This window comes from Halomonas koreensis (assembly GCF_031451675.1).
Taxonomy (GTDB): Bacteria; Pseudomonadota; Gammaproteobacteria; order Pseudomonadales; family Halomonadaceae; genus Halomonas; species Halomonas koreensis.
In genome coordinates this window covers 1-111,197 of sequence record NZ_JARWAK010000010.1, presented here as the reverse complement: position 1 = coordinate 111,197, position 111,197 = coordinate 1, and the positions used below count along the sequence as shown (strand labels likewise).

Annotated in this window: 106 protein-coding genes, 2 tRNA genes and 2 riboswitches (1 of these 110 running past the window's edge); of the genes, 46 read left to right on the top strand and 62 right to left on the bottom strand. The window is 70.9% G+C overall.

Going from position 1 to position 111,197, the window contains the following annotated elements; genetic code table 11:
- The 6 genes from QC818_RS12395 to QC818_RS12370 form a co-directional block, all read left to right on the top strand.
- Positions 1–135, top strand: partial view of a GlxA family transcriptional regulator gene (locus QC818_RS12395; protein ID WP_309653177.1) — the 3' end only. It extends 885 nt beyond the left edge of the window; only the last 135 of its 1,020 coding nucleotides appear in the window; its start codon lies beyond the left edge, outside the window; the stop codon is at positions 133–135.
- Positions 126–1,307, top strand: coding sequence for an MFS transporter (locus QC818_RS12390; protein ID WP_309653176.1), 1,182 nt, complete (start codon positions 126–128; stop codon positions 1,305–1,307). Before QC818_RS12395 ends, QC818_RS12390 begins: the two co-directional genes overlap by 10 nt.
- A gap of 22 nt (positions 1,308–1,329) precedes the next feature.
- Positions 1,330–2,715 carry a YcjX family GTP-binding protein gene (locus tag QC818_RS12385; RefSeq protein WP_309653175.1) on the top strand — a complete coding sequence of 462 codons (1,386 nt, stop codon included), beginning with the start codon at positions 1,330–1,332 and terminating at the stop codon, positions 2,713–2,715.
- Complete coding sequence (locus QC818_RS12380) at positions 2,712–3,764, top strand: TIGR01620 family protein (RefSeq protein WP_309653174.1); 1,053 nt, start codon at positions 2,712–2,714, stop codon at positions 3,762–3,764. The genes QC818_RS12385 and QC818_RS12380 overlap by 4 nt, the downstream gene beginning before the upstream one ends.
- A gap of 75 nt (positions 3,765–3,839) precedes the next feature.
- Positions 3,840–4,280, top strand: coding sequence for a universal stress protein (locus QC818_RS12375; RefSeq protein ID WP_309653173.1), 441 nt, complete (start codon positions 3,840–3,842; stop codon positions 4,278–4,280).
- Between the two features lie 78 nt (positions 4,281–4,358).
- The gene (locus tag QC818_RS12370; RefSeq protein ID WP_309653172.1) at positions 4,359–4,799 is read left to right on the top strand and encodes a universal stress protein; all 441 of its coding nucleotides are present in this window, start codon (positions 4,359–4,361) and stop codon (positions 4,797–4,799) included.
- 30 nt (positions 4,800–4,829) lie between these two features.
- On the opposite strand, the gene QC818_RS12365 is transcribed toward QC818_RS12370, so the two are convergent.
- The 13 genes from QC818_RS12365 to QC818_RS12305 all read right to left on the bottom strand — a co-directional run bounded on the left by QC818_RS12365 (position 4,830) and on the right by QC818_RS12305 (position 20,817).
- Positions 4,830–5,951, bottom strand: coding sequence for an ABC transporter ATP-binding protein (locus tag QC818_RS12365; protein ID WP_309653171.1), 1,122 nt, complete (start codon positions 5,949–5,951; stop codon positions 4,830–4,832).
- A gap of 49 nt (positions 5,952–6,000) precedes the next feature.
- The gene (locus tag QC818_RS12360; RefSeq protein WP_097789784.1) at positions 6,001–6,879 is read right to left on the bottom strand and encodes a carbohydrate ABC transporter permease; all 879 of its coding nucleotides are present in this window, start codon (positions 6,877–6,879) and stop codon (positions 6,001–6,003) included.
- Positions 6,872–7,813 (bottom strand): carbohydrate ABC transporter permease, encoded by a 942-nt coding sequence (locus QC818_RS12355; protein WP_374710088.1) that lies wholly within the window; start codon positions 7,811–7,813, stop codon positions 6,872–6,874. The genes QC818_RS12360 and QC818_RS12355 overlap by 8 nt, the downstream gene beginning before the upstream one ends.
- A gap of 59 nt (positions 7,814–7,872) precedes the next feature.
- Positions 7,873–9,147 carry an ABC transporter substrate-binding protein gene (locus tag QC818_RS12350; protein WP_309653170.1) on the bottom strand — a complete coding sequence of 425 codons (1,275 nt, stop codon included), beginning with the start codon at positions 9,145–9,147 and terminating at the stop codon, positions 7,873–7,875.
- 114 nt (positions 9,148–9,261) lie between these two features.
- Positions 9,262–10,452, bottom strand: coding sequence for an AGE family epimerase/isomerase (locus QC818_RS12345; RefSeq protein ID WP_309653169.1), 1,191 nt, complete (start codon positions 10,450–10,452; stop codon positions 9,262–9,264).
- Between the two features lie 79 nt (positions 10,453–10,531).
- Positions 10,532–12,019 carry an ATP-binding protein gene (locus QC818_RS12340; protein ID WP_374710087.1) on the bottom strand — a complete coding sequence of 496 codons (1,488 nt, stop codon included), beginning with the start codon at positions 12,017–12,019 and terminating at the stop codon, positions 10,532–10,534.
- A complete protein-coding gene (locus tag QC818_RS12335) occupies positions 12,016–12,738 on the bottom strand; it encodes a response regulator (RefSeq protein WP_309653168.1) in 723 nt (240 codons plus the stop codon). Before QC818_RS12335 ends, QC818_RS12340 begins: the two co-directional genes overlap by 4 nt.
- Before the next feature lie 83 nt (positions 12,739–12,821).
- Positions 12,822–13,619 (bottom strand): Cof-type HAD-IIB family hydrolase, encoded by a 798-nt coding sequence (locus tag QC818_RS12330; RefSeq protein WP_309653167.1) that lies wholly within the window; start codon positions 13,617–13,619, stop codon positions 12,822–12,824.
- A gap of 80 nt (positions 13,620–13,699) precedes the next feature.
- Positions 13,700–15,391: an N-acetylglucosamine-specific PTS transporter subunit IIBC gene (gene nagE, locus QC818_RS12325; RefSeq protein WP_309653166.1), complete on the bottom strand. Its 1,692-nt coding sequence runs from the start codon at positions 15,389–15,391 to the stop codon at positions 13,700–13,702.
- Positions 15,388–17,922, bottom strand: a complete 2,535-nt coding sequence (ptsP, locus tag QC818_RS12320) for a phosphoenolpyruvate--protein phosphotransferase (protein ID WP_309653165.1) — start codon at positions 17,920–17,922, stop codon at positions 15,388–15,390. Before ptsP ends, nagE begins: the two co-directional genes overlap by 4 nt.
- A gap of 37 nt (positions 17,923–17,959) precedes the next feature.
- Positions 17,960–18,970, bottom strand: coding sequence for an SIS domain-containing protein (locus tag QC818_RS12315; protein WP_309653164.1), 1,011 nt, complete (start codon positions 18,968–18,970; stop codon positions 17,960–17,962).
- A complete protein-coding gene (nagA, locus tag QC818_RS12310) occupies positions 18,954–20,072 on the bottom strand; it encodes an N-acetylglucosamine-6-phosphate deacetylase (RefSeq protein ID WP_309653163.1) in 1,119 nt (372 codons plus the stop codon). The genes QC818_RS12315 and nagA overlap by 17 nt, the downstream gene beginning before the upstream one ends.
- A 10-nt stretch (positions 20,073–20,082) precedes the next feature.
- Positions 20,083–20,817 (bottom strand): GntR family transcriptional regulator, encoded by a 735-nt coding sequence (locus QC818_RS12305; RefSeq protein ID WP_309653162.1) that lies wholly within the window; start codon positions 20,815–20,817, stop codon positions 20,083–20,085.
- 212 nt (positions 20,818–21,029) lie between these two features.
- Between QC818_RS12305 and QC818_RS12300 the strand changes: the two genes are divergently transcribed.
- The 7 genes from QC818_RS12300 (at position 21,030) to siaD (ending at position 29,087) form a co-directional block, all read left to right on the top strand.
- A complete protein-coding gene (locus QC818_RS12300; protein WP_309653161.1) occupies positions 21,030–22,970 on the top strand; it encodes an exoribonuclease II in 1,941 nt (646 codons plus the stop codon).
- A 139-nt stretch (positions 22,971–23,109) separates the two neighbouring features.
- Entirely contained in the window at positions 23,110–24,228 is a 1,119-nt protein-coding gene (locus QC818_RS12295) for a glycosyltransferase family 4 protein (protein WP_309653160.1), read from the top strand.
- Positions 24,221–25,207, top strand: a complete 987-nt coding sequence (locus QC818_RS12290) for a lysylphosphatidylglycerol synthase transmembrane domain-containing protein (protein ID WP_309653159.1) — start codon at positions 24,221–24,223, stop codon at positions 25,205–25,207. The genes QC818_RS12295 and QC818_RS12290 overlap by 8 nt, the downstream gene beginning before the upstream one ends.
- Before the next feature lie 91 nt (positions 25,208–25,298).
- Positions 25,299–27,344 (top strand): biofilm regulation protein phosphatase SiaA, encoded by a 2,046-nt coding sequence (gene siaA, locus QC818_RS12285; RefSeq protein ID WP_309653158.1) that lies wholly within the window; start codon positions 25,299–25,301, stop codon positions 27,342–27,344.
- Between the two features lie 12 nt (positions 27,345–27,356).
- Positions 27,357–27,890, top strand: a complete 534-nt coding sequence (gene siaB, locus QC818_RS12280) for a biofilm regulation protein kinase SiaB (RefSeq protein WP_309653157.1) — start codon at positions 27,357–27,359, stop codon at positions 27,888–27,890.
- Positions 27,891–27,903: 13 nt separating this feature from the next.
- On the top strand, positions 27,904–28,293 hold the full coding sequence (gene siaC, locus QC818_RS12275; RefSeq protein WP_309653156.1) for a biofilm regulation phosphoprotein SiaC: 390 nt from the start codon (positions 27,904–27,906) through the stop codon (positions 28,291–28,293).
- The gene (gene siaD, locus QC818_RS12270) at positions 28,290–29,087 is read left to right on the top strand and encodes a biofilm regulation diguanylate cyclase SiaD (protein WP_309653155.1); all 798 of its coding nucleotides are present in this window, start codon (positions 28,290–28,292) and stop codon (positions 29,085–29,087) included. The genes siaC and siaD overlap by 4 nt, the downstream gene beginning before the upstream one ends.
- A gap of 75 nt (positions 29,088–29,162) precedes the next feature.
- Here siaD and sucD read toward each other — a convergent pair whose 3' ends face one another.
- The 9 genes from sucD to sdhC all read right to left on the bottom strand — a co-directional run bounded on the left by sucD (position 29,163) and on the right by sdhC (position 40,664).
- Entirely contained in the window at positions 29,163–30,035 is an 873-nt protein-coding gene (sucD, locus tag QC818_RS12265; RefSeq protein WP_309653154.1) for a succinate--CoA ligase subunit alpha, read from the bottom strand.
- On the bottom strand, positions 30,035–31,201 hold the full coding sequence (sucC, locus tag QC818_RS12260; protein WP_309653153.1) for an ADP-forming succinate--CoA ligase subunit beta: 1,167 nt from the start codon (positions 31,199–31,201) through the stop codon (positions 30,035–30,037). Before sucC ends, sucD begins: the two co-directional genes overlap by 1 nt.
- 136 nt (positions 31,202–31,337) lie before the next feature.
- A complete protein-coding gene (lpdA, locus tag QC818_RS12255) occupies positions 31,338–32,777 on the bottom strand; it encodes a dihydrolipoyl dehydrogenase (RefSeq protein ID WP_309653152.1) in 1,440 nt (479 codons plus the stop codon).
- Between the two features lie 47 nt (positions 32,778–32,824).
- On the bottom strand, positions 32,825–34,363 hold the full coding sequence (gene odhB, locus QC818_RS12250) for a 2-oxoglutarate dehydrogenase complex dihydrolipoyllysine-residue succinyltransferase (protein WP_309653151.1): 1,539 nt from the start codon (positions 34,361–34,363) through the stop codon (positions 32,825–32,827).
- A 42-nt stretch (positions 34,364–34,405) separates the two neighbouring features.
- Positions 34,406–37,240 (bottom strand): 2-oxoglutarate dehydrogenase E1 component, encoded by a 2,835-nt coding sequence (locus QC818_RS12245; protein WP_309653150.1) that lies wholly within the window; start codon positions 37,238–37,240, stop codon positions 34,406–34,408.
- Between the two features lie 207 nt (positions 37,241–37,447).
- The gene (locus tag QC818_RS12240) at positions 37,448–38,158 is read right to left on the bottom strand and encodes a succinate dehydrogenase iron-sulfur subunit (protein ID WP_309653149.1); all 711 of its coding nucleotides are present in this window, start codon (positions 38,156–38,158) and stop codon (positions 37,448–37,450) included.
- 11 nt (positions 38,159–38,169) lie between these two features.
- A complete protein-coding gene (sdhA, locus tag QC818_RS12235; protein WP_309653148.1) occupies positions 38,170–39,942 on the bottom strand; it encodes a succinate dehydrogenase flavoprotein subunit in 1,773 nt (590 codons plus the stop codon).
- A gap of 3 nt (positions 39,943–39,945) precedes the next feature.
- On the bottom strand, positions 39,946–40,293 hold the full coding sequence (gene sdhD / locus QC818_RS12230; RefSeq protein ID WP_309653147.1) for a succinate dehydrogenase, hydrophobic membrane anchor protein: 348 nt from the start codon (positions 40,291–40,293) through the stop codon (positions 39,946–39,948).
- Positions 40,287–40,664 (bottom strand): succinate dehydrogenase, cytochrome b556 subunit, encoded by a 378-nt coding sequence (gene sdhC / locus QC818_RS12225; protein ID WP_309653146.1) that lies wholly within the window; start codon positions 40,662–40,664, stop codon positions 40,287–40,289. Before sdhC ends, sdhD begins: the two co-directional genes overlap by 7 nt.
- 457 nt (positions 40,665–41,121) lie before the next feature.
- Between sdhC and gltA the strand changes: the two genes are divergently transcribed.
- Positions 41,122–42,408 (top strand): citrate synthase, encoded by a 1,287-nt coding sequence (gltA, locus tag QC818_RS12220; RefSeq protein ID WP_309653145.1) that lies wholly within the window; start codon positions 41,122–41,124, stop codon positions 42,406–42,408.
- Between the two features lie 102 nt (positions 42,409–42,510).
- Positions 42,511–43,401: an NAD(P)-dependent oxidoreductase gene (locus tag QC818_RS12215; protein WP_309653144.1), complete on the top strand. Its 891-nt coding sequence runs from the start codon at positions 42,511–42,513 to the stop codon at positions 43,399–43,401.
- Positions 43,402–43,796: 395 nt separating this feature from the next.
- On the opposite strand, the gene QC818_RS12210 is transcribed toward QC818_RS12215, so the two are convergent.
- The 3 genes from QC818_RS12210 to gltX all read right to left on the bottom strand — a co-directional run bounded on the left by QC818_RS12210 (position 43,797) and on the right by gltX (position 45,666).
- Positions 43,797–43,872, bottom strand: a tRNA-Glu gene (locus QC818_RS12210).
- 23 nt (positions 43,873–43,895) lie between these two features.
- Positions 43,896–43,971 (bottom strand) — tRNA-Ala (locus tag QC818_RS12205).
- A gap of 213 nt (positions 43,972–44,184) precedes the next feature.
- Positions 44,185–45,666 carry a glutamate--tRNA ligase gene (gene gltX / locus QC818_RS12200; RefSeq protein WP_309653143.1) on the bottom strand — a complete coding sequence of 494 codons (1,482 nt, stop codon included), beginning with the start codon at positions 45,664–45,666 and terminating at the stop codon, positions 44,185–44,187.
- Between the two features lie 140 nt (positions 45,667–45,806).
- Here gltX and QC818_RS12195 point away from each other — a divergent pair, with 140 nt between their 5' ends.
- Together QC818_RS12195 and QC818_RS12190 are read left to right on the top strand one after the other, a co-directional pair.
- The gene (locus QC818_RS12195; RefSeq protein WP_309653142.1) at positions 45,807–46,547 is read left to right on the top strand and encodes an SDR family NAD(P)-dependent oxidoreductase; all 741 of its coding nucleotides are present in this window, start codon (positions 45,807–45,809) and stop codon (positions 46,545–46,547) included.
- A 110-nt stretch (positions 46,548–46,657) separates the two neighbouring features.
- On the top strand, positions 46,658–47,242 hold the full coding sequence (locus QC818_RS12190) for a helix-turn-helix domain-containing protein (protein WP_309653141.1): 585 nt from the start codon (positions 46,658–46,660) through the stop codon (positions 47,240–47,242).
- A 7-nt stretch (positions 47,243–47,249) separates the two neighbouring features.
- Here the strand turns inward: QC818_RS12190 and QC818_RS12185 are convergent, their stop codons facing one another.
- The 3 genes from QC818_RS12185 to QC818_RS12175 all read right to left on the bottom strand — a co-directional run bounded on the left by QC818_RS12185 (position 47,250) and on the right by QC818_RS12175 (position 48,520).
- Positions 47,250–47,837 (bottom strand): hypothetical protein, encoded by a 588-nt coding sequence (locus QC818_RS12185; protein ID WP_309653140.1) that lies wholly within the window; start codon positions 47,835–47,837, stop codon positions 47,250–47,252.
- Between the two features lie 48 nt (positions 47,838–47,885).
- Entirely contained in the window at positions 47,886–48,206 is a 321-nt protein-coding gene (locus tag QC818_RS12180; protein WP_309653139.1) for a TraR/DksA family transcriptional regulator, read from the bottom strand.
- 74 nt (positions 48,207–48,280) lie between these two features.
- A complete protein-coding gene (locus QC818_RS12175; RefSeq protein WP_309653138.1) occupies positions 48,281–48,520 on the bottom strand; it encodes a hypothetical protein in 240 nt (79 codons plus the stop codon).
- Between the two features lie 145 nt (positions 48,521–48,665).
- Between QC818_RS12175 and dusA the strand changes: the two genes are divergently transcribed.
- Positions 48,666–49,661, top strand: a complete 996-nt coding sequence (gene dusA, locus QC818_RS12170) for a tRNA dihydrouridine(20/20a) synthase DusA (RefSeq protein ID WP_309653222.1) — start codon at positions 48,666–48,668, stop codon at positions 49,659–49,661.
- Between the two features lies 1 nt (position 49,662).
- On the opposite strand, the gene QC818_RS12165 is transcribed toward dusA, so the two are convergent.
- On the bottom strand, positions 49,663–50,694 hold the full coding sequence (locus QC818_RS12165) for a succinylglutamate desuccinylase/aspartoacylase family protein (protein ID WP_309653137.1): 1,032 nt from the start codon (positions 50,692–50,694) through the stop codon (positions 49,663–49,665).
- Between the two features lie 160 nt (positions 50,695–50,854).
- Here QC818_RS12165 and QC818_RS12160 point away from each other — a divergent pair, with 160 nt between their 5' ends.
- Positions 50,855–51,484, top strand: coding sequence for a TetR family transcriptional regulator (locus QC818_RS12160; protein ID WP_309653136.1), 630 nt, complete (start codon positions 50,855–50,857; stop codon positions 51,482–51,484).
- Here the strand turns inward: QC818_RS12160 and QC818_RS12155 are convergent.
- From QC818_RS12155 to QC818_RS12140, 4 genes are all read right to left on the bottom strand, one after another.
- Positions 51,467–52,165, bottom strand: coding sequence for a hypothetical protein (locus QC818_RS12155; RefSeq protein ID WP_309653135.1), 699 nt, complete (start codon positions 52,163–52,165; stop codon positions 51,467–51,469). The genes QC818_RS12160 and QC818_RS12155 overlap by 18 nt on opposite strands.
- Before the next feature lie 142 nt (positions 52,166–52,307).
- Positions 52,308–55,478: an efflux RND transporter permease subunit gene (locus tag QC818_RS12150; RefSeq protein WP_309653134.1), complete on the bottom strand. Its 3,171-nt coding sequence runs from the start codon at positions 55,476–55,478 to the stop codon at positions 52,308–52,310.
- Positions 55,475–56,710 (bottom strand): efflux RND transporter periplasmic adaptor subunit, encoded by a 1,236-nt coding sequence (locus QC818_RS12145; protein WP_309653133.1) that lies wholly within the window; start codon positions 56,708–56,710, stop codon positions 55,475–55,477. The genes QC818_RS12150 and QC818_RS12145 overlap by 4 nt, the downstream gene beginning before the upstream one ends.
- An 88-nt stretch (positions 56,711–56,798) precedes the next feature.
- Positions 56,799–58,244 (bottom strand): TolC family outer membrane protein, encoded by a 1,446-nt coding sequence (locus tag QC818_RS12140; protein WP_309653132.1) that lies wholly within the window; start codon positions 58,242–58,244, stop codon positions 56,799–56,801.
- A gap of 168 nt (positions 58,245–58,412) precedes the next feature.
- On the opposite strand from QC818_RS12140, the gene QC818_RS12135 reads away from it, so the two are divergent.
- The gene (locus tag QC818_RS12135; RefSeq protein ID WP_309653131.1) at positions 58,413–59,306 is read left to right on the top strand and encodes an alpha/beta fold hydrolase; all 894 of its coding nucleotides are present in this window, start codon (positions 58,413–58,415) and stop codon (positions 59,304–59,306) included.
- Between the two features lie 5 nt (positions 59,307–59,311).
- Here QC818_RS12135 and QC818_RS12130 read toward each other — a convergent pair whose 3' ends face one another.
- Together QC818_RS12130 and QC818_RS12125 are read right to left on the bottom strand one after the other, a co-directional pair.
- Entirely contained in the window at positions 59,312–60,151 is an 840-nt protein-coding gene (locus QC818_RS12130; protein ID WP_309653130.1) for a fructosamine kinase family protein, read from the bottom strand.
- 120 nt (positions 60,152–60,271) lie between these two features.
- Positions 60,272–60,778: a fasciclin domain-containing protein gene (locus tag QC818_RS12125; protein WP_309653129.1), complete on the bottom strand. Its 507-nt coding sequence runs from the start codon at positions 60,776–60,778 to the stop codon at positions 60,272–60,274.
- Between the two features lie 198 nt (positions 60,779–60,976).
- Between QC818_RS12125 and QC818_RS12120 the strand changes: the two genes are divergently transcribed.
- Positions 60,977–61,288 carry a YqfO family protein gene (locus tag QC818_RS12120; RefSeq protein WP_309653128.1) on the top strand — a complete coding sequence of 104 codons (312 nt, stop codon included), beginning with the start codon at positions 60,977–60,979 and terminating at the stop codon, positions 61,286–61,288.
- Positions 61,289–61,306: 18 nt separating this feature from the next.
- On the opposite strand, the gene QC818_RS12115 is transcribed toward QC818_RS12120, so the two are convergent.
- Positions 61,307–61,864 carry an NUDIX hydrolase gene (locus QC818_RS12115; protein WP_309653127.1) on the bottom strand — a complete coding sequence of 186 codons (558 nt, stop codon included), beginning with the start codon at positions 61,862–61,864 and terminating at the stop codon, positions 61,307–61,309.
- Positions 61,865–61,956: 92 nt separating this feature from the next.
- Between QC818_RS12115 and QC818_RS12110 the strand changes: the two genes are divergently transcribed.
- From QC818_RS12110 to QC818_RS12095, 4 genes are all read left to right on the top strand, one after another.
- Entirely contained in the window at positions 61,957–62,577 is a 621-nt protein-coding gene (locus QC818_RS12110) for a CoA pyrophosphatase (RefSeq protein WP_309653126.1), read from the top strand.
- Positions 62,574–63,224 carry a 2OG-Fe(II) oxygenase gene (locus QC818_RS12105; protein ID WP_309653125.1) on the top strand — a complete coding sequence of 217 codons (651 nt, stop codon included), beginning with the start codon at positions 62,574–62,576 and terminating at the stop codon, positions 63,222–63,224. Before QC818_RS12110 ends, QC818_RS12105 begins: the two co-directional genes overlap by 4 nt.
- On the top strand, positions 63,224–64,396 hold the full coding sequence (locus tag QC818_RS12100; RefSeq protein ID WP_309653124.1) for a sensor histidine kinase: 1,173 nt from the start codon (positions 63,224–63,226) through the stop codon (positions 64,394–64,396). The genes QC818_RS12105 and QC818_RS12100 overlap by 1 nt, the downstream gene beginning before the upstream one ends.
- Before the next feature lie 67 nt (positions 64,397–64,463).
- On the top strand, positions 64,464–65,099 hold the full coding sequence (locus QC818_RS12095; RefSeq protein ID WP_309653123.1) for a response regulator transcription factor: 636 nt from the start codon (positions 64,464–64,466) through the stop codon (positions 65,097–65,099).
- Between the two features lie 7 nt (positions 65,100–65,106).
- Here the strand turns inward: QC818_RS12095 and QC818_RS12090 are convergent, their stop codons facing one another.
- The 3 genes from QC818_RS12090 to QC818_RS12080 form a co-directional block, all read right to left on the bottom strand.
- The gene (locus tag QC818_RS12090) at positions 65,107–65,937 is read right to left on the bottom strand and encodes a flagellar motor protein MotB (protein WP_309653122.1); all 831 of its coding nucleotides are present in this window, start codon (positions 65,935–65,937) and stop codon (positions 65,107–65,109) included.
- Entirely contained in the window at positions 65,930–66,721 is a 792-nt protein-coding gene (locus tag QC818_RS12085; protein WP_309653121.1) for a MotA/TolQ/ExbB proton channel family protein, read from the bottom strand. Before QC818_RS12085 ends, QC818_RS12090 begins: the two co-directional genes overlap by 8 nt.
- A gap of 105 nt (positions 66,722–66,826) precedes the next feature.
- A complete protein-coding gene (locus tag QC818_RS12080) occupies positions 66,827–67,627 on the bottom strand; it encodes a hypothetical protein (protein WP_309653120.1) in 801 nt (266 codons plus the stop codon).
- A gap of 338 nt (positions 67,628–67,965) precedes the next feature.
- On the opposite strand from QC818_RS12080, the gene QC818_RS12075 reads away from it, so the two are divergent.
- A complete protein-coding gene (locus tag QC818_RS12075) occupies positions 67,966–68,463 on the top strand; it encodes a nucleoside deaminase (RefSeq protein ID WP_309653119.1) in 498 nt (165 codons plus the stop codon).
- Here QC818_RS12075 and QC818_RS12070 read toward each other — a convergent pair.
- Positions 68,460–69,260 carry an HD domain-containing protein gene (locus QC818_RS12070; protein ID WP_309653118.1) on the bottom strand — a complete coding sequence of 267 codons (801 nt, stop codon included), beginning with the start codon at positions 69,258–69,260 and terminating at the stop codon, positions 68,460–68,462. The two genes, QC818_RS12075 and QC818_RS12070, sit on opposite strands and share 4 nt — an antisense overlap.
- Positions 69,261–69,351: 91 nt before the next feature.
- On the opposite strand from QC818_RS12070, the gene QC818_RS12065 reads away from it, so the two are divergent.
- Positions 69,352–69,756 (top strand): winged helix-turn-helix transcriptional regulator, encoded by a 405-nt coding sequence (locus QC818_RS12065; RefSeq protein ID WP_309653117.1) that lies wholly within the window; start codon positions 69,352–69,354, stop codon positions 69,754–69,756.
- Here the strand turns inward: QC818_RS12065 and QC818_RS12060 are convergent.
- The 5 genes from QC818_RS12060 to QC818_RS12040 all read right to left on the bottom strand — a co-directional run bounded on the left by QC818_RS12060 (position 69,738) and on the right by QC818_RS12040 (position 72,817).
- The gene (locus QC818_RS12060; protein ID WP_309653116.1) at positions 69,738–70,124 is read right to left on the bottom strand and encodes a tautomerase family protein; all 387 of its coding nucleotides are present in this window, start codon (positions 70,122–70,124) and stop codon (positions 69,738–69,740) included. The two genes, QC818_RS12065 and QC818_RS12060, sit on opposite strands and share 19 nt — an antisense overlap.
- 1 nt (position 70,125) lies before the next feature.
- The gene (locus tag QC818_RS12055) at positions 70,126–70,605 is read right to left on the bottom strand and encodes a GNAT family N-acetyltransferase (RefSeq protein ID WP_309653115.1); all 480 of its coding nucleotides are present in this window, start codon (positions 70,603–70,605) and stop codon (positions 70,126–70,128) included.
- A 6-nt stretch (positions 70,606–70,611) separates the two neighbouring features.
- A complete protein-coding gene (locus tag QC818_RS12050) occupies positions 70,612–71,457 on the bottom strand; it encodes an MOSC domain-containing protein (protein WP_309653114.1) in 846 nt (281 codons plus the stop codon).
- Positions 71,458–71,532: 75 nt separating this feature from the next.
- Positions 71,533–72,168: a DsbA family protein gene (locus QC818_RS12045; RefSeq protein WP_309653113.1), complete on the bottom strand. Its 636-nt coding sequence runs from the start codon at positions 72,166–72,168 to the stop codon at positions 71,533–71,535.
- Between the two features lie 10 nt (positions 72,169–72,178).
- Positions 72,179–72,817, bottom strand: coding sequence for an NAD(P)-dependent oxidoreductase (locus QC818_RS12040; protein WP_309653112.1), 639 nt, complete (start codon positions 72,815–72,817; stop codon positions 72,179–72,181).
- 110 nt (positions 72,818–72,927) lie between these two features.
- On the opposite strand from QC818_RS12040, the gene QC818_RS12035 reads away from it, so the two are divergent.
- Positions 72,928–73,824, top strand: a complete 897-nt coding sequence (locus tag QC818_RS12035; protein WP_309653111.1) for a LysR family transcriptional regulator — start codon at positions 72,928–72,930, stop codon at positions 73,822–73,824.
- Here the strand turns inward: QC818_RS12035 and QC818_RS12030 are convergent.
- Complete coding sequence (locus QC818_RS12030) at positions 73,821–74,516, bottom strand: aspartate/glutamate racemase family protein (RefSeq protein ID WP_309653110.1); 696 nt, start codon at positions 74,514–74,516, stop codon at positions 73,821–73,823. The genes QC818_RS12035 and QC818_RS12030 overlap by 4 nt on opposite strands.
- 88 nt (positions 74,517–74,604) lie before the next feature.
- A complete protein-coding gene (locus tag QC818_RS12025) occupies positions 74,605–75,684 on the bottom strand; it encodes an NAD(P)-dependent alcohol dehydrogenase (RefSeq protein ID WP_309653109.1) in 1,080 nt (359 codons plus the stop codon).
- A gap of 207 nt (positions 75,685–75,891) precedes the next feature.
- On the opposite strand from QC818_RS12025, the gene QC818_RS12020 reads away from it, so the two are divergent.
- Positions 75,892–76,806, top strand: coding sequence for a DMT family transporter (locus QC818_RS12020; protein WP_309653221.1), 915 nt, complete (start codon positions 75,892–75,894; stop codon positions 76,804–76,806).
- Between the two features lie 27 nt (positions 76,807–76,833).
- Complete coding sequence (locus QC818_RS12015) at positions 76,834–77,589, top strand: Mut7-C RNAse domain-containing protein (RefSeq protein ID WP_309653108.1); 756 nt, start codon at positions 76,834–76,836, stop codon at positions 77,587–77,589.
- Between the two features lie 53 nt (positions 77,590–77,642).
- On the opposite strand, the gene QC818_RS12010 is transcribed toward QC818_RS12015, so the two are convergent.
- From QC818_RS12010 to QC818_RS11985, 6 genes are all read right to left on the bottom strand, one after another.
- The gene (locus QC818_RS12010; protein WP_309653107.1) at positions 77,643–78,416 is read right to left on the bottom strand and encodes an enoyl-CoA hydratase-related protein; all 774 of its coding nucleotides are present in this window, start codon (positions 78,414–78,416) and stop codon (positions 77,643–77,645) included.
- Positions 78,417–78,503: 87 nt separating this feature from the next.
- Entirely contained in the window at positions 78,504–79,352 is an 849-nt protein-coding gene (locus QC818_RS12005) for a 3-hydroxyacyl-CoA dehydrogenase family protein (protein WP_309653106.1), read from the bottom strand.
- 91 nt (positions 79,353–79,443) lie between these two features.
- A complete protein-coding gene (locus QC818_RS12000; RefSeq protein WP_309653105.1) occupies positions 79,444–81,075 on the bottom strand; it encodes an acyl-CoA synthetase in 1,632 nt (543 codons plus the stop codon).
- Positions 81,076–81,156: 81 nt separating this feature from the next.
- Entirely contained in the window at positions 81,157–82,938 is a 1,782-nt protein-coding gene (locus QC818_RS11995; RefSeq protein WP_309653104.1) for an acyl-CoA dehydrogenase, read from the bottom strand.
- A 66-nt stretch (positions 82,939–83,004) separates the two neighbouring features.
- Positions 83,005–84,402 (bottom strand): MFS transporter, encoded by a 1,398-nt coding sequence (locus QC818_RS11990; RefSeq protein ID WP_309653103.1) that lies wholly within the window; start codon positions 84,400–84,402, stop codon positions 83,005–83,007.
- Positions 84,403–84,550: 148 nt separating this feature from the next.
- The gene (locus QC818_RS11985; protein WP_309653102.1) at positions 84,551–85,207 is read right to left on the bottom strand and encodes a class I SAM-dependent methyltransferase; all 657 of its coding nucleotides are present in this window, start codon (positions 85,205–85,207) and stop codon (positions 84,551–84,553) included.
- Positions 85,208–85,246: 39 nt separating this feature from the next.
- Here QC818_RS11985 and QC818_RS11980 point away from each other — a divergent pair, with 39 nt between their 5' ends.
- The 5 genes from QC818_RS11980 to thiC all read left to right on the top strand — a co-directional run bounded on the left by QC818_RS11980 (position 85,247) and on the right by thiC (position 90,134).
- A complete protein-coding gene (locus tag QC818_RS11980) occupies positions 85,247–85,627 on the top strand; it encodes a VOC family protein (RefSeq protein WP_309653101.1) in 381 nt (126 codons plus the stop codon).
- 73 nt (positions 85,628–85,700) lie between these two features.
- A complete protein-coding gene (locus QC818_RS11975) occupies positions 85,701–86,084 on the top strand; it encodes a DUF4870 family protein (RefSeq protein ID WP_309653100.1) in 384 nt (127 codons plus the stop codon).
- A 3-nt stretch (positions 86,085–86,087) separates the two neighbouring features.
- The gene (locus QC818_RS11970; RefSeq protein WP_309653099.1) at positions 86,088–87,020 is read left to right on the top strand and encodes a lysophospholipid acyltransferase family protein; all 933 of its coding nucleotides are present in this window, start codon (positions 86,088–86,090) and stop codon (positions 87,018–87,020) included.
- Between the two features lie 63 nt (positions 87,021–87,083).
- Positions 87,084–87,220, top strand: a riboswitch (TPP riboswitch).
- Positions 87,221–87,297: 77 nt separating this feature from the next.
- Positions 87,298–87,966, top strand: coding sequence for a thiaminase II (gene tenA / locus QC818_RS11965; protein WP_309653220.1), 669 nt, complete (start codon positions 87,298–87,300; stop codon positions 87,964–87,966).
- A gap of 84 nt (positions 87,967–88,050) precedes the next feature.
- Positions 88,051–88,168: riboswitch (TPP riboswitch) on the top strand.
- A 76-nt stretch (positions 88,169–88,244) separates the two neighbouring features.
- Positions 88,245–90,134: a phosphomethylpyrimidine synthase ThiC gene (thiC, locus tag QC818_RS11960; protein ID WP_309653098.1), complete on the top strand. Its 1,890-nt coding sequence runs from the start codon at positions 88,245–88,247 to the stop codon at positions 90,132–90,134.
- A gap of 78 nt (positions 90,135–90,212) precedes the next feature.
- Here the strand turns inward: thiC and QC818_RS11955 are convergent, their stop codons facing one another.
- Positions 90,213–90,716 (bottom strand): outer membrane beta-barrel protein, encoded by a 504-nt coding sequence (locus tag QC818_RS11955; protein ID WP_309653097.1) that lies wholly within the window; start codon positions 90,714–90,716, stop codon positions 90,213–90,215.
- A 181-nt stretch (positions 90,717–90,897) separates the two neighbouring features.
- Between QC818_RS11955 and QC818_RS11950 the strand changes: the two genes are divergently transcribed.
- The 4 genes from QC818_RS11950 (at position 90,898) to QC818_RS11935 (ending at position 96,334) form a co-directional block, all read left to right on the top strand.
- Entirely contained in the window at positions 90,898–92,082 is a 1,185-nt protein-coding gene (locus QC818_RS11950) for an acetate/propionate family kinase (RefSeq protein WP_309653096.1), read from the top strand.
- Positions 92,079–94,250 carry a phosphate acetyltransferase gene (pta, locus tag QC818_RS11945; protein WP_309653095.1) on the top strand — a complete coding sequence of 724 codons (2,172 nt, stop codon included), beginning with the start codon at positions 92,079–92,081 and terminating at the stop codon, positions 94,248–94,250. The genes QC818_RS11950 and pta overlap by 4 nt, the downstream gene beginning before the upstream one ends.
- A 175-nt stretch (positions 94,251–94,425) precedes the next feature.
- Positions 94,426–95,028 carry a class I SAM-dependent methyltransferase gene (locus QC818_RS11940; protein WP_309653094.1) on the top strand — a complete coding sequence of 201 codons (603 nt, stop codon included), beginning with the start codon at positions 94,426–94,428 and terminating at the stop codon, positions 95,026–95,028.
- Between the two features lie 169 nt (positions 95,029–95,197).
- Complete coding sequence (locus QC818_RS11935; RefSeq protein WP_309653093.1) at positions 95,198–96,334, top strand: aminotransferase class V-fold PLP-dependent enzyme; 1,137 nt, start codon at positions 95,198–95,200, stop codon at positions 96,332–96,334.
- Between the two features lie 58 nt (positions 96,335–96,392).
- Here the strand turns inward: QC818_RS11935 and QC818_RS11930 are convergent, their stop codons facing one another.
- The 8 genes from QC818_RS11930 to QC818_RS11895 all read right to left on the bottom strand — a co-directional run bounded on the left by QC818_RS11930 (position 96,393) and on the right by QC818_RS11895 (position 103,813).
- Positions 96,393–97,001, bottom strand: coding sequence for a Yip1 family protein (locus tag QC818_RS11930; protein WP_309653092.1), 609 nt, complete (start codon positions 96,999–97,001; stop codon positions 96,393–96,395).
- A gap of 102 nt (positions 97,002–97,103) precedes the next feature.
- Positions 97,104–98,006, bottom strand: coding sequence for a heme o synthase (cyoE, locus tag QC818_RS11925; RefSeq protein WP_309653091.1), 903 nt, complete (start codon positions 98,004–98,006; stop codon positions 97,104–97,106).
- On the bottom strand, positions 98,006–98,335 hold the full coding sequence (cyoD, locus tag QC818_RS11920; RefSeq protein ID WP_309653090.1) for a cytochrome o ubiquinol oxidase subunit IV: 330 nt from the start codon (positions 98,333–98,335) through the stop codon (positions 98,006–98,008). The genes cyoE and cyoD overlap by 1 nt, the downstream gene beginning before the upstream one ends.
- 1 nt (position 98,336) lies before the next feature.
- Positions 98,337–98,951 (bottom strand): cytochrome o ubiquinol oxidase subunit III, encoded by a 615-nt coding sequence (locus QC818_RS11915; protein ID WP_309653089.1) that lies wholly within the window; start codon positions 98,949–98,951, stop codon positions 98,337–98,339.
- 2 nt (positions 98,952–98,953) lie between these two features.
- A complete protein-coding gene (cyoB, locus tag QC818_RS11910) occupies positions 98,954–100,978 on the bottom strand; it encodes a cytochrome o ubiquinol oxidase subunit I (RefSeq protein WP_309653088.1) in 2,025 nt (674 codons plus the stop codon).
- A gap of 3 nt (positions 100,979–100,981) precedes the next feature.
- Entirely contained in the window at positions 100,982–101,989 is a 1,008-nt protein-coding gene (cyoA, locus tag QC818_RS11905) for a ubiquinol oxidase subunit II (RefSeq protein WP_309653087.1), read from the bottom strand.
- A 326-nt stretch (positions 101,990–102,315) separates the two neighbouring features.
- On the bottom strand, positions 102,316–102,999 hold the full coding sequence (locus tag QC818_RS11900) for a CBS domain-containing protein (protein WP_309653086.1): 684 nt from the start codon (positions 102,997–102,999) through the stop codon (positions 102,316–102,318).
- A 109-nt stretch (positions 103,000–103,108) separates the two neighbouring features.
- Positions 103,109–103,813 (bottom strand): DeoR/GlpR family DNA-binding transcription regulator, encoded by a 705-nt coding sequence (locus QC818_RS11895; RefSeq protein WP_309653085.1) that lies wholly within the window; start codon positions 103,811–103,813, stop codon positions 103,109–103,111.
- Positions 103,814–104,063: 250 nt separating this feature from the next.
- On the opposite strand from QC818_RS11895, the gene QC818_RS11890 reads away from it, so the two are divergent.
- From QC818_RS11890 to cdd, 7 genes are all read left to right on the top strand, one after another.
- Positions 104,064–104,894, top strand: coding sequence for an outer membrane protein OmpK (locus tag QC818_RS11890; RefSeq protein WP_309653084.1), 831 nt, complete (start codon positions 104,064–104,066; stop codon positions 104,892–104,894).
- 75 nt (positions 104,895–104,969) lie between these two features.
- Complete coding sequence (locus QC818_RS11885) at positions 104,970–106,238, top strand: NupC/NupG family nucleoside CNT transporter (RefSeq protein ID WP_309653083.1); 1,269 nt, start codon at positions 104,970–104,972, stop codon at positions 106,236–106,238.
- Positions 106,239–106,293: 55 nt separating this feature from the next.
- Entirely contained in the window at positions 106,294–107,070 is a 777-nt protein-coding gene (gene deoC / locus QC818_RS11880) for a deoxyribose-phosphate aldolase (protein WP_309653082.1), read from the top strand.
- Complete coding sequence (gene deoA, locus QC818_RS11875; RefSeq protein ID WP_309653081.1) at positions 107,070–108,398, top strand: thymidine phosphorylase; 1,329 nt, start codon at positions 107,070–107,072, stop codon at positions 108,396–108,398. The genes deoC and deoA overlap by 1 nt, the downstream gene beginning before the upstream one ends.
- Positions 108,395–109,633, top strand: coding sequence for a phosphopentomutase (locus tag QC818_RS11870; RefSeq protein WP_309653080.1), 1,239 nt, complete (start codon positions 108,395–108,397; stop codon positions 109,631–109,633). Before deoA ends, QC818_RS11870 begins: the two co-directional genes overlap by 4 nt.
- A 4-nt stretch (positions 109,634–109,637) precedes the next feature.
- Positions 109,638–110,372, top strand: coding sequence for a purine-nucleoside phosphorylase (gene deoD / locus QC818_RS11865; RefSeq protein ID WP_309653079.1), 735 nt, complete (start codon positions 109,638–109,640; stop codon positions 110,370–110,372).
- Entirely contained in the window at positions 110,369–110,806 is a 438-nt protein-coding gene (cdd, locus tag QC818_RS11860; protein ID WP_309653078.1) for a cytidine deaminase, read from the top strand. The genes deoD and cdd overlap by 4 nt, the downstream gene beginning before the upstream one ends.
- The last annotated feature ends 391 nt before the right edge of the window (positions 110,807–111,197 follow it).

The following is a 111,197-nucleotide window of genomic DNA, read 5'->3' as shown; positions in this document are numbered from 1 at the left end:
GCCGACTGGCGACTGGGCGGCGCCGAGCAGCTGCGGCGCCTCTTCCATCGCCGTTACGGCGTCCCGCCGTCGGTCTATCACGAGCGCTTCGGCCCCCGCGCCCCCCACCACGAGGACACGCCTGCATGCCATTGACGGTCTCCCTGCTCTCGCTCTGCCAGGCGCTGCTGGTCAGCGGCAATATCCTGCTGATCGCCGTCTCGCCGCTGATCGGCGCCCAGCTCGCCCCGTCGCCCACCTGGTCCACGGCCCCGGTGGCCACCCAGTGGCTGGGGCTGATGTGCGCCACCATCCCCGCCTCGCTGATCATGGCGCGCCTCGGCCGCCGCCGCGGCTTCATGCTCGGCAACCTGCTGGGCCTGGCCGGGGTCGCCCTGGCGCTCAAGGCGCTGACCGACGGCGCCTTCCCGGCCTTCCTGGTCGCCACCTGGCTGATCGGCATCGGCATCGGCTTCGGCCAGCTGTACCGCTTCGCCGCGGTGGAGGCCGCGCCGGCCGCCCTGCGCGACCGCGCCATCGGCCTGGTGATGGGCGGCGGCGTGCTGGCCGCCTTCTTCGGCCCCTGGCTGGCCCGCCACAGCCGCGAGCTGGCCGAGGTGCCCTTCTTGGGCAGCTTCCTGGGGCTCGGCGCCCTCTACCTGCTGGCCCTCGGCGTGCTGACGCTGATCCGCCTGCCGGCGCCGGCGTCCTCCCACGGCGAAGGCGAGGCGCGGCCCCTGGCCGAGATCCTGCGCCAACCCAGCTTCGTGGTGGCGGTGACCGCCGCCTTGATCGGCTACGGGGTCATGAACCTGGCCATGACCGCCACCCCGCTGGCCATGGCGGACGCGGCGCTGCCCTTCGACCAGGTGGCCACCACCATCCAGTGGCACGTGGTGGCCATGTTCCTGCCGTCCTTCGTCACCGGCCGGCTCACCGCCCGCTTCGGCGCCTCGCGGATGATCGCCGCCGGCTGCGGCCTGCTCGCCGGCAGCGCCCTGATCGCCCAGCTAGACGCCGGCGTCGCGGGCTTCCACGCCGGCCTGATCCTGCTCGGCCTGGGCTGGAACTTCACCTTCCTGCCGGCCACCGGCCTGCTCACCGAGGCCTACCGGCCCGCCGAGAAGGCTCGCACCCAGGCGGCCAACGAGTTCCTGGTGTTCAGCACCGTGGCGCTGACCGCGCTGGCCGCCGGCCCGCTGGTCGACGCCCTGGGCTGGCCGCGGCTCAACGCCCTGCTGCTGCCGCTGTGCCTGCTGCCGGTGCTGGCCCTGGCCTGGCGTCGCCTTGCATCACGGCGCCGCGTCCCCCAGATTCCCTCCCAGTGACTCGACACAGGACCGCCTCGCCATGCGCCAGCCCTTCACCCGGGAACTCGCCGACCTGCTCGAGCGCGGCCGCGACCGCCAGCTGCGCCTGGCGGTCACCGGCCTGTCGCGGGCGGGCAAGACGGCCTTCCTCACCTCGCTGATCGACCAGCTGCGCCACGCCGGGCTCGAGGCCCGGCTGGACCTGCTGCCGGCGGCCCGGGAGGGGCGCCTGCTCGGCGCCCGCCGCGTCGAACAGCAGGATCTCGGGGTGCCGCGCTTTCCCCTCGACCGGGCCCTGGCCGCCCTGGACGCCGAGCCCCCGCAGTGGCCGGCGCCCACCCGCGGCATCAGCGAGCTGCGCCTGGTGATCCGCTACCGGCCGCGGCGACGCGGCTGGGCCGGCGGCGAGACCCGTCGACTGACCCTGGACCTGTTCGACTATCCCGGGGAATGGCTGCTGGACCTGCCGTTGCTGAGCCATGACTTCGCGAGCTGGAGCCGCAGCCAGGCGTTCACGGGGGAGCGCGGTGCGCTGTTCGCCGACTGGCGGGAGGCCGTGGCGCGCCTGGACCCGGCGGCGCCGGTCGACGAGGGGCGCCTGGCGTCCCTGGCCGAGCGCTATGCCGAGGGGCTGCGGGCCGCCCGGGAGGCCGGCTTCTCGGACCTCCAGCCGGGGCGCTTCCTGCTGCCGGGGGACCTCGAGGGAGCCCCTGTGCTGCAGTTCTTTCCCCTGCCGAGCCTGGACGACGCCGATCCCGCGACCCTGGCGGGCCTGCCCGAGGACAGCCTGTACGCCACCCTGGCGCGGCGCTTTCGTTACTACCAGCAGCACATCGTGCGCCCCTTCTACCGCGAGCACTTCCGGCGCTTCGACCGCCAGATCGTGCTGGTCGACGTGTTGGGGGCCCTCAACGCCGGCCCCGAGCGCTTCGAGGACCTGGCCCGGTCGCTGTCGCGGCTGATGCAGAGCTTCGACTACGGCCGGCGCAGCCTGCTCACGCGGCTGTTCGCCCCGCGCATCGACCGCCTGGCCATCGCCGCCACCAAGGCCGACCACGTCACCCCCGAGCAGCACCCGCGCCTGACCGGCCTGCTCGAGGCGCTGCTGGCCGAGCCGCTCAAGGACCTGCGCTTCGCCGACGTGCCGGTGCGCGCCCTGAGCCTGGCCGCGATCCGCGCCACCGAGGCTCGGGAGGTGGACCACCAGGGACGACGCCATCCGGCCCTGCGCGGCACCACCCTGGACGGCGAGCCGGCGCTGCTGTTTCCCGGCGAGGTGCCGGCGCGCCTGCCCGACGCCGACTTCTGGCGCCGCCAGGGCTTCGCCTTTCCGGCCTTCCGGCCGCGCCCCCGCGGCGATGACGCCCTGCCACATATCCGCCTGGACGCCGCCCTCGACTGGCTGATCGGAGACAAGCTGACATGAACGACGCCCGCGACACCGACCCGCGGCCCGGCCGGCGCTTCTCGCCCCGGGCGCCCGAGGCCCCGGCCGCTGGGGGCGACCCGACGCCGGGCATGGCCTTCACGCCGGAGGCGCCCAGCCGGCCCCTGGAGGCCCCCGCCGAGCCGACCGGCGAGGCCGCGCCGAGCGAGGGCCTGGCCCCGCCCCGGCGGCGCCGCTGGGGGCTGCTCGGCGTGCTGGCTGGCGGCCTGGGCCTGGGCGCGGCCGAGCTGGTCACCGCCCTGCCCGCCGCCCTCGCCGACGCCGACTGGCTGGGCCTGGGCTGGCTGCTGCTGGGCCTGGCCGGCCTCGGGCTCGGCGTCGGCGCCCTGCTGCGGGAGCTGTGGCGGCTGCGCCGGCTGGGCGCCCACGAGCGGCTACGCCGAGCCCTGGCGGCGCTGCCCGAGGCCGATCCCGCCCAGGCCATGCGCACGGCGACGAGCCTGCGCCGCCGCCTGGGGCTGGACGACGACCATCCCCACTGGCGGGCCTTCCTCGAGGCCCGCCAGCCCCATCACGACGGTCGCGAGCTCCAGGCCCTGCTGGATCACCACCTGCTGGGCCCCCGGGACCGGGAGGCGCGGCGGCTGATCTCGCGCATGAGCGGCGAGACCGCGGTGATGGTCGCCCTGAGCCCGCTGACCCTGCTGGACATGGCGCTGGTGGCCTGGCGCCACCTGGCGCTGGTCGATCGCCTGAGCCGACTCTACGGCCTGGAGCTGGGCTATGCGGCGCGCATCCGCCTGCTGCGCCGGGTGCTGCGCGACATGGCCTTCGCCGGCGCCAGCGAGCTGGCCGGCGAGGCGGGCATGGAATGGCTGTCGCTGGACCTGGCCGGACGGCTCTCGACCCGCGCCGGGCAGGGCCTCGGCGTCGGCCTGCTGAGCGCCCGACTGGGTCTGCGCGCCCAGCGCCTGGCCCGGCCGCTGGCCTTCGACGAGGCCCGCCGGCCGGGGCTGGCCGACCTGCGACGCGAGCTCTGGGGGCGACTGAAACGCCTGGAGAATCGCCGGGATGGCGAGGCGTCTTGATCCAGGTCAGCCACAGCCGTCGGCAGGACGACTAGGCTGTAGGGATATCCCCGACGAACGACAAGGAGCTTCGCCATGTTCCACTCCATCCTGGTGCCGATCGACGGCTCGGAAGGCTCCCGCCTGGCGCTGTGCGTGGCCTGCAAGCTGGCTCGCCAGGAAGACGGCCGGCTGCTGCTGCTGCACGTGCCCGAGGCCCTGCCCCACGAGCCCCTGCTGGTCTGGGGCATCGGCGCGGTGCCCACCGAGGCCTCCCTGGAGAAGCGCCAGCAGGTCGGCCGCGACCTGCTCGAGCGCGCCGGCGAGGAGGCCCGGACCCTGGGGGTCGAGCAGGTCGAGCCGCTGCTCGCCCAGGGCGATCCCAGCCAGGCGATCCTCTCGGCGGCCGAGGAGCACGGCGTGGAGGCCATCGTCATGGGCAGCCGCGGCCTGGGTGACCTCAAGGGCCTGGTGGTCGGCAGCGTCTCCCACAAGGTCAGCCATGGCGCCGAGTGCCGGGTGATCACCGTCAGCTGACCCCGGCCGGGCATGGCGACGGCGTCGCGATCCGCTACCCTGAAGGAACCCCCAGGCATCCGGCACGGAGGTCCCGGTATGTTCCGTTCGCTCCTGGTTCCCGTCGACGGCTCCTCCCACGCCCGCAAGGCACTGTCCCTGGCCTGCCAGCTGGCCGGCCAGCGGGAGACCTTCCTGCTGCTGCTGCACATTCCCGAGGCCCTGCCCCACAGCCCGCCGCTGGTATGGGGCGTGGGCCGCCAGGCGGTGGATGCCTCCCGCGAGACCCGCGACCGCCAGGCCCACGAGCTCGTGGACCGCGCCGCGGAGGAGGCCCGGGACCTGGGCGCCACCCACGTGGAGGCCCTGGTCCAGCACGGCGACCCGACCCGCACCATCCTCGAGGTGGCCAGGGCCCGGGACGTCGACGCCATCCTGATGGGCAGCCGCGGCCTGAGCGACCTGCGCGGCCTGCTGACCGGCAGCGTCTCCCACAAGGTGAGCCACGCCGCCGAGTGCAGCGTGATCACCGTCCACTGAGCCGGGCCCCGGGGCCGGCGCCGCACCGTCTCAGGCGACCCGGCGTTCGCTGTCGCGATCGAAGAGCACCGCCCGGCGCATGTCCACCCGCAGGTCGATGCGCTCGCCGGGCGCCACCCGGCAATGCGGATCCACCCGGGCGGTGATCTCGCCCCCGCCGAGCGGCAGGCGCAACAGGATATCGGCCCCGGTGGGCTCGACCACGCTGACCGTGGTCGACAGCGGCGTGCCCTCGGCCCGCTCGCCGAGGCGGGCGTCCTCCTCGGCGAAGTGCTCCGGGCGCAGCCCCAGCACGAGCGTACGGCCGACCTGGCCGGCCAGGGCCTCGGTCTCGCGGCTCGCCGGCCAGGGCAGCACCAGGTCGTCCGCGCCGGGCGTGGCCACGCGCAGCCGGTAGTCCCCCGCCTGCCCTTCCAGGGTGGCGTCGATGAAGTTCATCGACGGCGAGCCCATGAAGCCGGCCACGAAGATGTCCACCGGATCGTTGTAGATCTCGTCGGGACTCCCCAGCTGGAGGATCCGCCCGTCGCGCATCACCGCGATGCAGTCGGCCAGGGTCATGGCCTCGATCTGGTCGTGGGTGACGTAGACGATGGTGGTGCCCAGGCGCTGGTGGAGCTTCTTGATCTCGGTGCGCATCTCCACCCGCAGCTTGGCGTCCAGGTTGGAGAGCGGCTCGTCGAAGAGGTAGATCTGCGGCTCCCGGGCCAGGGCCCGGCCCATGGCCACCCGCTGGCGCTGGCCGCCGGAGAGCTGGGACGGCTTGCGCTCCAGGAGATGGGAGATCTGCAGCAGGTCGGCGACCCGCTCCACCGCGGCCTCGCGCTCGGCCCTGGGCACCTTGCGCATCTCCAGGCCGAAGGCGATGTTGCCGCGCACCGTCATGCTCGGGTAGAGGGCGTAGGACTGGAAGACCATGGCGATATCCCGCTCGGCGGGGGTGCGCCAGGTGATGTCCTCGCCGCCGATGTGGATCTCCCCGGAGGTCACCGGCTCGAGGCCGGCGATGGCGTTCATCAGGGTCGACTTGCCGCATCCCGACGGCCCGACCAGGATCAGGAACTCCCCGGAGTCGATGGCCAGGCTGACGTCCTTGAGCACCTGGGTGCTGCCGAAGTCCTTGCAGACGTGCTGGATTTCCAAAGCTGACATGGCGATTGCTCTCTCGAAGTTGTTGTTGGTGACGGGCGCGCGAGGCGGACTAGCCCTTCACGGAGCCGGCGGTAAGCCCCCGGACGAAGTACTTGCCGGCCAGCACGTAGACCACCAGGGTCGGCAAGGCGGCGATCATGGCCGCGGCCATGTCGACGTTGTATTCCTTCACCCCGGTCGAGGTGTTGACCAGGTTATTCAGGGCCACCGTGACCGGCTGGGTGTCGTGGCCGGAGAAGGCCACGCCGAACAGGAAGTCGTTCCAGATCTGGGTGAACTGCCAGATCACCGAGACCACGATGATCGGCGTCGACACCGGCAGCAGGATGCGCCGGAAGATGCGGAAGAAGCCGGCGCCGTCGAGCTTGGCGGCGGACACCAGCTCATCGGGGATCGAGACGTAGAAGTTGCGGAAGAACAGCGTCGTGAAGGCCACGCCGAAGATCACGTGGACCAGCACCAGCCCCGCCCGGGAGCTGGACAGCCCCAGCCAACCCAGCGTCTGGGCCATGGGCAGCAGGATCACCTGGAAGGGGATGAAGCAGCCGAACAGCATCAGCGCGAAGACCAGCTCGGCGCCCTTGAAGCGCCACTTGGTCAGCGCATAGCCGTTGAGCGCCCCGAGCAGGGTGGAGATGGCCACCGCCGGGATGACGATGGCGAAGGAGTTCCAGAAGTAGCCGCCCACCCCCTCGCAGCGCATGCCGGTGCAGGCCTCGCCCCAGGCCTTGATCCAGGGCGCCAGCGTGGGGTTCTCGGGCAGGGTCAGCAGGGTGCCGGCGGTGATCTCGTCCAGGGGCTTGAGCGAGGTCAGCACCATCACCGCCAGGGGCAGCAGGTAGAACAGGGCCGCGAGGGCGAGCGCGGCGTAGACCAGGGCGCGCAGCAGGCGCGCCATGGGGGTCTGGCGTCGAATCACGTTATCCATGCCGGCGGCTCCGCAGTTCGGAATACAGGTAGGGGACGAGGATGGCCAGCACCCCGCCGAGCATCAGGACGGCGCTGGCGGAGCCCAGGCCGATCTGGGCCCGGCTGAAGGAATGGGCGTACATGAAGGTGGCCGGCAGGTCCGAGGCATAGCCGGGCCCGCCGCCGGTCAGCGCCACCACCAGGTCGAAGCTCTTGATGGCGATGTGCGAGAGGATCATCACGGCGCTGAACACCACCGGCCGCAGGCAGGGCAGGATGACCCGCCAGTAGATGCGCGGCAGGCTGGCGCCATCGAGCTGGGCGGCCTTGAAGATGCTGTCGTCGATGCCGCGCAGCCCAGCCAGGAAGAGCGCCATGACGAACCCCGAGGCCTGCCAGACCGCGGCGATGACCAGGGTGTAGACGGCCATGTCCGGGTTCACCAGCCAGTCGAAGGTGAAGGACTCGAAGCCCCAGCCGCGCACCATGGCCTGCAGGCCCAGGCCGGGATTGAGCAGCCATTTCCAGACCACCCCGGTAACGATGAAGGACAGCGCCATGGGGTAGAGGTAGATGGTGCGCAGGGCCCCCTCCTGGCGGATGCGCTGGTCGAGCAGGATGGCCAGCCCCGCGCCGAGCACCAGGCAGATGCCGACGAAGAGCGCGCCGAACACTCCCAGGTTGGTCGCCGCCACCCACCAGCGGTCGTTGGCCATCAGGCGGGCGTACTGGGCGAAGCCGACGAAGTCGTAGCTGGGCAGCAGCCGGGAGTCGGTCAGCGAGAGCACGAAGGTCCACAGCATGAAGCCGTAGACGAAGCACAGCGAGATCAGCACCGAGGGCGCCAGCACCAGCTTGGGCAACCAGGCCTGGAGCCGCGCCATCGGGCTGGGCGAGGACACGGCCGGGGCGGCACGACCGGTCCCGGCCGCGAGAGTCGAAGCGGTTTTCATGGGAACTTCCTCAGTCTCGAGGCGGACGGCGCCCGCCGGTGGCGGGCGCCGGGGCGGCGTCACAGGGCCAGGCTGGCGGCCTGGGCGAGGCGCTGGGCGGCCTGGTCGGCGCTCATGTCGCTCGAGTTGAAGTAGTTGGTGACGATGTCGTAGAAGGCGCCCTGGACGTCGCTGCCCATGGCCATGCGATGCGCCATGCTGGGCACCAGGCCACCCTCGTCGCCGGCCTGGCGGAAGTCCGCCATGGAGCGCTGGGCGCAGTCGTCGAACTCGCTCATGTCCAGGTCCGGGCGGGCCGGGATCGAGCCCTTGACCCGGTTGAAGGCGTGCTGGAACTCGGGCTCCAGCACCAGGCGGGCCATGCTGTACTGGGCCTCCCGGGCGGCCTGTTCGGTCAGGCGGAACATCGCGAAGCTGTCGATGTTGAAGGCGAAGGCATCGGCGGTGCCGGGCACCGGGGCGCACAGGTAGTCCTCTCCGGCCTCGAGCCCCGCCGCGGTGAACTCGCCCTTGGCCCAGTCGCCCATGATCTGCATGGCCGCCTCGCCCTCGATGACCATGGAGGTGGCGAGGTTCCAGTCGCGTCCCGGCATGCCCTCGTCCATCAGCCCGCGCAGGCGCTTGAAGGTGCTCAGGGCCTCGATCATGGTGTCGCTCTCGAGCGCCTCCTGGTCGAGCTCGACGAAGGCGCGACGATAGAAGTCGCTGCCGCCCAGGCTCAGCACCACCGTCTCGAAGGTGGTGGCGTCCTGCCAGGGCTGGCCGCCATGGGCCAGGGGCACGTAGCCGGCCTCGCGCAGGGCCTCGGCGGCGGCGAACAGCTCGTCCCAGGTGGTCGGCACCTCGACGCCGGCATCGGCCAGCACCTCGGGGTTGGCCCACAGCCAGTTGATGCGGTGGACGTTCACCGGCACCGCCACGTAGTGGCCCTCGTGACGCATGATGTCGGCCACCACCTCGGGCAGCAGCGCGTCCCAGTCGCCCGCCTCGGCCACCGGATCGAGGTTGCCGAGCAGCCCCAGTTCCCCCCACTCCTGGATCTCCGGCCCCTTGATCTGGGCCGCCGCCGGCGGGTTGCCGGACATGGCGCGGGACTTGAGCACCGTCATGGCGCTGTCGCCGCCGCCGCCGGCCACCGCGAAGTCCTTCCATTCGTGGCCCTCGGCCTCGAGCAGGTCACGCAGGGTGCCCACCGCCTCGGCTTCGCCGCCGGAGGTCCACCAGTGCAGGACCTCGACCTCGCCGGCCGAGGCCTGGCCGGTCCCCAGGGCGCCGGCCATCGCCACGGCGATGGCCGAGGTCTTCAGGGTCGTGAGTCGGGATAGTGCGCGCATCTGACGTTCTCCTGTGCTTGTTGTTGTCTCGCCGCTCATGGCGGCTGGAGGATACGCTAGCGCACTCGTCCCCGCCCCCGGGGTTACCAAGTGCTGGGTAGTGTTGCCGGAGTATTACGGGGTTGAAACATGGCGCCGGGAGAGAGCTTCCAGGACGTCATGGCAGGCTCCCATGGTGTGATAGTCCACCTTGCCCGCCGGGCTCTTCACGGTGGAAACGCGCCGGTTGTCAGGGGTCAGGATGCGGTACCAGCCGCCATGGCGGTGATCGATGAAGCGGTGCCAGCCGAAGTCCCAGAGCCGCTCGTACCAGCGCCGGTAGACGGCCCGGCCGGTGCGCAGGCCGAGCAGTGCCGCCGCCGCCAGGCTCTCGGCCTGGACCCAGTAGTACTTGTCGCCGTCGCACACCCGTCCCGCGGGGTCGAGGCCGTAGACCAGGCCGCCATGCTCGCGGTCCCAGCCGGCACGCACGCTGGACAGAAAGAGCCGCTCGGCGGTGGGCAGCAGCCAGGGCTCGGGACGGTGGCGCTCGAGCATCACCAGCAGCTTGGCCCATTCGGTCTGGTGGCCCACCTGGTAGCCCCAGGGCCGGAAGAGGTGCGCCGGGTCGTGACGGTTGTAGTCCCAGTCGGGCCGCCACCGGGCGTCGTAGTGCTCCCAGATCCAGCCCTCGGGGTGGCATCGGCCGGCGGCGGTGATGGCCCGGGCGATCGCCCGGGCCTGGTCGAGGAAGGCGGCGTCGCCGGTGGCCGCGAAGGCGGCGAGCAGCGCCTCGCAGGCGTGCATGTTGGCGTTCTGCCCCCGGTACTCGGCGAGCCGCCAGTGACGGTCGGCCTCGTCGGCGAAGCGCCGCCAGCGGGGCTCCCAGAAGCGCTGCTGCATCAGCGCATGGGTGGCGTAGAGGCCACCCTCGGCCTCGGGAATGCCGGCCCGGAGCGCCTCGGCATGGGCCAGCAGCACGAAGGCCAGGCCGTAGCAGTGCTGGGTGTCGTCCTCCACGGCGCCGTCCTGCAGGGTCCAGGCATAGCCCTGGGTCGCGGTGCGGAAGTGGGCGCATTCCAGGAATTCCAGGCCATGCCGCGCCCAGTGACGGTACTCCTCGCCGCCGCCGTGGCGGGCGTAGCGGGCATAGATCACCACGTAGCGGGCGCTGGACACCAGGTGGCGATGCCCCCGGTCGAGGATAGTGCCGTCGTCGGCGAGGTAATGGAAGAAGCCCCCGTGGGGATCGATGGCCCGGGGGTGATAGAAGGCCATGGTCTTGCGCACCTGGGCGCGCAGGAAGGCGGGATCGAAGACGTTCATGGCGGCTCCCTGCGGTTGACGATACCCCCAGGCTACGCCATGCCGCCCCCTCGTGGGGATGGCGGGACGTTGCGAAGTGTTACGCCGCCAGGGGCTCGGGTCGCGGCAGCGTGAGGCGGACCACCAGCCCGCCGCGGGGATGATTGGTCAGGTGCATCTCGCCGCCGTGTGCCTGGAGGATGTGGCGGGCGATGCCCAGCCCCAGGCCGTTGCCGCCGGTGTTGCGGCCGCGCGAGGGCTCCAGGCGCACGAAGGGCGCGAAGACCCGCTCGCGCTCGGCCGCCGGAATCCCCGGCCCGTGGTCGCGGATGGTGATCCCCAGGGCATCCTCGCCATCCTCCAGTCGCACCTCGGCCCGGCGGCCGTAGAAGACGGCGTTCTCGAGCAGGTTGGCCAGGCAGCGCTTGAAGGCCAGGGGCTTGACCGCCAGCGGCGCCGCCTCGCCGGCCACCTCGACCTCGCCGCCCTGCAGCGCCAGCTCCTCGGCCAGGCCGTCGAGCAGCGCCCGGGGATCCCGGGGCTCGACCTCTTCATGGAGATCGAGGCCCTTGACCGAGGCCAGCGCCCCCCTCACCAGCCGGTCGAGCTCGTCCAGGGAGGCGCAGAAGCGCTCGCGCTGGGTGGGATCCTCGAGCATCTCGGCGCGCAGGCGCATCCGCGTGATGGGGGTCTTGAGATCATGGGAGATCGCCGAGAAGAGGCGCTCGCGCTCCTCCACCTGGTGGCGGATGCGGCCCTGCATGCGATTGAAGGCGACGGCGGCGGCCGCCACCTCCCGGGGCCCGCCCTCGCTCAGCGGCGGGGCGTCCAGGTCGTCGCCGAGGCGTCGGGCCGCCCCCGCCAACCGCGCCAGGGTGCGGGTGGCGCCGCGCACCCCCAGCCAGGACAGGCCGAGCACCGTGGCCAGCACCACCAGCGCCACGAAGAGGCGATCCGGGGACAGCCAGCGGTTCGCTCCGAAGCCCTCGGGCAGCGGCAGCAGGGCCGCCACATAGAGCCATTCGGCCTCGTCCAGGGGCAGCTGGACCACCAGGATCGGCTGGGTGGGGGGCGCGGCGAGCAGGCTATGCTGGCCCCAGCGCGGCGGCAGCGCGTCCAGGGGCACCTCGTTGTTGAGCAGGCGCAGCGTCCCCGGGCGGGAAAACTCCACCACGGCGTCGTGCACGCCCAGCTCGGCGGCCAGCACCGTGCGGACGTTGTCCGCGACCAGCGCCGGTTCGGGCCCCTGCCGATCGTCCGTCACCGGCAGGCGATGGTCGTTGACGCTGACGAAGAAGCGGGTGCCCCCCATGTCGCGCAGCTGGTCGAGGACGATATGCCGGTAGTCGAACGGCAGCGAGCGGAAGAAGCGCACCGTGGAGGCCACGCTGTAGGCCATGCTGCGCGACACCTCGTCGAGACGCTCGAGCCGGCCGGCCCGCTCCTGGGCGGTCCAGACGGCGTAGCTCGCCAGCTGGGCGCCGAGCACGCCCACCACCATGATCAGCAGGAAGCGCCCACGCAGGCTACCGGGCAGGCTCCGGGCCAGCCGACGACGCCAACGGCGCCAGCGCGTCCCCCGGCTCACGCGATCACGTCCACCCGGGAGGCCAGCACGTAGCCGGCCCCGCGCACGGTGCGGATCAGGCCGGCCTCCTGGTCGTCCCCCAGGCGCTGGCGCAGCCGACAGACATGGACGTCGATGGAGCGATCCAGGGGCGGCGCCGGCCGCCCCCGGCTCAGCTCGAAGAGCCGATCCCGGGACAGCACCTGTTCGGCGTGGTCGAGGAAGGCCTGGAGCAGCAGGAAGTCCGCCCCGGACAGGGGGTGACGCTCGCCCTCGGCGTCGATCAACTCGCGGGTCACGCGGTCGAGCCGCCAGTCGCCGAAGGCCACCAGTCGCGCCCGGTCCGGGGTGACGGCCTCGGGCCGGGGCCGGCAGCGGCGCAGCACCGCCTTGACCCGGGCCAGCAGCTCCCGGGGATTGAAGGGCTTGCCCAGGTAGTCGTCGGCGCCGAGTTCCAGGCCGAGGATGCGGTCGGTCTCGTCGGGGCTGGCGGTGAGCATGATGATCGGCACCTCGCTGTCCCGGCGCAGGCGGCGGCAGATGGCGAAGCCGTCGTCGCCGGGCAGCATCAGGTCGACGATCAGCAGGTCGGGGCGCTCGTGCTCGAGCAGGGCGTCGAGGGCCACGGCGTCCTCGGCCTCCAGGGCCCGATAGCCGTGGCGGCCCAGGTAGTCGGCGAGCAGCTCGCGGATCTCGGGGTCGTCGTCGACCACGATCAGGGTGGCGGAAGGCGTCGTCATGGCAAACCAGGGAAGGTGCGGGACATCGAGGGTCAATCTAGCCCGGGTCAAAGCGGTCAAGATACCACCAAGGTGGCCTCGACCTACAGGCCGAAACGCTCGGCCAGGTGACGTGCCACGGCGGCCTGGTCATGATGGCCGATGCGCCGGGCATGGGGGACCGCCTCGCCGAGCACCGGGTGGGCGTTGGCCATGACATGGGCCTCGCCCGCCCGGGTCAGCATCTCCGTGTCGTTGAGGTTGTCGCCGAAGGCCAGGCAGCGTTCGGCGGGCAGCTCGAGGCGCGCGAGCAACGCGTCCAGCGCGCTGCCCTTGTTGACCCCGCCGGCCATGATCTCCAGCGAGTTCGGCGTGGAGTAGGTGACGTGAGCCGCCGCCCCCGCCCGCCGGCGAATCTCGGCCTCCAGCTCGCCCAGGGCCTCGGGGTCGCCGATGTAGAGCACCTTGCCCACCCCCTCGCCGTCCAGCCGCTCCGGGGCCACCACCCGATAGCCGAAGCCGGTATGGACGTGCAGGGCGAGCAGTTCCGGGGCCTCCGCGTCGATGACCCACTCGTCGTCATGATAGAGGTTGAGGCGCACGCCCTCGGGGCGAGGCAGCGCGATCAGCTCCCGGGCCAGCTCGCCGGCCAGGTAGCGCGCCGCCAGCAGCTTGCCGTCGGGCCCATGGGTGTAGGCGCCGTTGGTGCTCACCACATGGGCGTCGATGCCCAGGCGGTCGCGGAAGGCCAGGATGTCGTGGTAGTGACGCCCCGAGGCCAGGGCGACGTGATGCCCCCGGGCCGCCAGGGCCTGGAAGGTGGCGACGGTGAACTCGGCCAGGGCGTGGTCCGCGCCGAGCAGGGTGCCGTCGAGGTCGGTGGCGATGAGGTGCGGCCCCATGGGCCCTCCGTGCGGGAAGCGTGTGAGCCTCCAGTCTACCGTCTCGCCCGGGCGGACTCATCCGCCCGGGCGAGATGGCGTCAGGCCTTGGCCAGGCCCGCCGCCAGCGCCCCGGCCTGGGGGCCGACCACCAGGTGGCGGACGCCGCGGCCGAGCTCCTGGATCCCCCGGCAGCCCAGGGCCTCCAGGGCCGCGACGTCCAGCCGGGTCTCGTCGGCCAGCTCCACCCGCAGCCGGGTGCTGGCCTGGGCCTCCAGCGCCGTCAGGTTGTCAACCCCGCCGAGCGCCTCCCGCCAGCGGGCGAGCCGCTCCTCGGAAGGCGCCGAGGCCGCCTCGGCGCTCGACGCGTCCGCCGGGGCCGGGGAGGCATCCGCCGGGGCCGACGCGCCCTCGGCGGCCAGGGCGGCGCGGATCTCGTCGGCGACCCCGTCGGCGATGGGCCCCAGGATCACCTGCAGGCCGCCGCCGCCCAGCTTGAGCACGCCGCGGGCCCCCAGCCCCTTGAGCGCCGCCTCGTCGATGGCCGCGGCATCGGCGAGCACCAGGCGCAGCCGGGTGGTGCAGGCGCCGACGCTGTTCAGGTTGGCCGCCCCGCCGAGGGCGGCGACGAAGGCCGGCCCGCGCTCGCCGGTGGCCCGGGGCGCCGCCTCGACGGTTTCGCCCTCGGGCTCGCGCCCCGGGGTGGGCAGGTCGAAGCGCCGGATGGCCCAGCGGAAGACCCCATAGTAGAGGGCCGCGTAGGCGAGCCCCACCGGCAGCATCAGCCAGCCGCGGGTCGACAGGCCGTAGGACAGCGCATAGTCGAAGGCCCCGGCGGAGAAGGTGAAGCCGAGCTTGACGTCCAGCCACTGCATCAGCGCCATGGACAGCCCGGTCATCAGGGCGTGGAAGAGGTACAGCAGCGGCGCCAGGAACATGAAGGTGAACTCGATGGGCTCGGTCACCCCGGTCAGGAAGGCGGTCAGCGCCAGCGACATCAGCAGCCCGCCCACCGCGGCGCGGCGCCCGCGGGGCGCGGCGTGGTACATGGCCAGCGCCGCCGCCGGCAGGCCGAACATCATCACCGGGAAGAAGCCGGCCATGAAGCCGCCGGCCGCGGGATCGCCGGCGAAGAAGCGGTTCAGGTCGCCGGTGGCGCCCTCGAAGCCGCCGAACACGAACCACACGAAGCTATTGAGCACGTGGTGCAGCCCGGTGACGATCAGCAGCCGGTTCAGGGCGCCGTAGACGAACTTGCCCAGCTCCCCGGCCTCGATCAGCCAGTGGCCCAGGCCATCGATGCCGGCCTGGATGGTCGGCCAGGCCCAGCCGAAGACGATGCCCAGGGCCACCGCCGCCAGGCCGGTGGCGATGGGCACGAAGCGCCGTCCGCCGAAGAAGGCCAGGTAGTCCGGCAGGGCGATGGCCTTGTAGCGGTTGTAGAGCAGGCCGGCCACGCTGCCGATGATCACCCCGGCCAGCACGCCCATGTCGATATCGGGGTTGAGGGTCTTGAGCACCGCGTCCAGCACCAGGTAGCCGATCACCCCGGCCAGGCCGGCGGCGCCGTTGCTGTCGTCGGCGAAGCCCACCGCCAGGCCGATGGCGAAGATCAGCGCCAGGTTGGCGAAGATGGCGTTGCCGGCCTCGGCGATGAAGGCGATGTCGAGCAGGTCCGGCTGGCCCAGGCGCAGCAGCAGGCCGGCCACCGGCAGCACGGCGATGGGCAGCATCAGCGAGCGGCCGAGCCGCTGCAGGCCGGCCATGAGTCGGGATCCGAGGGCAAGGCTCATGAGGGCATCCTCTCGTCGCATGTTGTTGTCGTGGTGGCGTCGGTGGCGAACCAGGCCGTCAGCGCCGCGCGGACCGCGTCGGCGTCGCCCAGCGCCAGCAGCCGCGGCAGGCAATCGGCCAGGGCGCCCGCGTCCAGGCGGCGCAGCGCGGCCTTGATCGCCGGCACCCGGGCCGGCTCCACCGAGAGCTCGTCGACGCCCAGCGCCGCCAGCAGCGGCGCGGCCAGGTCGTCGCCGGCGGCGGCCCCGCAGACGCCGACCGGGCAGCGGCCGGCGGCCCCGTCCACCGTGGCCCGGATCAGGCGCAGCACCGCCGGGTGCAGGACATCGGCGCGGGCCGCCAGGTCCGGGGCCTCGCGGTCCATGGCCAGGGTGTACTGGGTCAGGTCGTTGGTGCCGATGGACAGGAAGTCGGCCTCGGCGGCGAGGCCGCCGGCGCCCAGGGCGGCGCTGGGCACCTCGATCATCGCCCCCAGGGCCGGCAGCCGGGTCAGGCCCAGCGCCTCCGCCTGGCGCTCGAGCCGGGCCCGCACCGTCCCCAGCTCGGGGGCGTCGGCGATCATCGGCACCATGATCCTCAGGCTCTCCGGCGCCCCGACCCGGAGCAGGGCCCGCAGCTGGGCGTCGAGCAGCTCGGGCTGGCTCGCCCAGAGCCGGGCCCCGCGCACCCCGAGCGCCGGGTTGGGCGCCTGCGGCAGGCGCAGGTAGGGCAGCTGCTTGTCGGCGCCGATGTCCAGGGTGCGAATGATCACCGGCTTGCCGGCCAGGGCGTCCACCGCGGCCCGGTACTCGCGGCGCTGGTCCGCCTCGCTCGGCGCCGCCTCCCGCTCGAGGAACAGGAACTCGCTGCGCATCAGGCCGATGCCGTCGGCTCCGGCTTCGGCCGCCCGCCGCGCCTCCTCGGCGGAGCCGACGTTGGCGGCGACCTCCAGGTGACGGCCGTCGCGGGTGACCGCCGGCTCCCGGGCGGCGGCGGCGTCCCGGGCCGCGCGCTCGGCCCGCTCGGCGATGGCCGCCTCGACGGACGCCCGGCGCTCGGCGTCCGGGGCCGGCTCGAGCACCCCGCTATCGGCGTCGAGCACCGCCTGCTCCCCGGCCAGCTCCTGCACCGCGTCGCCCATGGCCACCAGGCAGGGAAGGCCCCGGGCCCGGGCCAGGATCGCCACGTGGGAGGTGGTGCCGCCGGCGGCGAGGCACAGGCCCCCCGGGCGTGCCTCGGCCAGGCTCACCAGCTCGGAGGGCGTCAGGTCGTCGGCGATCAGGATGGCGCCCTCCGGCCACTCGGGGGCGGCCGCGGCGTCGCCGAACTCGGCCATCACCCGGCGCTGCAGGTCGCGCAGGTCGGCGACCCGGCCGGCCAGCAGCGGGTTGCCGCTGGCGGCCAGTCGCTGGGCCTCGGCGTCCAGGGCCTCGCGCCAGGCCTGGCCGGCGCTGCGCCCCTCCGCCAGCCGCGCCTCGGCGGCGCCCTTCAGGTCGGGGTCGGCCAGCCAGGCCTGGTGGGCGGCGAAGATCTCGGCCTCGTCCTCCTGGCCGGACGCCCGGGCCCGGCGCTGGGCGATCTCCAGGCGCGCCATGACGTCCTCCAGGGCGCGATCGAGGCGCGCCGCCTCGCGCGCCGGATCCTCGCCGTCGCGGGGCACCTGGGGCAGCGCCGGCACATGGTGCACCAGGGGGCCGAGGGCCAGGCCGGCGCTGGCCACCAGGCCGGGGTAGCGACCGTCGGCGGCCTCGGCCGGAGGGGTTCGGGGCGCGGGCGCCGGCGCGGCGGCCTCCGGCGTGGTCAGCAGCCGCTGGGCGGCGTCCAGCGCCGCCTCGGCCCGCTCGCCCCGGGCCGACAGGGTCAGGCGCGCGCCCTCGACGGCGCCCAGGTTCATCAGCGCGCTGAGGCTGTCGGCATCCGCCTCGGCGTCCCCCGAGGCCAGCGTCAGGCTGACCGCGTGCTCCCGGGCGATGGCCCGCAGCCGCGCGGCGGGCCGGGCATGCAGGCCGGCGGCCAGCGCCAGCACGAGCTCGCGGTGCCTGGCCGGCCCGTCGGCCACCTCGGGGGAGGCGTCCGGCCCCGCGGGGATCAGGCTCAGCAGCGGCTCGCCCCGCGCCAGGCGCCGGCCTTCGGCGTGCGCGAGGGGCGCGAGCCGATGGCCCGCCGGCTCGGTGATCACCAGCGGCGTGATCAGGGCCCTGGCCCGACGCGCCAGCAGGTCGGGGTCGAAGCGGCACAGCAGCTGCCCGGCCACGACCCGATCGCCCACGGCCACCGCCGGCTCGATGCCCTCGCCGTCCAGCGCGACGGTGTCGAGCCCCAGGTGCAGCAGCAGCTCCACGCCCTCCCCGGTGCGCAGCGTCAGGGCGTGGCGGGTCCGGGCGCACTGCACCACCTCGCCGTCGCAGGGGGCGTAGAGGGCGTCGTCGAGGGGGTCCAGGGCGACCCCCTCGCCCAGCGCCCGGCCGGCGAAGACCGGGTCCGGAACCGATTCGAGGGGCCACAGCACGCCCGCGCAGGGGGCGGCCAGGGTCAGGGATGGCGTCGACATGTCAGTCTCCTGGGTTGTTGTTGTACGCGACCGGTCGCTAGACGGTGCGGGTGACCTTGCGCAGGTGGCGCGGGCGGTCCGGGTCGCTGCCCCGGGCCGCGGCCAGGCCCGCCGCCATGCGGTAGAAGCTCTGGATGGCCGACAGCGGCTGCAGGTCGTCGTGGCCGGCGTCGGTCAAGGTCAGGTGGCGCCGGGCGACCCCGGCATCGGCGGCGAGCAGCACCCGGGCCCCCGCCTCCTCGAGCCACTCGGCCAGCGCCAGCAGCCCCGCCTGCTCCGGCCCCGGCGGGGCGAACACCAGCACCGGGTAGCCGGGCTCGATCAGCGCCATGGGACCGTGTCGCACCTCGGCACCGCTGAACGGCTCGGCCTGGATGGCGCAGGTCTCCTTGAACTTGAGCGCCGCCTCCTGGGCCACCGCCAGGCCCGGCCCGCGGCCGATCACCATCATCCGCTCCACCCCCGCCAGGGCCTCGACGGCCAAGGACCAGTCCCGGCCCGCGGCCTCCGTCAGCCGCTCGGGCAGGGCCTGCAGCGCCGCCAGCAGCGCCGCGTCGCCGGTCCAGTGGCCGACCAGCTGGGCGCCCGCGGACAGGGTCGCCAGGTAGCTCTTGGTGGCCGCCACGCTGCGCTCCTCGCCGGCGAACAGCGCCACCTCGTCGTCGCTGGCCGCGCCCAGCGGCGACTGGGGGGTATTGACCAGGGCCAGGGTGTGGGCACCGCCGGCGGCCAGGGCGCGCTGGGCGCTCACCAGGTCGGGGCTCTGGCCCGACTGGGAGATGGCCACCGCCAGCTGCCCCGTCAGCCGCCAGGGGGCGCCGGCCAGGGACGGCGGCAGCGAGGTCACCGGGATGCCCCGGTGCTTCATGATCAGGTAGGCCAGGTAGGCGGCGGCATGGTCGGAGCTGCCCCGGGCGACGGTCAGGGCGGCGGCGGGCGGCGATGTGCGCAGCCGCTCGCCCAGCGCCGCCAGGACCGGCTGGTTGCGCAGCAGCTGGCCGCGGATTCGTTCCGGCGCGTTGAGCGCCTCGTCAAGCATCAGTGACATGGGGATCTCCTTCGATGCGCCGGCCCGCCACGTGGACGGCCTGCAGGTTGAGTCCGGGGTCCATCACCACCAGGTCCGCCGCCGCCCCCGGGACCAGGCGCCCCAGGTCGGGGCGGCCCAGGAAGTCGGCGGGGAAGCGCGACAGCCGGTCGGAAGCCTCGGCCAGGCTCAGGCCCAGGTGCACCAGGTTGCGCAGGGCCTGATCCATGGTCAGGGTGCTGCCGGCCAGGGTGCCGTCGGCCAGGCGGACCCCGCCCAGGCACTTGGTCACGGCCTGCTCGCCGAGGCGGTAGTCGCCGTCGGGCATGCCCGCCGCGGCGGTGGAGTCGGTGACCGCGTAGAGCCGCGGAATGCTGCGCAGGGCGGCGCGGATGGCCCCGGGGTGCACGTGCAGCAGGTCGGGAATCAGCTCGGCGTAGTCGGCATGGGCCAGGGCCGCGCCGACCATCCCGGGCTTGCGGTGATGCAGCCCGCTCATGGCGTTGAACAGGTGGGTGAAGCCGCAGGCGCCGTGCTCCAGCGCCGCCACCCCTTCCTCGTAGCTGCCCAGGGTATGGCCGAGCTGGACCCGGATGCCGCGCTCGCTGAGCGCGCGGATCAGGGGCAGGTGGCCGGCCAGTTCCGGGGCCAGGGTCAGCAGGCGGATCGGCGCCAGCCGGCCGAGCGACTCGACCTCCTCGAGCACGCCGGGGCGCGCATGGGACGGCTGGGCGCCGAGCTTGCCGGGATTGATGTAGGGGCCCTCCAGGTGCACGCCCAGCACGCCGGCGCCGTCCGGGCTGGGGCGGCGCAGGTAGTCGCCGATGGCGCCGAGCACCCGGCGGATCTCGGCGTCCGGGGCGGTCATGGTGGTGGCCAGCAGCCGGGTGGTGCCGAAACGCGCATGGGTGCGCGCCACGGTGGCCAGGGCCTCGCCGCCCTCCATGACGTCGGCGCCGCCGCCGCCGTGCACGTGCAGGTCGAGGAAGCCGGGCAGGATCCGCGGCAGGTCGTTGTCCTCGGGCGTCACCGGCGTCTCGGGCAGGGCGGTGAGCCGCCCCTCCTCCCAGCGCAGCTCGCCCAGCCGCCAACCGTCGGGGGTCAGGACATTGCCATGCAGCATAGGGCCTCCTTCAGCGGGTCAGCTCGACCACGAAGTCGTAGTAGTCGGTGCGGCAGTAGGTGACGGTGAGCTCGGCGGCGGTGCCGTCGGCGAGATAGCCCAGGCGCGTGACCTCCAGCAGGGCCTGCCCCTCGGGCACCTCGGCCAGCCGCGCCAGCTCGGCATCGGCATTGACCGCGCTGACGTGTTGAAGGGCGCGGGCCAGCGGCCGGCCGGCGGCTTCCAGGGTGGCGTACAGCGAGGTCTCCACGCGCTCGGGCTCGGCCAGCACCGCCTCGGGCAGGCAGCTCTCCTCCACCGCCATCACCACCCCGTCGGCCAGGCGCAGGCGCTTGAGCCGGGCGACCCGGGCGTCGCCGGGCAGCCCCAGCCGCAGGCTCTCCTCGGCGGTGGGGGCGGACAGGCTCCGCGACAGCCAGCGCGAACTCGGGGTGAAGCCCCGGCCGGCGAGCATCTCGGTGAAGCTCGCCAACCGGGTCAGCGGCTGGTTGAGCCGCGGCGTGATGAAGGTGCCCGAGCCGCGGGTGCGGCGAATCAGCCCCCGCTCGGCGAGCCGGTCCAGGGCCTTGCGGGCGGTGATGCGCGAGACGTCCAGCGCCTCGGCCAGGGCGCGCTCCGAGGGCAGGGCCTCGCCGGCCAGCCAGGCCCCGGCCTCGATGGCCCGCTCCAGCGCGCCGGCCAGCTGATGGTAGAGGGGCGTCGGCAGGGCGGTGTCCAGGTGCAGCGCTTGCAGTCGGGAATCCATGGGCGGTCTCGTTCGGGCATCGTGACAATACCAATGTAGACCACCATTAATACCAATCAAATACCAATTGTCTTAGACCTTGGTGCAATTCCTGCCGCGGCGCCCGCCGACATGGCCGGCACCGACCAGGGCGCGATCGGCCCCCTGCCCGATTGGCGCGAGCTGGCGGAATCCGTATAGTGGCCCCCCTATCCCGCCAATCGATCGTGACCATGCTGCAGAACAACTCGGCGCTTGCTCAGCTCAAGCAACAGATCCGCGACAACACGCCCCGCGTCGAAGGGGTCATCAAGGCCACCGACCGTGGCTTCGGTTTCCTCGAGACCGACGACGGCGAGTCCTACTTCGTGCCGCCCCCCGCCATGAAGCAGGTGCTCCACGGCGACCGGGTCGAGGCCATCCTCCACGAGGAGGGCGAAAAGAAGTCCGTGGAGCCCGACACCCTGATCGAGACCGGCATGGCACGCTTCATCGCCCGGGTGCAGAAGCGCGACGGTCGCCTGGCGGTGGTCCCCGACCATCCCTCCGTGAACAATGCGCTCAAGGCGCGGATCAAGCGCAGCCTGGACGAGGCCAGCCTCGGCGACGGCGACTGGGTGGTGGCCCGCCTGGTACGCCACCCCCTCAAGCCGGAGGATCGCGGCTTCTTCACCCAGATCGACGAGCTGGTGGCCAAGACCGACGACCCGGCGGTGCCCTGGCGGGTGACCCTGGCGCGCCACGCCCTGGAGCAGGAATGCCCCGACGCCGGCGACGACTGGCCGCTGCGCGACGAGGGCCTCGAGCGCGAGGACCTGACCGCCGAGCCCTTCTTCACCATCGACGACGAGAAGACCCGGGACATGGACGACGCCCTGCGCGTCACCCCGAAGGCGGACGGCGGCTGGACCCTGACCGTGGCCATCGCCGATCCCACCGCCTACGTCGAGGAGGGCCACGCCGCCGACCTGGAGGCCCGCACCCGCGCCTTCACCGTCTACCTGCCGGGCCAGAACGTCACCATGCTGCCGGAGACCCTGGCCGACGACCTCTGCTCGCTGTGGGAAGACCGCGACCGCCCGGTGCTGGCCTGCGCGCTGGACATCGCCGCCGACGGCAGCCTGGGCGACTACCGCTTCTTCGCCGCCACCGCCCGCTCCCACGCCAAGCTGGCCTATGACCGGGTCTCCGACTGGCTCGAGGGCCAGGGCGACTGGGCGCCGGCCGAGGCCATCGCGCCCCAGCTCGAGGCCCTGCGGGACCTCACCGAGGCGCGCAGCGCCTGGCGGGCCGAACATGCGCTGGTGTTCAAGGACCGTCCGGACTACGTCTTCGACCTGGACGACGCCGGCAACGTCCTGGATATCCGCACCGAGCATCGCCGCATCGCCAACCGCATGATCGAGGAGTCGATGATCGCGGCCAACGCCTGCTGCGCCCACCTGCTCGCCGAGCACGTGGGCCACGGCATCTTCAACGTCCACCGCGCCTTCGAGCCGGAGAAGGCCGAGGCGGCCCAGGAATTCCTGGCCGGCCAGGAGATCCAGGTAGAGCTGGAGGCGCTCACCGAGCTGCCCCGCTACCGCGAGCTCAAGCGCGAGCTCGAGGGCCGTGAGGACGCCTGGCTGGACGCCCGCCTGCGCCGCTTCCAGGGCTTCACCAGCATGTCCGCCCGGCCCGGCCCGCACTTCGGCCTGGGGCTCGATGCCTACGCCACCTGGACCTCGCCGATCCGCAAGTACGGCGACATGGTCAACCATCGCCTGATCAAGCGGGTGCTCAAGGGCGAGCAGGCCCCGGCCGAGGCCAGCCTCGAGCTCACCGAGCAGCTCACCGAGCGCCGCCGGCTGAACCGCATGGCCGAACGCGACGTCAAGGACTGGCTCTACGTGCGCTACCTGAGCACCTCCGCCGAGGCCGGCGACGCCTTCGAGGCCGAGATCGTGGCCATCAACCGCGGCGGCATGCGCGTGCGGCTGACCGCCAACGGCGCCACCGCCTTCGTGCCGGCGCCGATGATGCACAGCGACCGCGACAAGGTGGTCATCGACGACAAGGAAGGCCGCATCCAGATCGAGGGCGAGGAGCGCTTCAAGCTCGGCGACGTCATCCGCGTGGCGCTGACCGAGGCCCGCGAGGAGACCCGCTCGCTGGTCGGCCGCCCGGCCGACTGAGCCCGCGACCATCGCTCGCGATGAGACGGCGGCCCTCGGGCCGCCGTCTTGCGTCTGGCGCCCTGCCGCGGTGTCGTCGAACTGTCGCAAAGCCCGGGTACCCTGTCGGCGAGCCATCGGCCCGGACGGGAGGGAGCCCTTGCACATCGCCGACGTCACCATGTTCCACGCCCCGGCCAGCGGCGGTGTGCGCACCTACCTCCAGGCCAAGCAGCGCAGCCTCGCCGCCCGCGCCGACCATCGCCACTCGCTGCTGGTGCCCGGCGCCGAGCGCGACAGCCTGGGCGAGATGCACACCCTGCCCGCCCGGCGCCTGCCGCTGGGCCAGGGCTATCGCTTCCCGCTGCGCCGCGAGCCCTGGCGGGACCGGCTGCTGGCGCTGTCCCCCGACCTGATCGAGGCCGGCGATCCCTATGTCACCGCCTGGGCGGCGCTGGAGGCCGGCCAGCGGCTGGGCGTGCCGGTGGTCGGCTTCTACCATTCCGACCTGCCGCGCCTGATGGGCGATCGCTTCGGTGCCGGGGTGCGCCGCCGCCTGCAGCGCTACGTGGCCGACCTCTACGCTCGCTTCGACAGCGTGCTGGCGCCCTGCCGGGCCATGGCCGAGCGCCTGGCGGACTGGGGCGTGCCGCGGGTCCGCGTCCAGCCGCTGGGCGTCGACCTGGCGACCTTCCACCCGGACCGCGCCGATCCCGCCTGGCGGGCCTCGCTGGGCCTTCCCGAGGACACCCGGCTGCTGGTGTTCGCCGGACGCAACTCCCGGGAGAAGCACATCGATGTGCTGCTGCGCACCCTGCAGCACCTGGGCCGGCCCTATCACCTGCTGCTGATGGGGCCGGGCATGCCCACCCGGGTGCCGGACAACGTCACCGTGATCGCACGCTACTGCGATCGCCGCGAGGTGGCCCGGGCGCTGGCCAGCGCCGACGCCATGCTGCACGCCGGCACCCGGGAGACCTTCGGCCTGGTGGCGCTGGAGGCCATGGCCTGCGGCCTGCCGGTGGTCGGTGCCCGGGCCGGGGCGCTGATCGAGAACGTGCCCCTGGGCGGCGGGCGCCTCTGCGCCCCCCGGGATGCCGCCGACATGGCGCGCGCCGTGGCCGAGCTGTTCCTTCACGACCCGGCCGGGAGCGGCCGCCACGCCCGCCGCCACGTGGCCCGCCGCTACCACTGGGACAGGGTGGTCGACGGCCTGCTGGACCACTACGCCACCCTGACGCCCGCCGGCGGCGCCCCCGCGATCGCCCGGCATGGCTAGCGACCGGCAAGGTCGGCGCGCCCCGGGGCGCGCGGGCTGGCTGGCCCTGGCGGTGGTGCTGGCGCTGGTCGTGCCGCTGCTGATCGGCGGCCGGGAGGCGCTGACGGCGCTGACCGGCTTTCCGCCGGCGTGGCTCGCGGCCATGCTCGCCATGGTGGGGCTGGGCTGGAACCTCAACGCGGCGCGCCTGCGCCTGCTGCTGGCCGGCCGCGCCGGGCGGCTCGGCCAGCGGCGTGCGCTGGGCCTGGTGATGGCCACCGAGTTCGCCACCTGCGCCACCCCCGGCGGCAGCGGCGGCCCGCCCACCCTGCTGGCCCTGCTGGCGCGCCACGGCCTGCGCCCGGCCCGGGCCTCGGCGGTCTTCACGATCGACCAGTGCTGCGACCTGGTGTTCTTCCTGGCCGCCCTGCTCGTGGTGGCACCGATCTCGCTGGCCGGGGCCATGGCCTGGCCATCCCCGGGCCTGCTGGGCGGCGCCATCGCCGGGCTGGCGCTGCTGCTGTCGGGCCTCGCCCTGGGGATCCGGCGCCTGCCGGCGCTGCTGCGCCGCCGGCGCGGCGGCCGGCGCGGGCGCCGCCTGGCCCGACGCCTGCTGCACTTCCGCCAGGCGCTGCTGGCCACCCTGGCCCTGCCCCGCCCCACCCTGGCGCTGGTCATGGCCTGCTGCGCCGGGCACTGGCTGCTGCGCTACAGCCTGCTCTACCTGGCGCTGGCCGGTCTCGGCGCCGAGGTCGACTGGGCCTGGACCTTCGTGGTGCAGATGCTGGCCATGGCCGCCGGCCAGCTCAGCCTGCTGCCCGGCGGCGCCGGGGCCGCGGAGCTCGGCACCGGGATGCTGCTGGTGCCCCTGGTCGGCCAGGCCACCGCCGGGGCGGCGATCGCCGTGTGGCGCCTGACCACCTACCACTGGTACCTGCTGGCCGGGGCCCCCGTGTTCCTCGCCCTGCTGGGCGCAAGGCGCGCCCCCGGCCGCTCGTAGCGGGGCGTCGATTATGGCATCGTAAATAAGCGAACTTACCAGGCACCCGAGGCGGCCGCGACGAAGCCGCCGACACACAAGGGAACCCTCCATGGCCCACCGCTGGGGACTGCGCGGCCAGTCCACCCTGACGCTGCTGATGGCCTGCCTGCTCGCCCTGATCCCGGCGCTGCTGATCGGCTGGCAGGCCCTGGACGACGTCCGCCATCACTTCGCGACCCGCTACGCCGAGCAGTACACCCTGCTGCACATGCAGCGCATCCTGGCCCCGGTGTCCCGGGAGCTGGCGCTGTCGCGGCGCTTCGCCGACTCGGTGGTGACCCGCGAGTGGCTGACCGCGCCGGACGACGCCGAGAAGCGCGATCGCTTCTTCCGCGAGGCCGAGGGCTTCCGCGACCAGTTCTCCGGCGATGCCTACTTCGTCATCGACCATGCCAGCGGCGACTACTACTACAACGGCGACGACGCGGAGCCGAGCCGTGGCGCCCGCTACCGGCTGACGACGGACGACCCGCAGGACGCCTGGTACTTCGACACCATGGACAGCGCCGCCAGCTACAACATCAACGTCAACGTCGACGCCAAGCTCGAGCTGGCCAAGGTCTGGTTCAACGTCAAGGTCACCGAGGACGGCCGTCCGCTGGGCCTGGCCGGGGGCGGCCTCGACCTGAGCCGCTTCCTGGATGACTTCCTGCGCGACGACACCCCCGGACTGACGCCGATGATCGTCGATCCCCGGGGCGCCATCCAGGCCCACCCGGACCGCCGACGGGTGGCGCTCAGCTCCGGCGCGCGGGAGGCCCTGGCCGGCGACGCCCCGCGGCTCCAGGCGATGCTCGACGATGCGGCCCAGCGGGCGCGACTCGGCGATGCCATGCTCGAGGCACGGCGGCGCCCCGGGGAGGTCGAGACCCTGGAGGTCAGCCTGGAGGGCCAGCCCCGCCTGCTCGCCGTGGGCTATATCCCCGAGCTGCAGTGGCTGCTGGTCTCGACCCTGGACCTGGAGAGCGCCCCGGTGCTGGATGGGCGCTGGCTGTGGCCGTTGGTCGGTGGCCTGGCCCTGATCCTGGCGGTCCTGATGGCCGGCGCCGCCTACGGCATCGACCACTTCATCCTCGGGCCGCTACGCCGCCTCCAGCTGTCGGCCCGGGCCATCGCCGACGGCGACTACGCCAGCCGCCTGCCCACCGATCGCGGCGACGAGATCGGCGAGCTGTCACGGGCCTTCGCCCACATGGCGCGCCAGGTGGAGCGCCACACCCAGGAGCTCGAGGACAAGGTCCGCCACCGCACCCGGGCCCTGGAGGCCACCAATGCCGAGATGGCCGCCGCCCGGCGCCAGATCGACGCCTCCCTGGAATACGCCAGCATCATCCAGCGCGCCATCCTCCCGAGCCGCCAGCTCCAGGCCCACCTCGCCGACCATCACGCCGTGCTGTGGCGACCCCGGGACCAGGTGGGCGGCGACTTCTACGTCTTCCGCGCCACCGAGGCCGGCTACCTGATGGGCGTGATCGACTGCGCCGGCCACGGCGTGCCGGGATCGCTGATGACCATGCTGGCCCGGGCGATCATCGACCACGCCATCCTCAAGGTGGGCGCCGACGACCCGGCGGCGATCCTCAACGAGACCGACCGCCAGAACCGCGAGACCCTGCACCGCGAGAGCCTGCCCGCCTCCATCGCCACCAACATGGACGTGGGCCTGGTGTGGGTGGCCCACGGCGCCGAGCGGCTGACCTTCGCCGGGGCCAAGATGTCGCTGTACGCCAGCGACGGCGAGCGCCTGGAGGTACAGCCCGGCGGCAAGCGCGCCCTGGGCCAGAAGCGCGCCATGACCTACGAGAACCATGCCGTGCCCCTGCATCGCGGCTGGACCTACTCGCTGTGCTCCGACGGCTTCCTCGACCAGGCCGGCGGCGAGCACGGCTTCGGCTTCGGCAACAGCCGCTTCGAGGCCATGCTGCGCCGCCACGCCACCGCGCCGTTGCCCGAGCAGATCGCCGCCTTCGAGGCCGAGCTCGATGCCTATCGCGGCGACCATCCGCAGCGCGACGACATCACCCTGCTATGCTTTCGTTTCGACGCCGCGCCCCAGGCTCGGGGCCCGAGTGTCGACGCGGCCGCATCCACCTGACCCGGAGACGCCATGGATCTGCTGACCCTGCGTGACACCTACCTCCAGCAGCGCATCATGCTGTGCTTCAACGGCCCGATCTCGCGCAGCCTGATCGAGGAGATCGGGCACGCCCTGCGCAACTACCTGAACAGCCAGTCCGCCGCGCCCTCCGCGGCGATGGACGTCTTCGCGGTCTATATCGAGATGACCCAGAACATCCGCCACTACGCCCGCGCCCGGGGCTACAGCGAGGAGGACGCCACCGCCACCCTCGCCGTGGCGCGGGACGCGGAGGATCGCTACCTGGTGTCGGCCGGCAACCTGGTCGAGGAAACCGACGGACGCCCCCTGGTGGAGGCGGTGGAACACCTGGCGACCCTGGATGCCGCCGAGCTCAAGCGCGCCTACAAGCAGCAGCTGCGCCGCCCCCGGGACGAGGCCGCGCCCACCGGCGCCGGCCTGGGGCTTATCGACATGGCCCGCAAGTCGTCCCGCCCCCTCCAGGCCAGGCTGCAGCCGTTGTCATGCGGCCGAAGCCTCTTTAGCCTGACAGCCACTATCTGAACGGTCACCCGCCATGAGCCACGATCTGAACCTTCCCGGCAGCGTCTCCACCCCGGCCATCCAGAGCGACTGGCAGGCCGGCCGCCTGTCCATGCAGGGCGACTCCTATCCCGAGAACTCCTTCGACCTCTTCGACCAGGTGATCGACTGGGTCGAGGCCTTTCTGGCGCGGGAATCGCGCCCCCTGACCCTGGCCCTGGAGCTGGTCTACCTCAACACCAGCTCGGTCAAGGCGATGATGGACATCTTCGACCTGCTGGAGGACGCCCACGAGGACAGGCGCGCGGTGGAGGTCGTCTGGCACTACGACCCCCGCAACGAGCGCATCGCCGAGCTGGCGGAGGAGTTCAAGGAGGACTGCTCCTACCCCTTCGCCATCACGCCGCTCGAGGTACCGGCATGAGCACGCGGGAACGGGCCCTGCTCGAGGAGGTGGCGGCGCTGCTCGAGGCACCCGCCCACCGCGACCATCCCCTGCATGCGGCCCTGGAACGGCTCTACCATCACCACCTGGAGCAGCGCGACCGCCTGGAGCGCATGATCAACATCGCCGACGGCTTCCAGCAGAGCGCCCAGCAGGATCTCCACGCGACCCGCCACCAGCTGGAGCGTCAGCGACGCCGCCAGCGCAAGCTGTCGCGCATCGCCGACCGCTTCCAGGACCTGCTCCACGAGCGCAACCAGGAGCTGGCGGACGCCTCGACCCAGGATCCCTTGACCGGCCTGGCCAACCGCCGGTGCCTCGACGACCACCTGGCCTCGCTGGCCGCCGGCGCCGCGCGCCATGGGCGCCCCCTCAGCCTGGCGATGATCGACATCGACCACTTCAAGGTCATCAACGATCGCCACGGCCACGTCGCCGGCGATCGCGCCCTGGTCGCCCTGGCCGAGAGCCTGCGGGACGGGCTGCGCGAGGGCGACCTGTGCGGGCGCTGGGGCGGCGAGGAGTTCCTGCTGGTGCTGCCGGAGACCCGGCTCGACCAGGCGAAGGTCCTGGTGGCCCGCCTCGGCGACCGGCTGCGGGCCCTGGACCTGGCGCTGGAGGATCAGGGGCGCCCGACCAGCGTCACCGCCAGCATCGGCCTGGCCGAGTACCGGCCCGACGAGGACTACCGCGCGACCATCCATCGCGCCGACCAGGCGCTGCTGGCGGCCAAGCGCGAGGGCCGGGATCGCACCCGCTGTGACGCCGGCTGATCCGGGTACCATCCTCCAGACGCAAAAAAGGGCACCCGAGGGTGCCCTTTGCGCGTGCCGGAAGGCGGCGTCGGCTTACCAGCCGGCGGCCTCCTTCAGGGCATCGCCGATCTCGGCCAGGGAGCGCACGGTCTTGACGCCCGCCGACTCCAGGGCGGCGAACTTCTCGTCCGCGGTGCCCTTGCCGCCGGCGATGATGGCGCCGGCATGGCCCATGCGCTTGCCGGGAGGCGCGGTGACGCCGGCGATGTAGGACACCACCGGCTTGGAGACGTGCTCCTTGATGTAGGCCGCGGCCTCTTCCTCGGCGGTGCCGCCGATCTCGCCGATCATCACGATGGCCTCGGTCGCCGGGTCCTGCTCGAACTGCGCGAGGATGTCGATGAAGGTCGAGCCCGGGATGGGATCGCCGCCGATGCCCACGCAGGTGGACTGGCCGAAGCCGTGATCGGTGGTCTGCTTGACCGCCTCATAGGTCAGGGTGCCGGAACGCGAGACGATGCCGACCTTGCCCGCCTTGTGGATGTGGCCCGGCATGATGCCGATCTTGCACTCGTCCGGGGTGATCACGCCCGGGCAGTTCGGGCCGATCAGGCGCACGCCCAGCTCGTCGCACTTGACCTTGACGTCGAGCATGTCGAGGGTCGGGATGCCCTCGGTGATGCACACGATCAGCTTGATGCCGGCGTTGGCGGCCTCGAGGATGGAGTCCTTGCAGAACGGGGCCGGCACGTAGATCACGCTGGCCTCGGCGCCGGTCTGCTCCACCGCTTCCTTGACGGTGTTGAACACCGGCAGGCCCAGGTGCTCCTGGCCGCCCTTGCCCGGGGTCACGCCGCCGACCATCCGGGTGCCGTAGGCGATCGCCTGCTCGGAGTGGAAGGTCCCCTGGCCGCCGGTGAAGCCCTGGCAGATGACCTTGGTGTTCTTGTCGATCAGGATGCTCATTACTTGCCCTCCGCTGCCTTGACGACCTGCTGAGCCGCGTCGGTGAGGCTCTTGGCAGCGATGATGTTGAGACCGCTGGAGGCCAGCTTCTCGGCACCCAGCTCGGCGTTGTTGCCCTCGAGACGCACCACCACCGGCACGTTGACGCCGACCTGCTCGACGGCCCCGATGATGCCCTCGGCGATCATGTCGCAACGCACGATGCCGCCGAAGATGTTGACCAGCACCGCCTTCACGGAATCATCGGAGAGGATGATCTTGAAGGCCTCGGCCACGCGCTCCTTGGTGGCGCCGCCGCCGACGTCCAGGAAGTTGGCCGGCTGGCCACCGTGGAGCTTGATGATGTCCATGGTGCCCATGGCCAGGCCGGCGCCGTTGACCATGCAGCCGATGTTGCCGTCCAGGGCCACGTAGTTGAGGTCCCAGGCCGCGGCCTCGGCCTCGCGCGGATCCTCCTGGGAGGGGTCGCGCATGGCCTGCAGGTCCGGGTGACGGTAGAGGGCGTTGCCGTCCAGGTTGACCTTGGCGTCCAGGCAGTGGAGGTTGCCTTCCTCGGTGATCACCAGCGGGTTGATCTCGAGCAGGGCCAGGTCCTTGTCGTGGAACAGCTTGGACAGGCCCAGGAAGATCTTGGTGAACTGCTTGACCTGGTCGCCGGTCAGGCCCAGCTGGAAGGCCAGCTCGCGAGCCTGGTACGGCTGGGCGCCGACCAGCGGATCGATCTCGGCCTTGAGGATCTTCTCCGGGGTCTCCTCGGCGACCTTCTCGATCTCGACGCCGCCCTCGGTGGAGGCCATGAAGACCACGCGACGGGTACCGCGATCGACCACGGCGCCGAGATAGAGCTCGCTGGCGATATCGGTGCAGTTCTCGACCAGGATCTTGGCGACCGGCTGACCGTTCTCGTCGGTCTGGAAGGTCACCAGGTTCTGGCCCAGCCACTGCTCGGCGAAGGCCTTGGCCTCCTCCGGGCTCTTGACCAGCTTGACGCCGCCGGCCTTGCCGCGGCCGCCGGCATGGACCTGGGCCTTGACCACCCACATCTCGCCGCCGATCTTCTTGCAGGCCTCGGCCGCTTCCTCGGGGGTGTCGACGGCGAAGCCCTTGGAGACGGGCAGACCATAGTCGGCAAACAGCTGTTTGCTCTGATACTCGTGAAGGTTCATCGATTCATGCCATTGGTTGCATGTGACTCGAACGGTGGTCGCCGGGCGCCGGAGCGGCGCGCCGGCGGCCACCACCGCCCCCTTCCGATGCGTCGCCGGAAGGGACGCGCCGCCCGCGGGCGGCGCTCTTGTTGTCCTACTTGCGCTTCTTGCGGTTGGCCATATGGATGGCGTGCCCTTCCACGGCCAGGGCCGCTTCGTGGACCGCCTCCGACATGGTCGGGTGCGCATAGCACGTCAGGGCCAGATCCTCGGCGCTGGAGCCGAACTCCATGGCGATGACCCCCTGGGCGATCATCTCGCCGGCGTGCTGACCGACGATGTGCATGCCCAGGACACGATCGGTCTCGGCATCGGTGATCACCTTGGCCTGGCCCTCGGTGGCGTTGTTGGCCATGGCGCGGCCGCTGGCCGCGAACGGGAAGGCCCCGGTCTTGACCTCGATGCCCTGAGCCTTGGCGTCCTGCTCGGTCATGCCGACCCAGGCCACCTCCGGGAAGGTATAGATGACGCTAGGAATGGCATCGTAGTTCATCTCGGCCTTATGGCCGGCGATGATGTCGGCGACCATGATGCCTTCCTCGGAGGCCTTGTGAGCCAGCATCGGGCCGCGCACGCAGTCGCCGATGGCGTAGACGCCCGGCACGCTGGTGCGGCACTGGTCGTCGACGTGGATGAAGCCGCGCTCGTCCAGGTCGACGCCCACGCCCTCGCCGATCACGCCCTTGGTGTAGGGCTTGCGACCCACGCAGACGATCAGCTTGTCGAAGGTGATCTCCTGATCGCCCTTGGCATCGGCGTACTTGACCACCACTTCCTTGCCCTTGACCTCGGAACCGGTGACCCGGGCGCCCAGGCGGATGTCCAGGCCCTGCTTCTTGAGCAGCTTCTGGGTCTCCTTGGCGATGGCGCCGTCGACCATCGGCAGGAAGTCGTCCATGGCCTCGAGGACGGTGACCTCGGAGCCCAGGCGGTTCCACACGCTGCCCAGCTCCAGGCCGATGACGCCGGCGCCGATCACGCCCAGGCGCTTGGGCACTTCCTGGAACTCCAGGGCGCCGGTGGAATCGACGATCAGGTCGTCGGTCAGCGGGGTCGGCGGGATCTCCACCGGCACGGAGCCGGCGGCGACGACGATGTTGTCGGCCTCATAGGTGGCGCTGTTGCCGTCCTTGTCGGTGACCTCGACCTGCTTGCTGCCGGTCACCTTGCCGGTCCCCTCCAGGGCGGTCACGCCATTGGCCTTGAACAGGCCGGCGATGCCGCCGGTGAGGTTCTTCACGATGGTGTCCTTGCGGGCCATCATCTTGGCGACGTCCATCTTGACGTCACCGGCCTCGATGCCCATGTCGTCGAAGTCGTCCCGCGCCTCGACGAACTTGTGGGAGGCTTCCAGCAGGGCCTTGGACGGGATGCAGCCCACGTTCAGGCAGGTCCCGCCGTGCACCACCTTGCCTTCCTTGCCGATCCACTTCTCGACACAGGCGGTCTTCAGGCCCAGCTGGGCGGCGCGGATGGCGGCGACGTAGCCGCCGGGGCCCGCACCGATGACGATGACATCAAACTTGTCGGCCATGTTGGCTCCTTGCGTTGTGTTGCGCTGAATCTGGGGTGCCCCGCGGATCAGATGTCCAGCAGCAGGCGGGCCGGATCCTCGAGCAGCTCCTTGATGGTGACCAGGAACTGCACCGCGTCCTTGCCGTCGATCATGCGGTGATCGTAGGACAGGGCGAGGTACATCATCGGACGGATCTCGACCTTGCCGTTGACCGCCATGGGACGCTCCTGGATCTTGTGCATGCCCAGAATGGCGGTCTGCGGCGGGTTGAGGATCGGCGTGGACATCAGCGAGCCGAAGATCCCGCCGTTGGTGATGGTGAAGGTGCCGCCCTGCATCTCGTCGATGCCGAGCTTGCCGTCGCGGGCGCGCTTGCCGAAGTCGACGATGCCCTTCTCGACGTCGGCGATCTTCATGCTGTCGGTGTCGCGCAGCACCGGCACCACCAGGCCGCGATCGGTGGACACGGCCACGCCGATGTCCTGGTAGCCGTGGTAGACGATATCGGTGCCGTCGATGGAGGCGTTGACGTCCGGGAAGCGCTTGAGCGCCTCGGAGGCGGCCTTGACGAAGAAGCCCATGAAGCCGAGCTTGGTGTCGTGCGCCTTGAGGAAGGTGTCCTTGTACTGGGCCCGCAGGTCCATGACCGCCCCCATGTCCACCTCGTTGTAGGTGGTCAGCATGGCGGCGGTCTGCTGGGCCTCGACCAGGCGCTTGGCGATGGTCTGGCGCAGGCGGCTCATCGGCACGCGCTTCTCCGGACGCTCGCCCTCGACGGCCGGCGCCGGGGCCGCGGCGGCCTTGGCGCCGCCGCCGGCGGGCTTGGCGGCCTTCTTGGCGCTGCCGTCCTTGATCGCCTTCTGCACGTCCTCCTTGAGGACGCGGCCGCCCTTGCCGGTGCCCTGGAGCTTGGCGACGTCGAGGTCGTGCTCGGCGACCAGCTTGCGCGCCGCCGGGGCGAGGATCTTGTCGCCGACCTGCTCGTCGCTGGCGCCGTCGTCGGCGGACGCCGCGGCCTTGCCCTCGCCGGCGGCCGGGGCGGACTCGCCGCCCGCGCCCTCGGCGAACACCGCGAGCACCTGCTCGGAGGCCACCTGGCTGCCCTCCTCGGCCTTGATCTCGACGAGCGCGCCGTCGGCCGGGGCCACCACCTCGAGCACCACCTTGTCGGTCTCGATCTCGGCCAGCACCTCGTCGCGCTTGGCGGCCTCGCCGACCTGCTTGGCCCAGCTGGCCACGGTGCCTTCCTGGACGGACTCGGGGAAGGTCGGCGCCTTCACCTCGTGCTGCGCCCCGCCGGCCGCCGGCTTGGCCTCCGGCTCGGCCTTCGGCGCCGCGGCCTCGCCCTTCTCGCCGCCGCTGGCGGCGCCTTCGCCGAGGCGGCCCAGGACCTGCTCGGACTGCACGGTATCGCCTTCTTCCGCCAGCACCTCGGACAGGGTGCCGGCCTCGGGTGCCACGACCTCGAGCACCACCTTGTCGGTCTCGATCTCGACGATCAGTTCGTCACGCTCGACGCTGTCGCCCGGCTGCTTGTGCCAGGCGGCCACGCTGCCCTCGGCAACGGATTCCGGAAAGGTGGGTGCCTTGATCTCGGTAGCCATGTCGTATCCCTTGTGTGTTCTCTCTCGTCCCGGTGGGCGGCCTCAGAGGTTGAAGGCGTCTTCCACCAGCTGGCGCTGCTGTTCGGTGTGCACGGACATGTAGCCCGCGGCGGGGGCCGCCGAGGCCGGGCGACCGGCGAACTTGAGCTTGCCGCCCAGGCCCGTCCGGAGACGCTCGGCCACGGCCCGCATGTGGTGCTGGCTGGGGTACCAGGCGCCCTGGTTGAGCGGCTCTTCCTGGCACCACACCACCTCGCTGGCGTTGGTGTAGGCCTGGATCGCCTCGAAGAGCTCTTCCTCCGGGAAGGGGTAGAGCTGCTCGAGACGCAGGATGGCCACGTCGTCCCGGGCGTTCTCCTCGCGCCAGTTGGCCAGGTCGTAGTAGACCTTGCCGGCACACAGGATGATGCGCTCGACCTTGTCGGCGTCGCGCTCGCCCTGGTCGGGCAGCACCATCTGGAAGCGCCCGTTGGCCAGCTCGTCGAGGCTGGAGGTGGCTTCCTTGTGGCGCAGCAGGCTCTTCGGCGACATCACCACCAACGGCTTGCGAAGCTTGCGGATCACCTGGCGACGCAGCAGATGGAAGATCTGCGCCGGGGTGGTGGGCACGCAGACCTGCATGTTGTGCTCGGCGCACAGCTGCAGGAAGCGTTCCAGGCGCGCCGAGGAGTGCTCGGGGCCCTGGCCTTCGTAGCCGTGGGGCAGCAGCATGGTCAGGCCGCACAGCCGCTCCCACTTGGTCTCGCCGGAGGAGATGAACTGGTCGACCACCACCTGGGCGCCGTTGAAGAAGTCGCCGAACTGCGCCTCCCAGATCACCAGGTCGTTGGGCGCCGTGGTCGCGTAGCCATACTCGAAGGCCAGCACGGCCTCCTCCGAGAGGAAGGAGTCGTGGATGGTGAAGCGCGGCTGGCCGTCGCTCAGGTGCTGCAGCGGCACATAGGTGCTGCCGTCCTTCTGGTTGTGCACCACCGCATGGCGGTGGGAGAAGGTCCCCCGGCCGCAGTCCTGGCCGGTCAGGCGCACCGGGTGGCCCTGGTCGAGCAGGGTGGCGTAGGCCAGGGTCTCGGCGAAGCCCCAGTTGCAGGCCATGCCGCCGGCCTGCATCTTGCGCCGGTCGTCGTAGATCTTGGCCACCTGGCGCTGCACGGCGATGCCGTCGGGCACCTCGCACATCCGCGCCGCCAGGTGCTGCAGGCGCTTCATGTCGAAGCTGGTGTCGGTGTGGCCGCTCCACTCGTGGCCGAGGTAGGGCTTCCAGTTGACGAACAGCGCCGTGTTGGGCTTCTGCACCAGGGCGTTGGCGACGTGGTTGCCGGCCACCAGGTCGTCCCGGTACTTCTCCATCATCGCCTTGGCCTCGTCGTCGGTCAGCAGGCCCTGCTTGACCAGCCGCTCGACGTAGCGGGTCCGCGAGGAGGCGTGGGTCTTGATCTTGCTGTACATCATCGGCTGGGTGCCGGAGGGCTCGTCGGCCTCGTTGTGGCCGCGGCGGCGGTAGCACACCAGGTCGATGACCACGTCCTTCTTGAACTGCTGGCGGTAGTCCAGCGCCACCTGGGTGGCATGCAGCACGGCGTCGGGGTCATCGCCGTTGACGTGGAAGATCGGCGCCTGGACCATCTTGGCGATGTCGGTGCAGTACTCGGTGGAGCGCGAGTCTTCCGGGTGGGAGGTGGTGAAGCCCACCTGGTTGTTGATCACGATGTGCACCGTGCCCCCGGTCCGGTAGGCCCGGGTCTGGGACATCTGGAAGGTCTCCATGACCACGCCCTGGCCGGCGAAGGCCGCGTCGCCGTGGACGTTGATCGGCAGCACCTTGCCGCCGTCGGCGTCGTCACGGCGATCCTGGCGGGCGCGCACCGAGCCCTCGACCACCGGGGCGACGATCTCCAGGTGGGAGGGGTTGAACGACAGCGCCAGGTGGACCTCCCCGCCGGGGGTCATGACGTTGGAACTGAAGCCCTGGTGGTACTTGACGTCGCCGGAGCCCCGCTCGACCACCTTCTTGCCGTCGAACTCGTCGATCAGCTCGGAAGGGTTCTTGCCGAGGATGTTGACCAGCACGTTGAGGCGGCCGCGGTGGGCCATGCCGATCACCACTTCCTTGGTGCCGTAGCTGCCGGAGCGCTGGATCAGCTCGTCCATCATGGGGATGAAGGACTCGCCGCCCTCCAGGCCGAAGCGCTTGGTGCCCGGGTACTTGGAGGCCAGGTAGCTCTCCAGCCCCTCGGCGGCGGTGAGCCGCTCGAGCACGTGCTTGCGGACGCCATCGCTGAACTTCGGCGCCGAGCGCACCGACTCGAAGCGCTGCTGCAGCCAGCGCTTCTCCTCGGTATCGACGATGTGCATGATCTCGCAGCCGATGCTGCGGCAGTAGGTCTGCTCCAGGGCCTCGACGATGTCCTTCAGCGGCGCCTTGTCGGCCCCCATGAAGAAGGAGCCGGTCTGGAACTCGGTGTCCAGGTCGGCCTTCGACAGCTGGTGGAAGGACAGGTCGAGGTCGGGCACCGGCTTGGGGTCGCGCAGATCGAGGGGATCGATGTCGGCCTTCTGGTGCCCGCGGAAGCGGTAGGCGTTGATCAGCTGGAGCACCTTGACCTGCTTGCGGTTGCCGTCGCTCTCGGCGGCGGGCGCGGTCAGGGCGCTGCGGCGCTGGCGGCCCAGCTGGTAGAACTGTTCACGGGTCGGGGCAAGCGGAACGTCGCGGGTGGCGCTGCCGTCGGGTCTCGGCAGTTGGTCGAAGTACTGGCGCCATTCGTCGGGAACGGCGGAGGGATCATCGAGGTACTGCTCGTAGAGCGCTTCCACATAGTGGACATTACTGCCACTGACGTGGGAGGAGCGCCACATCAACTCCATTATGCCTTGTTGCATCTCTCGGTCACCCTGCACTGATGGGGTGGTAGCTGTCGTCACGGCTCACCCGTGGCGACATCGTCGGTGGCCTGCCGGCGGGCGGACACCGGTATTCGATGGTCAAAAGCCGGTGCACGAGGCACCGGCTTCGACGTCTCACCGGGGGCCGAACTGCGACAGCGCGTCGCAGTTCGCGGCGTATGATAACAAGCCGAGGCCCACGATTTAAGTGGCATTCGCCAGCAGCATCTCGCGGATCTTGCCGATCGCGCGAGTGGGGTTGAGCCCCTTGGGGCACACCGCCACGCAGTTCATGATGCCGCGGCAGCGGAACACGCTGAACGGGTCCTCGAGCTCGGCCAGGCGCTCGCGGGTCGCCTCGTCCCGGGAGTCCGCCAGGAAGCGATAGGCCTGCAGCAGGCCGGCCGGGCCGACGAACTTGTCCGGGTTCCACCAGAACGACGGGCAGGAGGTCGAGCAGCAGGCGCACAGGATGCACTCGTAGAGGCCGTCGAGCTTGTCGCGGTCCTCCGGCGACTGCAGGCGCTCGATGGCCGGCGCCGGGGTGTCGTTCTGCAGGTACGGCTGGATGCGCTCGTACTGCTTGTAGAACAGCCCCATGTCGACCACCAGGTCGCGGATCACCGGCAGCCCGGGCAGCGGACGCAGGGTCAGCTTGCCGTTCTTGACCACGTCGGACAGCGGGGTGATGCAGGCCAGGCCGTTCTTGCCGTTCATGTTCATGCCGTCGGAGCCGCACACGCCCTCGCGGCAGCTGCGGCGGTAGGCCAGGCCGTTGTCCTGCTCCTTCACCAGGTGCAGGACGTCGAGCACCATCAGGTCGCGACCCTGGGTGTCGACCTGGAACTCCTCCATGTAGGGCGCGGAGTCCGTCTCGGGATTGTAGCGGTACAGGGATACCTGAAGCGTGGACATCGTGACTCCCCTCAGTAGGTACGGACTTTCGGCTCGAACATGTCGACGGTCTTGGGCGCGAAGTTGACGTCACGCTGGCCCAGGCGCTTCTCGGCCGGGAAGTACATGGAGTGCTTCAGCCAGTTGACGTCGTCGCGGTCCGGATAGTCGTAGCGGGAGTGCGCGCCACGGCTCTCCTTGCGCTCGAGGGCGGCGATGGCGGTAGCCTCGGCCACTTCCATCAGGTTGTCCAGCTCGAGGGCCTCGACGCGGGCCGTGTTGAAGGTGCTCGACTTGTCCGGCAGGTAGGCGTTGCCGATCCGCTCGCGCAGTTCGGCCAGCTTCTTCACGCCCTCCTGCATGTTGTCCTCCTGACGGAAGACGCCGAAGGCGTTCTGCATGATGTCCTGCAGCTCGCGCTTGAGGTCCGGAACGGTCTCGCCGCTCTCGGAGTCGTTCCAGCGGTTGAGGCGCGCCATCGCCGACTCGATGTCGGAGTCGCTGGCCTCGAGGTACTCGATGCCCTCGTTGAGCGCGCTCTCGATGAACATGCCCGCGGCGCGACCGAACACCACCAGGTCGAGCAGCGAGTTGCCGCCCAGGCGGTTGGCGCCGTGGACCGAGACGCAGGCCGCCTCGCCGACGGCGAACAGGCCGTTGACGATCCGATCGTTGCCCTGCTCGTCCTGCATGATCGCCTGGCCGTGCACGTTGGTCGGCACGCCGCCCATCATGTAGTGACAGGTCGGCACCACCGGGATCGGCTCCTTGACCGGGTCGGCGTGGGCGAAGGTCTTGGACAGCTCGACGATGCCCGGCAGGCGCTTGCTGAGCACCTCCTCGCCCAGGTGATCCAGCTTGAGGTAGACGTGATCGCCCTTCTCGCCGCAGCCGCGGCCCTCGAGGATCTCCATGACCATGGAGCGGGCGACCACGTCGCGGCCGGCCAGGTCCTTGGCGTTGGGCGCGTAACGCTCCATGAAGCGCTCGCCGTCCTTGTTGATCAGGTAGCCGCCCTCGCCCCGGCAGCCCTCGGTGACCAGGGTCCCCGCGCCGTAGATGCCGGTCGGGTGGAACTGCCACATCTCCATGTCCTGCATCGGGAAGCCGGCCCGCAGGGCCATGCCGATGCCGTCCCCGGTGTTGATCAGGGCGTTGGTGGTGGAGGCGTAGATGCGCCCGGAGCCGCCGGTGGCCAGCACGGTGGCCTTGGACTTGATGTGCACCACTTCGCCGGACTCGATGTCCATGGCGATGCAACCCACCACGTCGCCGTTGGCGTTCTTGACCAGGTCGATGGCGTACCACTCGTTGAGGAAGGTGGTATTGTTCTTCAGGTTGTTCTGGTAGAGCGTGTGCAGCAGGGCGTGGCCGGTGCGGTCCGCCGCGGCGCAGGTGCGGGCCGCCTGGCCGCCCTCGCCGAAGTTCTTGGACTGGCCGCCGAACGGGCGCTGGTAGATGCGGCCGTTGTCGAAGCGGGAGAACGGCAGGCCCATGTGCTCGAGCTCGAAGACCGCCTTGGGGCCCTCGGAGCACATGTACTCGGCGGCCTCCTGGTCGGTGATGTAGTCGCCGCCCTTGACGGTGTCGTACATGTGCCAGCGCCAGTCGTCGCCGGGATCGGCGGAGGCGATGGCGCAGGTGATGCCGCCCTGGGCGGAGACGGTGTGCGAGCGGGTCGGGAAGACCTTGGACAGCACGGCGGTCTTCTTGCCGGACTTGGCCAGCTCGAGGGCGGCCCGCAGGCCGGAACCGCCACCGCCGATGATGATGGCGTCGAAGGTCAGGCTACGCATGTTGGACATGGATCAGGCTCCCCACAGAACTTGGATGCCCCAGACCAGGAACACGAAGATGGCCAGGATGATGACGGTCTGGGTGGCGATACGGATGCCGGTCGGCTTGAGGTAGTCGGTGGTCACGGTCCACAGACCGACCCAGGCGTGGGCGGACAGCGACACGAAGGCCAGCAGCGAGAAGATCCGCATCCAGGTCTGTGCGAACAGGCCGCTCCAGGTCGCGTAGTCGAGGCCCGGATTGAGCAGCAGATAGCCGACGATAAAGAGCGTGTAGAGGGCCAGAATGAGGGCCGAGACGCGCTGGACGAGCCAGTCGGAGAGCCCGCTGCGCCCGAAGTTCGTGATGTTGGTTACCATACCCAGACTCCCGCCAGAATGATCAGGACCGCGCTCACCACCACGGTGATCTGCGCCTTCTTGACGCCGCCCTCGAGGGTCACGCCGATGTCGATGTCCATCAGCAGGTGCTTGATGCCGGCCACGAAGTGGAAAGCCAGGGCGGACAGCAGCCCCCAGGCGATCAGCTTGGCCAGGAAATTATGGGCCAGGGCGTCGCTCACCGCCGCGAACCCCTCGGGCGAGGACAGCGAGGCGTCGAGGGCCCAGAAGCCGAAGATCAGGCCGATGAAGAGGATGACGCCGGTGATACGGTGGGCGATCGACGTCAAGGCGGGAAGGGGGAACTGTATCGTGGACAGATCCAGATTTACGGGTCGTTTGCTATTCACGGCGTTCTACACACTCTCTTGGCCCGCGGTGGAGGCGCTCGGGCGAGGCCCCGGACGGGCGGTGGTTTCGGGAAGGGACTCGACCATGACCCTCGAGCCATGATCGCCGTTTCCTGCCAGTCGCGCGACAGGATTATAGGGTCATGCCCCCACCATGACAAATGGACGACGCCCCGACTCGACCATGGTGGCAAGCCGCCACGGCGGGAAAAAAGGCCGCCGGATCACGACTTACCCCGCACCCCGACAGCCCCCGCCAGCGCGGGGCCGCACATGATGCATAGCACCATATCCTTTACAATAATAGTACAATAAATAAAGACGTGCACAACGACAGGCCGGCGATGGGCGAATTGACAATCGTCAGGACGCTTCTATAGTGGGCGAACCTTTTCGCCGGCAAGTTCTGCGAAATCACGACGTATCGCGCCACCATGAACTCGAGAGGAGGCCAGTTATGGCTGACAGGAAAGCAACGCTGACGGTAGAAGGTCTGGACGAGCCGATCGAGCTGCCGGTCTACTCGGGCACCGTGGGACCGGACGTGGTCGACGTCCGCGGCCTGGGCGCTCAAGGCCTCTTCACCTACGATCCGGGCTTCATGGCCACCTCTTCCTGCCAGTCCGCCATCACCTATATCGACGGCGGCAACGGCGTGCTGCTGCATCGCGGCTATCCCATCGAGCAGCTGGCCAAGCACTCCGACTTCGTCGAGCTCTGCTACCTGCTGATGTTCGGCGAGCTGCCCGACAAGGCCGAGTACCGCGACTTCGCGGGCCGCGTGCGCGGCCACACCATGGTCCACGAGCAGATCGCCAACTTCTTCAAGGGCTTCCGCCGCGACGCCCACCCGATGTCCATCCTGTGCGGCGTGGTCGGCGGCCTGGCGGCCTTCTATCACGACCACCTGGACATCACCAAGGAGAAGGACCGCGAGATCAGCGCCATCCGCCTGATCGCCAAGATGCCGACCATCGCGGCGATGTCCTACAAGTACAACATCGGCATGCCGTTCAACTATCCCCGCAACGACCTGAACTATGCAGAGAACTTCCTCTACATGATGTTCAGCAACCCCTGCGAGGATTACGAGATCAACCCGGTGTTCGCCAAGGCGATGGATCGCATCTTCATGCTCCATGCCGACCACGAGCAGAACGCCTCCACCTCCACGGTGCGCCTGGCGGGCTCCACCGGCGCCAACCCCTTCGCTTGCATCAGCGCCGGCATCGCCGCGCTCTGGGGCCCGGCCCACGGCGGCGCCAACGAGGCGGTGCTGAACATGCTCGACGAGATCGGCGACGATTCCGAGGAGAACATCCAGCGCTTCATCGACCGCGCCAAGGACAAGGACGACCCCTTCAAGCTGATGGGCTTCGGCCATCGGGTCTATCGCAACTTCGACCCCCGCGCCAAGGTCATGAAGGAGACCTGCGACGAGGTGCTGGCCGAGCTGGGCATGGCCGACGATCCCCAGCTCAAGATCGCCAAGCGCCTGGAGCAGATCGCCCTGGAAGACGAGTACTTCATCGAGCGCAAGCTCTACCCGAACGTCGACTTCTACTCGGGCATCATCCTCAAGGCGATGGGCATCCCGACCAACATGTTCACCGTCATCTTCGCGGTGTCCCGGACCATCGGCTGGATCTCCCACTGGCACGAGATGCTCAGCGACAGCTACAAGATCGGCCGGCCGCGCCAGCTCTACGTGGGCCACGACAAGCGCGACTATCCCAGCGAGTGAGGCCGCCGCAGCGGCGCACGAGCTGATGAAGGCCGCCCCAGGGCGGCCTTCGTCGTTTGCGATGCCCCATCCTCCATCCCCCCCCCGCAAGGAGAGCCCCCCATGAACCCGACAATCTCGACGGTCGCCTTTATCGGCCTGGGCGTGATGGGCCACCCCATGGCCGGCCACCTGGCCCGCGCCGGCCTCGATGTCCGCGTCTACAACCGCACCGGCGACACGGCCGATGCCTGGGTCGCGACCCATGGCGGCAGCCGCCACGCCACGCCCCGCGAGGCCGCCGCCGGCGCCGACCTGGTACTGGTCTGCGTGGGCAACGACGACGACGTCCGCCAGGTCGCCCTGGGAGCGGACGGCGCCCTGGCCGGCATGCGCGATGGCAGCCTGCTGGTGGACCACACCACCGCCTCCGGCGCCCTGGCCGCCGAGCTCGACGGCGCCTGCCGCGAGCGCGGCCTGGGCTTCCTGGATGCCCCGGTCTCCGGCGGCCAGCAGGGCGCCGAGAACGGCGCCCTGACCATCATGTGCGGCGGCACCCAGGCCGACTTCGAGCGCGCCGCCCCGGTGCTCGAGCACTACGGGCGGGCGGTGACCCTGATGGGCCCGGCCGGCAGCGGCCAGCTGACCAAGATGGTCAACCAGATCTGCGTGGGCGGCCTGGTGCAGGCGCTGGCGGAAGGGCTGCACTTCGCCGAGCAGGCCGGCCTGGACCAGACGCGCGTGATGGACGTCATCCGCCAGGGCGCCGCCGGTTCCTGGCAGATGGATCACCGTCACCGGACCATGATCGACGACGAGTACGAGCACGGCTTCGCGGTGGACTGGATGCGCAAGGACCTGGGCATCTGCCTGGAGCAGGCTCGCCGGCTGGGCGCCCGCCTGCCGGTCACCGCCCTGGTCGACCAGTTCTACGGCGACATCCAGGCCATGGGCGGCGGCCGCTGGGACACCTCCTCGCTGCTGCGCCGCCTGCGCACCCCCTCCGACGACTGACGACGGCCGCGCGGCCCGCTCCGGGCCGCGCTGTCATCGCCCTGACCCGCTTCCGAAGCCTTTTCCACACATTCTGTGGATAAACCTGTTCAAAACCCCTAGAAAAGCGCCGCGAATCGCCATGAACAGCGGCTTGCGCTCAAATTGGTCAATTTTTGACCTACTGCAAGAGATTGATTTTAAAGAACTAATTTGCGAAGCCCACAACCATGCGGCCTCTGGCCGGCTCTGTGCACAGGGCAAGACACAGGAACGGCTAAAGTGGACAAGTCAAGGGGAGAAACACCCGTTTTCTAGCACCAAAGTACTAGGAACGGCGACCGCGCAGGGGCGGCAGGCAGGCTCGGGGACAAAAAAAGACGCTCGAGGCGCCTGGATATCCACAAGAAAGGGAGTGGCGTCCCATAGGGGGTTCGAACCCCTGTTACCGCCGTGAAAGGGCGGTGTCCTAGACCACTAGACGAATGGGACGCAGCATCTTCACGACCGAGAGGTGGTGGAGCCTAGCGGGATCGAACCGCTGACCTCGACACTGCCAGTGTCGCGCTCTCCCAGCTGAGCTAAGGCCCCGCATCTCGTGAAGACGAGGCGTATAGTACTGATTACCCTCGGCTTCGTCAACGGGAAAACGAGAATTTCCTGCTGCGCTCAATATCCTGGCCGCCGGCGGTGCTCGCGCTCCTCATGTAGCAGGCTACACTCCGGGCGCTGCGCTCCGGCGGCGACCAGACTCGGCGTCCCCGCCTATCGTCGCTCGCGACGGAACTTCAGCGTTTTCCTATGTTATTGGAGATCGCGATATTCTTTCTCGAAGCGCTTGGCCTGCTTCTTGGAGACGCCGCCGAGCACCGCGATGGCGTGGCGAAGCCGGGCGCGGGTCATGTCGGAGCCGAGGATGGCCATGGCGTCCATCACCGAGGTGCTGGACGACGAGCCGGTGATGGCGACGAACACCGGGGCCAGGAAGTCCTTCATCTTGAGCTCGAAGTGGGCCGACAGCGCCTTGACCTCGGCCAGCAGCGCTTCCTTGTGCCAGGCGGGCACGACCTCGAGGCGCCAGACCAGGAACTGCAGCAGCTTCACCAGGTCTTCGCGGCCCAGCTTGACCTTGTCGAAGTCGCCCTCCTCGATCGCCGGCAGCCCGGAGAAGAAGTGACCGGCCAGCGGCATGACGTCGGAGAGGGTCTCCACCCGCGGGCGCACCTGGGGCAGGATCTGGCGCACATAGTCCTCGTTGAAGGCCCAGTCGCGCAGCGCCTGCAGGAAGGCGTCGTCGTCCAGGTCCTCGCGGATGTAGAGGCCGTTGAGCCAGCTCAGCTTCTGGCGGTCGAAGACCGGCCCGCCCAGCGAGACCCGCTGGAGGTCGAAGTGGCTCATCATCTCGTCGAGGGTGAACTTCTCGCGCTCGTCGGGCATCGACCAGCCCATCCGTCCCAGGAAGTTGGTCACCGCCTGGGGCAGGAAGCCCATGCGACGGAAGTAGTTGATGGACGTCGGGTTCTTGCGCTTGGAGAGCTTCGAGCCGTCCTCGTTGCGCAGCAGCGGCATGTGGCAGAGCGTCGGCATCGGCCAGCCGAAGTACTCGTAGAGCAGCTGGTGCTTGGGCGCCGAGTTGATCCACTCCTCGCCGCGCAGCACATGGGTGATGCCCATCAGGTGGTCGTCGACCACGTTGGCCAGGTGGTAGGTCGGCATGCCGTCGGACTTGAGCAGGATCTGGGCGTCGACCTGGGCCCAGTCCACCTCGATGCTGCCGCGCAGCATGTCCTCGACCACGCAGGTGCCGCTGGCCGGCACCTGCATGCGCACCACGTAGGGCCAGCCCTCGCGCTCGCGCCGGGCGACCTCCTCCTCGGCCAGGGCCAGGTCGGCGGGCTTGAGGGCCAGGTGCATGCCGGCGGCCTTGCGGGCCTCGCGCAGCTCGTCCAGCTCCTCGCTGGTCCGGTAGCACTTGAAGGCATGGCCGGACGCGATCAGCTGGCGGGCGTACTCGGCATAGATGTCGCCGCGCTCGCTCTGGCGGTAGGGGCCGTGAGGCCCGCCCACGTCGGGCCCCTCGTCCCACTCCAGCCCCAGCCAGCGCAGCGAGTCGAGGATCATCTGCTCCGACTCGGCGGTGGAGCGCGCCCGGTCGGTGTCCTCGATGCGCAGGATGAACTGGCCGCCGTGCTGGCGGGCGAAGCACAGGTTGAACAGGGCGATGTAGGCGGTGCCCACGTGGGGGTCGCCGGTGGGCGACGGCGCGATACGGGTACGTACGGTCATGGCGTCCTTTGTCCAGTCGGGTATGGCAACGGGCGAATGGGCGCATTATACGCACCTCGCCGGACCCGGGCAGCCGCGGCACGGAATCTTTGACGCCGGCGGTGGTCCATGCCAGGAATCCCGGACCCTGAGGAACGCGCATGCTGCCGCAGCTCCCCGACGGCTTCACCGCCCTGGTCACCGGCGCCTCCGGCGGCATCGGCGCCGCCCTGGTCGATGCCCTGCTGGCCTCGCCACGGCTCGGTCGACTGCATGCGGTCAGCCGGCAGCCGGTGCGCCGCGACGACCCGCGGCTGGTGGCCCTGCCGCTGGACATCACCGAGCCGGCGGGGCTGGCCGGCCTGGAGGAAAGCCTGGCCGGCCGGCCGCTGCACCTGGTGATCAACACCCTGGGCATGCTGCACGACGACGCGGCCGGCATCGCCCCGGAAAAGAAGCTCGGCGACCTCGACGCCGAGGCCCTCGCCCGGCTGTTCCACGTCAATGCCGCCACCCCCGCCCTGCTGCTTCAGGCGCTGGAAGGCTCGCTCAAGGGCCGGCACCCCGCGCTGGTGGCCAGCCTGTCGGCCCGGGTCGGGTCGATCGGCGACAACCGGCTGGGCGGCTGGTACGGCTACCGTGCCAGCAAGGCGGCCCACAACATGCTGATGAAGACCGCCGCGGTGGAACTGCGCCGGCTCAACCCCGAAGCCTGCGTGATCTGCCTGCATCCGGGCACCACCGACACCGGCCTGTCATCCCCCTTCCAGTCCCGCGTACCGGCGGGCAAGCTGTTCTCGCCGGCCTTCGTCGCCGAGCGGCTGCTGGAGGTGCTGGGGCGTCGCGGTCCCGAAGAAAGCGGCGACTTCCGGGACTGGCAGGACAGCCCCATCCCCTGGTGACCCCGCCGCGGGACGGCTGTTGTCACAGCGTTGATGCTCGCTATTGCACAGTTACGGGCGATGGCGGACCATGCCTCGTTTGATAGGCGACCCAAGACAGGACGACGTTCATGGAAACACTCGGCCCTCGGATCAAGCAGCTCAGGCTGGAGGCCAAGCTCAACAAGGCCGCCCTCGCCCGGCGGGTAGGCGTCTCGGACGTCACCATCTCCTACTGGGAATCCGGGGCCATCAAGCAGATCGGCCATGAGCGCCTGGTGGCCCTGGCCGCGGCGCTCGACTGCCCGCTGTCGGCCCTGCTGGAGGGCGAGTCGCGGCGGCCCTCGCCGCTGTTGCTCAAGCGCCAGGGGCCCGCGCCCTGGGAAGGCGGCGAGGCGGGCGGCATCGAGCTGCCCATGGAGATGACGCCCGAGCAGCGCTGGGACGGCGACTGCCACCTGGTGACGCCCGCGCCGGGGGAGACCTTCGACTACCTGGGGCGCGACGACCTGGCGGCCATCGCGCCCACCGAGGTCTTTCGTCAGGCCGGCCTGTACCTGATCGAGACCGGCGAGGGCCTGGCCCTGCGCCGGGTCGAGCAGGACGCCCGGGGCGAGCTGACCTTCCAGCCGCAAGGTGGGCGTCCGACGCCCTATGCGCCGGACTACCGCCTGCTGGGCAAGGTCGTGGCCCTGTGGCGCCGCGAGCCGCTGTGACGCGGGCTCACTCCAGCTCCATCACCTCCACCTGATCCTTGGTCTGGCGAGGCTGGCTGCCGACCAGCACCCGCTGTTGGGCACGGACCACCCGGCCCAGGCCGTGGCGGGAGGGTCTCACCAGCGGCCCGCGCAGGTGCTGCCCCTCCTCGCCCAGCCGGGCCCGGACCTCCGGCGGCTGGACGCTCGCCGCCGGCATGTTGACGGTCAGGCGATAGCCGCCGTCCGGCAGGCCGCTGCCGGGGCCGAAGGGCCCGGCCTCGAAGCCGCCGCCCGCGACCCGCGTGCGTTGCTGCCAGCGCACGCCGCTCACCTCGCGCTCCACCAGCACCTGCAGGCGGGTGGCCTCCGGCAGGTTGGTGGTGCCCTCCACCATCAGCCGCCGGTCGCTGCGCAGCCGCGCCGACATCTCGATGGCCACCGCCTCGTCGAACGGCGCCACCGAGGGGGCCGCCGGCGCCTCTTCCTCCGGCGCGGCGGGCTGGGCCACGCCGCCCAGCCGCTCGTCGGGAGGCGGCTTGTCCTCGTCGCCGCCGCAGCCGGCCAGCCAGGCCGCCCACAGCAACACCACGACACCGCGACGCCACGCCTTCATGCCCGCCCTCCATGTCCGGGGATTCGCCGCCAGCCTAACACCCGCGCCTCACCCATCGCAGCAGTCCCGGCACAGGGTGGCATGCGGCACCGCCGCCAGCCGCCCCGCGTCGATCACCTCGCCGCAGCGTTCGCAATACTCGCCCCGCCCCTCGCGGATCCGGGCCAGGGCATGGCGTACCCGGCCCAGCTCCTCCTCGGCCTCCGCCTCCAGCGAGGCCACCACCTCGTCGTCCCGAGTCTCGAGGGACTGATCCTCGATATCCTTGTCGAGCGCGCCGGCGGCCCGCTCGCGATGGGCCCGATAGCGCTCGAGCCGCGCCTTCAGCTCATCGCGCAGCGCCTCCAGGTCGGCCTTGCGGTCACTCATGGTCGCTCTCCTCCTGATGCGTGGCACCCCGTATCCGGGCCTGCGGTGCCCCCAGCGCCCGATGCCGGTGGCGCCTAGTCGATGCCCAGGGCGCGATAGCCCGCCTCGGTCAGGGTCAGGCGGCGCGGGCGCCCCCGCGCATCGCGCTCCACCCGGATCGCCCCCGAGCCTTCCAGGGCGTCGATATCCGCCCTCAGCCGCGGCGTCAGGCTGTCGTGCCCGGCATGCCCGAAGGGAGCGGCCAGCACGCCGCCGTGCTGCAGGATCCTGGCCAGCAGCTCCCGCCGGCTGTCCCCGAACGCATGGTCGCTCATCCTGCCTCCTCCCGACGTGGCCTCGCCCCACTCACCGAGTATGGACGAAGTCCGCGCAGACGCGTCTCACGCAGGGCGCCCGCCCCTCGCAACCGGCCCCGAGGCTGGTAGAATGTCCGCCCATCCGCCCGATCCCCGTGACCCCATGCCCGATCTCGACCGCACCTTTTCCGTGGCCCCCATGATGGACTGGACGACCCGCGACTACCGCGCCTTCGCGCGGACCCTGACGCGGCGTGCCCTGCTCTATACCGAGATGGTGACCACCGGCGCCATCCTGCACGGCAGCCCCCGGGCGCGCTTCCTCGGCTTCGACGCCGTGGAGCATCCGCTGGCCCTGCAGCTCGGCGGCAGCGATGCCGGGGAGCTGGCCGAGTGCGCGGCCATCGCCGAGGCATGGGGCTATGACGAGGTCAACCTCAACGTCGGCTGCCCCAGCGACCGGGTCCAGAACAACCTGATCGGCGCCTGCCTGATGGCCCACCCCGAGAAGGTGGCATCGGCGGTGGCGGCCATGCGCGAGGCGGTGTCGATCCCGGTCACCGTGAAGTGCCGCATCGGCATCGACGACCAGGACGAGGACGCCGACCTGGCGCACTTCATCGAGCGGGTCGCCGACGCCGGCTGCGAGGTGTTCATCGTCCACGCCCGCAAGGCCTGGCTGGAGGGACTCTCGCCCAAGGAGAACCGCGATATCCCGCCGTTGAACTACGGCCGGGTGCACCGCCTCAAGCAGCAGCGCCCGGACCTGCATATCGGCATCAACGGCGGGATCAAGACCCTGGACGCCTGCCGGGAGCAGCTCGACCACGTGGACAGCGTGATGGTCGGCCGCGAGGCCTACCAGAACCCCTGGCTGCTGGCCGACGTCGACCGTCACCTCTACGGCACGCCCGGGCCGGCGCCCAGCCGCCACGCCGCCGCCGAGGCCTTCCGCCCCTATATCGCCGAACGCCTCGCCGAGGGCGCGAAGCTCAACCATGTGACCCGCCACCTGCTCGGCCTCTTCCAGGGCTGCCCCGGGGGGCGCAAGTTCCGCCGTCACCTCTCGGAGCACGCCCATCGCGAGGGCGCGGGCCTGGCGGTCTTCGACGACGCCCTGGGCCAGGTCCCCGACCCGGCGCTGGCCGCGGCCGGCTGAGTCAGTAGAGCGGATCGGGGGGCGGCTCCAGGCTCGACTGGAAGGTCTCCACGGCGCTCTCGGCCTCCTCGATGGCATCGAAGCGGGCGATATGGAACAGCGCCTCGCCCTCGTTGGCCAGCGGCAGCCGGCTCATGCCGATGACGATGCCGTCGGCCATGGCGCGCACCTCGCCCTCGGCATTGCCGAAGGGATCGGCGACCCGGCCGAGCAGCTCGCCCTTGGCCACCCGGGCGCCCAGACGCACCCGGGGGCGCAGGATGCCGTCGATGGGCGCCCGGGCCCAGCTCGAGCCGTTGGCCACCTCGGCGGCCGGCGGCGGCCGGCGGCGCTGCTCGCCGCTGAGCATGCCCAGCCGGCGCATGACCCGCAGCACCCCGCGCACCCCGGGGGCGATGGCCCACTCGTCGAAGCGCAGCGCCTCGCCGGCCTCGTAGGTCAGCACCGGAATGTCGTGGGTCTCGGCATAGTGGCGCAGGCTGCCCTCACGCAGCTCGGCGTTGAGGATCACCGGCGCGCCGAAGGCATCGGCCATGCGCTCGGTCTCGCCGCCGCCATTCAGGCGGGCGCGGATCTGTGGCAGGTTGGTGCGGTGGATGGCCCCGGTGTGCAGGTCGACGATATGGCTGGCCTGGTCGACGATCTGCTGGCGGAACAGCGCCGCCATGCGGCCGCCGAGGGAGCCGGCCTCGGTTCCCGGGAAGCAGCGGTTGAGGTCCCGGCGATCCGGGAGGTAGCGGCTGTGCTGCACGAAGCCGAAGACGTTGACGATGGGCACCGCGATCAGGGTGCCGCGCAGACGCTGGATCTGCCGCGAGCGCAGCAGGCGGCGCACGATCTCCACGCCGTTGATCTCGTCACCGTGGATGCCGCCACAGACCAGCAGCACCGGTCCGGGCTGGCGGCCGTGCACCACCTCCACCGGGATATGCAGCGGCGCATGGGTGTAGAGCCGCGCCACCGGCACGTCGATCTGGCTGCGGGACCCGGGCGCCACGCGGACGCCGGCGAGTTCGAAGGGGGCTCGCGCCATGGGGCGACCTCTCATCATTCACGGTAATCACTCATATTCCCGCACGCCGCCGTCGCCGACAACCGGCGGCGACCGAACGGGCCGACATTCACCCGCGAATGTCACCCGCGCCGCGGCTTGGGTAGAATGGGAGGGTACCCGCCCGGAGCCGATCATCACCATGGCCAGACGCACCAAGGCCGAGGCCGAAGCCACTCGCTTGGCCCTGCTGGACGCCGCGGAGGAAGCCTTCTTCGACAGGGGCGTCGCCCGCACTTCCCTGGAGCACATCGCCCGTCACGCGGGCCTGACCCGGGGCGCCGTCTACTGGCACTTCCGCAACAAGGCCGACCTGTTTCGCGCCATGCTCGACCGGGTGCGCATGCCCTTCGAAGAACTGGTGGCGGAAACCGGGACCACCGACGCCTCGCCCCTGGAGGCCATTCGCCTGGGCTGCCGGCAGGGCTTCCGGCGCATGGAGCAGCCTCGCCATCGCCGGGTCCTGGCCATCCTCATCCACCGCTGCGAGTTCTTCGGCGACATCGATCCCTGCGCCATCCAGACGGAGATGGCCGGCGAATGCCTGGACGCGCTGGGGGGCTACTTCGGCGATGCCCACCGCCAGGGGCTGCTTGCCGAGGGCGTCGACCCGCAGGTCGCCACCCGGCTGCTGCAGGCGATCATCAGCGGCCTCTTCCACGACTGGCTGCGCGACCCCGACGCCTACTCCATCCTCGAGCGCGGCATGGCGCTGATCGACGCCGAGATCGCGCTGCTGAGCCGCCGGGACGCCTCAGGCCGAGGGCCTTGAGCCGTTCTCGCCGCGCCCATGGGTATCGGGCCGGTGGCGTGACAGCAGGTGCAGGCGCACCAGCCGGGTGCGGGCGTCCAGGTAATCGGCCTCGGCGACCGAACGATAGGCCTCCTCGCCGCGCAGGTACTTGACCAGCACCCGCACCTCGCCGGGCGACGGCCGCGCCCTCGCCTTGCCCCGCAGGCGAACCGTCAGCCGGGGATCCTCGACCACCTCGGCGTCGGCGCCCGCCTCGTCCACCGCCGTGACCCTGACCCGCTCGCCGAGCAGGCAGCGGGGGTGACGGCCGGCGTCGGGATGGATCCGGCGATGCAGGCGGCGGCAGCTCCAGGCCGCCAGGGGAGAGGCCAGCGCGAAGGCGCCCCAGACCACCGCCACCCCCACGGGGATCCGCAGCACGCCCAGCGGCAGCCAGCGCAGCACGGCGAGCTCCGCCACCAGGGCGACCCCCGACGCCCACAGCACCAGCAGGGTCAGGGCCAGCGAGGCCGGCACCCCGGCGAAGCCCAGCGAGACCAGGGCCGAGGCCAGGGTGTCGTCGCGCAGGCTGTCGCGCTCGAAGAGCTCGGCGGGCGCCAGGCCCAGCCCCACCAGCCCCCAGTAGAGCGCCAGCAGGCCCAGCAGGCCGACGAAGAGGATCAGCGGAAAGCTCAGCACGAGCGAGGCGATGGCGGACATGGCGACTCCTCCGGCCGGCCCGTTAGCCGGCAAAGCGTTGACCTGCCCTCAGCGTAGTCGACGCCGCCACCGTGCGGGCCCCCGAACGACGACGGGCACCGCCCCCGTGGGGAGCGATGCCCGTCGCGACGTGGCCGGCCGATCAGCCCGCGTCGTGCTCCAGCGCCGGCCGCTCGCCGCGCGTCCTGCGCGTCAGCCAGTCGGTGACGCCGGCGATCATGGCGTAGAAGGTCGGCACGAAGAGGCTGCCCAGCACCGCCACCGAGGCCATGCCCACCGCCACGGTGGTGCCGATGTGGTGGCTGCTGGTGTCGCTCGCCCCGGTGGCGATCGCCAGCGGCAGGGTGCCGAAGATGAACGCCAGCGAGGTCATGACGATCGGCCGGAAGCGCAGCTCCGCCGCGGTGGTCGCCGCCTCGCGGATGGTCCGGCCCATCTCGCGGCGCTGCAGCTCGGCGAACTCGACGATCAGGATGGCGTTCTTGGCCGCCAGGCCGACCACCACCAGCATGCCGATCTGCACGTAGACGCTGGTGTCCAGCCCGCGCAGGGCGATGCCGCCGATCCCGCCCAGGAAGGCGAAGGGCGTGGCGGTGAGCACCGCCAGCGGCAGCGACCAGCTCTCGTACTGGGCGGCCAGGATCAAAAACACCATCAGCAGGCCGAAGACGATGGCCAGGGTCGCGGCGCTGCCCGCCTGGCTCTCCTGGAAGGCGGTGCCGGTCCAGCCCATGCCCCAGCCCTCGCCGAGGGTCTCCTCGACCACCTCCTCCATGGCGGCGATGGCCTGGCCGGAGCTGTAGCCCGGCGCCGGGCCGCCCTGGAACTGGGCGCCGGGATAGACGCCGAAGCGGGTCATCACCGCCGGCGCGGTCTGGCGCTCCAGGGTCACGAACTCGGACAGCGGGATCCGCTCGCCGTCGCCGCCGCGCACGTAGACGTTGGCCACGTCGGCCGGCGTCTTGCGGAACTCGTCCTCGTTCTGCAGGTAGACCTGGAAGTTGCGGCCCTGGTAGCTGAAGAAGTTGACGAAGCCGTTGCCGAAGGTATTGGCCAGCGTCGAGTGCAGGTCCTCCAGGGCCACCCCGTAGCTGAGCGCCTTCTGCCGGTCGATCTCGGCGTGGAAGGACGGCACGTTGACGTTGAAGGTGGTGAACACCTGCTGCAGGGCCGGATGCTGGTTGGCCGCCTGCATCACCTTCAGCGAGGCCTGGTAGAGCGCCTGCGGCGAGGCGCCCTCGAAGGACTGCAGGTAGCCGGTGAAGCCGCCGGTGGTCGACAGCCCGATGATCGGCGGCATGTTGAAGGCCATCGCCGACCCGCCCGGGATCTGGGCACCGAGCCCCATGATGCGCCCGATCAGCTGGTTGGCGGTGAGCTCCCGCTGGTCCCAGGGCTCCATGTTGACGAAGATGATCCCCCGGGCGGTGTTCACCGAGCTGGTCAGCATGTCGTAGCCGGCCACCGCCGAGGAGTACTTGACCCCGGGAATCTCCTCGATGGCGTCGCTGAGCCGCCCCATGTAGTCACGGGTCCGCGCCAGCGACGCCGAGTCCGGCAGCTGCACGGCCGCCAGCACGATGCCCTGATCGGTCTCGGGCACCAGGGTCGAGGGCGTGGTCTGGTAGAGCCACCAGGCCCCGCCGCCCACCAGGGCGGTGAGCAGCAGCGCCAGCCCCCAGAAGCGCACCAGCCGCTCGACCACCCACATGTAGACGGCGGTGAGCCCGGCGAAGAAGCGGTCGAACAGCCGCAGCGGGGTGCGCACCGCCCGGCGGAAGGGCGTCTCCCGGCGATGCAGGTCGTGCTTGATGAAGATCGCCGACAGCGCCGGGGTGAAGGTCAGCGCCATCAGCGCCGAGAAGCCCACCGAGACGGCGATGGTCAACGCGAACTGCTGGTAGATCTGGCCGCTGAAGCCGCCCAGGAAGGCCACCGGCACGAACACCGCGGCCATGATCAGCGAAGTGGCGATGACCGGCCCGCCGACCTCCTTCATGGCCCTCACCGTGGCCTGGACGACGGTGATCTCCTCGTCCTCGCCGAGCACCCGCTCGACGTTCTCCACCACCAGGATGGCGTCGTCCACCACGATGCCGATCGACAGCACCAGGGCGAACAGCGTCAACAGGTTGATCGAGAAGCCGAAGGCGTAGAAGCCGGCGAAGGTCGCCAGCACCGACACCGGCACCACCGACATGGCGATCACCGTGAAGCGCCAGTTCTGCAGGAAGATGAACAGGATGACGCCGACGATCAGGAAGGCCTCGATGAAGGTGTGCAGCACCGTCTCGACGGAGGCGTCGATGAACTGGGTGGTGTCGTAGGGCACCACGTACTCGAGCCCCGGCGGGAAGCGGCCCTCCAGTTCGTCCATGGTCGCCTCGACCGCCCGGGCGGTCTCCAGGGCGTTGGCGCCGGGCTGCTGGTTGATGATGATCGGCGTCATGGTGCCGCCGTTGAGCCGCGCCTCCACGCCGTAGAAGGAGGCGCCGAGCTCGATGCGCGCCACGTCGGCCAGGCGCAGGGCCGAGCCGTCCGGGTTGGTGCGCAGGAAGATCTGGCGGAAGTCGTCGACGCTGGACAGCCGCCCGCCGGCGGTGATGGTGTAGGTGAAGGCCCGCGGCTCGGACTGCGGCGTGGCCGCCAGGCTGCCGGCCGGGACCTCGGTGTTCTGGGCGCGAATCGCCCGGGCGACCTCGGCGGGCGTCAGGTCGTACTGCGCCAGCTTGTCCGGATCCATCCACACGCGCATGGCGAAGTCGCCGCCGCCCAGCACCTCGGCCTCGCCGACCCCCGGTACCTGGCGCAGTTCGTCCAGGATGTTGAGGGTGGCGTAGTTCTGCATGTAGGTGCGGTCGTAGTCGCCCTGCGGCGAGATCAGCGACACCAGCATCAGGATCGAGCTGGAACGCAGCTCCACGGTGACGCCCTGATCCTGCACCGCCTCGGGCAGCTGCGACAGCGCCCCCTGCACGCGGTTGTTGACGTTGATGGTGTTGATGTCGCCGTCGGAGCCGATGTTGAAGGCCACCGACAGGCTCATCGAGCCGTTGTCGGCGCTGGTCGAGGTCATGTAGAGCATGTCCTCGACGCCGTTGATGGCCTCGGCCAGGGGCGCGGCCACGGTCTGGGCCACGGTCTCGGCATCGGCCCCCGGGTAGGTGGCGTTCACCGAGACCGTCGGCGGCACCACGCTGGGGTACTGCTCGATCGGCAGCACCCGCATGCTCATCAGCCCGACCAGCGTCAGGATGATGGCCAGCACCGAGGCGAAGATCGGGCGCTTGATAAAGAAGTTGGAGAAACTCATGCCGCGTCGTCCTCGTCATCCGCCGCGGCGGCCCCGCGATTATCCTCGGCGCCATCCGCCTGCCCGGCCTCGGCCGCCGGGGCCATCAGCGCCTCGGCGTCGCCGTCGAAGGGCCGGGGCTGGATGGGCGTGCCCGGGGAGAGGCCGGCCGGATCGCCGACCACCACCCGCTCGCCGGGCTCGACGCCGCCGCGCAGGATCTGCCAGGGACCGGCCAGCTCGCCCAGTTCCACCGGCCGCGCGCGGGCCACGTCGTCCTCGTCGAGCACGAACACCTGGGGACCCATCAGGCCCTGGCTCATGGCGATCTCCGGCACCGCCAGCACGTCGAAGCGCTTCAGCCCCTCGAGGCGCACCCGCACGAACTGCCCCGGCAGCACCCGCCCCTCGGGGTTGGCGAAGGTGGCCTTGGCCTGGACGGTGCTGGTGGCCTCGTCGACCCGCGAGCCGAGGAAGTCCAGGTGCCCCTCCAGGGCGGCCCCCTCGCCGGGCAGCGACAGGCTCGCGCCGATGTCGGCGAGCGACGCCTCGCCGAGCTGGCGACGCAGCGCGAAGGCATCCTGCTGGGGCAGCTGGAAGCGCACCTCCAGCGGGTCCAGGGGGGTGATGGTGGTCAGCTCGGTGCCGGGGCTGACCAGGTTGCCCACGTTGACCCGGGAGAGGCCGATGGCGCCGCCCACCGGCGCGGTGACGTCGGCGTAGCCCAGGTCGATGCGGGCGCTGGCCAGGGCGGCCTCGGCCTGGGCCACCCCGGCCCGGGCCACGTCGAGCTCGGCCTGCGCCTGATCGACCTGCTGGCGGCTCACCGAGTTCTGGCTGAGCAGCTGCTGGAAGCGGTTGGCATCGCGCCGGGCGCGGGCCAGCTCGGCTTTGGCGCTCTCCAGGTCAGCCTCGCGCTGGGCCACCGTGGCCTGGTAGAGGTCGGGCTCGATGGCATAGAGGCTCTCGCCCTGCTCGACGATATCGCCGGGCTCGAAGTGCCGCGCCTCCAGGAAGCCGGTGACCCGCGCCACCAGGGCGACCTCGTTCTCGCTGCGCAGCTTGGCGGGATAGGACTTGTCGAGGGGGATGTCCTGGCGGCTCATCGCCATGACCGGCTTGGCTTGCGCCGCGGGCTCGCCGCCTTGCGCCGCGGCCGACTGCTGGGAGGCCTCGTCCTGACCACAGGCCGCCAGCAGCAGCGACGTGGCCAGCAGCAGCGCCACGCGGCTGCGTTGGATGATCGTTTTCATGCCTGATTCTCGTATCGGGGGTCGTCGGTCGTCATGGCCGGCGCCCGCCGGCGACGCACGTCGCCGGTCGGGGCGGCCCATCGGGGACTCAGGAGGCCGGGCGCGGCGGGTCGCCGATGTCCATGGCCTCGTCGTAGCGGTCGCGCGCGCCATCCGCGCCGGGCAGGCTCAGCGAGACGCCGCGATCCTCGGCCAGCCAGTCGTCCAGCGCCTCGATGGCCGCGACGTCCAGGGTGCCCGACTGCTGGCGCAGGGTGAGCAGGTTGATCACGTAGTCGAAGCGCGCATCGGCGTGGTCGGCGACGGCGTCGTAGAGGTTCTGCTCGGCGTTGAGCACGTCGACGATGTTGCGGGTGCCGACCTCATAGCCGGCCCGGGTGGCATCCAGGGCGCTCTGGTTGGAGACGATCGCCTGGGCGCGGGCCTCCACCGTGGCCACGTCGTTGCTGACCTGGGTGAACAGCGAGCGCACCTGCTGGACGGTCTGGCGACGCTGGTCCTCGAAGTCGTACTGGCTGGCCTCCAGGGCGTAGGTGGAGCGGCGGATGCCGGCGCTGGTACGGCCCCCGGTGTACAGCGGCAGGCTGACCCGGGCGCCCACCTGGCTGGCGGACGAATGCCCCTCGACGCCATCCTGGTCGGTATCGGCATAGTCGTAGCTGGCGAAGGCCTCGACCACCGGCAGGCGCTGGGCGCGGGCGATGTCGAGGCCGCTGCGGGACACCTCCACCCCGGCCTCGGCGGCCAGCACCAGGGGATTGTGGTCCATGGCCAGATCGACCCAGGCGGTGCGGCTGGCGGGCTCCGGCGGGGTCACGGGCATGCCCTCCTGCAGCGCCTCGATGCTCTCGTAGCGCTCGCCCGTCAGGCGTTCCAGGGCCTCGAAGCTGACCTGGAGGTTGCTCTCGGCGGCGATGCGCTCGGCCCGAGACTGGTCGAAGCGGGCGCGGGCCTCCTCGACCTCGGTGATGGCGATCAGGCCGACGTCGAACTGCTCGCGGGCCTGCTCCAGCTGGCGGCCGATGGCCCGTTCCTGGGCCCGCCGGGCCTCGAGGATCTCGTGGGCGCGCAGGATGTCGAAGTAGGCCGAGGCCACGTCGATCAGCACCTGCTGCTCGGTGGCGGCCAGGCGAAAGGTCTGGCGATCGATCTCTCGTTCGGCCTGATCGAGTTCGGCGCTGTCGCGGGCGTCGTACAGCGCCTGGGTCGCCTCGAGGCTGATCCCGGCGCTGTTGTAGTGGTCGTCGCCGCCGCCGGCACCGCTCAGCGCCGAGCGCTGGCGCTCGTACTGGCGATCGTGGGTCACCTGCCCCGAGGCGGTGACCTGGGGCAGCAGGTCGCCGCGCGCCACGTCACGCCCCGCCTCGACGCTGGAGAATTCGGCGCGCGCCGAGGCCAGGGCGGTATTGTGCTCCAGGGCATCGCGGGTGATGGTCAGCAGGTCGGCGGCCTGGGCCGGCCCCGCCATCGACACGGCCAGCAGGCCGGGGATCAGGGCGCGCCGCGCCGGCGGGACCGGGCGTTTCGGCTTCATGGGCAAGTTCCTTCTGCGAGTGAGACTATACATTCATTGTCGCATGTTTGTGCCGTCGATCCATCGGGCATCCATGCAATTAGCGTGAAAATTATCATCACGTTCGGCGCAAGCCGTCGAATCGACTATGCTGCAACGCAGCATAGTCGATTCGGAGGGGCCTCGCCCATGGATGCCCTCACCTTCGTGCGCGTCCGGGAGCTGGATGTCGCGGTGCGCATCTGGCACCCGGAGGCCCCCCGCAGCCTGATCGCCTGGCACGGCCTGACCTGCCACGGCGGGGACTTCGCCGGCTTCGCCCGGCTCCTGGGCCCGGGCTGGCGGGTGCTGGCCCCGGACACCCCCGGGCGCGGCCTGTCCAGCTGGTCGCTCTACCCCGCGCACGACTATCGCCACGACCACTACATGACCATAGCACTGGCGGTGCTGGATCACTTCGACCTGCCGCGCGCGCCCTGGGTGGGCACTTCCATGGGCGGGCTGCTGGGCCTGCTGCTCGCCGCCGCTCCGGCCGGCGCCGGGCGCATCGAGCGCCTGGTGCTCAACGACGTCGGCCCCAAGCTCGCGCCGGGCCGCCTCGCCGCGCTGGCGGGCCATTTCGCCGTCCCCCTGCGCGTCTGGCGCTTCGACGACCTGGTCGCGGAACTGCGGCGCCTGTACGCCGGCTTCGGCGTGCAGGACGAGGCCGGCTGGCGCCGGCTGGCCCTGGAGAGCGCCCGCCGTCTGCCGGACGGCAGCTGGACCCTTCACTACGATCCGCGCATCGGCGAGCAGTTCATCCACGACTCGCCCCGGGACCTGTGGGCCGACTGGCGGGCGCTGCGCTGTCCGCTGATGGTGGTACGCGGCGCCGATTCGTCCCTGCTCGACGCCGATACGGTGGCGCGCATGCGAGCCCTGCAACCGGACATGCGCTACCTGGAAGCGGTCGGCTGCGGACATGCGCCGATGCTCGACCGCCCCGGCCAGGTGCGGCCGATCGCCGACTTCCTGGCGCCGGCGGCCCGGCGCCCCTGGTGGCGCCGGGGACTGGCCCGGCTGAGCGGCGCGGGCCACGGCTGACGCCATCAGGCGGCCTCCGCCCGGGCCAGGGCGCGCTCGACGGCGGCCCGATAGCTACCGCCGAACAGCAGCAGATGGTTGAGCAGGGGATAGAGCTGGAACAGCGCCTCCCGGCGCGGCCAGTCGTCCGGGGGCCGGCCGTCCCAGTAGGCCTCGAGGAAGGCCGGGGACGGGGCGCCGAACAGCGTCAGCATGGCCAGGTCCACCTCCCGGAAATGGCGATAGACGGCCGGATCGATCAACGCCGGCCCCCGGGAGGTGTACAGCACGTTGCCGGCCCAGAGGTCACCATGCACCAGACAGGCCGGCGCATCCGGCAGCCAGGCCTCCAGGCCCAGGGCCACGGCCTCGAGCCGCGCACGCAGGGCATCGTCGAGCAGGCCGCGCCGGTGGCAGGCCCGGGTCAGCGGCCGCAGCCGGCGTTCGCGCTGGAAGGCCCGACCGTCGTCCAGCGGCGCATTGGGCTGGGGGGTGGCGCCACAGGCATTGTCGCGGGGCCAGCCGTGGGGCGCCGAGGTGGCGGCGTGCAGCGCCCGCAGCCCCTCGGCCAGGGTGCGCCGCGCCGCGGATGTGGGCGGCACGGGGTCCAGGGCCTCCATGATCAGCCAGCCGCCCTCCTCGGCCCAGACCTCCGGCACCACCAGGTCCGTGCCGGCCGACCGCAATGCCCTCAGCCCCTCGGCCTCTCCCGCCAGGCGTTCGGGGACATCCCGCTTGATCACCAGCTCCCCGGCATCGGTGCCGAGGCGGTAGACCGCCGCCATGTCACCCCCCGACAACGCCACGGGCCGGCCGGTCGGGCGGCATCCCAGGCGTTCCAGCAGGGATTCGAGTGCTTCCTGCATCGTCGCGTCCTCCCTCGCGTCATCACGAGCCTCGTCACTCGGCGCCCGTCTGTCAAAAAAAGGCCGCCCCGAGGGGCGGCAAGACGGGGTTGCACGAGACAACCGCGGGGGGGAACAGTTTCACTCGGGCATCAGCACGCCATCGATCACGTGGATCACGCCGTTGCTGGCCTCGATGTCGGCCTGGATGACGGTGGCATCGTCGATCATGACCTGACCGTCCATGGTGGTGATCGTCAGCTCCTGGCCCTGGACGGTGGTGGCGGCGTCGGCGGCCATGGCGTCCTCGGCCATGAGCTTGCCGGGCACCACGTGGTAGGTCAGCAGGCCGCGCAGGGTGTCGCGGTTGGCGGGCTCGAGCAGCTCCTCGACGGTGCCCTCCGGCAGGGCGGCGAAGGCCTGGTCGGTGGGGGCGAAGACGGTGAAGGGGCCCTCGCCCTTGAGCGTGTCGACCAGTTCCGCGGCCTGGACGGCGGCCACCAGGGTCTCGAACTGACCGGCCTTGACGGCGGTGTCGACGATATCGGCCTGCATGCCGTGATGGTCGGCCTGGACGTTGCCGGCGGCCATCAGGCCGAACAGGCCGACGCCGAACCACTGGGAAACCTGGGGGATACTGGCTTTCATGGTGTGTCACTCCTCGGGAGAATCCCGTCGTGAACAGGCAGCGGACCTGCCCTGCGGCGAGGCGCCCTCGCCTCAGCCTGTACAAACAATAGTAAACGTACAGCATTGGGACAAGTATTTTCTGCGGGGAAACGGCTGACGCCCCCGGCCCGCCTATGGCACAAGGAGAAGGCGAATCCACCTCGAGAGGAGATGACCATGTACAAGCTCGCCTTCTTCGTGCCGGTCACGGAGGCCGAGGCCGTCAAGGAAGCCGTCTTCGCCACCGGCGCCGGTCGCATCGGCGACTACGAGGCCTGCTGCTTCCAGACCCCGGGCACCGGCCAGTTCCGGCCGCTGGCCGGCGCCGACCCGCACATCGGCCGGGTCGGCGACCTGGAGCGCGTCGAGGAACTCAAGGTGGAGCTGGTCTGCGAGGACGAGCGGATTCACGATGCCCTGGCGGCCCTGAAGCGGGCCCACCCCTACGAGGAGCCGGCCTACGACGCCTGGCGCCTGGCGGATCTCTAGGCGGGCGCCCGATGCGCCTCAGGCGGAGCCGAAGTAGCGCTCGCGATCCTCCGGGGTGATGTCGCTGACGTGGAGCGGATAGTCGCCGCGCGCGCGATCGGCGAAGAAGTGGCGCAGGGTACGCTCGATGGTGGGGAAGGCCAGCGCGTCCCAGGGAATCTCGTGCTCCTCGAACAGCGCCACCTCGAGGCTCTCGGGGCCGGCGGCGAAGTCGCCCGCCAGGTCGGCCAGGAAGATCATGTACACCTGATCGATGTGCGGCAGGTTGATCAGGGTATAGAGCCCGTGCAGGCGCACCTCCGCGCAGGCCTCCTCGCGGGTCTCGCGAGCCGCGGCCTCGAGGGTGGTCTCGGCGTTTTCCATGAAGCCCGCCGGCAGGGTCCAGTAGCCGTGGCGCGGCGCGATGGCCCGGCGGCACAGCAGGATCCGCGAGTCGGACACCGGCAGGGTGCCGGCGACGATGCGCGGGTTCTGGTAATGGATGGTGCCGCACGCCTCGCACAGGAAGCGCGGCCGGTCGTCGCCATCGGGGATCGCGAAACGGACCGGCTGACCACAGTGGCTGCAGAAGTTCATGGCGCTCCCTGAAGGCGGACGAGGCGGCGGGGCCCGGGCTTGACGCCGCTCGCGAGGACTGGGTAAAAGGGGTCAAACCCGACGGACACATCATGTTAGAGAACCTACGCGAGCGCCTGCAAGCGCATGCCCCGAAGCGCCTGCGCCTCGACCTGCCCCAGGCGGCCGTGCTGCTGCCGCTGGTCGCCCGCCCCGAACCGACGCTGCTGTTCGCCCGCCGTGCCGCCCACCTCTCGACCCACGGCGGCCAGGTGGCCTTTCCCGGCGGCAAGCGCGAGCCCGGCGACCCCGACCTGCTGGCCACCGCCCTGCGCGAGGCCGAGGAAGAGATCGCCCTGCCCCCCGCCCGGGTGGAGGTGCTGGGCCGGCTGTCGGACGTCGTCTCGCTGCACGGCATCCTCGTCACCCCCTATGTGGGGGTGATCCCGCCGGACCTGCCCCTGATGCCGGATCGACGCGAGCTGGACGCCCTCTTCGAGGTCCCCCTGGCCGACTTCCTGGCCGACCGCCGGACCCACACCGACGTGATCCGCGTCGAGGGCCGCGACCACTACGTGCCCAGCTACCGCCATGGCGATCACGTGATCTGGGGCCTGTCGTCGATGATGCTGGTCGAGCTGCTGGCCGAGGGCTTCGACATGCCGATCGGCCTCTTCCGGCGCCCCGCGGGCAGGCTGCGCCACCACCCCGAACGCCGGTTGCACCTGAAATGAGCCACCCCCTGTTGCCCGAGGCCCGCCTCGGCGAGTTGATCGATGGGCTGGTCGAACGCGGCTGGTACTGCGGCGAGGCCTTCCTGCCCGAGGCGCTGCACGCCCCGCTGTTCGCCGAGCTCGAGGCCATGGCCGAGCGCCGTGCCCTGGCCGCGGCCGGGATCGGCCGCGGCGCCGAGCACCATCGTCGCCGGGACATCCGCGGCGACGCCATCCGCTGGCTCGACCGCGAGAGCCTGGCCCAGCGCCGCTACCTGGAGGCCATGGGCGACCTCCAGCAGGCGCTCAACCGGGCCCTGTTCCTGGGCCTGTTCGAGTACGAGGCGCACTTCGCCCAGTACCCGCCGGGGGCCTTCTATCGCCGCCACCTGGACAGCTTCCGGGGGCGCGCCAACCGGGTGGTCTCCACCGTCGGCTACCTGACCCCCGACTGGCCCGCCGATGCCGGCGGCGAGATGGTGATCTACGCGCCCGAGGCCCCCGAGCGCGAGGTCGCCCGGGTGCGGCCCGAGGCCGGCACCTTCGTCTGCTTCCTCGCCGACCGGGTGCCCCACGAGGTGCTGCCGACCCGCCGGCCCCGGGCCAGCATCGCCGGCTGGTTCCGCCGCAACGCCTCGCTCGGCGGCCTGGTGGATCCGGCCCACTGATGGCGGACGCGCCGAAGCGCCGGGCGTCCCTGGAGGCGGAGAACGCCGCCCTGCGGGCCCGCTGCGAGCGCCTGGCGGCGGAGCGGGACCACTACCGCTGGCTCACCGAGCACACCACCGACCTGATCTCCCGGCATGCCCGGGACGGCACCTTCCTCTACGCCTCCCCGGCCGCCCGGGAACTGCTCGGCTACGATCCGGCGGCGCTGATCGGCGTCTCGGCCTACGACCTCTTCCACCCGGACGATCTCGCCGACCTGCTCGGCAAGTCGCCCCGGGTCTACCATCGCGACGGCTTCTACCAGTACAGCTACCGCTTCCGAGCCCGGGACGGCCGCTACCTGTGGCTCGAGACCACCAGCCGCACCCGCCGCGACCCCACCAGCGGCGAGCTGATCGATATCCTCTGCGTGTCGCGGGACGTGACGCGCCGTCGACGGGCCGAGGCCGAGGCCCGGCGCCACCAGGAACAGATCGCCCACGCCAACCGGCTGGCCAGCGCCGGCGAGCTGGCCTCCAACATCGCCCACGAGCTCAACCAGCCCCTGGCCACCCTGGGCAACTACGCCAGCGGCGCCCTGATGAAGCTCGAGGCCGATCCCCGGGCGCCGGCCGGCGAGCTGGCCCTGCCGCTGACCCGCATCAACGAGCAGGTGGCGGGCCTCGCCGAGCGGCTGCGGCATATCCGCGGCTTCGTGCGCCGGGGCCGGACCCGCCCCCGCCCCATGGCGCCGGCGGACGCCGTGGCGGGCACCGTCGCGCTGTGCGAGTGGCAGTGCCGCCAGGCCGGCATCCGGCTGCTGGACGACCTGCCGGCCTCGCTGCCCCGGGTCCAGGCCGACCCCCTCGCCCTGGAGCAGGTGCTGGTCAACTTGGTACTCAATGCCCTGGAGGCCAGCCGCTCCCACCCCGGCGCCGACCGGATCCGCCTCTCGGCACGGCCGCTCGATGCACGGCGCCTCGAGCTGCGGGTCCGCGATCACGGCCCCGGGGTCCCCGACGCCCTGCGCGAGCGCCTGTTCCGCCCCTTCCACAGCGCGCGCCCCGAGGGGCTCGGCATGGGGCTGGCCATCGCCCGCTCGCTGATGGAGGCCATGGGCGGCGACCTGCGCCTCGACGACGCGGTCACCGAGGGCGCCGCCTTCGTCGCCCGCCTGCCCCGGGCCGACTGAAGGCGGCATGGCCGCCCGCCGCGCCAGGCAGTACACTGGCGCTCATCGTCCCGCCCCGGAGTGTCCCGTGCCCGAGCCCGCCCGTCCCGCTTCCCGGATCGCCGTCGTCGACGACAACGCGGCCCTGCGCGAGTCGCTGATCTGGCTGCTCGAATCGGTGGGCCTGACGCCCCTCCCCTACGCCGACGGCGAGGCCTTCCTGGCCGATGACGCCGCCCCCGAGGTCATCCTCCTCGACGTGCGCATGCCGGGGCTGTCGGGCCTCCAGGTCCAGCGGCGGCTGGTCGAGCGCGGCGACCAGACGCCGCTGATCTTCATGACCGGCCATGGCGACGTGCCCATGGCGGTGACCGCGCTCCAGGCCGGCGCCTTCGACTTCGTCGAGAAGCCCTTCAACCATCAGCAGCTGATCGACCTGGTGCAGCGGGCGCTGGCCGAGCATCGCCAGCGCCGGGCGCGGGGCGCGCGCCTGGCGGCGCTGCGCGACCGCTTCGAGGCCCTGCGGCCCAAGGAGCAGGCGATCCTGGTGGGCGTCGCGGAGGGGCTGACCAGCCGCCAGGTGGCCGCGCGGCTGGAGATCAGCGCCAAGACGGTGGAGATCTATCGCCTGCGCGCCATGAAGGCGCTGGGAGCCGCCAACCTGGCGGAGCTGGTGCGCATGATCACGGCCCTGGGCCTGGTGCCGCCGCTGCCCGAGGCCTGAGCGGGCCTCAGCGCCTGGACAGCTGTTGCAGGTTCACGGCCTCCGCGGCCCGAGGCGCGTCGGCGAGGTTGATGGTGATCTCCACGCGCCGATTGCGCGCCCGGCCTTCGGGCGTCTCGTTGGCGGTCAGCGGCCGGGTGTCGGCGAAGCCGCGCACCACCAGCCGCTCGGGATCCAGGCGGCCATCCTCCAGCAGCAGGTTAGCCACCGAGGAGGCCCGCGCCGCCGACAGGTCCCAGTTGCTGGCATAGCGGCTGCCACGAATCGGCACGTCGTCGGTGTGTCCGTCCACCTCGATAATCCCCGGCACCTCCGACAGCACCGACGACATCTCGCCGAGCAGGGCGGCGAAGGGCGGCAGGACCCGGGCGGCGCCGGAGGGGAAGGTGCTGCGCTCCTGGATGCGGACCACCACCCGACGAGCCTCGGTCTCGACCTTGACCTGGCCCTGGGCCGAGGCCTCGGTCAACAGGGCGTCGACTTCCCGCGCCACGGCCATCAGCCGGCGATCCCGCTCCTCGCCGCGGAAGGTGTCGAGGCGCGGGCGCGCCTCGGTGGTGCTCTGCTGCATGCGCTCCAGGGGCGTCGGCTGCGGCCGGCCGGGGGAGAACTGGTCGAATGCCGGACTGGTGCCCATGGGAATCTGCTCGGCCGGCACGTCGCGCTGCACCCCGAAGGCCCGGGAAAGCTCGCCGGCCAGGCGCTTGAAGCGCTCGGCATCGATCTCGGCGAAGGACAGCAGCATCACGAAGAAGCACATCAACAGCGACATCAGGTCGGCATAGGTGACCATCCAGGCCGCCGCGCCGGGCTTCTTCGGCTCGGGTGCCTCATCCATTCTGGGCGGCCTCCGCCGGCTGGCCCGCGGCCTGCTCACCGCCGCGCTGCTCCGGGGGCAGGTAGAGGCTCAGCATCTGCTCGATCACCCGGGGATTCTGCTCCTGCTTGATGGCGATCAGGGCATCGGTCCACAGCGCCTGCATGCGCGCCTCCTGGGAGGTCCGCAGCGACAGCTTGGCGGCGATGGGGTTGGCCACCATGGTGGCCAGCATGGCGCCATACAGGGTGGTCAGCAGGGCCACCGCCATGGCCGGCCCGATGGAGCTGGGGTCGTTCATGTCGGCGAGCATCTGCACCAGCCCCACCAGGGTACCGATCATCCCCATGGCCGGGGCGACCTCGCCCAGGGCGGAGAAGACGTTGGCGCCGATGCGGTTGCGCTCCAGGGTCAGCAGCCGTTCCTTCTGCAGCATCTCGCGCACCGTGCCGTCATCGAAGCCGTCGGCCAGCATCTGCAGGCCCTGCTGCAGGAAGGGGCTGGCGACATCCGCCCCCTCCAGGGCCAGCAGCCCCTTCTGGCGGGCCGTCTTGGCCAGGTCGACCAGCTCGTCGATGGTCTCCGCGGTGTCGGGCAGCTGGAACTTGAAGGCCCGGGAGGTGGCCCGGAGGGCCTCCTTGAGCTGCGCGAGGCTGAACTTGGCCATCACCACGCACAGGGAGCCGCCGAACACGATCAGCACCGACAGGGGGTTGAAGAAGATCGCCGGCGAGGCGCCGAGCACGATGGCGGCCCCCACCAGGATGGCGGCCCCGACGAGGCCGATGAGCGTTGCCAGATCCACGAAGCACTCCTGCCGATGAGGGTCTCTAATACCGGCAACATAGCCCGAAGGTATGAGGGCAACAATCGTCCTGGCGAGGTACCACCACGAAAGGATGAGGGGGCCTCAGTCCCGCGGATCCCCGGGAAGATAATGCCCGGTGACCAACCGGTATGCCTCGGAGGTGCGACGGCCAGGGACAGCGTCCACGCCGACGAACAGGCTCGGGAAGCTGTTCAGCCAGCGCTGCAGGGCCTCGACGCGCGCCACCCCATCGGCGCTGCCCGGCCGGCGCATGGCGTAGCGTGGCACCAGCGGCGCCCGGGCGGCATCGGCCGTCTCCTCGGGAAAGGCCAACTCGCCCAGCTCGGCCAGGCGCCGCATCACCACCGCCGCCCCGACCTGACGCGACACGGCGCTTTCCGACCAGCGACCATCGGCCACGTACTTGCCACGCTCGTAGTGGGTGGAGAAGCTCCACAGGTACGGCGACAGCACCTCGGGATGGTAACGGCGGTAACCCCAGCCGTTGTAGCGCTCGAGTTGATAGAGCAGCCCGGCCAGGCTCCAGTCGGTATGCCGGCCGAGCCGCTTCATGGCCAGGGCATCGACGGCACTCTCCTCCCAGGCGAAGGGTGGCGAGCCGCGTCGGGGACGCCCGGCGGGCACCCTGACGGTCCGCGCCTCGAGAGGGTCCCCGTTGTGCAGGTGACAGCCGAAGTCGCCGCCGGACTCCATGCGATGCACCAGCCCCACGAAGGCCCAGGGCACCCCCTGGCGGTCGCCGACGTCACGATAGCGGTCACGGTGCGCCAGCAGGCGTTCGGCGGCCCGGTCCACGCGGCGCGCATGCGACGGGCGAATCCGACAGGTATCGAAGAGGCGCTCGTATTCCGCGCGCAGGGCCGGGGTGAGGGAAAGGCTCATGACGACTCCTCCGGGGCGCACCCGTCGTCGCTGAAGACTCGGCCCGCCGCGCTCGGCCAGCGCGGCTGAGTTCAGGATAGAGCAGGCTTGCGCCTGTCACCCGTCGGTGTGCACGGGGGCTGCCCAACTGCTGTTCGCGACGCAGCAGCCGAAAGGCCAGCACGGCCAGCAGCAGGCCGAGCCCGATGGCGCCATAGCCGAGCCCCTCGTGGACGCGCAGTGCCTCCATGACGACGCCCTCCCCCCGGCAAGCCTGACTCCCGACCTGGCACAGCCGCCCCCTGCCGGGCCGCCCCGGACGGGTTACACTGCGAGGAAACCGGTGAGGAGCGAGGCCCATGATCCAGGACGCGGACCGCAAGTATCTCGAGCACTGCCTGACCCTGGCCGAGGAGGCGCTGGTCGCCGGCGACGAGCCCTTCGGCTCGCTGCTGGTCTCCGCCGAGGGCGAGGTGCTCTTCGAGGATCGCAATCGCATCGCCGGCGGCGACGCCACCCGTCACCCGGAGTTCGCCATCGCGCGCTGGGCCGCCGAGCACCTGGCGCCGGCGGAGCGGGCGGCGGCCACCGTCTACACCTCCGGCGAGCATTGCCCGATGTGCGCCGCCGCCCATGGCTGGGTGGGCCTGGGCCGGATCGTCTACGCCAGCTCGGCCGAGCAACTGGTTGGCTGGCTCGCCGCGCTCGGCGTGGCGCCCCCGCCGGTGGCGCCGCTGCCGATTCAGACGATCGTGCCCGGGCTGACGGTGGAGGGCCCGGTGGCCGGGCTGGACGCGCGCGTCCACGCCCTCCACCGGCGCCGGCACGGCGCCGGCCAGCCGGCCTCGCCCGACTAGACGCTCGCCGCCGGCGGGTGGGTCGCGTAGCGCTCCAGGGGGTTGCGCCCGGCCAGGCGGGCGAAGCCCAGCCGGCGCAGGCAGTGCGCATGGCTGCCGCGGAGGTGCGGCGCCGAGGCGATGGAGCGCGTGATCGCCTCCCGGAACCCTTCCCGCGGGTGGCGTCGATGGATCTCCCGCAGGCTCGCCTCGGGCACCAGGTGGCGGTGGGCGCCGACCACGTCCATGTGAGCCCCGTACTTGAGCAGGAGCGCCTCCGGCGTATGGCGCGCCGGGCTCAGCCAGGGGTTGAGGTGATAGCTGATCGCCTCGTAGAGGCGGATCGCGTCGGCGTCGCGCCACCCCTCGGCCAGCGCCAGCCGGCGGGCCTCCCGGGCGCCGGCAATCTGGAAGGCGGTATCCGACAGGCAGCCGGCATGCGCGTCGGCCAGGCCGATGTCGTGCATCAGGCAGGCCACGTAGAGAGGCTCGGCATCCGCCTTCAGGTCCAGCGCCTGCCCGACCAGCGCGCCCATCCACCAGGTCCGGTAGCAGTGCGCCAGCAGGGCGGGAGGGTACTGCGCCGCCACCTCGGCCTCGACCCGCCGGCAGAGAGCGCTGTCCGGCCGTCGCACCCGCGACAGGTCCACGGGGCGCGTGCGGATGCGCGAGCGCCCCAGGCGCCAGGCCAGGCGGCTCAGTCGCTCGTCCAGCTGGCTGCGCACCAGCTGACAGATCAGCTGAGCCTTCTCCCCGGGGCGCAGGACGCCCTCGGTGGCCTCGCTCCAGGCATAGGACCCGGGTGTGTCTCCCCACATGGGCAAACTCCATTGCTTGCAATATGCAAGCAAACTAGCGGCAAGACTTGCATATTGCAAGCAATGCTTCCGCTCGCCTATGCTGGGCCGCATGACCCATGCCGACGCCCCCCCGACACCCTGCCCCCTGGCCCGCAGCCTGGAGCTCATCGGCGACCGCTGGAGCCTGGTGATCCTGCGCGAGATCATCCAGGGCCGGCACCGCTACACCGACTTCAGCCACTGTGCCGAGCGGATTCCCACCAATATCCTGGCCAGCCGGCTGCGCAAGCTGACCGCACACGGCCTCATCGCCCGGGTGCCCGGCCGCGACCGGCCGCGGCGCCATGAATACCATCTGACCCGCAAGGGCGCCGCCCTGTTGCCGGCCATGCAGGCCCTGGCCCGCTGGGGCAGCGATCAGCTGCCGGAATGCGACTCGCCTCCCGAGGCGTTCTTCGCCCTGACCCCCGACGACCTGCCGACCCGCGACGCGGATCAGACCCGCACCCGGTAGGCGAGGTCCCTGGCCTCGTCGCCGGTCATGCCGCGAAACCCCCAGCCATGCGGGGGCTGTTCCGTGAGGGTGATCTCCACGTCGACCGGCGCGATGCCGACCTGGCGTTCGATCTCGGCGAAGAGTCGCTTGATCAGGGCCTTCTGCGTCTCCGCCGTGCGCCCCGCCATCATGTTGATCTCGATGACGGTGTAGGCGTCGCTGCGGCCGCCGGGCGCGTAGAAATCCTCGGCGTCCATGGGCATGAAGCGATGCGCCCGCTTGTCCTCGGGCATGCCGAGCACCGACATCATGCACTCGTGGATCACCTCCGAGAGGCGGGCCTTGACGGGGTCCAGGCGATGGCGAATGCCATAGATCACGATCATGTCATCTCCCTCGACGATCGCCCCGAGGCGGGGCCAGAGGTGTCTCGCCCGGCCCTGCCAGGCGACGTTCCATGCCGATCAGCGGCGGCTCGTGCCGGCAGGCGACGAAGCCGCAGCGCCGATAGAGCCGCACGGCCGGGCTGTCGGCGAAGACCCTGAGCCGGAGCACCCGGCTGCCACGGCGGCGGGCCAGCGCCCCGGCCGCCTCGAGGGCTTGCCTGCCCAGGCCTCGCCCGCGGTGCTCGGCCGCGATCTGCAGGTCCCGGAGATAGCTGCGATCCGCGTCGTGGACGAGCCGGGCATAGCCGACGACCTCCCCGCCCCGTCGCAGCAGATAGTTCTCCCCGGCGTCCCAGTCGGCGGCGAAGGCGCTCGCATCCCAGCACAGGCCGTGGCGCGCGTAGGCCTGGCGCATATTGGCCCGCACCAGGGCGGCGGCCCAGTCGCGGGCGCCGTCCGGCGCAGGCTCAAGGGACGGCATGCCGCTTCAGCCCCGGGGCATCGCCGTCAGCCGCTCGCCGACGCGCAGCGACCGGCCGATGCCCTCGAGCGGGATGGCGTTCTGGCCGAAGAAGGCGCCCCGCCAGCCCGGCTGGGTGTCCATCTCCACCAGGGTCCTGAGCGGTTCCTTGGGCGCCGGGGCCTCGCCGGTATGCTGATCCTGGGTGATGATCTTGCAGCGCTTGCAGGGCTTGCGCAGCCCCAGGCGGACCCCCGACTCGGTGGTCAGCGCCTCCCAGTCGACCTCGGCGAAGGGGGCGCCGCCCTCGACCACGAGATTGGGCCGGAAACGGCTCATGGGCACGGCGTCGAGCCCCTTGGCGAGCAGGCGCTGGTTCAGGCGGTCGAGGGAGGCCCGATGCGTCACCAGCAGCGGATAGCCGTCGGGAAAGGCGGTATGCGCCGCCTCGTCCCCCAGGTAGTCGGCCTCCACCGCGCGGCGGCGATCCTCGGGAAAGCGCACCAGTCGCAGGGCCCCGTCCCGGTGGCGGCCCAGCACCTCGGTGAGCCAGCCGGCGGCCGGCGCGCCCTCGTCCAGGGCCTCGCAGCGATCCTTCCAGATGCTCACCTCGCACCGCGGGCGGGCCGGCCCGGCGAGGGCCACCGTAAGCGGCGCGGCCTCGGGATGCTCCAGCACCAGGGCGTCCTCGGTGAGTCGAACCGTCACCCGGGCCATGGCCGGGATCTCGCGCTGGGTGACGAAACGCCCCTCGGCGTCGACGATCATCCAGTGCCGGTCGAAGGCCAGCCCGCGTTCGGTGAGCCGAGCCGAGTCCAGGGCGATGCCCCGCAGCGACTTGACCGGATAGATAGTGAGCTGGGTGATGCGCATCCTTGCCTCCCTGGCGATGGTGTCAGCGGCCCAGTCTAGCAGCCTCGACGCCCCGTGCTCAGGGGCCGCCGCGCCTCAGGCCGGCAGGCGCGGCCGCAGCGCCTCGACGAAGGCCTCGGGGCGAGCGTAGAAGCCGGCATGATCCAGGACCTCCTGCTGGCCGTGACGCTCCAGCACCAGGGTGGGGAATCCCCTGGCTCCGAGCCGCGCCATCCGGCGGCGGGTGTCGGCGATATGGGATCGCACGCGCTCCCGGCCCGCCGCGAAGGCGCCCGCGAAGTCCTCCCTGACGACGCCTTCCTGCGCGGCCAGCTCGCCGAGCACATCCGGGTCCGCCACCCGGCGCCCCTCCCGGTAATGGGCCCGCTGGACGGCCTCGAGCATGGACAGCGCCCTGTCCGGCGCCAGTGCCTCCACGGCCAGGATCGCGGCGCTCACCGCGGGGGAATCCAGCCGCATCTCGCCGCTTTCCAGCAGGCCGTGGCGATAGGCCGCGCCGAAGGGCTGGCCGCTCACCGCCGCGATGCGGGCATCGCTGGCACGAATGCGCTCGACGTGCCGGGCATCGACGCGCCGGCCCTCGAAGAGGCCGCCGCCGTGCAGCCGCACCTCGAGGTCGGGGAACCGCTCCGCCAGGGCGGACACCAGGGGCGCGACGGCATAGCACCAGCCGCAGAGCGGGTCGTGGATATAGCGCAATATCGGCTCCATGGCGTCCACCTCAGTAGCCCACGGTGAAGCGGCGCCGCGAATGGGCGGGCCGCTCCAGCTCGTCGATCATGGCCAGGGCATAGTCCTCCACCGAGACGCGGCTGTCGCCGTTGGCATCCACCAGCAAGCGGTCGTCGCCCAGGCGAAAATCGCCGGTGCGCGCTCCCGGGGCGATCTGCGCCGAGGGGGCCAGCATGGTCCAGTCCAACGCCGGCTCGGCGCGCAGCATCGCCAGTGCCGTGCGGGCTCCCTCGGCGGTCGCCCGGTACGCCTCGGGAAACGCCGGGGTATCCAGCAACTGCACGCCGGGCGCGACCTCCAGGGCGCCGGCCCCGCCGACCATCAACAGTCGCGGCACCGCGGACGCCTTGGTCGCCTCGATGATGGCCGCCACTCCTCGCTCGTAGTAGTCCTGCACCGCCTGCTGGGCATGGCCGCTGAAGGCGCTGATCACGGCCTCGTGGCCACGCAGCTGGGTGGCGAGACGCGTGCGATCGAAGACATCGGCCGCGAGCGTCTCGAGACCGGGGCGGGGGGACAGGCGCTGGGGACGGGTGACCAGGGCGGTGACGGCATGGCCGCGTGCCAGGGCCTCGTTCAACAGGGCGGAGCCGATGAAACCGCTGGCACCGATCAGGGCGATCCTCATGAGGCATTCTCCGTTCATGGCGTGTGGGATGGGCGCCATTATCGAAGGCCGCATTGATCATAAAAACAGCATAAACTCGATATCAGTGTTACCCGAAACGGAACAGTGCCATGCGCAACGGACTCGACCTGAACGACCTGGAAGCCTTCGTGGCGGTCGCCGAGGCCGGCGGCTTCACCGCCGCCGCCGACCGCCTGGGAACCGCCAAGTCACGGATCAGCCAACGGGTTGGCCGACTGGAGGACGCCCTCGGCACGACGCTCTTCACCCGGACCACCCGCCGGGTGAGCCCGACGCCCGAGGGGGAGGCGTTGCGGGAGCGCTGCGCCCCGCTGCTCGGCGGGCTGACGCAGGCGATCGAGGAGGCGGGCCAGGCATCCTCCGAGCTTCACGGCCCGCTGCGTGTGGCCGCCCCCACGGACCTGGCGGTGCAGACCCTGGCCCCGCTGGTGCGTCGCTTCCGGGCCGACCACCCCGGCGTGCGCTTCGAGCTGCGCTCCAGCGACCGTATCCTCGATCCGGTGCAGGAAGGCATCGACCTGTCCTTCCGCCTGGGCTGGCTCAAGGACTCCACCCAGAGGGCCTCGAAACTCCGGGACTTCGAGCAGTGGGTGGTGGCCTCGCCGGCTTACCTGGCCAGGGCGGGCACCCCCGAGTCGCCGGAGGACCTCGTCGATCACGATTGGCTGGCGCTCAGCCTGCTGCCGGCGCCGCTGACCTGGACCTTCGAGCACGCCGATGGCCGCCGAGTGCAGGTGCAGATGCACAGCGGGCTCAGGACGGATTCCACGCCTCTGCTGAGAACCCTGCTCCTGGACGCAGGCGGGATCTCGGCGATCGACGAGCTCAGCGCGGCGTCGGCGCTGGCGGCGGGCACCCTGGTCCGGGTGCTCCCGGAATGGCGGCTGCCCCGGGGCGGGCTCTACGCCGTCTACCCGCCCCGGCGCTTCGCCTCGGCTCGGGCGCGCGCCTTCGTGGCGTTCTGCCGGACGGCCCTGGCCGACTAGGTATTGAGCGCCATGGCCACGGCCTCGGCGGCATGGAGCGAGGTGGTGTCGTAGAGCGGCACCGGAGTATCGGCCTGGCCGACCAGCAGGGCGATCTCGGTGCAGCCGAGGATCACGGCCTCGGCGCCGCGGGCGTGAAGGTCCGCGATGATCTCGAGATACTCCGCCTTCGAGGCCGGCTCGACGTGCCCACGGCACAACTCTTCGAAGATCACCCGGTGCACGCGCTCGCGGGCCTCGGCCTCCGGCACCAGCGCCTCGATGCCGAAACGTGCGGTGAGCCGATCCGTGTAGAAGGCCTGCTCCATGGTGAAGCGGGTCCCCAGCAGGCCCACCCGGCGCACGCCGTCCTCGCGCAGTCGCTCGCCGGTGGCATCGGCGATGTGCAGCAGCGGAATCTCGACGGCGGCCTCGATCGCCGGCGCCACCCTGTGCATGGTATTGGTGGCCAGCAGCAGGAAGTCCGCCCCCGCGGCCTGTACCCGCCGGGCCGCCTCGGCGAGCCGCTCGCCCGCCTCGTCCCAGCGACTTTCCCGTTGCAGGGTCTCGATCTCGGCGAAGTCGACGCTGTAAAGCGCCACCTTGGCCGAGTGCAGCCCGCCCCGCGCCGCCTTCACGCCTTCGTTCAGGGCCCGGTAGTAGCGCTCCGTGGATTCCCAGCTCATGCCGCCAAGCACGCCGATGGTCTTCATGGTCACCTCCGGGTGGCATCGTCGAGCTCACAGCGATATCACGATCGCCGCGCCCCGCGCCAGCGCCGTCATCGGCGCCGGCCTCCCGCTAGCCGGCGCTCAGGGCGACCTTGAGCACGCCGTCGCGCTGGTGGGAAAAGAGGTCGTAGGCCTCGGCGATGTCCTCCAGTGCGAAGCGATGCGTGACCAGCGGGCCCAGGTCCAGGCGGCCGCCCTCGATCACCCCCATCAGCCGGCGCATGCGCTCCTTGCCGCCCGGGCACAGCGAGGTGACGATGCGATGGTCGCCGAGACCGGCGCTGAAGGCATCCAGCGGCAGGGTCAGGTCCTCCGAGTAGACGCCCAGGCTCGACAGGGTGCCGCCGGGCTTGAGCACCCGCAGGGCGTTCTCGAAGGTGGCCTGCAGGCCCAGGGCCTCGATGGCCGCATCGACGCCGCGCCCGCCGGTGAGGCGACGGATCTCGTCGACCACGTCCAGCTTCCGATAGTCCAGCACCACGTCGGCGCCAAGCCGGCGGGCCATGGCCAGCCTCTCGTCCACGCCGTCCACGGCGATGATCAGGCCGGCGCCGCGCAGCCGTGCCCCGGCGGTGGCACACAGCCCGATCGGGCCCTGGGCGAATACCGCCACGCTGTCGCCGATGCGGATGTTGGCCGACTCCGCCCCGGCGAAGCCGGTGGACATGATGTCCGGGCACATCAGCACCTGCTCGTCGCTGAGGCCGTCGGGCACCGGGCTGAGGTTGGCCTGGGCGTCGGGCACGCGCAGGTACTCGGCCTGGGCGCCGTCGATGGTGTTGCCGAAGCGCCAGCCGCCCATGGGCTTGTAGCCGTGGCCGTGGTGGCCACCGTCCTGGGCGCTGCAACCGTCCTGGCAGGCATAGGAGGTGAAGCTCGGGCAGATGGCCCCGGCGATCACCCGCTGGCCCTCCGCGTAGCCCCGTACGTTGGCGCCGAGCTTCTCGATCACGCCCACCGGCTCGTGGCCGACGGTCAAGCCTCTCTCCACCGGGTACTCGCCCTTGAGGATATGCACGTCGGTGCCGCAGATGGTGGTGGTGGTCACGCGGATCAGGGCCTCGTCGGGGCCGATGTCGGGAATCGGCTTGTCGTCGATCTCGATGCGACCGGGCTCGACGAAGATGGCGGCTTTCATCATGGCGGGCATGGCGGCTCTCCTGGCGGAAAGTCCCATCACAGCACAGCCCTGGCCGCGCGACGTTGCGCTGGATCAAGCCTGCGGCAACTGTCCTGTCCCGCAGCGCCCGGCATGGCGACGCAACGGGGTCGGCCGATCGCCCTGGCCTTCCCAGCCGGCCGCCAGACGATTAACCTGCTCATGATCACCCTCCCCCGCTCGCTCCAGGACCGCCCCATGACCCCGGCCGACACCCTCCGCCTGATCCTGCTCTCCTCGCTGTGGGGCCTGTCCTTCATCTTCATGCGCGTGGCGGTGCCCGAATTCGGCCCGGTGGCGCTGATCCTGCTGCGCATGGGCGTCGGCGCGCTGCTGATGCTGCCGCTGCTGCTCGGCGCCCGCTACCTGCGGCTGGCCTGGGAGCACAAGGGGCGGCTGATGCTACTGGGCCTGGTCAATCACGTGCTGCCCTTCTCGCTGCTGGCGCTGGCCACCACCCGCCTGGAGGCGGGCTTCACCTCGCTGATCAACGCCACCACGCCGCTGTTCACCGCGCTGCTCGGCGCGCTGTGCTTCGCCACCCCGGTGCGGCGCGGCCAGTACCTGGGCCTGGCGCTGGCCTTCCTCGGCGTCTACGTGCTGTCCGCGGACCGGCTGGACTTCGCCCTCGGCGGCGACGGCTGGTTCATCCTCGCGGTGCTGGGCGCCACCTTCTGCTACGGCATCGCCGCCAACTACTCCCGGACGCGCCTGGCCCACCTGCCGGTGCGGGTGGTCGCCGCCGGCAGCTGCGCCATGTCGGCCCTGCTCCTGCTGCCGCCGGGGCTGTGGCTGTGGCCCGACGCCCCGGTCAGCGGCCAGGGCTGGGCCAACGGCCTGGCGCTGGCGGTGTTCAGCACCAGCCTGGCCTTCCTGCTCTACTTCGGCCTGATCGCCAGTGCCGGCGCCACCGCCACCTCGACCGTCACCTTCCTGGTGCCGGTCAGCGCCCTGCTCTGGGGACACTGGCTGCTCGACGAGACCCTGAGCCTGCAGATCCTCGCCGGCATGGCCATCACCCTGCTCGGCACCGCCATCACCACCGGCCTGCTGCGGCCCGGCGGGACGCCCGGGGCGCGCCTGGCCAGGTCGCGCCGACGCGGCCTAGACTGACCCCGAACCCGGCCGAGGGAGGCGGCGATGGCTTCCGCCCGCCTGCGCTTTCACGGCGAGCTCGAGGACTTCCTGGCCCCCGCCTCGCGGGGCCGGCCGATCGACTATCCGGTGAGTCGCCGCGCATCCATCAAGGACGTCATCGAGGCCCTGGGCGTCCCCCACCCGGAGGTGGACGCGATCCGGGTGGACGGCACCCCCGTGGGCTTCGACTCCCCCCTGGGGAGCGGCGATACGGTGGACGTCTATCCCGCGGGCGCCGACCTCCCGGCCCCCGTCCGCCACCTGCGCCCGCCGCTGCCGCGGCCGCGGCGCTTCCTGCTCGACGTGCACCTGGGCCGCCTGGCGCGCTACCTGCGCCTGCTGGGGGTCGACTGCCGCTACCGCAACCACGCCGGCGACGCCGAGCTGGCCGCCCGGGCCGAGGCGGAGGGGCGCATCCTGCTGACCCGGGACCGTAACCTGCTCAAGCGCAGGCGCATCGCCCTGGGGCGCTTCGTGCGCGCCGATGATCCCTTCGACCAGCTCGCGGAGGTCGCCCGCGCCTTCGACCTGGGGGACGAACTGGCCCCCTTCACCCGCTGCACCCGATGCAACGGCCGCCTGGTCGCGGTCGACAAGGCCGCGGTGGATCATCGCCTCGAGCCGCTGACCCGGCGCTACGTGGACGACTTCCTGCAATGCGATCGCTGCGGCCAGGTCTACTGGCACGGCAGCCACGTGTCCCGCATGCAGGCCCTGGTCGAGCGGCTACGGCGGCGGCTGGCCGACGGCCAGACATGAAAAAACGGCCGCGGCGTCAGCGCCGCGGCCGTCGGAGCCCGCCGGGCAACGGCTCAGAAGTTCGGCTTGCGCTTCTCGACGAAGGCGCTCATGCCCTCGGTCTGCTCCTCGCCGGCGAAGCACAGCGCGAACAGGCTGGTCTCCAGCGCCAGCGCGCTGTCCAGGTCCTGATCCATGCCGTCATGCACCGCCTGCTTGGCCGCGCGCACCGAGCGCGGGCCATTGCCGCCGAGCTGCTGGGTGAGCTCGGCCACGTAGTCCTCGAGCTCGGCCTGGGGCATGACCCGGTTGACCAGGCCGATGCGCAGCGCTTCATTGGCGTCGATCTTGCGGCCGGTGGTGACCAGGTCCAGGGCCATGGCCGGGCCGACGCGGCGCGGCAGGCGCTGGGTGCCGCCGAAGCCGGGGATCACGCCGAGCAGCACCTCGGGCTGGCCGAAGACGGCGTTGTCGCTGGCCACCGCCCAGTCGCAGGCCAGCGCCAGCTCGCAGCCGCCGCCCAGGCAGAAGCCGTTGACCAGGGCCACCACCGGCACCGGCAGGGTCTCCAGGCGCTTGATGGTGGCGAGCGCCTGGCCGGCGAAGACCCGCGCCTGCTCCGGGGTCTTGTCGCGCATTTCGGTGATGTCGGCGCCGGCCACGAAGGCCTTCTCGCCGGCGCCGGTGATCAGCACGGCCCGCAGGTTCTCGTGGGTCTCGAGCCCGTCCAGGATCGAGGCCAGCTTGTCGATGACCTCGCTGTTCAGGGCGTTGAGCGCCTTGGGGCGGTTGATGGTCAGGCGCACGATGCCGGCGTTGTCCTGCACCTCGATCTGCTGCTCGCTCATGATGGCTCCTCGTGATGGGAAATGACGACGATTCGACTCAACCCTAGCGAACGCTAGGTTGGGCGACAATCCCGTCTTTCGTCTCGCTCACGAATAGTCGTGGAAGCCGCGCCCCGCCTTGCGCCCCAGGTAGCCGGCATCGACCATGCGCCGCAGCAGCGGGCAGGGCCGGTACTTGGGATCGCCGAAGCCGTCCTGCAGCACCTCCATGATCGACAGGCAGACGTCCAGGCCGATCAGGTCGGCCAGCCGCAGCGGGCCCATGGGATGGGCGGCGCCGAGCTGCATCGCCTGGTCGATGGCCTCGGGGGTGGCCGCGCCCTCCTGCACCAGGAAGGCCGCCTCGTTGATCATCGGCACCAGCAGGCGGTTGACGGCGAAGCCGGGGGAGTCCCCCACCCGCACGGCGGTCTTGCCCAGCGCCTCGGCCAGCGCCTCGATGCGCGCCACGGTGGCGTCACTGGTCTGCTCGGCGCGGATCACCTCGACCAGCGCGAGCACCGGCACCGGATTGAAGAAGTGCATGCCCACCACGCGCTCCGGACGTTCGCTGACGGCGGCCAGGCGGGTCAGGGACAGCGAGGAGGTGTTGGAGGCCAGGATGGCGTCGTCGCTCAGCCGGCTCAGCTCGTGGAACAGCCGCTCCTTGAGCTCGGGCTGCTCCGGGGCGGCCTCGATGATGACCTCGGCGTCGGCCAGGTCGGCCAGGCTGGTGGTGGTGTCCAGGCGTGCCAGGGCCGCGTCGCGCTCGTCCTCGCGCATCTTGTCCTTGGCCACCCGCTTGCCGAGCCCCGCGACGATGGCTTCCCGGGCGCGCCCCAGGGCCGCCTCGGCGACGTCGTACAGGCGCACCGTAAAGCCGCTGGCGGCCAGCACCTGGGCGATGCCCTGGCCCATGGTGCCGGCGCCCACCACGCCGATCGGTCGTTGACTCATGGCGATTCTCTCCTTCGCGTGCGTTGACGGCGGACCGGCCCCTCCCCGGGCGGCAGGCCCGGGGAAGCCGGAGGGATGATGCCGTCCCAGCCTACTGGGTCCGGGCCTGCTCGCGCAGCAGGAATTTCTGGATCTTGCCGGTGGAGGTCTTGGGCAGCTCGGTGAAGATCACCGTCCTGGGCGCCTTGAAATGGGCCAGTCGCGCCCGGCAATGATCGATGAGCTCGCGCTCGGTGACCGGCTCCGCCGTGGCCTTGAGCTTGACGAAGGCGCAGGGCGTCTCGCCCCATTTCTCGTCGGGCCGGGCCACCACCGCGGCCTCCTCCACCGCCGGGTGGGCGTAGATGGCGTCTTCCACCTCGATGGTGGAGATGTTCTCGCCGCCGGAGATGATGATGTCCTTGGCGCGATCCTTGATCTCGATGTAGCCGTCGGCATGCCACACCGCCAGGTCGCCGGTGTGGTACCAGCCGCCCTCGAGGGCCTGGCGGGTGGCGGCCTCGTTCTTGAGGTAGCCCTTCATCACGTTGTTGCCGCGCATCAGGATCTCGCCGACGGTGGTGCCGTCCCTGGGCACCGGCGCCAGGGTGTCGGGGTCGGCCACGCACAGCGCCTCGAGCAGGTGGCCGCGTACCCCCTGGCGGGCCTTGAGCCGCGCCCGCTCCTCCAGCGGCAGCGCGTCCCAGGCCTCGCGCCAGGCGCATACCGTCACCGGCCCGTAGACCTCGGTGAGGCCGTAGACGTGGGTGACCTCGATGCCCATCGCCTCGACCCCGGCGATCACCGAGGCGGGCGGCGCCGCCCCCGCGGTGGTGACCTTCACCGGCTGGTCGAAGGAGCGCTTGTCGGCGTCCGGCAGGTTGACCAGGCCATTGAGGATGATCGGCGCGCCGCTGAAGTGGGTCACGCCCTCGTCGGCGAGCAGTGCCATGACCCGCCTGGGATCGACCCGGCGCAGGCAGACGTTGACGCCGGCCGCCGCGGCGATGGTCCAGGGGAAGCACCAGCCGTTGCAATGGAACATCGGCAGGGTCCAGAGATAGACCGGATGGTGGGGCATGGCCCACTCGAGGATGTTGCTCACCGCGTTCAGGTGGGCGCCGCGGTGGTGGTAGACCACGCCCTTGGGCTTGCCAGTGGTGCCGGAGGTGTAGTTCAGCGCGATCGCCTGCCACTCGTCCTCGGGCAGCCGGTAGGCGTAGTCGGGATCGCCCTCGGCGAGCAGCGCCTCGTACTCCAGCTCGCCGATGTGGCGCGGTCCCTCGGCGTACTCGGGGTCGTCCACGTCGATCACCAGCGGCTTGTCGGCGAGCCCGGCCACCGCCTCCTCGATCACCTCGCTGAACTCGGGATCGACCAGGATCGCCTTGGCCTCGCCGTGCTCGAGCATGTAGGCGATGGCCGCGGCATCCAGGCGCACATTGAGGGTGTTGAGCACCCCGCCCATCAGCGGCACGCCGAAATGCGCCTCGAACATGGCGGGCACGTTGGGCAGCATCGCGGCCACCGTCTCGCCGGGACGGACGCCGCGACGCTCCAGCGCCGAGGCCAGGCGTCGGCAGCGGTCCCAGGTGGTGGCCCAGTCGCGGCGGATCTCGCCGTGCACCACCGCCGGGTAGTCGGGGTAGATGGCCGCGGTGCGCTCGATGAAGGTCAGCGGCGAGAGGGCCACGTGGTTGGCCGGCGTCGGGGGCAGGCCCTGGTCGAAGATGCTCGGGGTCATGGCGGGCTCCAGCAGGAGAAACGGCGGCCGGCGGCCGGGGACATCGACAGACGCCGCCGGCGGGGCCGGCGGCGTCCGGGCTCAGAGGGCGGCGGGGTCCAGCGTGGCGAGGCGTGACGCGCCGACCTCGATGACCGCGCGCTGGGCGCGGCCGACGGGCAGCCACCGGCGCAGGACGTGCTCGGCGGCGGCCAGCTTGGCGGTGTAGAAGGCGTCGGTGCTGCCCGCCTCGAGGGCGGCCCGGGCCTTGAGCGCGGCCCGCCCCATCTGCCAGGCGCAGAGCACGTGGCCGGCCAGGGTCAGGTAGGGCGTGGCGACGGCCTGGAGGGCGTCCGGGTCGCGGCCGTGCTCCAGCACCAGGGTGGTGGCGGCGCGCAGGTCCTCGACCCCGGCCGCCAGGCTCTCGCCCAGCGGGCGCAGCTCGGGGCCGGCGCTCAGGGCCTCGGCGGTGGCCGTCATCTCGTCGATCAGGGCGAGCATGGCCGCCCCGCCGTCGCGGCCCAGCTTGCGACCGGCCAGGTCCAGGGCCTGGATGCCGTTGGTGCCCTCGTAGATGGGCGCGATGCGGGCATCGCGCAGCAGCTGGGCGGCGCCGGTTTCCTCGATATAACCCATGCCGCCGTGGACCTGAACGCCCAGGGAGGCGATGTCCACCGCCTGATCGGTGGAGAAGGCCTTGATCACCGGGATCAGCACCTCCGCCCGTGCCCGGGCCGCCTCGCGGGCGGCGGCGTCCGCCGAGTGGCGTGCCTCGTCCATCAGCGCCGCGGCGGTCAGGGCCAGGGCCCGCAGGGCATCGGTGCGGCCCCGCATGGAGAGCAGCATGCGCTTGACGTCCGGGTGCTCGGCGATGGCGCGGTCACGGCCGTCCGCGCCGCGGCCCTGCACCCGCTCCAGGGCGTAGTCCCTGGCCTGCTGGCAGGCCCGCTCGGCCACGCCGATGCCCTCGATGCCGACCTTGTGGCGGGCCTCGTTCATCATCGTGAACATGTGGTTGAGCCCCCGGCCCTGCTCGCCGACCAGGTAGCCGATGGCGCCATCCCGCTCGCCGAAGCTCAGCGTGCAGGTGGGCGAGCCGTGGATGCCGAGCTTGTGCTCCAGCCCCGAGCAGACCACGTCGTTGCGCTCGCCCAGGGAGCCGTCGGCCTCGACCAGCAACTTGGGCACCAGGAACAGCGAGATGCCCTTGTTGCCCTCCGGGGCGTCCGGGGTGCGCGCCAGCACCAGGTGGACGATGTTCTCGGCGCAGTCGTGCTCGCCCCAGGTGATAAAGATCTTTTGCCCATACAGGCGATAGCGCCCCGGCTCCTCGGTGCAGGGCACCGCCCGGGTGCGCACCCTGGAGAGGTCGGAACCCGCCTGGGGCTCGGTGAGGTTCATGGTGCCGGTCCAGCGGCCCTCCACCAGCGGCGCCAGGTAGCGGGCCTGCTGGTCGGCGCTGCCGTGCTGGGCCAGGGCCTCGATGGCGCCGGCGGTGAGCATGGGGCACAGCCCCAGCGCCATGTTGGCGCCATGCAGCATCTCCTGGACGGCGCTGGCCACCACCTCGGGCAGCCCCTGGCCGCCGTGGGCCTCGGCGACGCCGATGCCGTTCCAGCCACCCTCGGCGTAGGCCCGGTAGGCCTCGGCGAAGCCGTCGGGCACGCTCACTCCGCCATCGTCGCGGCGCCGGCAGCCCTGGCGGTCGCCGCTGGCGTTGAGCGGCGCCCAGACCTCGCCGGCCAGGCGCGCGGCCTCCTCCAGCACGGCCTCCACCAGCTCGGGGCTGGCCTCCTCGAAGCCGGGCAGGGCCAGGGAGCGATGCTCGAGCAGCTCCTCGAGCACGAAGCGCAGGTCGCGGACGGGCGGGACAAAGGTCGTCATGGCACACACCTTGGGGAAAATGATAGCGACGATAGTAGATTCACTATACCCGGGTGACCATTAGGCCTAGGTCGCAGCCTCCGGGGCGGGCCGCTGCGCAGGTGCCTCGCCCGCCGCCTCGTCGTAGTAGGCGATATGCGCGGCGTCCGGCGGCGGCGGGCCCACCAGGGGCTCGGCCACCGCCACGTCGGGCACGACGTCGGCCAGGTCCTCGACGTGCTCGTGCTCCAGGGCGCCCTGCACCCATTCCTCGGTGATCGCCAGCTCCGCCCCGGCCGCGCTGAGCGGGGTGGCGGGCGAGAACGGCGCCACCGGCACCGGCGCCGGGCGCACGCGGCGCCGCCAGGCGAAGAAGGCCATCAGGATCACGCCGAGCGCGCCCAGCGACCAGAACAGCCCGGCGTCGCCGACCCGGGTCATCACCGGGGTGATCAGCGGCGGACTCAGCGTCGAGCCGAGGGCATTGATCAGCAGCAGCCCCTGGCTCATGCGCACCAGGGCCCCGGCCGGGGCGCGGTCGGCGGCATGGCTCAGCGCGGCCGGATACAGCGAGAAGACGCCGCCCCCGAGCAGGAACAGCAGCGCGGCCAGGCCCCAGGGCGGCAGCGGCAGCAGCAGGACCCCCGCGGCGATCAGGGCGCAGAGCCCGCCCAGGGCGATCAGCACCAGCTGGCGGTCATGGCGATCCGACCAGCGCCCCACCGGGTACTGCAGCAGCATGGCGCCGAGCACCATCACCGCCATCAGCTGACCGACCCCTTGCACCCCGAAGCCCACCCGCTGCAGGTAGAGCGGCAGCAGGGTGTAGACCGCCGCCACGGCCAGCCCCGAGCCGAAGCTGCCCGCCACGCCGGTGGGCGTGAGGGTGATCAGGCGCAGCGGCGACAGCGGCTCGGCCTTCTCCACCAGCGGTGTGATCCGGGGAATCATCGCCATGGGCAGCACCGACAGCGAGGCCAGCAGGCCGATCACCATGAAGGGCGCCGCGGGCCCCAGGGCGTTGATGGCGCCGAGCAGCAGCTGGCCGAGCGCCCCGGCGGCGTACAGCGCGATCATGTACAACGCCAGCAGGCGGCCGCGCACCCCGGCATCGCCGGCGGTGAGCAGCCAGCTCTCGATGACCAGGAAGACGCCCACCGTGGCCCAGCCGCCGATCAGGCGCAGCACGAACCAGGCCGCCGGGGCGTCGACCAGCCCCTGGAGCAGCACGGTCACCGCCACCAGGGAGGCGAAGCTGCCGTAGGCGCGGATATGGCCGATGGCCAGCAGCAGGCGGTCGTTGAGCATGGCGCCCAGCGCCAGGCCGATGAAGTAGGCGGAGGACACCCAGCCGATGACCACCGGCGATTCGCCGGCGGCGTCGAGACGCAGGGTGATCAGGGTGGCCAGGAAGCCGTTGCCGATTCCCAGGATGAACAGCCCCAGCAGGGGGGCCAGGGCCATGAGCAAAAGCTGCCGTGACATGAGGGAAGGCTCGCGAGGGGAAGGCGTCACGACCCGCCGCCGGGAGGGCAGCGGCGGGTCTCGAGCGGCGATCATACGCCCGGCCTGGCCCCTCGCCAATCCCCGCGGCAGGCCCGCGAGGGCCGGGCCGGGGCGGCATGACGGCGCCTTATGGATCCCCCGGCGAATCGCGTCGCTGCAGTAATGCCACGTCGTCGGACGGGAAGCTCACGGCCATGTCGAGCCGCGCCGCCAGCCAGCGGAAGCTCGCCTCGCTGAAGAAGCACACATGGGTGGGATCGAGGATGTAGTGCCAGCCGGCGAAGGCCTCCGCCGAGCGGACCCGCTTGGTCATCAGTCCCAGCCAGCCTCCCGGCGCCAGCAGGCCGGCCAGGCGCTCGAGCTCGGCGCCCGGGGCGAAGAGGTGCTCGACCACCTCGGTGGCGGTGATGAAGTCGTAGCGAGCCGCGAGGGCGCGCCGGTCCGGGGCGTAGAAGGGGTCGTAGATGGCCATGGGATGACCGACCTCCTCGAACATCACCGACAGCGTCGGCCCCGGGCCGGCGCCGAAGTCCAGCCCCCGGGCGCCGGGGGGCAGCCGCGCCGCCAGCGGCTCGAACAGCCGCGACAGGAAGCGACGATAGCCGGGGTCGTCCGGGGAGTTCTCGTGCCGGTCGTAGACCGCCTTCTCCTCGTCGGGCCCCAGTCGCTGCTCGGCGGGCACGAACACCAGCTCACACTGTCGACACTGGAGATAGTCCCGTCGCGCATCGCGATGATAGGCAACGGGATGGGGGGATGCGCATAGCGGACAGGTCGGCATCATCGTATTCTCTGCACAGGACTCACTTCCAAGGAGGCATGCATGCTGTCAGGTCTGGACCACCTGGTCATCACCGTGACCGATATTTCCCGCGCCGTGGACTTCTATACCCGGGTGCTGGGCCTGGACGTCCGCTACCGGGACCGGGAGCGGGTGGACCTGATGCTCGGCGACATGGCCCTGCGCCTGCATTGGACCGCCACCGACATCACCCCCCGCGCGGCCACCCCGACCCCGGGCAGCCAGGACCTGTGCCTGCGCAGCCGACTGCCGCTGGACGAGGTCCAGCGCCACCTCGAGGCGCTCTCGGTGGAGGTCGAACTGGGCCCGGTGATCCGCCAGGGCGCCACCGGCGAACTGGACTCCCTCTACCTGCGCGATCCCGACGGCAACCTGCTCGAGATCAGCCGGCCGCGACGCTGAGCCCGGCTGGCATCGTCGGCGTGGGCCGGTATCATGGGCGCCGACGCCGCTCCATCCACCTCAAGGACGATCGATGAACGACCACGACCCTCTCGACCGGGACCGCACGGTGACCGAAACCACCCCGGCGCCCGACACCACCATGCCCATGGTGGTCTATGCCCTGCACCTGGCCGGCATCATCACCGGCGGGCTGACCTCCCTGGTGGGCGTGGTGATCGCCTACGTCTACCGCGGCAAGGGCCCGCAATGGCTGGACGAGCACTATCGCTACCAGATCCGCACCTTCTGGATCGGCCTGGTCTACTTCGCCGTCTCCGGCCTGCTGACCCTGGTGCTGATCGGTTTCCTCACCTGGCTGGCGGCGGTGGTCTGGCTGGTCATCCGCTGCGTCAAGGGCTTCAAGGGGCTGCAGGAGCAGCGCGCCCCCGACGACGTGGACACCTGGCTGGTCTGAGGCATGGCGGCGAGCGACGACACCTCCGCCGACCGCCTCAAGGCCCGGCTGATCGCCGGCCTGTGGCGCGGGCTGGCCGGCTGGCGCCCGGCCGCGCTGTGGCGCCTGTCGCGGCTGCTCGGCCCGCTGGTCCAGGCGGCCAGCGGCCGGGAGCGCCGCGTCACCCGCATCAACCTGGCCCAGGCCTACCCGGAACTCGCCGAGCCCGCGCGCCGACGTCTGGCCCGGGCCAGCTTGGTCCACTCCAGCGCCACCATGCTCGAGCTGGGCCTGGCCTGGATGGGCGCCCCGGAGCGGGTCGAGGCCAGCATCCTCGAGATCTACGGCCGCGAGCTGCTCGACGAGGCCCGCGCCGAAGGGCGCGGCGTGATCGTGCTGGCCCCCCACTTCGGCAACTGGGAGGTGCTCAACTTCTGGCTGTCGGGGCACTTCCCCTTCACCGCCATGTACGAGCCCCCCAAGCTCGCTCCCCTCGACCCGGTCATCCGCCGCGGCCGCGAGCGCCGCGGCGCGAGCCTGGTGCCCACCAACCCGCGCGGCGTGGCGGCCCTGCTCAAGGCGCTCAAGCGCGGCCAGGCGGTGGGCATCCTGCCGGACCAGACGCCGAGCTGGGGCAGCGGCGTCTTCGCGCCCTTCTTCGGCCGCCCGGCCTATACCGCCACCCTGCTGCCCAAGCTGGTGGCGCGCACCGAGGCTCGGGTGGTCACCGGGGTGGCCCGCCGGCTGCCGGGGCGCGGCTTCGCGCTGCACTTCCTGGCCGCCGACGAGCGGGTCCACGATACCGACGAGGCGATCTCGGCGGCCGGGGTCAATGCCTGCGTGGAGGCGGTGATCGCCCTGGACCCGGCCCAGTATCAGTGGGAATACAAGCGCTACCGCAAGACGCCCGAGGAGCTCGAGGGCCGGCCGGACTGGAAGCGCCAGCGCCTCTACTGACCGTTGGAAAACCTTTCCATTTCTTCCCTGGCATCTGCCCGACAAGCTGGTAGACTCGGGGACACTCGCTTGACGGGGTGCCGGTGAATCCGGCTGAGACGGCGCAGGCAATCCAGCGCCGATCCCGTGGAACCTGATCCGGGTGGGCGTGGGCCACGGCCCCGCGTGAACCGGCGTAGGGAATCGAGCGGTGGGCACGACGCGCCGGCCCTTGCGTCGCCCCTCCCCCCGCTTCCGCTGCGCCCGCCCTCCGGATCCCGACCCGATCGGAGGCATGATGGGCTACCGCTTCAGTGATCTGACCGCCGCCTGCCAGGACGACTGGCGCGCCTACGTGGAGCACGACTTCGTCCGCGCCCTGGGGGCCGGCACCCTCGAGCCGGGCGCCTTCCGCCACTACCTGCAGCAGGACTACCTGTTCCTGGTGCATTTCGCCCGCGCCTATGCCCTGGCCGCCTACAAGAGCCAGGACCTCGCCGAGCTGCGCCAGGCCTTCGACGGCCTGAAGACCATCCTCGACGTCGAGCTGGACCTGCACATCGGCTTCTGCCGCGACTGGGGCATCGACGAGGCCGACCTCGCGGCCCTGCCCGAGGCTCGCGCCACCCTGGCCTATACCCGCTACGTGCTCGATGCCGGCAGCCGCGGCGACCTGCTCGACCTGCGCGTGGCCCTGTCGCCCTGCCTGGTGGGCTACGGCGAGATCGCGGGCTGGCTTGCCGAGCAGCCCTTCACGGTGCGCGGCGAGGCCAACCCCTTCGAGGCCTGGATCGCCATGTACGAAAGCGAGGACTTCCAGGCCGCCATGCGCGCCGAGCGCGCCTGGCTCGATGCCCGCCTGGCCGAGGTCACGCCGGCGCGCTTCGCGCGGCTGGCCGGCATCTTCCGCGATGCCACCCGGCTGGAGATCGACTTCTGGCAGATGGGGCTGGATCGCGCTGACTGAGCGCCGCTGGCCCCATCGACGGGCCGCGCCTGGCCCTGGCGGTGCCAGGCGCGGCCGGCACACTGGATGACCACCGCCCATACCACTCGCTTGACGGGGTGCCGTTGACGACGGCTGAGATCATGCGGCGCAAGCGCCGAGCATGGATCCCGTTGAACCTGAACTGGCTAGGACCAGCGTAGGGATCAAGCGACACGCCGCCGCGCCTTGTGCGCGACGGCCGCTGTCCTCCCCTGCGGTCCTCCCCGACAACACGCCAACCCCTGGGAGACCGACCGATGGCTAAGACCGACCACTTCCTCGCCGAGAGCGCCCGCGTCGACGAGGCCGCGATCCAGGCACTGCCCGGCTCGCGCAAGCGCTACGTCGAGGGCTCGCGGCCCGACATCCGCGTGCCCTTCCGCGAGATCAGCCTGTCGCCGACCCGCACCTCCGGGGCCGACGAGGCCAACCCGCCGCTGCTGGTCTACGATACCTCCGGCCCCTACACCGACCCCGAGGCCGAGATCGACCTGCGGAAAGGCCTGCCGGAATTGCGTCGGGCCTGGATCGAGGAACGCGACGACACCGAGTTCCTCGACGGGCCGACCTCCGAGTACGGCCGGCGCCGCGCCAACGACCCGATGCTCGCCCCGCTGCGCTTCGACCTGACCCGCACGCCGCGCCGCGCCAAGCCCGGCCGCAACGTCACCCAGCTGCACTACGCCCGCCAGGGCATCGTCACCCCGGAGATGGAATTCATCGCCATTCGCGAGAATCAGCGCCGGCAAGCCCTGGGCAGCGAGGAGGTCGAGCGCATCCTCGGCCACCAGCATCCCGGCGAGCGCTTCGGCGCCCGCCTGCCGGAGGAGATCACCCCGGAGTTCGTCCGCGACGAGGTCGCCGCCGGCCGGGCGATCATCCCGTGCAACATCAACCACCCGGAATCCGAGCCGATGATCATCGGCCGCAACTTCCTGGTGAAGATCAACGGCAACCTGGGCAACTCCGCGGTGACCTCCTCCATCGAGGACGAGGTCGACAAGATGACCTGGGGCATCCGCTGGGGCTCGGACACCGTCATGGACCTGTCCACCGGGGCCAACATCCACGAGACCCGGGAGTGGATCATCCGCAACGCCCCGGTGCCGATCGGCACCGTGCCCATCTACCAGGCCCTGGAGAAGGTGAACGGGGTGGCCGAGGACCTGAGCTGGGAGGTGTTCCGCGACACCCTGATCGAGCAGGCCGAACAGGGGGTCGACTACTTCACCATCCACGCCGGGGTGCTGCTGCGCTACGTGCCGCTGACCGCCAAGCGGACCACCGGCATCGTCTCCCGCGGCGGCTCGATCATGGCCAAGTGGTGCCTCTATCACCACCGGGAGAGCTTCCTCTACGAGCACTTCGAGGAGATCTGCGAGATCTGCAAGCAGTATGACGTGGCCTTCTCGCTGGGCGACGGCCTGCGCCCCGGCTCGGTGGCCGACGCCAACGACGCGGCCCAGTTCGCCGAACTCGAGACCCTGGGCGAGCTGACCCGCATCGCCTGGCAGCACGACGTCCAGGTGATGATCGAGGGCCCCGGCCACGTGCCCATGCACCTGATCAAGGAGAACATGGACAAGCAGCTCGCCGAGTGCGACGAGGCGCCCTTCTACACCCTGGGGCCGCTGACCACCGACATCGCGCCGGGCTACGACCACATCACCTCCGGCATCGGCGCGGCGATGATCGGCTGGTACGGCTGCGCCATGCTCTGCTACGTGACCCCCAAGGAGCACCTGGGGCTGCCCAACAAGGACGACGTCAAGACCGGCATCATCACCTACAAGATCGCCGCCCACGCCGCCGACCTGGCCAAGGGCCACCCGGCCGCCCAGCGCCGCGACAACGCCCTGTCCAAGGCGCGCTTCGAGTTCCGCTGGGAGGACCAGTTCAACCTGGGCCTCGATCCGGACACCGCCCGGGAGTTCCACGACGAGACCCTGCCCAAGGACTCCGCCAAGGTCGCCCACTTCTGCTCGATGTGCGGGCCCAAGTTCTGCTCGATGAAGATCAGCCAGGAGGTCCGCGACTACGCCACCGAGAACGGCCTCGACGGCGATCGCGAGGCGGTGGAGCGCGGCATGGCCGAGCAGGCGGAGAAGTTCCGCGAACAGGGCGCCGAACTCTACAAGGAGGTCTGACGCGGCACCACCCGCCCGGCAACGCGAACGCCCCCGCCGTGATGCACGGCGGGGGCGTCGTCGTCATGGGGCTCGGCCTCAGAAGTGGAAGGTGGCGCCCAGGCTCACGGCATCGAAGTCGTAGCTCGACTCCTCCAGGTAACGCACGTAGTCGGCGTCCAGGGAGAGATTGGGCATCAGCGCATAGCTGCCTCCCCCGCCGTAGGAGACGTCGCTCTCGGAGTCGGCCCCGTCGAACTCCACCTCGGTGGCCCCCAGCAGGCCGTAGAGGGTGAACTGCGGGGTGATCGGCAGCATGCCCTTGGCGAAGCCGCCCGCCAGGTAATCCAGGTCCAGGCCGCTATCGGAGCCGCCGGTGCCCAGGTGGCCCTCGAGGGCGAAGTAGTCGTTGAAGGCGACGCCGGCGCGCAGCCGCAGCCCGGTGCTGTCGAAGTCGCCGCCGCCCCCCTCGGGGTCCAGCTCCCAGAACAGGGCGTCGCCGCCGATGTAGGGGCTCGGCTGGTAGGTCATGGGCCCCTGGGCGTGGGCGAGGCCGGCGGCCATGGCACAGGCCGCCGCGGCGCAAATCACTTGGGTCTTCATGGTCGTCCTCCGGTTAGGAAACAATGTTTCCCTGCGCCCTTCCATTCTGGTACAGCGACGCCCCGGGCGCCATCCCCCGGCGGCATGCCCGGCGTGCTGCGCCAGGTCACGGCGACGACACCCCCGGCGTGATAGATTCGGGGCGAGCAGTTCCCCCGGCACCACGGCAGAAGGAAGCGCGATGCACGACCCCATCCTGGTGATCAACTGCGGCTCCTCGTCGATCAAGTTCGCCCTGGTGACCGCCGACGCCCCCGCGGCGCCCCGCCTGGCGGGCCAGGCCGAGCGCCTGGGCGGCGTGGATGCGCGCCTCACCGGCACCGACGCCCGGGGCGCGGCCATCGCCGAGGCCCTGCCCGGCGCCGATCACGAGGCGGCCCTGACGGCCATCCTCTCGCGCCTCGAGGACCTGCGCCCGACGGCGGTGGGCCATCGCGTCGTCCACGGCGGCGAGCGCTTCACCGCGGCCACTCGCCTCGACGCCGAGGTGCTGCGCGCCCTGGAGGCGCTCGGCGAGCTGGCCCCGTTGCACAATCCCGCCAACCTGGCGGGCATCCGCGCCACCCGCCGGCTGTTCCCCGAGCTGCCCCAGGTGGCGGTCTTCGATACCGCCTTCCACCAGACCCTGCCGCCGAAGGCCTACCGCTATGCCCTCCCCGAGGCCCTGTACCGCCGCCACGGCATTCGCCGCTACGGCTTCCACGGCAGCAGCCACGCCTACGTCAGCCGCCGGCTCGCCGCCCTCGGCGACCGTCCCCACGGGGGCTGGCTGATCGCCCACCTGGGCAACGGCTGCTCGGCCTGCGCCGTCTGGCAGGGCGAGAGCGTCGACACCAGCATGGGCCTGACCCCGCTGGAGGGGCTGGTGATGGGCACCCGCAGCGGCGATGTCGACCCCGGCCTGCACGCCCACCTGGCGCGGCGCCTGGGCTGGTCGCTGGAGCGCATCGACCGCCTGCTGAATCACGAGAGCGGGCTGCTCGGCCTGTCCGGGCTGTCCCACGACATGCGCCGCCTGGAGCAGGCCGCCGCCGAGCACCACCCGGGCGCCCGCCTGGCCATCGAGGTATTCTGCTACCGGCTGGCCAAGGCCCTGGCGGCCCTGAGCTGCGCCCTGCCCCGGCTCGACGGCATCGCCTTCACCGGCGGCATCGGCGAGCACGCCCCGGCGGTGCGCGCCCGGGTCGTCGAGCAGCTGCACCACTTCGGCGTGCGGCCCGACGCCGCCGCCAACGCCGCCCTGGACGGCGATCGGGAGGGCCGCTTCGATGCCGGCCAAGGCCCCCGGCTGTGGGTCGTGCCCACCGACGAGGAGGCGCAGATCGCCGCCGAGACACGCCGCCTGCTGGAGGGCGAGACGCCATGACCGTGCCCGAGCCCCGCACCCTGCTGCTGGTGCCCACCGACACCGGGGTCGGCCTGACCTCGGCCAGCCTGGGCCTGCTGCGCGCCCTGGACACCCTGGGCCTGCACACGGCCTTCCTCAAGCCGTTCCGCCAGGATGCCCCGGGCGGCGCCGAGGATGCCGCCGCGTCCGGGCTGGACCGCAGCTCGGCGCTGGTCGCCGGCCTGTTCGGCCTGACGCCCCCCGCGCCCCTGGATCGCGCCACCCTGGAACGCCGACTGCGCGAGGACCGGCTCGACGACCTCATGGAGCACGCCGTGGCCCGCCACGCCGAGCTGGCCGCCGGCGGCGAGCCGCCGGCGCTGATCCTGGTGGAAGGGCTCGCCCCGGGGAGCGAACCGGGCTATGCCGCCCGGCTCAATGCCCAGCTGGCCCATGCCCTGGACGCCGGCATCCTGCTGGTGGCCGACGGCGACCCCGCCGAGCCCCGCACCCTGGCCGAGCGCCTCGATCTGCATGCCCAGGCCGTCGAGGGCGACGGCGGCTCGCGCCTGCTGGGCTGTCTGCTGATGCGCCTGCCCGCCGACGAGGCCGACCCCGCCGACCCGGTGGCCAGCGAGGTGCCCCCCGAGCGGGCCCGGGCACGGCTCGACGAATGGCGCGACCGCCTGGCCCGCCTGGCACCGGGACTGCCGCCGCTGGTCGGCGCCGTGCCCTTCCAGCCCGCCCTGAGCGCCCCCCGCACCCTGGACGTGGCCCGGGAGCTGGACGCGCGCCTGCTGCACGCGGGCGACGCCGCCGAGCGCCGGGTCCTCGGCACCCACCTGTGCGCACGCAGCGCGGCCCGGGCCCTGCACGTCTTCGCTCCGGGGCGGCTGATCGTCGCGCCCGGCGACCGGGACGACATCCTGCTGGCCACCGCCCTGGCCGCCATGAACGGCACGCCGCTGGCGGGCCTGCTGCTGACCCATGGCGCCCCGCCGGAAGACGCCATGATCGACTTCTGCCGACCGGCCCTGGAGACCGGGCTACCGGTGCTGGCGGTGGACGACGACAGCTATGCCACGGCGCGACGCCTGGATCGCCTGAATCGCGACATCCCGGTGGACGATCCCCAGCGAGCCGAGCGCGTGGCCCGCTTCGTGGCCGCGCACCTGGACCTGGACTGGCTGCGCGACACCCTCAGCCAGGGGGTGGCCCACCGGCTCTCGCCGGCGGCCTTCCGCCACCGGCTGGTGCAGCTGGCCCGCCGGGACCGGCGTCGGGTGGTGCTGCCGGAGGGCGACGAGCCGCGCACCCTGGCGGCGGCCATCGTCTGCCAGCGTCGCGGCATCGCCGACTGCGTGCTGCTGGGCCGGCGCGAGGCGCTGGAAGACGTCGCCCGTCGTCAGGGGCTGAGCCTGCCGGAGACGCTGACCGTCATCGACCCCGAGGCGGTGCGCCGGCGCTACGTGGCGCCGATGGTCGCCCGCCGCGAGGGCCGCCTCGACGCCCTGACCGCCGAGGCCCAGCTGCACGACCCGCTGGTGCTGGGCACCATGATGCTCGCCGAGGGCGAGGTGGACGGCCTGGTGGCCGGGGCACGGCACACCACGGCCAACGTGCTGCGCCCGGCCTTCCAGCTGATCGGCACCGCACCGGGCTACCGACGGGTCTCGTCGATCTTCTTCATGCTGCTGCCCGAGCAGGTGGTGGTCTACGGCGACTGCGCGGTCAACCCCGATCCGGACGCCGAGACGCTGGCCGAGATCGCCCTGCAGAGCGCCCGCTCGGCGGCCGCCTTCGGCATCGAGCCGCGGGTGGCGCTGCTCAGCTACTCCACCGGCGCCTCCGGCGAGGGGGCCGGGGTCGACAAGGTCCGCGAGGCCACCCGCCTGGCGCGGCGGCGCGCCCCCTCGCTGATCCTCGACGGCCCGCTGCAGTACGACGCCGCCGCCATCGAGAGCGTCGGCCGCCAGAAGGCCCCGGACTCGCCGGTGGCGGGGCGCGCCACGGTGTTCGTGTTCCCCGACCTGAACACCGGCAACACCACCTACAAGGCGGTGCAGCGCAGCGCCCACGTGGTCAGCGTCGGCCCCATGCTGCAGGGCCTGGCCAAGCCGGTGAACGACCTCTCGCGGGGCGCCACGGTGGACGACATCGTCTACACCATCGCCCTGACCGCCATCCAGGCGGGCCAGGACGACTAGGCCCTCCAACGCCCCGCGGAGGGCAGGACAGCGAGCGTGCTCCCTTATCCACCTCTACGCGGGGTGACTAGCGCAGGGGAGTTTTCCGGCGCCAGATTGAACGCCCTTTCCCCCTCTACGCGGGGGAACTAGAGTGGAAACATACGTCGTCGTTTCTGCAGCAGGAGGCTCGCCCATGACCGCGCAGGACCGCCCCACGGCCTTGGCAGAAAACGGGCGACGCGCCCAGCTATCGCTGTTCGCACGCAACTTCTTCAAGCACCCGCGCATGCTGGGTTCGATCATTCCCAGCTCCCCCTTCCTGGTGCGGCGCTTGCTGGACCGCATCGACTGGCAGAACACCCGAGTCATCGTCGAATACGGTCCCGGCGTCGGGACCATCACCCGGCAACTCCTGCACCGCATGCCATCGAACGCCATCCTGCTGGCGCTGGAGATCAATCGGGAGTTCGTCGACTTCCTCCAGCAGTCGTTGCCGGACCCCCGTCTCCATGTGATCCAGGGCTCCGCCGAGACGGTCCAGGAGGCGCTGACGCGCCTGGGGCAGCCCACCGCCGACTGCGTGCTGGCCGGCCTCCCCTTCAGTACCCTGCCGGCCACGAACCGCGAAGCCATCCTCACGAACAGCCTCGACGCGCTCGCGCCCCAGGGCTCGATGCTGATCTACCAGTTCTCCTCCCGAGTATTGCACGACCTGCGCCGGATCTTCGCCGAGGTGGAGTGCGATTTCGAGCCCCTCAACATTCTGCCGGCGAAGGTCTACCACTGCCGCCCCTGAAGCACGGTACCGGCCCCTCGCGAGGGCAACTCGGGCATCGGGCTGGCCAGCCGGGCGGGCCGGAGCGGCACGCCCCTGCTCCCTTGGCGCCGCCCCTCTGGTCTGGAACGGCGATAGCGCATATCCTCTTGGTCATACTCAAAGGCCGCACCGTAACAGGGAGACTGCAATGGCCGGTTTACTACCCGATGTCGACCCGGATGGACTGCTCGAGTACTCGGTGGTCTACACGGATCGCTCGCTCAACCACATGTCGAAGAGCTTCCAGCAGGTGATGCACGACATCTCCGCCTCCCTGAAGCGGGTCTATCGTGCGCACTCGACGGTCATCGTGCCGGGCAGCGGGACCTTCGCCATGGAGGCGGTGGCCCGCCAGTTCGCCACCGACCGGCGCTGCCTGGTGGTCCGCAACGGCTGGTTCAGCTACCGCTGGACGCAGATCCTGGACCGCGGCCAGATCCCGTCCGACCGCTATGTGCGCAAGGCCCGTCGCCTGGACGACGACGACCCGACCTCGCCCTTCGCCCCGGCCCCGATCGAGGAGGTCGTCGAGGCGATCCGCGACCAGAAGCCGGACCTGGTGTTCGCGCCCCACGTCGAGACCGCCTCGGGCATGAAGCTGCCCGACGACTACATCCGCGCCCTGGCCGAGGCCATCCACGAGGAGAACGGCCTGCTGGTGCTGGACTGCATCGCCTCCGGCACCGACTGGGTCGACATGCAGGACACCGGCGTCGACGTTTTGATCAGCGCCCCCCAGAAGGGTTGGAGCGGCTCGCCCTGCTGCGGCATGGTGATGCTCTCGCGGCTGGCCCGGGACATCATCGAGGAGACCGAGAGCTCGAGCTTCGCCTGCGACCTCAAGAAGTGGCTGTCGATCATGGAGACCTACGAGGCCGGCGGCCACGCCTACCACGCCACCATGCCCACCGACGGGCTGCGCGTGCTGCGCGACGTCATGGCCGAGACCGAGGAATACGGCCTCGACAAGGTCCGCGACGAGCAGCTCGAGCTGGGCCGTCGCGTGCGCGAGCTGCTCGCCGAGCACGGCTACCGGAGCGTCGCCGCCCCGGGCTTCGAGGCGCCGGGCGTGGTGGTGTGCTACACCCGCGACCCCGACCTGCCCGTCAAGTTCGCCGCCGCGGGCCTGCAGGTGGCCGCCGGCGTGCCGCTGATGTGCGACGAGGGCGAGGACTTCCGCACCTTCCGCATCGGGCTGTTCGGCCTCGACAAGCTGCATCACATCGAGCGCACCCTCGAGACCCTGGAGCGGGCGCTGACGCGGATCGAGACCACCGAGAAATAAGGCCCCGGCCCCGTGCCAGGCAGGAAGGGCGGCCCGTCGCGGGCCGCCCTTCCTGCGTTCAGCCCCCCAGCAGCGACAGCAGGATGCGCTCGCCATAGCCCCACAGCAGCACCGTCATGCCGAGCAGCGCCTCGAGCACCAGCACGCCGATCGCCAGGGTCGTGCTGGAGACGATGAAGCCTTCCTCGCGGCTGATGCCGAGGAAGGAGGGAATGCCCAGGTAGAGCAGGTAGGCGGTGTAGCCCAGGCCGACAGTGCCGGCGAGCAGGCACAGCCAGACCAGCGGATAGACCGCCACCACCCCGCTGAGGAACATCGGCGTGGCGACGTAGCCGGCGAAGACGATGCAGCGCCGCAGGCTGGGCGGCCGGGTGAAGCGCCGGGCCATGGCGCGGATCACCCGGCCCACCACGTAGACCGCCGACAGGATCACCAGGTAGAAGGCGATGCCGGCGCCCAGGGCGTCCAGGTAGCCGAGGCGGATGACGGTGTCGCCGCCCAGGCTCCAGCCCACCTGGGTGGTGCCGATGTAGGAGCAGAGCACCGGCACGGCCGCCAGCAGCAGCACGTGGTGCTCGTAGAGGTGGGTGATGGTCTCCCGCTCCGCGCGGATCCGTTTCCACTCACGCTGCGGGTGGGCGAGGATGCCCCAGGCGTGTGTCAACATGGCACTCCCTCCTGCCGGGGACGGGCCGGAAGGGCCCGTCGCGCGATGGTGTCACCGGCAGTATAGGCGTCGCCCCGGGGGCGTCCGCCAACGGAAGCGGGATCAGCCCAGGGCGGCGAGCAGGGGCACGCCCGGCAGGAGGCTGGCTTCGACGGACATCATCAGGCTCAGGGCCGTGATGGTGAGGATCGAGAAGCCGAAGACCCGGCGAGCCCAGCGCTCCGCGTTCGACGTCCAGTAGCCCTGCATGGCCAGGTACAGCCAGTAGGCGCCCATCCCCAGGGCGACGGCGAAGTAACCCGGTCCGGCGTAGCCGGCCAGGCTGAGCGTCAGGGAGGCGAGCACGAAGGCCAGCACATAGCCCAGGATGTAGTGCTTGGCGGTGCGGATGCCGCGCACCACCGGCAGCACCGGGATGCGCGCCGCCCGGTAGTCCTGCAGGCGGAAGATGGCGATGGCGTAGGAGTGCGGCATCTGCCACAGGCAGAAGATCACCAGCAGCGTCAGCGCGCCGACGTCGAAGCGCCCGGTCACCGCGCAGTAGCCCACCACCGGCGGCATGGCCCCGGACAGGCTGCCCACCAGGGTGCCGTACTCCGAGCGGCGCTTCAGCCACAGGCTGTAGGCCCCCACGTAGATGGCGAAACCGAAGGCCGCCAGGCCCACGGTCAGCGGATTGGTGAAGGCGGCCAGCAGGCCGAAGCCGGCGACCCCGAGCAGGGTCGCGAAGCGCAGCGTCGTCGCCACCGACAGCCGCCCCTGGACCAGGGGCCGGCCGCGGGTGCGCGTCATCATCGCATCGATGTCGCGATCGATGACGTTGTTGTACGCGCACCCGGAGGCGATCACCAGGGACAGCCCGACCAGGGTGGCCAGCAGCAGCCAGGGATCGATCTCGCCGCGGGCGGCCAGGAAGAAGCCGCCCAGCACCGAGATGGCGTTGCCGCCGATGATCCCCGGCTTGGTCAGGGCCAGGAAGTCCCGGCGCCGAGACGCGGCGTCCATCAGCCGATCATCATGTTGAGGTGCAGATGATGCATGATCCACAGCGAACCTCCGATGACCAGGACCAGGATCGACACGGTGAAGACGAAGGACATGAAGTTCCAGCCCTCGTCCGCCTTGGTGTTCATGTGCATGAACAACACCAGCTGGACCAGCACCTGGCAAACCGCGGTGGCCACGATGATCAGCACCGTCGCCGGGGTGGAGAAGGCACCCGTCATGACCGCCCCGAAGGGGATCACGGTCAGCACGATGGACAGGATCAGGCCGACCACATAGGACTTGACGCTGCCGTGGCTAGGCTCGTCGTGAGAGGCGTGTCCGCTCATGTCAAAGGACTCCCATCAGGTAGACGAAGGAGAAGACGCAGATCCAGACGATGTCCAGGAAGTGCCAGAACAGGCTCAGGCACATGATGCGCGGCCGTGTCATGTCGGTCAGCCCCTTCTGCTGGAGCTGGACCAGCATCACCAGGATCCAGATCAGGCCGAAGGTCACGTGCAGGCCGTGGGTACCCACCAGGGTGAAGAAGGCCGACAGGAAGCCGCTGCGATCCGGGCCGAAGCCCAGGTGGATCAGGTGCTGGAACTCGTAGACTTCCATGCCGACGAAGGCCGCGCCGAGCAGGAAGGTGATCGCCAGCCAGGCCTTCACCTGGGCCAGGCGGTCGGCGTTCATGGCCAGCACCGCCATGCCGTAGGTGAAGCTCGAGAACAGCAGCAGGAAGGTCTCGACCAGGATGAAGGGCAGCTCGAAGATCTCGCCCGGGGTCGGCCCATCGGCCGTGCCCCGGAGGAGCACGGCATAGGTGGCGAACAGGGATCCGAAGATCACCAGGTCGCTCATCAGGTAGACCCAGAAACCGAAGACCTTGGTGCCCGCGGTGTCGTGGTGGTCATGCTCGTGGGCATGCCCGGCGTGGTGGCTCAGGGTATCGGTGGCCATGGTTATGCCCTCACCTCCTGCGGCTTGAAGTTCACGGGGCCGTTCGGCGCCTCGTGCTCGACGCGCCGACGGTGCTCGCGCTCGATGCGTTCCACCTCGGCGGCGGGGACGTAGTAGTCGACGTCTTCACGGAACACCCGCGCCAGGAAGACCACGAACATGCCGATGCCGGTGACGATGGCCAGCCACCAGATGTACCACACCAGGGCGAAGCCGAAAGCGGTCGACAGCAGACCCAGCACCGGACCCTCCCAGGTGTTCCTGGGCATGTGGATGTCCTGGTAGGGCGGCTCGGACAGCGGCTGCTGGCCGCCGTTACGCTGCTTGAGCTCCCAGTAACCGTCGATGTCCTTCACCTCCGGCAGGTGCGCGAAGTTGTAGAAGGGCGCCGGCGAGGAAGTCGACCACTCCAGGGTCCGCGCATCCCAGGGATCGCCGGTGACGTCCTGGTTCTGCTTGCGGTCGCGAATGCTGACGTAGAACTGGATCAGGGTGCAGGCGATACCGGCGGCGATGATCAGCGCGCCGACCCAGGCCACGATCATCAGCGGCTGCCACTCGGCGTTGGCGTAGGACTGCATGCGACGCACGGCACCGAAGAAGGCCAGCACGTACAGCGGCATGAAGGCCACGTAGAAGCCGATGATCCAGCACCAGAAGGAACGCTTGCCCCACTTCTCGTCGAGGGTGAAGCCGAAGGCCTTGGGGAACCAGTAGGTCAGGCCGGCCAGCATGCCGAAGACCACGCCGCCGATGATGACGTTATGGAAGTGGGCGATGACGAACAGGCTGTTGTGCAGCACGAAGTTGGCCGCCGGGATCGCCAGCATCACGCCGGTCATGCCGCCCAGGGTGAAGGTGATGATGAAGCCCAGGGTCCACAGCACCGGCGAGGTGAACTCGATGCGGCCGCGGAACATGGTGAACAGCCAGTTGAAGATCTTCACCCCCGTGGGAATGGCGATGATCATCGTCATGATGCCGAAGAAGGCATTGACGTTGGCCCCCGCCCCCATGGTGAAGAAGTGGTGCAGCCAGACGATGAACGACAGCACGGTGATGGCGACGGTCGCCCAGACCATGGTGCCGTAGCCGAACAGGCGCTTGCGCGCGAAGGTCGCGATGACCTCGGAGAAGACCCCGAACGCCGGCAGGATCAGGATGTACACCTCGGGGTGCCCCCAGGCCCAGATGAGGTTGACGTACATCATCATGTTGCCGCCGAAGTCGTTCGTGAAGAAGTGCATCCCCAGGTAACGATCGAGCGTCAGCAGCGCGATGGTCGCGGTCAGGATCGGGAAAGAGGCAATGATCAGGACGTTCGCGCACAGCGAGGTCCAGGTGAAGATGGGCATGCGGAACAGGGTCATGCCCTTGGTGCGCATCTTCAGGATGGTGACGAAGAAGTTGATACCGGTCAGGGTCGTGCCGATGCCCGATATCTGCAACGCCCAGATCCAGTAATCCACGCCGACCCCGGGACTGTAATCCTTGCCCGATAGTGGTGCATAGGCCAGCCAACCGGTCTTGGCGAACTCGCCGGCGAACAGCGACACGTTGACCAGCACCACGCCCGCCGCGAACAGCCAGAAGCTCAGGTTGTTCAGGAACGGGAAGGCCACGTCGCGCGCGCCGATCTGCAGCGGCACCACCAGGTTCATCAGGCCGATGACCATGGGCATGGCGACGAAGAAGATCATGATCACGCCGTGGGCGGTGAAGATCTGGTCATAGTGCGAGGGCGGCAGGAAGCCCTCGGCCCCGGCCGAGGCCATGGCCAGTTGGGACCGCATCATGATGGCATCGGCGAAGCCGCGCAGCAGCATCACCAGCGCCACGATGAAGTACATGATGCCAAGCTTCTTGTGGTCGACGGAGGTGATCCACTCGTTCCACAGGTAGCCCCACTTCTTGAAGTAGGTAATCGCGGCGACCAGCGCGAGCCCACCGATGACGATACCCGTAATGGTTGTCATGATGATGGGATCGTGCGTCGGGATCGCATCCAGTGTGAGTTTTCCGAACATAATTTACTCCGCTGCCTCCGAGCTCGTGGGCTCGCCGTGAGAGCCGGTCGATTCGCCGTGACCGTCGTCACCGTGGGCAGGACCATGGCCGCCGTGACCGAAGCCTGCTGCGTAGCTGTCGGTGTATGCGGACATGCGTTCCTCGTGGTTACCGCCAGCCAGGAAGCTCTTGATGATGCTCTCGTAGAGAGACGGGGATACCTCGGAGAAGTACTGGATCTCGTTGTCCTCGCTGGGCGCGGCCAGGGCGTAGTACTCCTCGGGGAAGGTCAGGGACTCGGAGGCGCCGCGCACCTTCTCCACCCAGGCATCGAACTCCTCCCGGGTGCCCACGTGGGCGTCGAAGGTCATCTCCGAGAAGCCCGCGCCGCTGTAGTTGGTGGAGCGACCGGGATAGACGCCGGGCTCGTCGGCCACCAGGTGAACGTCGTTGTCCATGCCGGCCATGGCGTAGATCTGGCTGCCCAGGCGCGGGATGAAGAAGGCGTTCATGACCGAGCCGGAGGTGACCCGGAAGCGCACCGGGGTATCCTCGGGGAAGGCCACCTCGTTGACCGTGGCGATGCCCTGCTCCGGATAGATGAACAGCCACTTCCAGTCCAGGGAGACCGCCTGGATCTCGATCGGCTCCTGCTGCTCCGCGGTGGGCTCGATGGCCTTGTGCGGATCCAAGCTATGGGAGGTGTACCAGGTCAGCACCGCCAGGAAGACGATGATCACGCAGGGGATGAACCAGACGACGGCCTCGATCACGTTGGAATGGGCCCAGTCGGGGTCATAGGTGGCGTCGCGGTTGCTGCGACGATAGCGCCAGGCGAAGAGCAGCGTCATCACGATCACCGGGATGACCACGATCTGCATCAGGCCGAAGGACGTCAGGATCAGGGTGCGCTGCTCTTCCCCGATCTGGCCCTTGGGGTCCAGCAGCGCCGAGCTGCATCCCGCCAGCAGCAGGGGCAGCACCGCCAGCAGCAAGACTCCGAGCTTGCGCAGGGGGGGAGTTCGATTCATGTTTCGACCTCGTCAGGGCTTGGCGTCAGGACAGTATCCTGCTTATTGATAGCAAGCTACACAAAAGCCGAGACCTTTCCTGCGCCGGTCGACCCATGACCGAGGAAGGAGGGCTAACCATCGTGGAGAGGGCTCGGCTCGCTCGGGACCGGCCTCGCAAGGCGTCAGGGAGGCGCCATGAAGGGGCTCGGCCGCGGGGCGCACATTGTGTCGGAAACCCGCGGCCGAGGAAAGGGACGTTTTGACGCAGGGCGTCGCACCGGCCCCGGGAGGGGCCGGCGAAGCATCAGGCGATCAGGCGCCCGGGCCTGGCCCGGGCGGGCGGCTCAGACGCCGCCCATGCCCTGCGGCATGAAGCCGAGGTTGTTTTCCACCGAGGTGACGCCGGGGGTGTTCTCGGCGGCGACCTGGACGGCCCAGCGCTGCTCCTTGCTTTCCACCAGGCCCCAGAGCTGCACCTTGCCGTCGCTGACGATGACGTTGAGACGGTCGACCATCACCCCGGTGTGGTCGTCCACCTCGCGCAGGATGGCGTCGCGGATCTCGCGGTCATCGGCGCTGGTCGCCGCGGCCGGCTCGGCCACGGAGAAGCCGCGCAGCAGGTTGGAGCGGCTGACGATGCCCACCACGCGACCGTCGCGGATCACCGGTACCCGCTTGATCCGCCGCTTCTCGAGCAGCGAGGCGATCTCGTGCAGCGGGGCGTCCTCGTCCACGCTGACCGGGTCCGGGGTCATGATCTCGCCGGCCAGGCGGCCGTGGGTGCGCACATAGTCGGCGGCCTGGTCACCGGAGGCGAACAGCCGCAGCCACCAGGAGTGGGGCGTATCCTCGTTCTCCAGGCGGCGGATCAGGTCGCCCTCGCTGACGATGCCCAGCAGGCGCTGATCGTCGTCCACCACGGGCACCGCGCTGATGCCGTGCTCCAGCAGCAGGCTGGCGATCTGGCGCACCTCGCTATCGGGGGACACGGTGATCACATGGGGGGTCATGACGTCTGCGGCACGCATGCGGAAGCCTCCGGTCGGCAACGAGGATCGCGGGCGATCGACGACCGCCCTCGCCCTCACTCTAGCAAGCCCGACCGCGGCCGACATTGATCCGGGACAACCCTGGCGCCTACTCGGCGATCACCTCGTCGATGTCCGCCAGCGAGGCGAAGCGCGCCGGCCGCACCAGCCCCTGCTTGCTGGCGTCGGCCACCAGCAGCCGGCGCTCCGCCGTGGCGATGGCGGCCTGCTTGGGCGCCACCTCGTGGAAGTGGAAGCAGCTCAAGCCATGGCGGGGATGCACTCCCGCCGCCGAGAGGAAGGCCTTGTTGAGGCCGAAGGCGCGGATCGCGGCGGCCATCTCGTCGCTGGCGAACGAGCGCGACGAGTCGTGATAGGCCCCGCCCAGCAGCCACAGCCGCACGCCCGGCCGAGCGCTGACCGCCTCGGCGACGTTGAGGGCATAGGTGACCACCGTCAGCGACAGGTCCTCGGGCAGGCCCATCGCCAGCGGCATCAGGGTGGTGCCGCAGTCGATGAAAAGGGTGTCGCCCTCTTCCAGGGTGGCCAGCGCCCGCTCGCACAGGCGGCGCTTGGCCTCGGCGTGACGGTCGCGCTGGGCCGCCAGGTCGTAGACCGGCGCATGGCGCGGATCGTCGCCGCGCATCAGGTATCCGCCGATCAGCAGCAGCTCGCCCTGCCCGGCCGCCAGGTCGCGACGGATGGTCATCTCCGAGACCTCGCAGAGCGCCGCCGCCTCGGCCAGCCGCAGGCTGCCGCCCTCCGCCAGGGCCCGCTGCAGGCGCGCCAGCCGCGCCGCGCTTCGTTGATTCACGCCTCTCTACTCCCTGGCCTCTCGGGGCCGCTCGCGCGTTCGGCCCCAGTGCGTTGACGCGCCCTCGCGAACGAGGGTTGCGAGATCAAATGTGAATAAAATAACATTCGCGCGTGAAATGAGTAACAGACACGTCGCTCTCCCGTCCATTCCCCGGCCCGGCCGGGTCCACGCACCGCTGTCGACGTGATCGTGCACGCCCCGCACCTCGGCGCATCACCCGACAACAACACCAAGGAAAGTCGATTCCATGCCGACCGCCTTCTCCCCGCGATGCCTCGCCGCCCTCGCCGGCACGCTGCTGACGGCCAGCGGCCTGCCCGCCGTGGCCGAGGACGCCTCGACCTCGCCGCTCGCGCCGCAGTGGTCGTTCGCCAACGCCTCGATCAACTACCTGGACTGGTCCGACGGCACCGAGGCGCGCACCGCCAGCAATGCCGCCAAGGGCGACTTCTTCTACCTCGAGCTCGAGGGCGGCGTGGGCTTCGAGTGGGGCGAGTTCTACGGCTTCTATGACGTCGAGAACCCCCATAACGACACCCTCGAGGACGACACCCGAGACAATCGCCGCAGCGCCGCCAAGGCCACCTCGCACCTCTATCTCGGCGACACGCCCTTCTCGCTGTACTTCCACGTCTACGACTTCCGCGACTACGGCTTCGACAGCGAGGAGCAGGACCGCATCGCCGGCCTCGGCTACCGTCACACCTTCGCCAACGGCCTGTGGATCAAGCCCTTCATCGGCAAGGCCTGGGTCGAGAGCGGCGACGGCGGCTATGATGGCGAGAACGGCTACATGGCCGGCTGGGTGCTGGGCTACGACTTCCGGGCCTTCGGCGAGCGCTTCAGCCTGACCAACTGGCACGAGCAGACCTTCGCCCGCGACGACGCCTACCTGCGCCGCAACTACGTCAACGGCCCGGCCGGCGAGGTCGGCACCAACGGCGCGGCAGCGCTGTGGTGGCATCCGGTCGACGCCATCACCACCGGCCTCCAGTATCGCTATTCGCACAACAAGCTGGGTACCGCCGACGACTACCAGAATGCGATGATCTATACCCTGAAGGTCAATTTCCTGTGACGCGCGACGCCACCCCGAGCCATCGCCGGCCGTGAGGCGCTTCGCGCCCCGGCCGCCAACCACCAGGACCGCCCCATGCCCCTGATCATGAGCCTCGTCGGCATGGCGACCCTGATCGCCATCGCCCTGATCTTCTCCACCAACCGCCGCGCCATCCGCCTGCGCACCGTGGGCGGCGCCTTCGCCATCCAGGCCGGGCTCGGCGCCTTCGTGCTCTATGTGCCCGCCGGCCAGGCGGTGCTCGCCACCGTCTCCGACGCCGTCAGCCAGGTGGTGCTCTACGCCAACGACGGCATCGACTTCCTGTTCGGCGGCCTGGCCGACGTCGAGGCCACCGGCTTCGTGTTCGCCATCAAGGTGCTGCCGGTGATCATCTTCTTCTCCTCGCTGACCGCGGTGCTCTACTACCTGGGCATCATGCAGTGGGTCATCCGCCTGCTGGGCGGCGCCCTGCAGAAGGCGCTGGGCACCTCGCGCACCGAGTCGCTGTCGGCCACCGCCAACATCTTCGTCGGCCAGACCGAGGCGCCGCTGGTGGTGCGGCCCTTCATCGCGCGCATGACCACCTCCCAGCTATTCGCGGTGATGTGCGGCGGGCTGGCCTCGGTAGCCGGCTCGGTGCTGGCCGGCTACGCGGCCCTGGGCATTCCCATGGAGTACCTGGTGGCGGCCTCCTTCATGGCCGCCCCCGGCGGGTTGCTGTTCGCCAAGCTGCTGATGCCCGAGACCGAGACCCCGGCCGACGACATCGCCGACGCCGAGGAGCGCCTGGACGCCGAGGAACACCACCCCAGCAACGTGCTCGACGCCGCCGCCGCGGGCGCCTCCTCGGGCCTCAACCTGGCCGCCAACGTCGGCGCCATGCTGCTGGCCTTCATCGGCCTGATCGCGCTGGTCAACGGCATGCTCGGCGGCGTCGGCGGCTGGTTCGACGTCGACGGGCTGAGCCTGGAGATGATCCTCGGCTGGATCTTCGCCCCGCTGGCCTTCCTACTCGGCGTCCCCTGGGAGGAGGCGACCCTGGCCGGCTCCTTCATCGGCCAGAAGCTGGTGGTCAACGAGTTCGTCGCCTACATCAACCTGGCGCCCTATATCGACGGCGAGCAGGTGGTGGCCGCCACCGGCGAGGCGATGTCGACCCACACCCGGGCGATCCTGTCCTTCGCGCTGTGCGGCTTCGCCAACCTGTCGTCGATCGCCATCCTGCTCGGCGGCCTGGGCAGCATCGCCCCCAGCCGGCGCCACGACATCGCCCGCCTGGGCCTCAAGGCCGTGCTGGCGGGTACCCTCTCCAACCTGATGTCCGCTACCATCGCCGGCTTCTTCATCGCCCTGGGGGCATGAACCGGTCGCGCCGCGGCTCGGCCGCGGCCATCACCCTTCTGCACAGGACACCATCATGAGCGAATCCCAACGCGCCGCCCGTCAGGCCCTCACCCTGCTGGACCTGACCAGCCTCAACGACGACGACACCGACGCCACCATCGAGGCGCTGTGTCAGCGCGCCAAGACCCCGCTGGGCACCCCGGCGGCGGTCTGCGTCTATCCGAACTTCATCGTCCCGGCCCGCCGCGCCCTGACCGCCCACCGCCTGGGCGACAGCGTGAAGATCGCCACCGTCACCAACTTCCCCGACGGCGGCGGCGACGTCATGGCCGCCGCCCGGGCGACCCGCGAGGCGGTGGGCTCCGGCGCCGACGAGGTGGACGTGGTCTTCCCCTACCGCGCGCTGATGGCCGGCGACGAGGAAATCGGCCGCGAGCTGGTCGAGATGTGCAAGGCCGCCTGCGGCGACGCCACCCTCAAGGTCATCCTCGAGACCGGCGAGCTGAAGGACCCGGCGCTGATCCGCCGCGCCGCCGAGCTGGCCGTGGAGGGCGGCGCCGACTTCCTCAAGACCTCCACCGGCAAGGTCGCGGTCAACGCCACCCTGGAGGCCGCCGAGATCCTGCTCGAGGTGATCCGCGACAGCGGCCGCGACGTCGGCTTCAAGGCCGCCGGCGGCGTGCGCACCGCCGAGGACGCCCAGGCCTACCTGCAGCTCGCCGAGCGCCTGATGGGAGCGGCCTGGATCACCCCCGAACACTTCCGTTTCGGCGCCTCGGGCCTGCTCGACGACCTGCTGCTCACCCTGGGCGCCTTCGAGGGCAACGCCGCCCCCGAGGACGACTACTGATGCTGCCCCAGGAGGCCATCCGCGCCAAGCGCGATGGCCGGGCGCTGTCCGCCGAGACGATCGGCGAGCTCATCGCCGGCATCGCCGACGGCGGCCTGTCCGACGCCCAGGTCGGCGCCCTGGCCATGGCCATCTACCTCCAGGGCATGAGCCCGGCCGAGACGGTGGCGCTGACCGAGGCCACCCGCGACTCCGGCGAGGTGCTCGACTGGGCGGGGCTCGACCTGCCCGGCCCGGTGCTCGACAAGCACTCCACCGGCGGCGTGGGCGACCTGGTCTCGCTGGTGCTGGGCCCCTGGGTGGCCGCCTGCGGCGGCCATGTGCCGATGATCTCGGGCCGCGGCCTGGGCCACACCGGTGGCACCCTCGACAAGCTCGAGGCGATCCCCGGCTACTCGGTCACCCCGGACACCGCCACCTTCCGTCGCCTGGTCAAGGAGGCCGGAGTGGCGATCATCGGCCAGACCGGCCGCCTGGCCCCGGCGGACAAGCGCCTGTATGCGGTGCGCGACGTCACCGCCACCGTGGAATCGCTGCCGCTGATCGTCGCCTCGATCCTCGGCAAGAAGCTGGCCTGCGGCCTCGACGCCCTGGTGATGGACGTCAAGGTCGGCAGCGGCGCCTTTATGCCCACGCCGGAAGCCTCGCGACAACTGGCGGAGACGATCGCCGAGGTGGCCAGCCTCGCCGGCACGCCGACCACGGCGCTGCTGACCGACATGAGCCAGCCGCTGGCGCCCTGCGCCGGCAACGCCGTGGAGGTCCGCGAGGCGCTGGCGGTGCTGACCGGCGAGCGCCGCGACGGCCGCCTGCTCGAGGTCACCCGCAGCCTGGCCGCGGAGATGCTGCTGGCCGGCGGCCTGGCCGCCGACCGCGAGGCCGCCCTGGCCCGGCTCGACGAGCGCCTGACCTCCGGCGCGGCCGCCGAGCGCTTCGCCGCCATGGTGGCCGGCCTCGGCGGGCCCAGCGACCTGCTCGAGCGCGCCGACCACCACCTGCCCACCGCCCCGCGGGTGCGCGAGGTCCGTGCCCCGCGCGACGGCTACCTGGCCGCCCTCGACACCCGGGCGCTGGGCCTGGCCGTGGTGGAACTCGGCGGCGGGCGCCGCGCCCCGGATGATCCCGTCGACCCGGCGGTGGGCCTGACCGGCATCGCCGCGCTGGGCACGGCCGTGTCCGCCGGCGATCCCCTGGCCGTGATCCATGCCCGCCGCGAGGGCGACGCCGAACGCGCCGAGCGCCGGCTGCTGGCCGCCCTCGAGATCGGCGCGGCGCCCGTCGCCGCGCCTACACTGATTCAGGACACCATCCGCCGGGAGGCCCCATGACCCGCGCCATCGTGCTCGTCCTCGACTCCTTCGGCATCGGCGCCACGCCGGATGCCGCGGCCTTCGGCGACGCCGGGGCCGACACCCTGGGCCATATCGCCGAGGCCTGCGCCGGCGGCCAGGCCGATGGCGAAACCCGCCGGGGGCCGCTCGCGCTGCCCAACCTCGGCCGGCTGGGGCTGTTTCACGCCCACCGCGAGAGCACCGGCGCCTGGGCCGAAGGCGTCGCCCCGCCCGACGCCGTCGACGGCGCCTACGGCCATGCCCGCGAGCTGTCGTCCGGCAAGGACACGCCCTCCGGCCACTGGGAGCTGGCCGGCGTGCCGGTGCGCTTCGAGTGGGGCTACTTCCTGGAGCGCGAGCACAGCTTCCCGAGCGAGCTGCTCGAGGCGCTGATCCGCGAGGCCGGGCTGCCCGGGGTGCTCGGCGACTGCCACGCCTCCGGCACCGAGATCATCGCGCGGCTCGGCGAGGAGCATGTGCGCACCGGCAAGCCGATCGTCTACACCTCGGCGGACTCGGTGTTCCAGATCGCCGCCCACGAGGAGGCCTTCGGCCTCGAACGGCTCTACGCGGTCTGCGAGATCGCCCGCCGCCTGCTCGAGCCCTACAACATCGGCCGGGTGATCGCCCGGCCCTTCGCCGGCGACGACGCCGCCAGCTTCAAGCGCACCGCCAACCGCCGCGACTACAGCGTCGAGCCGCCCGCCCCCACGGTGCTGCAGAAGCTGCACGACGACGGCGGCCAGGTGGTGGCGATCGGCAAGATCGCCGACATCTACGCCCACTGCGGCATCTCGCGGACGATCAAGGCCAGCGGCCACGACGCCCTGTTCGACGCCACCCTGGCGGCGCTCGACGGGGCCGGCGAGCGCTCGCTGATCATGACCAACTTCGTCGACTTCGACATGGTCTACGGCCACCGCCGCGACGTGGCCGGCTACGCCGCCGCCCTGGAGGCCTTCGACGCCCGCCTGCCCGAGCTGCTCGAGCGCCTGGCGGACGACGACCTGCTGATCCTCACCGCCGACCACGGCTGCGACCCGACCTGGGCCGGCAGCGACCACACCCGCGAGCACGTGCCGGTGCTGGCCCGCGGCGCCGGCCTGCCCGCCGGCTCGCTGGGCGCCCGGACGAGCTTCGCCGACATCGGCCAGAGCCTGGCCACCCACCTCGACCTGCCGCCCATGGACGACGGCGAGGCCTTCCTGCCCGCCCGCAACACGGAGAACTGACCCGATGGCCACCCCGCATATCCAGGCCGAGCGCGGCGACTTCGCCGACACCGTGCTGATGCCCGGCGACCCGCTGCGCGCCAAGTACATCGCCGACACCTTCCTGAACGACGTTCGTCAGGTAAACAGCGTGCGCAATATGTACGGCTACACCGGCACCTACATGGGCCGCGAGATCTCGGTGATGGGCCACGGCATGGGCATTCCCTCGGTGTCGATCTACGCCAAGGAGCTGATCACCGACTACGACGTGACAAGCCTGATCCGCGTCGGCTCCTGCGGCGCGGTGCGCGACGACGTGGCGGTGCGCGACGTGGTGATCGGCCAGGGCGCCTGCACCGACTCCGGCGTCAACCGCACCCGCTTTCTGGGCAACGACTTCGCCGCCATCGCCGACTTCGCGCTGACCCGCCACGCGGCAGACGCCGCCGCGGCCCAGGGCGTGCCGGTCAAGGTCGGCAACCTCTTCTCGGCGGACCTGTTCTACGACCCGCGCCCGGAGATGGTCGAGCTGCTGCGCCGCTACGGCATCGTCGGCGTCGAGATGGAGGCCGCCGGCCTCTACGGGGTGGCCGCCGAGTTCGGCGCCCGGGCCGCCACCATCTGCACGGTCTCCGACCACATCGTCAACGGCGAGTCATTGTCCAGCGACGAGCGCGCCACCACCTTCGACGAGATGATGGAGATCGCCCTGGAGGGCGTGCTGCGCGACGACGCGGCCCGGGAGGCCGGCGCATGAGCGAGCCCATCGAGCGCGACGGCATTCCCCAGGACATCGTCGAGGCGCTGATCGGCGTGCGCGACCGCGCCTATGCGCCCTACTCGAACCATCCGGTGGGCGCCCTGGTGATCGGCGAGAGCGGCACCCGCTACGCGGGCGCCAACGTCGAGGTGGCCCACTACAAGGGGATCTGCGCCGAGGCCTCGGCGATCGCCGCCATGGCCAGCGCCGGCGAGCGCGAGCTGCGCGAGGTCTACGTGATCGGCCCCGGCGAGCACCTGTGCACGCCCTGCGGCGACTGCCGCCAGCGCATCCGCGAGTTCGCCAGCCCCGAGACGCTGATCCGGGTGGTCGACGCCGAGGGCCGGCTGCTCAAGCGCTACACTATGGACGCGCTGCTGCCCGACTCCTTCGGCCCCGAGAACCTGGGCCGCGACTCGGCGATGGAGTAAGCCCGCAACGCAGGGAAGGCACGGTCCGGCACGGTAAGCGGCCTGACCAGGTTTTCGTGGGAGCGCAGCTCTGCTGCACGAATGGCGCCGCCAGGCGCCCTCAAAGCTCCCCAATCACTTGCCCCCTGGCGCCCCGGCTTGCCGCGCGATGAGGGTGTCGTCTTTGACCTTTGTGGGAGCGCAGCTCTGCTGCGCGAATGGCGCCGTCAGGCGCCCTTGAGGCTCCCCTATCACTTGCCCCCTGGCGCCCCGGCTTGCCGCGCGATGAGGGTGTCGTTTTTGATCTTCGTGGGAGCGCAGCTCTGCTGCGCGAATGGCGCCGTCAGGCGCCCTTGAGGCTCCCCTATCACTTGCCCCCTGGCGCCCCGGCTTGCCGCGCGATGAGGGTGTC

Bases quoted from the DNA above. Each gene is read 5' to 3' on its own strand.
- QC818_RS12390 (WP_309653176.1), top strand. From the start codon at position 126: ATGCCATTGACGGTCTCCCTGCTCTCGCTCTGCCAGGCGCTGCTGGTC.
- QC818_RS12385 (WP_309653175.1), top strand. From the start codon at position 1,330: ATGCGCCAGCCCTTCACCCGGGAACTCGCCGACCTGCTCGAGCGCGGC.
- QC818_RS12380 (WP_309653174.1), top strand. From the start codon at position 2,712: ATGAACGACGCCCGCGACACCGACCCGCGGCCCGGCCGGCGCTTCTCG.
- QC818_RS12375 (WP_309653173.1), top strand. From the start codon at position 3,840: ATGTTCCACTCCATCCTGGTGCCGATCGACGGCTCGGAAGGCTCCCGC.
- QC818_RS12370 (WP_309653172.1), top strand. From the start codon at position 4,359: ATGTTCCGTTCGCTCCTGGTTCCCGTCGACGGCTCCTCCCACGCCCGC.
- QC818_RS12365 (WP_309653171.1), bottom strand. From the start codon at position 5,951: ATGTCAGCTTTGGAAATCCAGCACGTCTGCAAGGACTTCGGCAGCACC.
- QC818_RS12360 (WP_097789784.1), bottom strand. From the start codon at position 6,879: ATGGATAACGTGATTCGACGCCAGACCCCCATGGCGCGCCTGCTGCGC.
- QC818_RS12355 (WP_374710088.1), bottom strand. From the start codon at position 7,813: ATGAAAACCGCTTCGACTCTCGCGGCCGGGACCGGTCGTGCCGCCCCG.
- QC818_RS12350 (WP_309653170.1), bottom strand. From the start codon at position 9,147: ATGCGCGCACTATCCCGACTCACGACCCTGAAGACCTCGGCCATCGCC.
- QC818_RS12345 (WP_309653169.1), bottom strand. From the start codon at position 10,452: ATGAACGTCTTCGATCCCGCCTTCCTGCGCGCCCAGGTGCGCAAGACC.
- QC818_RS12335 (WP_309653168.1), bottom strand. From the start codon at position 12,738: ATGACGACGCCTTCCGCCACCCTGATCGTGGTCGACGACGACCCCGAG.
- QC818_RS12330 (WP_309653167.1), bottom strand. From the start codon at position 13,619: ATGGGGCCGCACCTCATCGCCACCGACCTCGACGGCACCCTGCTCGGC.
- nagE (WP_309653166.1), bottom strand. From the start codon at position 15,391: ATGAGCCTTGCCCTCGGATCCCGACTCATGGCCGGCCTGCAGCGGCTC.
- ptsP (WP_309653165.1), bottom strand. From the start codon at position 17,922: ATGTCGACGCCATCCCTGACCCTGGCCGCCCCCTGCGCGGGCGTGCTG.
- QC818_RS12315 (WP_309653164.1), bottom strand. From the start codon at position 18,970: ATGTCACTGATGCTTGACGAGGCGCTCAACGCGCCGGAACGAATCCGC.
- nagA (WP_309653163.1), bottom strand. From the start codon at position 20,072: ATGCTGCATGGCAATGTCCTGACCCCCGACGGTTGGCGGCTGGGCGAG.
- QC818_RS12305 (WP_309653162.1), bottom strand. From the start codon at position 20,817: ATGGATTCCCGACTGCAAGCGCTGCACCTGGACACCGCCCTGCCGACG.
- QC818_RS12300 (WP_309653161.1), top strand. From the start codon at position 21,030: ATGCTGCAGAACAACTCGGCGCTTGCTCAGCTCAAGCAACAGATCCGC.
- QC818_RS12290 (WP_309653159.1), top strand. From the start codon at position 24,221: ATGGCTAGCGACCGGCAAGGTCGGCGCGCCCCGGGGCGCGCGGGCTGG.
- siaA (WP_309653158.1), top strand. From the start codon at position 25,299: ATGGCCCACCGCTGGGGACTGCGCGGCCAGTCCACCCTGACGCTGCTG.
- siaB (WP_309653157.1), top strand. From the start codon at position 27,357: ATGGATCTGCTGACCCTGCGTGACACCTACCTCCAGCAGCGCATCATG.
- siaC (WP_309653156.1), top strand. From the start codon at position 27,904: ATGAGCCACGATCTGAACCTTCCCGGCAGCGTCTCCACCCCGGCCATC.
- siaD (WP_309653155.1), top strand. From the start codon at position 28,290: ATGAGCACGCGGGAACGGGCCCTGCTCGAGGAGGTGGCGGCGCTGCTC.
- sucD (WP_309653154.1), bottom strand. From the start codon at position 30,035: ATGAGCATCCTGATCGACAAGAACACCAAGGTCATCTGCCAGGGCTTC.
- sucC (WP_309653153.1), bottom strand. From the start codon at position 31,201: ATGAACCTTCACGAGTATCAGAGCAAACAGCTGTTTGCCGACTATGGT.
- lpdA (WP_309653152.1), bottom strand. From the start codon at position 32,777: ATGGCCGACAAGTTTGATGTCATCGTCATCGGTGCGGGCCCCGGCGGC.
- odhB (WP_309653151.1), bottom strand. From the start codon at position 34,363: ATGGCTACCGAGATCAAGGCACCCACCTTTCCGGAATCCGTTGCCGAG.
- QC818_RS12245 (WP_309653150.1), bottom strand. From the start codon at position 37,240: ATGCAACAAGGCATAATGGAGTTGATGTGGCGCTCCTCCCACGTCAGT.
- QC818_RS12240 (WP_309653149.1), bottom strand. From the start codon at position 38,158: ATGTCCACGCTTCAGGTATCCCTGTACCGCTACAATCCCGAGACGGAC.
- sdhA (WP_309653148.1), bottom strand. From the start codon at position 39,942: ATGTCCAACATGCGTAGCCTGACCTTCGACGCCATCATCATCGGCGGT.
- sdhD (WP_309653147.1), bottom strand. From the start codon at position 40,293: ATGGTAACCAACATCACGAACTTCGGGCGCAGCGGGCTCTCCGACTGG.
- gltA (WP_309653145.1), top strand. From the start codon at position 41,122: ATGGCTGACAGGAAAGCAACGCTGACGGTAGAAGGTCTGGACGAGCCG.
- QC818_RS12215 (WP_309653144.1), top strand. From the start codon at position 42,511: ATGAACCCGACAATCTCGACGGTCGCCTTTATCGGCCTGGGCGTGATG.
- gltX (WP_309653143.1), bottom strand. From the start codon at position 45,666: ATGACCGTACGTACCCGTATCGCGCCGTCGCCCACCGGCGACCCCCAC.
- QC818_RS12195 (WP_309653142.1), top strand. From the start codon at position 45,807: ATGCTGCCGCAGCTCCCCGACGGCTTCACCGCCCTGGTCACCGGCGCC.
- QC818_RS12190 (WP_309653141.1), top strand. From the start codon at position 46,658: ATGGAAACACTCGGCCCTCGGATCAAGCAGCTCAGGCTGGAGGCCAAG.
- QC818_RS12185 (WP_309653140.1), bottom strand. From the start codon at position 47,837: ATGAAGGCGTGGCGTCGCGGTGTCGTGGTGTTGCTGTGGGCGGCCTGG.
- QC818_RS12180 (WP_309653139.1), bottom strand. From the start codon at position 48,206: ATGAGTGACCGCAAGGCCGACCTGGAGGCGCTGCGCGATGAGCTGAAG.
- QC818_RS12175 (WP_309653138.1), bottom strand. From the start codon at position 48,520: ATGAGCGACCATGCGTTCGGGGACAGCCGGCGGGAGCTGCTGGCCAGG.
- dusA (WP_309653222.1), top strand. From the start codon at position 48,666: ATGCCCGATCTCGACCGCACCTTTTCCGTGGCCCCCATGATGGACTGG.
- QC818_RS12165 (WP_309653137.1), bottom strand. From the start codon at position 50,694: ATGGCGCGAGCCCCCTTCGAACTCGCCGGCGTCCGCGTGGCGCCCGGG.
- QC818_RS12160 (WP_309653136.1), top strand. From the start codon at position 50,855: ATGGCCAGACGCACCAAGGCCGAGGCCGAAGCCACTCGCTTGGCCCTG.
- QC818_RS12155 (WP_309653135.1), bottom strand. From the start codon at position 52,165: ATGTCCGCCATCGCCTCGCTCGTGCTGAGCTTTCCGCTGATCCTCTTC.
- QC818_RS12150 (WP_309653134.1), bottom strand. From the start codon at position 55,478: ATGAGTTTCTCCAACTTCTTTATCAAGCGCCCGATCTTCGCCTCGGTG.
- QC818_RS12145 (WP_309653133.1), bottom strand. From the start codon at position 56,710: ATGAAAACGATCATCCAACGCAGCCGCGTGGCGCTGCTGCTGGCCACG.
- QC818_RS12140 (WP_309653132.1), bottom strand. From the start codon at position 58,244: ATGAAGCCGAAACGCCCGGTCCCGCCGGCGCGGCGCGCCCTGATCCCC.
- QC818_RS12135 (WP_309653131.1), top strand. From the start codon at position 58,413: ATGGATGCCCTCACCTTCGTGCGCGTCCGGGAGCTGGATGTCGCGGTG.
- QC818_RS12130 (WP_309653130.1), bottom strand. From the start codon at position 60,151: ATGCAGGAAGCACTCGAATCCCTGCTGGAACGCCTGGGATGCCGCCCG.
- QC818_RS12125 (WP_309653129.1), bottom strand. From the start codon at position 60,778: ATGAAAGCCAGTATCCCCCAGGTTTCCCAGTGGTTCGGCGTCGGCCTG.
- QC818_RS12120 (WP_309653128.1), top strand. From the start codon at position 60,977: ATGTACAAGCTCGCCTTCTTCGTGCCGGTCACGGAGGCCGAGGCCGTC.
- QC818_RS12115 (WP_309653127.1), bottom strand. From the start codon at position 61,864: ATGAACTTCTGCAGCCACTGTGGTCAGCCGGTCCGTTTCGCGATCCCC.
- QC818_RS12110 (WP_309653126.1), top strand. From the start codon at position 61,957: ATGTTAGAGAACCTACGCGAGCGCCTGCAAGCGCATGCCCCGAAGCGC.
- QC818_RS12105 (WP_309653125.1), top strand. From the start codon at position 62,574: ATGAGCCACCCCCTGTTGCCCGAGGCCCGCCTCGGCGAGTTGATCGAT.
- QC818_RS12100 (WP_309653124.1), top strand. From the start codon at position 63,224: ATGGCGGACGCGCCGAAGCGCCGGGCGTCCCTGGAGGCGGAGAACGCC.
- QC818_RS12090 (WP_309653122.1), bottom strand. From the start codon at position 65,937: ATGGATGAGGCACCCGAGCCGAAGAAGCCCGGCGCGGCGGCCTGGATG.
- QC818_RS12080 (WP_309653120.1), bottom strand. From the start codon at position 67,627: ATGAGCCTTTCCCTCACCCCGGCCCTGCGCGCGGAATACGAGCGCCTC.
- QC818_RS12075 (WP_309653119.1), top strand. From the start codon at position 67,966: ATGATCCAGGACGCGGACCGCAAGTATCTCGAGCACTGCCTGACCCTG.
- QC818_RS12070 (WP_309653118.1), bottom strand. From the start codon at position 69,260: ATGTGGGGAGACACACCCGGGTCCTATGCCTGGAGCGAGGCCACCGAG.
- QC818_RS12065 (WP_309653117.1), top strand. From the start codon at position 69,352: ATGACCCATGCCGACGCCCCCCCGACACCCTGCCCCCTGGCCCGCAGC.
- QC818_RS12060 (WP_309653116.1), bottom strand. From the start codon at position 70,124: ATGATCGTGATCTATGGCATTCGCCATCGCCTGGACCCCGTCAAGGCC.
- QC818_RS12055 (WP_309653115.1), bottom strand. From the start codon at position 70,605: ATGCCGTCCCTTGAGCCTGCGCCGGACGGCGCCCGCGACTGGGCCGCC.
- QC818_RS12050 (WP_309653114.1), bottom strand. From the start codon at position 71,457: ATGCGCATCACCCAGCTCACTATCTATCCGGTCAAGTCGCTGCGGGGC.
- QC818_RS12045 (WP_309653113.1), bottom strand. From the start codon at position 72,168: ATGGAGCCGATATTGCGCTATATCCACGACCCGCTCTGCGGCTGGTGC.
- QC818_RS12040 (WP_309653112.1), bottom strand. From the start codon at position 72,817: ATGAGGATCGCCCTGATCGGTGCCAGCGGTTTCATCGGCTCCGCCCTG.
- QC818_RS12035 (WP_309653111.1), top strand. From the start codon at position 72,928: ATGCGCAACGGACTCGACCTGAACGACCTGGAAGCCTTCGTGGCGGTC.
- QC818_RS12030 (WP_309653110.1), bottom strand. From the start codon at position 74,516: ATGAAGACCATCGGCGTGCTTGGCGGCATGAGCTGGGAATCCACGGAG.
- QC818_RS12025 (WP_309653109.1), bottom strand. From the start codon at position 75,684: ATGCCCGCCATGATGAAAGCCGCCATCTTCGTCGAGCCCGGTCGCATC.
- QC818_RS12020 (WP_309653221.1), top strand. From the start codon at position 75,892: ATGACCCCGGCCGACACCCTCCGCCTGATCCTGCTCTCCTCGCTGTGG.
- QC818_RS12015 (WP_309653108.1), top strand. From the start codon at position 76,834: ATGGCTTCCGCCCGCCTGCGCTTTCACGGCGAGCTCGAGGACTTCCTG.
- QC818_RS12010 (WP_309653107.1), bottom strand. From the start codon at position 78,416: ATGAGCGAGCAGCAGATCGAGGTGCAGGACAACGCCGGCATCGTGCGC.
- QC818_RS12005 (WP_309653106.1), bottom strand. From the start codon at position 79,352: ATGAGTCAACGACCGATCGGCGTGGTGGGCGCCGGCACCATGGGCCAG.
- QC818_RS12000 (WP_309653105.1), bottom strand. From the start codon at position 81,075: ATGACCCCGAGCATCTTCGACCAGGGCCTGCCCCCGACGCCGGCCAAC.
- QC818_RS11995 (WP_309653104.1), bottom strand. From the start codon at position 82,938: ATGACGACCTTTGTCCCGCCCGTCCGCGACCTGCGCTTCGTGCTCGAG.
- QC818_RS11990 (WP_309653103.1), bottom strand. From the start codon at position 84,402: ATGTCACGGCAGCTTTTGCTCATGGCCCTGGCCCCCCTGCTGGGGCTG.
- QC818_RS11985 (WP_309653102.1), bottom strand. From the start codon at position 85,207: ATGATGCCGACCTGTCCGCTATGCGCATCCCCCCATCCCGTTGCCTAT.
- QC818_RS11980 (WP_309653101.1), top strand. From the start codon at position 85,247: ATGCTGTCAGGTCTGGACCACCTGGTCATCACCGTGACCGATATTTCC.
- QC818_RS11975 (WP_309653100.1), top strand. From the start codon at position 85,701: ATGAACGACCACGACCCTCTCGACCGGGACCGCACGGTGACCGAAACC.
- QC818_RS11970 (WP_309653099.1), top strand. From the start codon at position 86,088: ATGGCGGCGAGCGACGACACCTCCGCCGACCGCCTCAAGGCCCGGCTG.
- tenA (WP_309653220.1), top strand. From the start codon at position 87,298: ATGGGCTACCGCTTCAGTGATCTGACCGCCGCCTGCCAGGACGACTGG.
- thiC (WP_309653098.1), top strand. From the start codon at position 88,245: ATGGCTAAGACCGACCACTTCCTCGCCGAGAGCGCCCGCGTCGACGAG.
- QC818_RS11955 (WP_309653097.1), bottom strand. From the start codon at position 90,716: ATGAAGACCCAAGTGATTTGCGCCGCGGCGGCCTGTGCCATGGCCGCC.
- QC818_RS11950 (WP_309653096.1), top strand. From the start codon at position 90,898: ATGCACGACCCCATCCTGGTGATCAACTGCGGCTCCTCGTCGATCAAG.
- pta (WP_309653095.1), top strand. From the start codon at position 92,079: ATGACCGTGCCCGAGCCCCGCACCCTGCTGCTGGTGCCCACCGACACC.
- QC818_RS11940 (WP_309653094.1), top strand. From the start codon at position 94,426: ATGACCGCGCAGGACCGCCCCACGGCCTTGGCAGAAAACGGGCGACGC.
- QC818_RS11935 (WP_309653093.1), top strand. From the start codon at position 95,198: ATGGCCGGTTTACTACCCGATGTCGACCCGGATGGACTGCTCGAGTAC.
- QC818_RS11930 (WP_309653092.1), bottom strand. From the start codon at position 97,001: ATGTTGACACACGCCTGGGGCATCCTCGCCCACCCGCAGCGTGAGTGG.
- cyoE (WP_309653091.1), bottom strand. From the start codon at position 98,006: ATGGACGCCGCGTCTCGGCGCCGGGACTTCCTGGCCCTGACCAAGCCG.
- cyoD (WP_309653090.1), bottom strand. From the start codon at position 98,335: ATGAGCGGACACGCCTCTCACGACGAGCCTAGCCACGGCAGCGTCAAG.
- QC818_RS11915 (WP_309653089.1), bottom strand. From the start codon at position 98,951: ATGGCCACCGATACCCTGAGCCACCACGCCGGGCATGCCCACGAGCAT.
- cyoB (WP_309653088.1), bottom strand. From the start codon at position 100,978: ATGTTCGGAAAACTCACACTGGATGCGATCCCGACGCACGATCCCATC.
- cyoA (WP_309653087.1), bottom strand. From the start codon at position 101,989: ATGAATCGAACTCCCCCCCTGCGCAAGCTCGGAGTCTTGCTGCTGGCG.
- QC818_RS11900 (WP_309653086.1), bottom strand. From the start codon at position 102,999: ATGCGTGCCGCAGACGTCATGACCCCCCATGTGATCACCGTGTCCCCC.
- QC818_RS11890 (WP_309653084.1), top strand. From the start codon at position 104,064: ATGCCGACCGCCTTCTCCCCGCGATGCCTCGCCGCCCTCGCCGGCACG.
- QC818_RS11885 (WP_309653083.1), top strand. From the start codon at position 104,970: ATGCCCCTGATCATGAGCCTCGTCGGCATGGCGACCCTGATCGCCATC.
- deoC (WP_309653082.1), top strand. From the start codon at position 106,294: ATGAGCGAATCCCAACGCGCCGCCCGTCAGGCCCTCACCCTGCTGGAC.
- deoA (WP_309653081.1), top strand. From the start codon at position 107,070: ATGCTGCCCCAGGAGGCCATCCGCGCCAAGCGCGATGGCCGGGCGCTG.
- QC818_RS11870 (WP_309653080.1), top strand. From the start codon at position 108,395: ATGACCCGCGCCATCGTGCTCGTCCTCGACTCCTTCGGCATCGGCGCC.
- deoD (WP_309653079.1), top strand. From the start codon at position 109,638: ATGGCCACCCCGCATATCCAGGCCGAGCGCGGCGACTTCGCCGACACC.
- cdd (WP_309653078.1), top strand. From the start codon at position 110,369: ATGAGCGAGCCCATCGAGCGCGACGGCATTCCCCAGGACATCGTCGAG.